Raw genomic sequence first — 84,050 nt, forward strand, 5'->3', positions numbered from 1 at the left:
ATATGTAGTTAAAACTACCATTTTTACTCAGAACGGGTGAAATGGTTCATATTAACTGGAGGTTTTCCATCTATTCTGCTTTTGCTCGGAAAATCCCATTATTTAACTGGAGAAAATCCATCTATTCATCTGGCACGTAGGGGAATTACGAAATTTTCATCACAAAATCACAATTCTGATCCAGCCATCCATACTTCTACTTCTACTTCTACTTCTACTTCTACTTCTACTTCATCCCCCGGCTCAATTCGCAACCAACATGTCACACATCAGCAAGGCCACTAAAGGGGGAATCTTCACTTCCCCCTTGCCCTTAAACAAACACTTCACCCTTCCATGCTGGATCCTCCCCACGCAAGAAAGGTGACGCATCGCTACCCTGCTCTTTACCACTCGCTGCCACACCCATCAAACCAGCCATCGTTTGCTGGAAGTCAACGACACTCACAAACTTATCCACAACTACCCCTTGTGGAATACTTGCAGGCCAACGCATCAGCATAGGTACACGATAAGCGGTCTCATACAGATTGTTTTTATGGACAAGTCAGTGCTCACTTAAATACGCACCATGGTCCGATGTAAAGACCGCAATCGTATTCTCCGTCAGTCCGCGTTCATCCAACGTCTGCAGCGGCTTCCCCCCGGGACATCTATCGGGCTCTTCCAATGCCCCCGATTGTATGTATCCGCTTACATAAACCCGCTTGTGTCCAACTGAAAACGTGAAAAGGAAGCAGCTTGGATCTGAGATCGAAGCTGCTTCCTCTGTATGCATCCGTTATACCTATTCCAAGTTGTGATACACTTGCTGAACATCCTCTAAATCTTCCAGCGCATCAATCATTTTATCAAACTGAACTTGTGCGTCATCGGATAACGTGACGTTGTTTTGAGCAATCATCGTCAATTCCGCAACTGCGAAATCCGTAATCCCAGCCTTTTTGAGCGCCTCTTGAACAGCGTGGAACTCCTCGGGCTCCGCATACACCATGACCATGTCTTCTTCTTCAAGAAGATCACGAACATTTACGTCTGCTTCCATCAGAATCTCCATAATCTCGTCAATACTTTTATCTTCAATACCGATCGCCGCTGTCGCATCGAACATGTAAGCAACGGAACCCGTTACCCCCATGTTACCGCCATTTTTACTAAATGCGGCACGAACGCTTGACGCGGTACGGTTTACATTATTCGTTAGCGTGTCCACAATAACCATGGAACCATTCGGTCCAAAGCCTTCATAACGAAGCTCTTCATAAATTTCATCAGAGCTGCCTTTGGCTTTGTTAATCGCGCGATCGATGATCGCTTTCGGTACATTATACGTTTTGGCGCGTTCAAGAACGACTTTCAACGCACGGTTTGATTCCGGGTCAGGCTCACCTTTGCGTGCTGCTACATAAATTTCAAGACCGAACTTCGCATACACGCGACTCGTACTTGCATCATTCGAAGCTTTCTTCTCTTTTATGTTATTCCATTTACGTCCCACTATGGATCCCACTTTCTATTATGATTTCATTCCCTATCATAACCTATTTTCATACGAAATTAAAATATTTCCATAGGTCCTGATGATTTCGTCATAATAGATAATACCAAATTTCGAACGGTATAGGGAAGATTTCAAATGATTTTATTTGAAGCGACCCATCGGTTTTCCTTTTTTACCGCAGATGAATTGTTATCGGGCTATCTTGATTCCAAAGATAAATCTCCTGCTTCTCTGGTGTCACACATGTTACTAATACCCCTTCATCTCCACGGGTAACAACTAGATCGAAACATGAATCGAACGCTCGAATTGAACGAAGCGCCATAGTGTCCCAGTGTTCAGGCATTCGAGGCGAACAGGAAAAGGTACGAAGACCCGTGGGCACGATGCCGAATAAGCCTTCGACAAGGACTCTTGCGTAAAGCGCGCTTTCCGCAGAGAGGTGTCGCCCATTACCTTCGGGGAATGCCTCAACCGCATAGGGAACATGTTCGCCAAGCAATCTGTTCCGCGAATATTCGAGCAGATGTGTGATCCCCAGCTCCGTTTCGCCCGCATTGAGAATACCCCGAAGTGCGTACAAAGTGGAGCGATCCCAGTAGGTGGTTTCCCCCGCCTGTGTGACAACTCCGCCGTTCACCCACAATCGCGAAGAAAGTAAGGCTGCAATCGTCTGTTCCTTGCGATCTAAGATATTCATTGTCAGCGGTACACAAATCCACGAACGCAGAATGTCGTTCCCTTCATAATAGCGATAGGTCTCATATCCTTCAATGGTTGCACCAAAATGGGACTCAATCGCTTGTCGCAGTTCAGCCGCCTCCTCCTCTAAGCGTGGAGCTTGCTCCGCTTTCCCAACTGCTCGCGCAAGGTGAGCGGACGAAAGAAGAGCACCGTACGCAAGCGAGGAAGTGAACAGATTGGCGTCGCCGCTAGGAAAGCGATTCTCCAGTTCATCCGAATCTGATGCGACAACGCCAGCTTGAGTTCGTTTCCGCCGGCAAAAGGCCAGACACCATTCGATAGCTGGCCACAGCTCCTCGGCTATTCTTCGACTGCCGCTCGCCAGCGCAAACCGCGCCGCACCATAGGCGTACATCGCCGCATCCCCTCGATCTCCCGCCCCCTCCCAAATATCTACGCCTTCGGCGATGATAGAGGATGGTATGGGATGAAAGTCAGGTCCCATGAACGGCATATAAAGTCGATAGGCATTCAAGGATGCCTCTATGGCATCTTGTTCGCCTAAAAAAGGAAAAAACGGACCCGCATATTCCGCTTGATCGTTCGTCCAGACTGCCGCGTAGTAGGATCCGCCACCGGGACAGTGCATGAAACCGTTCTTGGTGCGAAAAATACTTTCCGTCGCACGGATTTTGGCCAAATCAAACATCCGGTTCAAAAGGGGCTCTGGCGTTTCAAGCTGCAATGACGATCCGATCTCCTTCAAGAATTGCCGCCGCTTCCTTTCCTCGTATAACACATCGAGACTTTCATGGGATCCATGCAAAGTCGAAGCACAGATCCAACTCTTGAATTCCAGCTTCTCACCTGCTTTCAGCTCCACGACTGCTGGCGCATCATGACCCGCTTCCACCATATAGACCCCTTTGGTACCTCTGCGATAGTATACAATTGCAATCGGTCCAATCTCGAGCTGCACATTGTCCTCCGTCATATTCTGAACTTCTACGCGTTCTAGTGCATATGGTTTATCTCTCGCTGGAAAGACAGTTCTACGGACCAGAACCCCTTGATCGGAAACAGAGGCTAATTGCAGTATCCCGTCGAACGTGATTCTAAACAACTTTTCTTGAACTAATTGCCCCCCAACACGCATGCAAGGCACAAGCTCCTGTCCAAATGCCTCCATTAAACTAGCATGCGTATCATTCGGAATCGTGCGCAAGCCAGGCCATACGACTTTGCGCTTTAAAATAACGCCCCCTTCCGAATCTACACCATACATCACGATGAGGGAAACCTCTTTCCCACTCATTTCGACATGATCCTGGTGGGCAAGATGTCCGAGATGAATGTCCCAGACGATTCCTGCTCCTTCACCTAAATGCCAGCGCATATTTGCCTCTGAGGAGGACTCATTTGAATCCGTTGTTTCCATCGTTTCTCGCCCCTTTCTGGTTTATTTATCCTTACTTCACGCGGATAACTTCTATGACAACTTGACTGTCAAGAGGTGATAATCATTGGTGGTAAAAATTCAAAAAGGAGCTGTCCCAAAAGACAACCCTGAGGAAAGGGAACGAGGATACGCTATTTACGGATAACTGAACGAAATAGGTATCGAAGGGGAACGACAGTGCCCTATTTAGCTCAATAATGCCAAAAATCGCGAAAATAAGGCAAATAGCGTATCTACGTTCCGCTTGGATCCAATTGAAACCGATATCGCCGAAATAGCGCATCTACGTTCCTTTCGATACAATGTAATGCCCATGTGTTCAGTTAGTTATCCAAATCCACAGTGAATCGTGTGTTCGACGCATACTGAGGTTGGGCGTAGGATTGAGGCTGGATTGGTAGGATTATCGCTGGTTTGAGGCATATGAAATCATGGTGACTGCCACTTCGTGTTTAGATGTATAAACTACAGCTAATTTGCTCGAATCTGACGAATTTTGAGGATTAGATGGAGAAAATCCAGTTAGATGCGGGAAACAGGATTAATACTCATCCGTCATTAGCGAAAATAGAGGCTATTTCAAAAAGTCAAAATTGACTCTTGAGATAGCCTCTTTTACATTACTTCGATGGATCCGGGTACACATCAACCGAAATGCTTTTCCCGTTGGCTGTAATCATTGTTGCTGTGAAAGAAGCCACCTCGACAGGTGTTCCATCAATCGCTGATGTTGCTGGTTTGTAGATATACTTCGCATCTCCGCGATATAATCTGATCTTACTATTGATCGTGGAGAATACCCAGTCGGTAGGATCGACTTTACCGCCTGCGGTTGCACCAATATCCGCGTCTGTGGATGGATAGGTATAGCCAGTGGTTTCATCTCCTGCTAACGGATAAGGCTGGTTAGACAATCCATTCACATTGTTAACACCTGTAATATTGGATTCAACTGCGAGATATCCTGAATCTGGTACAATGTTATCATTCGTCCATTTGACATTGCTAATAAAGATTTGAATACCGAAAATGGGTGCTACACGGATCACAGAGCTGTTTCTAAAACCATTGTTACCATATTGATCCATTAGCGTAATATTGCTAAACGTTTGTTTCAGCAACAATTTCTTAGCCACCGTATCGATGGTATTACCTGTAAAAATGTTAACGCCTGCTTTCAGCTGCGACAATCCCATAATTCTTGCTTTCCCATTATAAGTTGCTGTTAGTGAGCTAACGACTAAAGGGTCATCTTTAATGGCGATGTTATCAAGGAAAGCTACTTTATTGCCTGTGTAGTTAGATGGCTTGAATAGCACGGAAATGCTAGTTGTTCCAGCATCCTTACCACGAATCCCATATCCGTCAGGAGCGTTTGCAACAGCACCATCAGCTCTTGGCTTATTCACAATGGAAGAAGCTCTCGTGTTGGAAGTCGTGATCGATTTCAACTGTTGAATCGTGTTGTTCGGGAGCTGAACAATATTGCCGTTAGCATCCTTGGCCGTGAGTACAACTTTGCCCGAGAACATATTCTCTAAAGATACACTTTCTGTTGAATACACGTTATTAATGACATTCGTAACAGAGCCTTGCAACGTATCCTTAACCTTATCGACAGCATAAATGCCATTAGCAAATGGAGTCAGTGTATACACCAAGTTATTGGCTTCTCGACCTTTCAGGAGCTGCGTCGTACCAATGGCTGTTGACATTAAGGATGCTGATCCTGCGGCAACCGCAGCTTCATCTCCTTTAAACAACTGAGCTGTAACCTGGTACGTACCTTCATTGTTATCGCCAACCTTGGCAATAAAGAAGAAATCGCGATCCCGATAATAACCGAAATCGGTTGACACTTTACCTGAGTCATAACCTTCTACCGTGCCATCTACACCTCTTACGATAAACGATGTTTTAGTTGTGTCCAAGAAGGCAGTTGTACTTCCTCTGAGTACATAAACTGCATCTGTAACCGTACCAGACGTTTTGGCAAAAGATAATTTCATCGAATAGCCTCGGTAATCGCGATCAAAATCCTCATTATACTGATCTTTGAACTTCAAACGGAATGCATTCTCCGTTCTTCCATTCACCATTTCGAGCGAAGGAAGCATCTTAGGTTTCGGTACAACGGAAAAGTACACGGTTTTCGGAAAACGCTTGGCAACAATATTCGTGCTATTCACAGCCGTTTTCTCACTTGTGAGGAGCGCAGCTTTAATCGTTAACGGACCTTTATTTACGTCTGATAACGTTTTTAAATCGGAGAGGCGAATTGTACCTCTATTTGCACCACTCTTCTCGATTCCTCCAATTAGTCTGCCAAGTGAATCCTTGGCGCCAACTGATATACTGCCGTTTGATAATCCAAATACACTTATCTTATCGGCATTTTCTACAATTTCATCTGTCGTAAGGATCGTTCCGCCTTGGTCTTTGACAACGATTGGCAAGTAGAAATCCTCGTCTCCCACGGCTACCGTATTCGGGAAGTTACCGATGCTAATCTCATAAGGCGCTTTGGAAGCAGCCACTTTCATCACCTTGGAAACGGATTGGCCTGATCCAAGTCCCGTCAGCGTAAGTGTGACGTCCTGGATGCTGAAATTAGTAAAGCTAGAAGCAGCTTTGACCTTCAACTCGGGAATGCCATCTCCGGTTTCGTCAGCAATAAAGTCAAATCCTCTTGCAGGACTTGTTGCAGACATATCGATTACACCTGTTGCAGTGGAGCTTGTTAACGTACTGTTTGTTAAAATATCCAAATCCGTAACGGGATAACCATATTGGTCATAAGCCTTGTAAGGAACCGAAACCAGATCACCAGCCTCGAATTTCGTCTTCCCACTCACATAAACAACATCGCTCAGTTCAACTTTACTTACCGACTGCAATTCACCAACCGTAAATGTCTTATTCGCTGTCACCGAGTAATCCGGAGCCATGATGGTGACGATCACTTGCGAGTCTTGACGCAGCTTGTTGCTGTAGACGGCATGGGTAACATCGAGCATGACTGACTGTGAATCACCCGCAGGTATCGCATCTCCATCTAGGCTTGTATTGATGGTAAATACGGCTGCACTCAGATCGGATACTTCCTTGTACTGATTCACAGCTTTAAAAGTCAGTTTGACTTTGCCTTGAGCAATTTTATCCGACGGTGTCGTGAAATCAATTTGCGTGATTTTCTCGTTGCCAACAGACACTTCTGCTGTGCCTTTATCCACCGTTAAACCGCCATCTTTGACAGCCTCAGCTTTTACCGTATAAAGGCCTTCTGTCATTTTCGTGTCCAACGTGATCGTCACTTCGTTCTTATTGGCATTCCACTTCTGAGCACCTGTAACGACTGATCCTGTAATGGAGCCACGAAGAATGGAAACCGTCAACTTACTCGTGTCAGCGAGTGAGCCATTCAATTTGACCACGAGAGTTTTAGCGCCCGTAGCTTTAAAGTCAGCCACAGAAACTTTGGACATGGCGGGACCCCCGGCTTGAATCAGCTGATAAGCAGCGTATGCGGCATTGACAAGAAGCTCGCGATTCACTGTTTTGGTGAAATCAGCCATGTCCGCCAAGAGCCCCACTTTGATTGCAGAAGCCACATTCCCTTTCGCCCAATCGGACACGATGCCCTTCACTTTGGCCGTATCGGTTTCATCTGCCTCCAGCTTGAAAACACGTGCAAGCACAGAAGCTGCTTGTTCGATCGTGACTAAGCCGGCTGGATCAAAATGATCTTTCTCCACACCTTGCATATAGCCCGCTTTGGTTGCTGCACCGATATAACCTGCCGCCCAGCTTGCTTCTGCTAGGTCTGTATATATGGCGCTGGAGGGAACATCTTCCTTTAGACCATTCAACAAAACGGAGATTTTGGCAAGCTGAGCCCGCGTCACCTCTTTATCGAGTTCAGCTGACCCTGCTTCGTCGGAACCATCGAAAATACCTTTGTCTTTGAGAGCTTTAAACTTGGATGCCGTGTCCATCGTTGTTGCCGCTGGTGTCGTTGCCGCTGGTGTCGTTGCCGCTGGTGTCGTTGCCGTTGTAGTCGAAGTAGTTGGTGTAGTGGCATCTGCGTAAGCAAAATCGACGGAAGCAAACAGTGAGAACATCATGACGGATACCATGACAGCGGATAACTTCTTCTTCATAACGTTTGTTTTCTTTTTTCCTCCATCATTCCTTAGTCGAATTCGAAAATCATTGCATACTGCTTCCAATCAACCCGCTTTTTCAAATGCAAGCGCTTACCAAATTGGCGGTCCCTCCTTCCATTTCTAAGACAAATTATAGTTTATGGAAGAAATCGTAACATACTAGTTATTTAAGCCGATATTGAACTAACTTATGGTACAGGAACCATATCGCATATTAACTCTAAGTTTTCCTCCTCCGGAACTCTGTTGGCGAAACACCATGAAATTGGGTGAATTGTTTGGTAAAATGATGGACCGATGAATACCCGAAGTCCTCCGCAATGGCCGTTATGGAACGGTTGCTTTCCCACAAGGCTGCTTCCACTTGCCTCATAATGGCTTTGGTCCAGTATGCTTTGGGCGAGATGCCGGTCGCTTGCTTGAATAGCTCATGAAATTGCGTTTTGCGAAGCCCGCATTGGCTCATCCATTCGTCGTAACCTCGACTTGCGTTCGCTTCCTTATCCATTCGCTCGATGATCGGAATGATTCGGTAATCGATGAAGTGTGGCGTTGAGGCGATTTGTACAAGCGCTAGAAAGAATGCTTTAAGAAGATTGCTTACGATTAATTCAGAGTAGTGGTCACTTTTCATGGACTGGGTCACGGCATGTATGAATAATTGACCAAGCGACGCGTCATGCTGGATGGGCGTAACGACAGGTAGCATGGCCAACTCTGAACACGGAACAATGTGCGTTAGCAAGTCACGATCAAAATCAGACTCTTTCCAAACAAGATGTTGACTACTTCTCAATTGATAATTCCAGAGATCACAATACAAGTTGTAGGTGGCTAACGGATGATCAGGATTGGCGTAAAAGGAGTGACCCACTTCAGGTGGGAAATAGATCAGATCACCTTTCTTTACCGGATATGTTTTCCCCATGGTGGACACTGTCCCTTTGCCCCCGGCAACGAAATGAAAAGCATAGCAGTATCCGATCCTGCCCATCTCAGCTTGGTTTCGTTCGACTGGAAATTGATAATAATGGCCCACTCTTACATAGGGATTCACAGAAGATAAGGTAGTCATCGTAACCCTCGCATTCGTTTAGTAAATTGACGATAGGAATGATCGGAAGAATTGATCAATTGACGAACAGTGAAGCAAATACAACGAACACATAACATGTTATATTTTCTATATTACAACACTTGTTGGAGGGTGAGTAGGTTGATCAAGCAAAATGTAAGCGGAAGTTTAACTAACGAGCAATCGCAGTTTTATGAAGAACAAGGCTATCTCATCATCCCCCAGTTATTGTCGGAGGAAGATTTAGCCTCTGCGCGTGAAGCGATGACTCAGAAGGTATCGATGATTGCGGACGAACTGTTCGCGGATGGACTTATTACCGATAAGCTTGAAGATCGGCCCTTTCCAAATCGCTTAGCTGAGCTATTTCAGGATCTATCCGCTGAAAACTTCTTGAAATACGGCAGAAGCTGGCGCGACCGCATCCCTGGATACTTCACCTTGATAAGCAATCCGAAAATTTTGGACGCGGTAGAATCGTTAATTGGCGGAGAGCTATTCGCTAATCCGGTATACAACGTGCGGCCGAAGGTCCCGAAAGTAGCCGCTGGCGCAGTTCCTTGGCATCAAGATAAATCGTATTGGCCGGATGCGAATGCAAATCCCGTTATTACCGTCTGGATCCCACTTGTCGATGCGAATGAAGTCAATGGTTGCCTCCATATCAAGCCCCAAACACATCGCAAACGTGTGCTCAAGTGGCATCGTGAAACGCACACTGGAACAGGGTATACGGCACTCAAAGATAGTCAGCTTGGCAAAACGGAAACCGTCGCCCTGCCTGTATCCGCAGGAAGCGCAATTCTGTTCAATGATCGTTGCCTCCATATGTCCACTCCTAACATGTCCGATACGGTTCGCTGGAGTGTTGATCTGCGCTATCAGCCTACAGATCAGGATCCAATGGTTCAACATGGCATCGGCTTCCTAGCCAGAAGCTACAAATATCCATCACGCGTGGCTACGCTGGAGGATTGGTTGGACGGAAGGCCAGAGCACGAAGAATAAGTGCAGGATACGGACGGGACAATAATGGTGGCGTTAAAAGGTGGACATTTTTGACAGACGTTGTTGGTGGGCGTTGCTGGTGGGGGTTGGTTTGGAGGGTTTGGAGGGTTTGGAGAGGCTCAACTTGTTTACATGGAAAATATGCAGCTAATTACGCGAAATTCGCTCGAAAATTCGATTTACATGGAATTCATGTAGCTAATCCCGCCTCTTTTCTTCAGATCAGCAAAATTGATTAAATTTAACTGTAGGTTTTCCATCTATTCTGCGTTTGCTCGGAAAATCGAGAGATTTAGCTGTAGAGAATCCATTTATTTCCACGTGAGAACATAAAATCGCCCTAATCATATGCTCCAGCGCCAGATCCACGCGGTTCCCGTGCTAGCGCAATAAAAAGTCCTTCGGATTCATCTCCGAAGGACTTCCATCATTCACAACGGTTTACACGCCGCCCTTGCGTATCCAAACTGTCATCTCGCCTACCCCTCGATTGCCCCAGAGATAATACGGCACCGCCTTCAGGTTCACTCGCTCCGAAACCTCCTGCAGGGTAAATGGACGATACGGTGTATCCTCCGACCAAGAAGAGGACTCATTGGCATGACCTTCCGCCTCAATTACAACGGCTCCGCCTAACAAACCTGCATCGTAATTCACTTGCAGCTTCTGCATGACATCAATCGATACGGTGGCTAGCGGTGTACCATTGTCCACTTCTTCCAAACAATAAACGAGAGGTCCGCGTTCAATCGCAACTTTACCAGCATTAGCTCGAATCGCGGGGTGAGCGATAGTCAACTGTGCCTCGACTGCAAGCTCCCACTCCACGATATCCCCTTGCTCCCATTGTCGCTCAACCGATGCATAGCCATTCACCGTCTCATAAGCGGTTCGTACACCGTTGATTTTCATAATTGCTCCGCCCTGACTCCAGGACGGGATGCGCAGCGCAAGTGTAAACGGATCTTGCGGAACCAGCGTTAGCTCTATTCTCACATAACCTTCCCATGGAAGCTTTGACTGCTGGGTATATGCAACTTCGCCAACAGCAAGCTCAAAGCGAGCCTCACTGCCAATAAACAGATGTGTGTAGATGGTATTTTGTACCGGCGAAGATGTGTAGATATAACTGTTCAATGAACTAAGCAGGCGTGCCACATTCGGAGGACAGCATGAGCAGCCAAACCACTTCTGCCGTTCTGCTTTAACATGATGGCGAGATGGATTTAACTCCGATGCTTTGGGCCAAACCTCCAGCGGATTCACATAGAAATAATGCTTGCCATCCTGAGACATGCTGCCAATAACGTTGTTGTACAGCGCGCGCTCCAGGACGTCCGCATATTCACTCTTCGCTTCTAGCTGCAGCATACGCTGAGCAAAGAAAATAAGGCCAATTGAGGCACACGTTTCAGCGTAAACCGTATCGTTGGGCATATCATAATCGAAAGTGAATGCTTCACCGTGATGTGTTGAGCCGATCCCCCCTGTGATGTACATCTGCTTCTTGGTTGTATTATCCCATAAGCGGCGACAGGCCGTGAGCAAAGACTCATCTCCGGTCAATCTGGCAAGATCGGCCATGGCTGTATACATATAAACCGCACGCACCGAATGACCGATGGCCACTTCCTGCTCGCGAACCGGCTTATCTGCTTGATTGTACGCCATTTGCGCGACTGTCGGAATCGATTGCTTCTTTTGCGTCCAATAGCTGTAGCCATCTCTTGCTTTACATTCTTCAACTAGAAAGTTCGGTTCAGCACCGCGCTCATCAATGAAAAATTGCGCCAGCTTCACATAGCGTTCTTCCCCCGTTGCCTGAGCAAGCTTAACGAGTGCAAGCTCGATTTCTTGATGGCCGTCATAGCCTCTGATCTGACCAGGTCCACGACCGAAAATTGTGTCAATGTAATCAGCGAATTTGCACATGACATCTAACAGTTTTCTTTTTCCCGTCGCATTGTAATAAGCAACAGCCGCCTCCATCATGTGTCCCGCACAATATAATTCATGCGCTTCATACAAATTTGTCCATGCCTGCCCTGGCTCTTTGATCGTAAAATACGTATTTAAGTAACCGTTCTCATGCTGAGCTTTGGCAATCAAATCAATAACCTCATCTGCCGTTTGTTCCAATTTAGGATCTGGCGTGTTCGCCAGCGAATAGCCAACTGCTTCGAGCCACTTGGCAAGGTCGCTATCTTGAAAAAGAAACCCGCCAAACTCTCCTTCTTCAAGCCCTGCTGCAATACGGAAATTGCGAATGGCATAACTAGGCTCTGCATCCGCAATCGCATCATTCAAAGCATCCCATTGATACGGAATCACTGTGCCCCGTACAAGCTCCATAAACGGATTCCAGAATTCATCTTGTATGCGTATCTTCGTGATTGCAGCTTGTTTACTTGTGGAATTCATCATATGTAGAATCTCCTCTTGTCATTCAATTTTATATAACATTTGATTATCCACTATTTACAGTTTATCCTTATGAATAAAGAGAAACTATGAATAATTCCAACTTATTTTATATAAAATTTAACACTTCACAATGGAGGCGAGTCGATGAGCGAACTTAGCCATATCTGGATGGAACTACCACCGCTGCCCTATTACCTCATAATTGGCTTGTCCACCTACCGTCCAGGCGAAATGCATCCAAGTCGACGTCATCTGGGCATTTTTGATCTTCTCTGGGTGACCAAAGGGACCTTATATATCGGTGAAGATGACAAGGAATGGGAGGTTGCGGAGGGACAAGCCCTTTTACTCCTGCCAGATCGCTACCATTATCCCGTTAAAGGCTGTGACGCCGAGACTGTTTTCTATTGGATTCATTTCGACTTTCAAGGAGCCTGGCAGCAGACATCGGATCAGGATGTAGGGACTGTTTACCCTCAACAAGTTAGGAAGTCTTGGGAAAATCCGTACCGGATCCGCATCCCGCAATATAGTGCTCCACCCGAGTTCGCGCTTGCCGAACGACATCTCCGCAAACTATTGACTGACTCGGCTCATCATCGTTCAGAGACATATTGGAGTGAGCAGCAGCTTTTCATGGAACTGCTACGTCTCCTTGATGCTGGACATTCCCGCAACGATGCGTCACCTGCCCTGATACTCGCCGACAAAGTCGAAGCGTATTTGCGCCAGCATTATCAATCCGATGTGACGAATAGCTCACTAGCCGCTGAATTTCATTTTCACCCGAACTATATCGTCAGATGTATGAAAGAAATCTATCATTGCACGCCAATGGCCTATCTGCACGACTATCGAATGGAGCAGGCGAAGCTGCTGCTGATCAAAACCGAGTGGTCCATCGCGCGAATCGCTGAACATATTGGCTTTCTTAATGCGCCATACTTCTCGAATTGCTTCAAAGCCGCTATTGGCATGTCACCACTTCGGTTCCGCAAACAATATTCGGCATGAAAAAAGGCTGACCGCTAGTAGAAACTTCTACTATACAGATCAGCCATTTTGTTAGCCTATTTTAGGACCGCAGCCATAGGCCTCTTAAAGCGCCTTCGTAGCTACCAAAAGATTAAATAGAACTTGTGCAGCTTCGGCACGCGTTGAGATGCCTTTCGGATCGAATTGGTTCTCCCCGCGTCCTTGAATCAATTGCAGCGTTGCTGCCGATCTCACAAATTCTGCTGCCCATGAAGAGACTTGGTCTTCATCTGCGAAAGTTTGAGTAGCTGGTCTGGTGACTTTCCCATTCTTGAACTCGTAAGCTCGAAGAAGCAAAGTAACCATTTCCTCACGGCTAATCTGTGCGTTCGCATCAAATAGCGTTGCACTTCTGCCTTGTACAATACCAGCCTTCACTGCGATGGAAACGCTATTTGCGAACCAGTCGCTTGCTTTCACATCGGCAAATGCCATTTCGCCTTTTTCCGTAAGCTTCAAAGCTCTCACTAGAAGCGTTGTGAACTCGGCACGAGTAACACTGCGTTCAGGTTCAAAGGTTGTCGCACTCGTACCCTCAACGATCTGCTTCGCAGCAAGCTCCTTGATCACATTGGAAGCCCAATGGCTGGAAGGCACATCGGAGTATGTTTTGGATACTTCAAGCACAGCATATTTACTGAAGTGATTAATCTCAGCTTTGATGACATCTTTATCTAATTTGCCACCCACATACGTCAGTGTTCCATCATTGGCAATATAATAGATGCCTGCCAAAGTCGGATTCACACTTGCTGGAACCTTCAACTCAATCATAATTGGCTGATTGAACGTGGAAAGCTCAACTTTGTTCCCATCTGCAGTTTGAATGAACAAATGGAACTCGTACACATCGCCAACTAGTTTATTGTCCGTATTCGTACTATTGCTATTGATGAGATTCTTCGCTTCTCCTTGAGCCACGATGCCAAACTTCAGCGTTATTGAACTCCCCTTTATTTGCTCCGTTGTAAGCTTGTCCGTTAATTGGTTAAGTACTTTGGACGGGAACGAAAGGGTTAATGCGTCTGACTTGATCGCCAAATTGTTTTGAGAGATTAAATCCGTAATATTCCCAGGAAGTTTGATCTCTGAAGTGTCAGTTGGAATCGCAACAGTGGTTATGCCGTTCTGACTGTTTGTTAGTTGATCTGGTTTGATAATGATGACATGATCCTTTGTTGGCGGAGCGACAGGAACATAAGATGACTCTGCTGATACAGTAACAGAAGCTGTCGCAGTGAAACTGCCATCCACGGTCGTTACCGTAATCTCCGCTGTACCTGGTGAGATTGCCGTAATCGTCCCCTCGGCATCTACTCTGGCAATATTGGCATTACTTGAACGCCAAATCACGTCTTGATTAAAAGCAGTTGCAGGACGTACAGCAGCTATTAATCTAGTTGTGTTACCTACTGTCAAGCTAACGATCGAATTGTTGAGCGTTATGCCAGTTACAGCAATCTGCGGCGTCGCACTTACCTCGTTCGAAGCTTCGCTGACTTTGGCTGGATAATTCGCTTTAACAATCAAATAATACGTCTTGCCGTTATCCAAGCCTGTTACGTTGTAGCTGTACACATTTCCATTCACAGTAGACACAGCATTTCCATAGGCAGTGTCATCTGATCTCTGATAGACCGAATAGGTAACCGAGCCATCCATTGGTGTCCAACCGATCCAAGCTTGGCCATCTCCAGAAATAACGTATTCTACCGTAGGTGGAGTAAGTATTTGGCCTGAAATGTCGATTAGTGTGCTAGCTGCTGCACCTGAACCATCATAAGCGTTCGCTACTACTTTCACTTGTCCGTTTCTAACTGCGGTTAATAATCCGGTTGTGCTGATCCTTGCCTTATCTGTCGCACTTCCGTCTGCGTTATAAACAGACCAAGTGACGAAATTCGAGCTCGCATCCACAGGCAACACTTGTGCAGACATTTGCAACGTGCCGTTATCTGATGTAATTGCACTTACTCCACTTGCAGCTGAAATCTGCACAGATGTGGTCGGAATCCAGTAAGGTATGACTGTGCTGCCGACTTTGAAATTTGTAAATTCTGCTGGTTTAGCAGCAATACTCGTGTTTAGCTTTCTAACAAATACCCCTACCTTAGGCGTTGTCAAAGTGATTGTAAAGGTGTCTGTCACCTGTGTCCAAGTAACACCATCAGAGCTGTAATACCCTTTGTACGTCGTTCCTGTTTTATCAATTTTCAAATAAATATCCCCAGGAGCCACAGGATCTGAATAATTTTTATCCGTTTGTGTGCCGGTTTTCACTTGTGAAAAGCGGATTTGTTTAGCAGCAGGACTTCCATTCGCTTGACGTCCTAATGAGATTAAATTCCCGTCATCTTGATAAACAATTAAGCCTGCCCATTCAAAGCTTTTATCCGCATCAAATTTTAATTTGGTGGAAATCGAGAAGTCAGCTGTGCCTGGGGCTCTCAGAAGTATGTTACTAGGCTTAGTGCCTCCCCAGCTTCCTTCAATCGTCGTTAATCGTATGAAATTCGGATTCGCAGGATTGATAGCCCAGTTATCTCGACTTTCGGTGTCTCGAATTCCTGGAACCCCCCACGTCCAACCATTACCTAGAACCAAAGATTGTCCGCTTATAGTAATCGTTTGTGTACCCGTTATACCGGAGCCATCCTTGGCAGTTGCAATGACATTAACGGTTCCGTCACTTAGTCCTTTTAAAACACCGGAAGCGTCGATGGACGCTGTGCCCGTACCATTAACAACGGACCAAGTAAATGTTTTATCATTTGCATTTAAGGGGAGTACATTGGCAAGCATTTGAAGTGTAGCGCCCTTGTAGGTTACTGCTGTTACACTGTTTTGGCCAGTCACTGTAATACTATTCACTTTTAAAATCTGTCCGCTAATCGTGATCATCTGACTTGCCGTTACACCTGAGCCATCATTCGCAGTGGCAATCACTTTCACAGACCCATCCTTCATCGCTGTCAATAAACCATCACTGCTAATCGTGGCCATATTCGTTGCTATTCCATTCGCACTGACAACAGACCAGGTAACCGTTGTATTATCAGCATGCATAGGTGTAACCACTGCAGACATTTGCAGCGTGCCATCCTTGGTTGCAATCGAACTTGAGTTGCCTGCAGATGAGATGACAATACCTGTCACAGCTACATTCGGAGCCGCTGTTACAGTAACATTTGCTACCGCTGGTGTTGCACTGCCACTGATCGTTCCATTCACACTAAAGCTTCCTATGGACGCATACTTGGAAGGGTCGATACTTTCCCACGCTACAGGTACCTGCTTCGTGGTTGCATCGGTAAACACTTGCGTAACCACATTCGGTAAATTAGGAGATTTCCCTGCAATTGTCGCAGCATTTACTCCGAGCACACTTGCAACCGTTCGATAAACGTAATCGCCAAGCGTCGCTCGCATCAATCCTGGATTGACTGCGCTTCCCATCGCATTAACGATGTGCGAAATCTCGCCTCTTTTATTTAACGAAACCGTCGTTGCATGACGAATTTTAATCCCTGGTTTATCTGGAACTTCAATACCGCTTTCCATCGAAACGATACCGCCTGTGAAATTGGAGTAAATCCCTAAGCCATAAGCTTCATGAAAATTTACCGAATCGGCTACTTTATAAGAAGCGAAACCATTCACCGTGCCGTTGTTGCTCATCCATCTTTCTTGATTCGGAACATCATAGGGAATTTCGGTTTGATAAAAGTAAGTCCTGCCCCTTTCTCCATTCCATACCGTCTGGTATTCATGAAAATGTTCCACAAAAAGTCCATACATGGTTACATCATTTCCATTGACGATCATTCCGTTAATGGTCGTATTGGAATCCCATCCAGCACCCGTACCATGGTCGGCACGCCATACCCAGAAATGGTCACCGATAACATTATTACTGTTGATTTCGATACTGACGTCAGCTTTGGCAAGCGCATCGCCACCAACTCTGAAATAAAGATCATGCAAAGATGTCGGATTAGCCGAATGATCATTGGAACTGCCTTTAGAACCTACCTGCATAAGGACAGGTGAGTTCACGCTTCCTGCTTCAAAGAGAAGACCGGCAATTTTCACACCGTCTACATCCGCTACGGAAAGGGCCATAATGCCATTGTCTGAATGCAAGGTTGCTAGTCCAAGACCGAGCACAACAGTATTAGGTTTCGTTACTTTAACCGTATCCGTGAAATGATAAACCCCCGGCGTAAACAACAAGTGTTTGCCTTGATCAAGCGCAGCATTAATAGTAGCTATTGATGTTGACGGATCAGCAATCAAGAAATCTTCAATCGCGATGGACGTTCCCGCCGTCGTCCCTGTTGACCAACTCGTTCCACTTTTATTAGCGACCACATCCGGCACAAACACTTTATACTTGTTAGTCACCGAATCGAAGGTCAGAAATGGCTTTTCACGAATAACCGGAACTTTGTCTACGACTGTGAAAGCTTTCGTAGGCCAATCTTCGGTTGGTGCATTCTCGGAGCCAACAATGGTTGTATTCCATAAGGATCCGTTCCAAGTACCCCATTTACTGTTTCTAGTGAACCATTGCTGCTGGGATCCCGAATTCACAGTTCCATCAACTAACGAGTCTGCCAAATATCCGCCGCTTGCCCAACCTCCTTGGTCATGCAGTGACAAATTACCTTTCACGTGCAAGCGTCGAATAGGTGCTGCTTGTGATACTGCGAACTTCATATCTCCGTTAGATGGGGCTACAGCCAAATTCTCGACAGAGCGCCAAAAGTTTTGAGTAGCATTATGATTCGTCATCCAGTTGGCATCCACCGTTACGCCGCCATTGATGGTGACATCGTCGGGAACTTGCCCTAAACCAGATACTTGCGTGTAGAAGCCCACTTTAATACTAGCCTTATAGGCGCCTGGTTTGAAAAGCATGGCATACCTTTGCGTACCGAATTGATTGGTTTCTTGCTGTGTAAATAGTTCGGCACTTTTGGATTCAACGGCGGTAGCCGTTTGTGTCGGATCCGCGAGCGGATCAAATACATACACATTGGGTCCGAAATCAGGCTCAGTTAGACCTGATGTTTCCACAGATAGAGCGGATTCTACGCCAGCGCTTACCGATGAAATCTTGTAGTAATATCTCGTATTTGCTGCCAAACTCTCATCCGTATAGCTGGTTAATGCAATGGCCGTGGCATTGATTTTGGTAAATGTACCATTGCTGATCGGCGAACGATAAACGTTATAGCTGTTAGCTCCTTGTATGGCTGTCCAAGTTAAGCTAACGGAATGTGTGGTTGTCGAAACCACAGGTTGATTAGGTCCAGCCGCAAGGGTTACGCCAGAACCAAAAGTAAATAAACTAAATAAAATCGTAATTGCTAACATGGCAGATATACTTCTTTTTAACATGTCCCCACCTCCATATCATCTAAGTTGTCGCCTGTCTCTGACAGCATAATATAAAGCGCTTTCATAAAATGAACTAGCCACCTTTCTTTTAACCTTGTCTAACGGCTGCTTGTCCGTTGTGTGATACTCCTCTCATATTAACTATGAAAAGAAAGCAGGATAAGAAAACAATTTGACCATTATGACTAATTTTTTAACCTTTACCTCAATATTCAGTTTATTAACATATGTATAATTAGAAAAGAGCCCCACGGTGTATCGCAAGGCTCTTCACAACTACTTATTTCGAACAAGCTCCCACTGCTTCTCATGGATTGCTTGCTTCGTCGCATCCGAGAATTCAAACCGTCCATGCTCATGTACAATTTCGATCTCGTACATTTTTTGCTCCATAGGATGAAAGAATGTACTTTGAATGCGTTCCGTTGCATCTCCTGAAACATACATCTTACACACTAGTTGCTCCCAATTCAGATGTTGGGTCGTCAACGCCGCAGACTTCAAGTGAAGGATTGCCGTCCCTTCTCTCACCAGCATCACAATCGGAATGTCCACCGCTTCGATATAGTACCAAGCTGCTCCCGTATACACTTGTCCTGTTTGGTAATCCATCCACTCACCCACAGGAAGGTAAACATTTCGGCCAGTGCCTTCTTCCATGAGCGGTGCAACTAGGATGACAGTTCCTAGCATATATTCATCCTCGATGTACCACGACGTGGCATCCTGCGGAAACTCGAAGAACAACGCTCGAACGAGCGGATGCCCCTGTTCGGAGCTAAGTTTAGCCTGCGTGTACATATACGGCAGCAGCTTATACAGTATTCGATAGACTTTGGGATAAATCTTGAAAGGATTCAAACGTTCGTTTCCTAACAGTCGTCGACTCGTACGTATAGAATGAGGTCACCAAGAACAGCGTAACCACAACAATCATAATGGAGTAAATCATAAATAGATTCGTCTGAATGGATCTAGGTTTCAGCTTGATTCCCATCTGGCATCGCTCCTCAGGCTCATTGTCGCAAGATGTCCTAATCGTAGCTGATTGTATCGGGATAGACAACGATTATTGTAAAAGGCATGGCGGCTCGTACACGATGCAAAGAAAAAAGAGCTAAGCGTAAATGCGCTTAACTCTTTCTACTCATTTGAGCTGACTTGACTTAACCCCTGTAAAAATTCGCCCGAGGGCCCTTCACATCTAGCTTTATTCGAAACAAAGCACCTGCAAGAGGCTGATTCACGCTCTCCTCTTCGCTGACTCCTACTCTAGCCGTCGTGATATACAATTCATCCATGTGCTCCCCGCCAAATGCACAAGAGCTTGTTCTCTCCACAGGAATAGCAATCGATCCTATTTTCTCACCCGTCGCGGGGTCATACCGCCCTACCTGCCAGCCTCCCCACTGCGCAATCCATAACATGCCATCGTTATCCACAGCCATCCCATCTGGAAAACCTTCATCCTCTGCAATGATAACAACCGTGCGCGGATTGGAGATGCTCCCAGACTCACCATCATAGTCATAGGCTACGACTTTCTTCGTCGGAGAATCGATGTAATACATGATGGTGTTATCCGGGCTCCAACCTAATCCATTGGATACCGTAATGCAGCCATCCTCGAGGGTACGAACGGTTCCGTCGATATCCAGACAATATAGTGAACCTGCTGCGACCGACTCACTTAGTGCCATCGTGCCTGCCCAGAACCTGCCAGCTCGATCACATTTCCCATCATTAAACCGGTTATTTGGTAAATGACTCTCAGGATCCACAATAGGTGATAATGTCTCGGTTTCCAAATCCAACAGATGAAAGCCTCGCTCCAAAGCTAGAACCATGCCACCTTGCTGTCTGGGCACGGCGGCTCCGACCTTTTGATCCAATGCAATTGTCCGGTTGCTTCCGTCTGCGGGTTTATACAGATGTACGGCTTGTCCATTAATATCCACCCAGATTAATTGCCCTGTCGTGTGGTCCCAGACGGGACCTTCGCCAAGATTAGCTTTTACATCCCCAATGCGTTCAATTCCAGTATACTCCTGTGCCATTACCATGCCTCCTTAGATAGTCGTTCGTAATCATACTCATGCAATTTTGACGCTGAAACGGTTCAAAAGTTGTGCACCGATACTCTAACTTCAGTCTACCAGTTCCCTACTAGCGTGGTCATGAATATGATTGAAGTACCACATGTCTTGAGGAAGGGGAGTCTTTATGATTATCCGTAAAGCTGTGCGCGTTACAAAGCCTAGAATCTCATTGACCAAACCACGCCTAATTGCAACTATTCCCGTCAGCAGTCCGGCTGTACAATTCGCTATCAATCCCTTAACGAGTCGGCTATATGTTATTCAAGGTGACAACCACCTTGGTGTTCTGGATACCAAAACGAACAAAATCATAACCACCATTCAAATTGGTAAAATGCCTTCCTACATGGCTGTCAATACGCGTACGAATCGTATTTATGTATCCAACTTTTACGATGGCACCGTTTCCGTTATCAACGGCCTTACGAACCGTGTTATTTCTACCATCAAGGTTGGTGAACGCAGCGATCATATCGCGGTCAACACTCATACGAATCTTGTATACGTTTCAACGATCTCCTTACGTTCGCGGAACGCCAATCTCGTCGTACTGAACGGAGCAACCAATAAAATACACAGCAAAATTCCATTCAAAGGACGCCCTTCGCAAATACTAGTCAATGCTTTGACGAATCGTATTTACGTAACGAATACAACTACGGATACATTAGCCGTAGTCCGAGGAGATACCAATAAAATCATAGCCACACGGAAAGTCGGAAGAAATCCTGTCATCACACCTGTTCTTGATAGGAAAACAAATCAACTATATGTTGCTAATAATCTAAGTAGGTACAGTTCGGTAGTGAATTTGCGTACCCTCCATGTCCGAAAGGTTCATCTTGGAAGACGGCAAAGAGAAATTGCGATAAATCCTCTTACGTGTCGGATTTATATTTCAAGTGCCCAAATTTCTGTGAAGGGACGGCTTTTTGTTCTGAATAGCAGAACGAACAAAGTTATTGGTTCGTTAACCGTACCTGCTTTTTCCGATGTGTTGATTAATCCGCGAACAAACCACTTATTCGTTTCAGAATCAACAGAAACGGGTGCAGTTCCACTAATCGTCTATCATGGCAGCAGCCTAAAGCCTCTCGCAAAGCTCAAAGTTAGCGCCGGGTCCGGCTCTTTGCTGCTTAATCCGTGCACGAATCGCATTTATGTTGGCGGAGAAAAGACAATAACTGTCATTCAGGACTAACGAAAACAACACCTCGTCAGGAAATATCCTGAGCGAGGTGTTGTTCGATTTTGTACAAAGCAGCATCCAATTGCGCAGCCAGACCTGTTCCCATTTGTAACAAAACCCGGTAGCCACTTCGCTGGAGCTCTTCTCCAGTTTTTTTGTGCGACTCCATGTAAGAAACTAAGCTCTAACTCTCTCCAACTGCATTGGTTTAAATGAGCACATAGATCTCGTTCCCCTCAACCTCTACCTCATAACCTCGCAATTGCACGCCGCCTTCGACCAAATGCTTGCCATCCGTCAAACCAAACTCCCATCCATGCCATGGGCAACGCAAGATTTCCTTATCCCGTCCATATTCATATTCATAAACTAAGGAGGGCAGTCGCGTCCCGCACACGACACCTTCACAGACAGGAGCAGCCGCATGAGGACACATATTACGCCATGCATAGTAACTCCCATTTACAAGGAAGACACCAATTTCAATGCCTTTTACTTCGACAACTTTCCGTCCTTTTTCTGCAAGTTCTTGGACGCTGGCGGCTGCATATCTGGATTTCAATTTGCTCATTGTGAGGAATCCCCCTCACGAACAGAAGAAGTTGCAGCGATCGGCGCTGGGAAGGTCTCATGTCCATATAACTCCAAAGCATTATCAACCAGAATACGCTGTCTTAAGTCTTTGCGAATGGGTTGCAGCGCCATCTTGGGATTATCGAAATCCCAGTGTGGATAATCGGATGAGAACATAACCATATTATCCGCGCCTAGCATATCTAATATTTGATTAATATGCTCTGGCTTGCTTGGCTCTTCAATCGGTTGAGTCGTCAGACGAATATGATCTTTCATGTAATCGGATGGTAATATTTTGAGCCAAGGCACTAAATCTCGAAGTCCTTTGAAATTCTTATCCATTCGCCACATCAGATGTGGAAGCCAAGCTATGCCACCTTCAATCGCAACAAATTTCAGCTTAGGAAACTTTTCGAATACCCCTTCACACACTAAGCTATTGACATGAGACATGTAATTGATTGGTAAAATATTGTGCCATTCCAAATACGAAGTGGGATAGCCCGATGGCGTCGGAGCTCCTGCAATCCCTCTTCCCTCTGTACCTGGATGAACGGCAACAGGCAGTCCATTACGCTCAGCCGCTTCATAGATAGGGTGAAAAAAGCGCTGACCGAACAGCATACGAGAGCCGCTGCACATAATAACCTGAATCATGTCCGGGTGCTTGGCCATACGATCAATTTCCTTCGCAGCCGCAATCGGATCAGCATGATTGATCAAGATGGATCCTTTATACACAGGACTTGCCTTCAACCATGTTTCGACCAGCCAATCATTGTAAGCACTTGCGACAACATTGCCATAGTCTGGATTCGGATTCAAGGAAATCCCCAATATCCCAGAACCGGTCAGTATCCCATAATCAATGCCATATTTATGAAAATGATGCTTCAACATATGCTGCGGATTACTGCCAGGGATTCCTCCACCATCAGGCACAGCGTCTTTGCGCATCACTCCTACTGGAGAATGCCAGCCACCGCCATAGCCTGGTCCGGCAGACAGCCAATGATCGTGCCAGACCTTAGGCAAAAAGGGCAGCAGATCTCTCGAATGAGCTATCGCATTATGGACATCTGTGTCAATAATATTCGGTTTATTCATCTTCAACATCTCCTCAGGTGTGAGCTTGTAATCGCTTATATATACAACTATAAGCATCAAACCTGCTGACGTACATGAAGATATGTTGCGGAAAACTGGATTTTTGTTATGTCATGTAATCACTTTTTTCATGATCAAATTTGGAGGGATATTCCAGGCAAAAGTCAGTGTATCAAATTAACTGAAGCGTTACATAGAGTTTAAGTCCGAAATGGACTGGTCATACTTAAAAGTATCTACAATCATGAGGAGTGGGACGTATTTTCATTAATATCCTAATAGGCTTTGTTATTCCCTGGTTATTCGGGGTAGCCTGGTTTAAAAAAGCTCCAACCATCGCCATACTCATATTTCCCGTTTCTGCCATCATCTCATCGCTTATCAATGCGATTGGCTATCACGTGCAATTTTGGGATTTCACTCCAAAAATTGAGGATGATGAAACGATTTCTGCGCTTCCTTTTGACATTGGACTCTATCCCTTGGCATCCTGTATTGGCATCTACTGGATTGATTTTAAGAAAAAACATCCTCTAGTTGTCCTCATTTTAATTTCGATTACACTGACATGTCTCGAATATATCACATATCTCACTGGCAAGGTGGAATATGGCCATGGGTGGACAATTGGCTGGACTTTCGTTTCTTATTTCATCGCTGTTACCGCTGTATTTGGATTCTATTCGTTAGCGAAAAAGCACGGTATAAACTTTACCAGTACAAAGTAATGCTTCTTAATAAAATGAAAGATCCGCCCCAGCGTTCGTCGTTACAGCGTGGTGAGGTGGGGGTTTCTGACACTTTCGCTGCTGTAAGCGTGTTTTTCATCGTTACAGCGTCGTGAGGTGGGGGTTTCTGGCACTTTCGCTGCTGTAAGCGTGTTTTTCATCGTTACAGCGTCGTGAGGTGGGGGTTTCTGGCACTTTCGATGCTGTAAGCGTGTTTTTCGTCGTTACAGCGTGGTGAGGTGGGGGTTTCTGGCACTTTCCGCTGCTGTAAGCGTGTTTTTCATCGTTACAGCGTGGTGAGGTGGGGGTTTCTGGCACTTTCCGCTGCTGTAAGCGTGTTTTTCATCGTTACAGTGTGGTCAGGTAGGTTGCCTGGTCCCTTTTCATGCCTTTAGTGATGTTTTTCATCACTATTGCATGCTAGGGCACGGGACTTCGGCCCTTTTCGCAAAAAATGAGCTAAGCGCAACATGCCGCTTAGCTCATTTTTCATTAAAATATCCGCTGCTTCCAACCGACCAGCTTAGCAAGCGCTTCAACGTAATAGTAATCGCCATAGATGAGCGAAACATTCACATTCGAATCAGCAGGTTTATTCCCTGTTCCCTCGAGTAGAATAGCTTGGTGTTCGGGCTTATCCCACGTACCGTAATTCACTGTAAGTGACAGCAGCATTTCTTCTGCTGCACGGAGATACATCGCACCTTCGTTTGGCGGCAGGAAAGTCGCTAACTCAATCAACCCGGAAGCTGCACAGGAAGCGGCAGATGTATCTCTTGGCTCGTTATCCAGCGACGCATCCGCACGGAAATCCCAGTGTGCCACGTGATCTTCGGGTAGGCACGCCAAGAAGTAGTTCGCCACGCGCTGAGCTGCTTTTAAGTACTTGGTGTCTCCTGTGAAGCGATACACATTGGCCAATCCGTGCAAGGCCCACGCTGCGCCTCGGCTCCAAGCCGAATGCGGGCCGGCGCCTTGACCACCAAGCGATTCAATCAGCTCGCCTGTCTTCGGATCAAAGCTCAAGATATGGTTCACGGAGCCATCTTCCCGGATGAACTTCTGAACAACCGTATCGGCTTGTGCTCTTCCGATATGTTCAAAGCGCGGGTCTCCTGTCGTCTCGGCTGCCCAGAATAAAATGGACAGATTCATCGTAGAATCGATGATCGACCAACCTAACTTGTCTTGGTTCCACGCGCGAAGGAAGTTACCTGCGATGTTGAATCGGCCTGCCAGGAAATTGGCTGCTTGTAGGCCACGACGCAAACCATCTTTATCACCTGTCAGCTTATGTTTAATGACCGCTGTAGGCAAATATTGAAAACCGACGTCATGATGAAAATTATGATCTTGAATACTTTTTTGCTCAAACTTACCATCCCAATCCCAGGCTGCTTCCTTGTAGTGCTCTTGTCCAGTCATTTCATGCATAATCCAAAGAATGCCCGGCCAGAAACCTGACGTCCACCAATCGATCCGCATATCATCATAAACGCCGTCTTCTTTGGCAACATGCGGAGATTTCTCCCCAATTTGCTCGATCATCCGATCAACCTTCACTTGAAGCTCTTTCCATACTTCCGGCAAAATATCTTCTAGTTTCTGTGCGTTATGCCATTTTGCTGCATTCATAAGTTCACTCATTGTATACGCCTCCTCAAAATGGTTACTTCACAACTTCTATGACTGCTGTTACCGTAGACATACCTTCACATGCAGCACTAACAACGGATGTGTATTTCCGCTGAACATCTCTAGTCCCAATGGAAGCCAGTGATGATGCTGGGCCACCTGCACTTACGAAATCCGTAACCGTCATGCCAGCCGGCAAGCCACCTGTCGGATCTACATATATTCCTGCACGACCACTAGCTAGCTGAACCTGTCTCGATCCACGAATCGTGCCGAGATTATCGAGTAGCTTCCCATCCCCAGCAATCCCAAAACGGACAAACCTAGCTGCATCGGGACAAAAGATTCCATTTGCATCATACGCACCGACTTCTACGTAAACGCGTCCATCGTCTAAAGTTTCCGTCTTTACTTGAATCTCTGACGGCTCACCCCACGCATCCGATTGATACGTGAATTGCAGCTCGTCGCTTACAATCTCGCCGTTGCAGATTGCTTCCGCACGCACATGATACTCACCCGCGGTCAACACCACTTCCCACCGAAGACCCGCGCATGGAAAATCTTGCGAATCGCGCTGCTTCACACCCAAACTCTCTCCATTCAGAAAAAGCTCAACTTGTTCGGCGTTCGAGTACACTTTGATCAGCTTTCGTTCACCCTCCGCGCCCCAGCGAATTGGCATCGTATGACCATAAATACGAACCATCGGCTTGTCTGACCAGTAGGATTGGAACACATAGAAGGCTTCTTTCGGCGTGAGATCACGTTCGACGATACCCTTCATATTCAAATACGGAATCGGTGAATCCGGCCGCACCGGTGTCGCAAAATCCTTGAAAGACCACTGCGCCGCACCCGTCAGCCAATCCATCTTCTCCTGCGATTTCAAGTACCAATCGATCATTTCGCAGAAATACGTTTCCGACCAATCGCCATCTCGTGATACGCGAGGCTCGCCCCCCGTTAATAAGTAATCCCCATCACGCTCATCCGTGACGCCGTCTGTTTTTTCCATAAAAGCAAAGCCCGTGAACGGTTTCTCCACATGCCGAGTTGGCAAATTGTCCGCTCCCCACTCCATATGGAAGAACGAATCCACATTCTCAAAAGCCGTCTGACAACTTGATTCATAGTCGGTATACACGCCACGATACCAGCCTGCCCAAATGGAAGGCGAATACACATCGATAATGTCCTTGCAAAATTCACATCGACGGATCGCAGTTAATCGGCTTGGATCCAACTCATGCGACAGATCGTGCAACTTTTTCATGAACGTACGAATTTCTTGCTGATCAAAATGATCGAAATCGCACTCCCAATCGTTCTCATTACCTAATCCCCATAAAATGACGGAAGGGTGGTTGTAATGCTGTTCAATCATCGCCGTTAGCATATCGATACATTGTTGACGATACTCCGGACCACCTAATCCACCGCGGCACCAAGGAATCTCCTCCCAGACGAGAATGCCTAGCTCATCACATAGGTCCAGCACGATGCGAGACTGCTGATAATGTCCTAGGCGGATGAAATTCGCGCCCATGCCTTTAATAAGCTGCATTTCTTCACGCAGCATTTCCTCTGTCATCGCAGCCCCTACTGCTGCATGATCCTCATGCCGATGCGTACCGCGCAGCAAGAGACGCTCGCCGTTCAGCTTAAACGGACCTTGCTTCACAAATTCAAACGTTCGAAAGCCGAACCGTTCTTGACTTATCGTTTCGCCATCCGAACAGACGAGGGCAACGGAGCAGTCGAATAAATAAGGATCTGTGACGGACCATAGATGTGGGTTCTGCACCTCAAAGGCCGCAATCTCCTTCTCATCCTGCCATGCCGGCAAAGAAATCTCCGTTTGGCCGACAATGGTTCCATCTTGTTGCTTCAGCACAATCGTGAGCTTGATGTTCTCCGCGAGTTGGTCAGGATTGTACAACTTAGCTCGTACTTTTACTTTCCCGCTTCGAGCGGATTGTGCAGACAAATCTTCCAGAACAGTCTCCACATGCACCTGAGCCAAAGAAATCTGCGGCACATAGACAAGATTCACATAGCGATATACACCGCCATACAGATTGAAATCACTCGCATCAGACGGAATCGTCTCCAATTCTCGGCTGTTATCACAAGCAATCGCGATCGGCACATGCCCCGCATATCGCTCAATCTCCTTCGAACGCGTCATCGCTTCCGAAATATCCACTGTGAATTCGTCGTATCCGCCCAGGTGGGAATCCACCTTTTCGGTATAGACATACACATCCGTGCGTTGCCCTGCCCCTTCAAAATGCAGCAGCGTTCTCCCCTTCGGATAAGGGTTATGTACCTCCAATTTGTTGCGATACCAGCCTTGTCCTTGATAATATTTATGATCGGGATCCATCACATCATATCCGTTATACGTATGTGGAAGCGTAACCGATTCCCATGGCACATTATAATGATTTTGCAGCTTGTCTGAACGCCATACTTCCCAAACTCCGCCTAAGGATCCGCGATAGTGCTCCCATTGCTCATTTAAACGCTGTTTCAACATCTTACATGTCTCCTCCTAGTTGCGCATTCACTTAACTCCATCGTATCAAAAAAAAGAACATAAAAGTTTATGCCTCTTATGATAAAATGTTGTTAGAATACGATGAGGTGATCTCTTATGAAGCTGATGAATTACATGAACTTAAACGTGCATCCGGTGCAATTATCGTTTTTCAAAGATCGAACACACGCCTTCGAAGAAGTATTTCATGCTCATCAGGGTATGGAGCTGCTTGTCGTGCATGAAGGCACCGGTATCGTCGTAATAGAACAACAAATTGTCGAGTTGAAACCGGGCTCTATTTTTTGCTTTAGACCCTTTCAATTACATCGCATTCGGATTCACAATCTGCCGCAAGACAACTACATCCGCTCGCTTTTCGTCCTTGAGCCCGCTATCCTAGAGGCAACGCTCTCTGCTTTTCCAACGCTGCGCGATTTCCTCATGAAGCTATGGAAGGATCCGCTTATGCCGCAGGCATTCCGGAGTGAAAGTCTTCCGGAGCTTGAAGTCTTATTGCGCAGCTATATGCCTCGACTGGATGCGGCCAAGGAACGAGGACCTGAGCGACTGCTGGAAGAGCAGACACTCTTCCTCACGGCTTTCTTGCACCAGCTCCGTTCGGATTCTGAGAAACGATCAGATACTGTGCCTCATCTTTCGGGTAGAAGCTCATCAACAGCCGAGCGAATGCTCGCTTGGATTGAAGCGCATTACATGGAGCCCTTCAAGCTAGATGAGCTCGCCGCGTCTGTTCACCTGACGCCCAATCACGTTTCTGCGACCTTTCATCAATCCATTGGCAGCACCATTACCGAATATTTGACCGCACGTCGGATCAGACAAGCCTGTTGGCTTCTGCGAACAACAGATATGTCCGTGCAAGATATTGGCGAGGCTGTTGGATTGGGGAACTTTTCCTACTTTTGCCAACTGTTTAAGAAGCATGTGGGGTTCACGCCTTATAAATTCAAAGGAATGAGTGCCTACACGATTTTCATAGAGTGACCTAGCGACGTATTTATTCAAATGTAGTGACAAAATGCTGCTTTTCTTCTATAGTAGATATGACTTATAGACGCGCGTGAAGCACACCGCTCCCTCCCTGCTCGGGGAAGGCGCGGTGTTTTTTGTCTTATCTGAGGGGGAATGTTCTTGGAAATATACGAATCATGGTTGGAAAAACAGAGGAAAAATCTTACTGGCGAAGCTCTCCGTCGATTAAACGAAGGTCATGCACACAATGAACACTACAGATCTGAAACTTTCATTAAAGCAGCGGGAAATTCTTCGATTCGCTATACAAATACACAGACCTTTCATGCCTCTAGAAGTATGTCAGCTGCTTGACATCAAAGATCAGCATGCAAGGAAATTACTTCACGAGTTAGTCCAATCCAAGCTGCTGCTTCCTGCATCAGGCTCTAGTCGCATTCGCACCTACCGTTTAGACAATATGGCCGTGCAGCGGCATCATATAACGTTATAGTATAACGCTAATCGGCTCCAACTGGCTCCCCAGCTACAAATAACGTTACGCGATAACGCTAATAACTCACGGAATTTAACACTTTAACGTTATGTCATCACTTTATTCCAAGCAAGAACAGTAAAAAGCCCAAGATAAGATGATGCCATCACCTTAACTTAATCCACAGGGCCGCCATTCGCGCGCATAAAAAAAGCCTTGCGAGATTCGCAAGGCGGTTTAGGTTAATCGGGCTCCACACGATCGGGGAGTTGGGATACATAACTATCGGATAATTGCAAAAGCTTTAGCGCATGATTAAATTCATCTTCGGTTGCTGATTGATGGTCGTTGGCATTGCCGGCAAGCGTATAATAATTGCCATCCTCGAAACCTTTGCCTGACATGAAAAGTTCTTCCTTATTTACAAATGAGCCTGTTGGCAAGTAATAACGTTGTGGCAATAAGTTATAGGCCGTTTGGTTAAGTAAATCTTGACCAAAGTGTATATAGTTTGTCAATGGCACGCCTAGAAGGTTGGCTACCGTAGGTAGAATGTCAATTTGACCACCCAGCTGACTTTGCACTTTCGGTGTGGTCACGCCTTCCGATGCAATAATAAGTGGAATATTGATGAGTTCTTTTTCGCTGTAGTCATGACCTAATATTTCCGTCATCAAATGTTTATCATCCGCTTTTAGAGAAAATAAGGGAAGACCGCGGTGATCACCGTAGATCACAACAACACTGTTCTCCCAAATCCCCCGTTTCTTCAAATCCTCGATAAACAATCCAAGTGCATAGTCTGCATAATTTTCTGCGCGAATGTAGTCACCAACGAAGGTGCCTTCGTAACGCTCAGGCAAGGTCATTTTATATTTTTCTTCTGGTATGGTAAAAGGGTTATGAGAGCTCATTGAGATTATATGCGCGTAAAAAGGTGTGCCTTGATTTTGATACGATGCTAATTCTTCCGCTGTTTTCCGGTACAACACTTCATCGGACGAGCCATAGAAGAAGGCATCTTCATCTTTGAAGAACTGCTTGTCATAATAGCGATCATAGCCGATGGCTTGATATAAATCATCCCGATTCCAGAAGCCAACTTCATTCGTATGGAAATTCATTGTCGTGTAGCCTTGTTTCTGGAGAAGCTTTGGAAGGCTGGGTAAATCTTTCTTCCCGTAGACTTGTGTAGCCGCGCCATCCGGTGGTACATAATACGACGTGTTCACGATAAACTCGGCATCCGACGTATTCCCTTGACCAATTTGCTGATAAAATTTCGGGAAATAGTAGCTGGATCCAGCCAACCGATTCAGGTTGGGGGTAATTTCAGTCCCATCAATGTTCAAGCCGATGAGGAAATTCTGGAAGGACTCCATTTGAATGATGATCAAATTCTTACCACTCGCTGCGCCATGTAACGTTGGTTCCACGACTGCAACCTTATTCTTCAAATCGTCGATCGCAGACTGTGTAATTTGATCTGGGCTAATGATCTCTTCTTTCTTCTGTGAAAGCAAGTTATACATTTCATAGTTTAATATGCCCATTTTGGATGCCTTCACATTCTCATTAAAAGAACTGCGGTTAGGAATCACACTAAGTGCACAAAGTAATAAGGAGAAGCAAGCGACACTAGCTACGATTTTCATGCTGAGAGGCTTCCATTCTCTCGTTTTCGGCTTGAAAAATGCAAAGAAAGCAACAATCACGATATCCAAGAAGAACAGCAAATACTGGGGCTCAATCACAGAGAATATACTCTTTTTGACCGCACCGACTTGCTTGGCTTGGGTTAAAACGTGATACGTAGCGATAACTCCGAAATGCTTATAATAAATAACAAGCGCAAAAAACAAAATGGTTATTATGAGGTCAATTGCGAGATACCAAGCGAGTTTATGCTTTTTGACAACATATTCAACCACACAATACGTAATTAAGATCGCCGGTATTTCTGTCAAAAGAATCCTTGCCGATGGTCCTGTTTCAAATAAAATCATCCAAGCTACATAAATTTTAATCACAATAAATAATGGAAATAAAAATAATCTATGCCTGAGCCGCTCCAACATACAGATAGCTCCTTTCATTTACATATCATAAAATGGACTGGAAGGAATGCCGAATCACATCTCCCCTGCTAATAATGCCTACCAACACGCCTCTTCTCAGAACGGGTAGCTTTTTTATTCGTTTTTTCCCCAAAATCGCTGCGATTTGCTCAATATCTTCTTCTGCATCTACAGCAATCACCTTCTTCTGTGCTATTTTCATCACATTCAAAGGAAGCAAGTTGCGCACGCGATCTTGAAATTCATCATTATCGCCTTTGATCACAGCCGTGTAGAGATACGAACCAAATATATAATCATCATGCTTGCCGATATATCGCATAATATCCCCATCACTAATGTAGGCCACAACTTCATTCCGATCATTGACAACAGGAAGTCCGCTAATTCGGTGCATGAGGAACTTCTCAATAACCGCCCGAACTGTATCCCCTTCTTTTACTTTATACACCTGACTTACCATGATTTCCTTAGCTTTCAAATTGTGTCCTCTCCCGTCTATAGTTGCCTTCTATTCTAACAAGAAGTATGATGACACTATATACTTGCATTATACAACTATGTCGGATGAAGTCAATCCTTAAGAGGCAGTCGATCACCCCTACTTTGGAAGATATTCAAATAATGCGGTGTATGTTACGATACAACCATAAAAGATTGCAAACACCTAACAAAGAGGTCTACTATAATGACAAAAAACCCCATTGAAACCATTGAAGTTGAATTAGGCATATTCATTCGCCGTTTTATCGCTGCAACTACAAATAAAAAAGTCGGCAATTTGGATCGTGCTGCATATCTATTGCTCCATCAGATTTCGACACATGGATCTGCCGGCGTGAAAGCCTTGGCAGAGGAGTTCCAACTCGACATGTCGACAATCAGCAGACAAACAGCTGCTCTGGAGCAAAAAGGCTACCTCTATCGCATCCCGGATCCGCAAGATGGCCGCGCCTACTCCATGCAACTCACGGATAGCGGCATAGCAGAATTGGCATTGAACAAGCAAGCTCGCTTAGAGTATTTAACGAAACATCTCCATGATTGGACTGAAGAAGATCAACAAAGGTTCGGTGAGCTGCTGAATAAGTTCAATGATACGTTTTAATCTGAGGGATACTCCTCTTACGAGAAACAAATCGCTTGGTTTCCATCTTAACTTATAATTACAAAAAAAACTTCCAGTTAGATAACTGGAAGTTTTTACTTTTTTATTATCTCGTTACCAAAACATCATCGAAGTATGCCTTCGTATTCGCATACGTGCGTGCCCCGATCTTCCCGCTCGTAAAAGTTGTATCCACAGCACTAAATTGGAGTGCACCATCTTTGTACACCGAAATCGTGCTGCCATTTAAAACGATTTTGTACGTGTAGAACGTGTCGGCAGCAATGCTCGCACTCGAGTAACCAAGTACGGTTTTGACACCAGCGACCGATTTGATCAGTTCCATTTTCCTACTGCTGGCATGATCATTATTTTTCAAGTAGAGCATGTAGTAATTGTTGGCATCGGTATAACGAGCCAAAAGCCCCGCGTCCTTATTGCCGTTCGTGTTGTTGGTTACACTGACTTTCGCTTCCAATGTATAGTCGGTCCAAGAAGACTCACCCGCAATGGAGAAGCTGTTTGAACTTCCAGCTTGCCCGCTGTACTGCGAGGATTGTACCGACCAGGTTCCGCTCGTAGGTGTCCAACCTGTTGCAAGACCATTATTGAAATCGCTAAGTAGCAACTGTTGCGTTACACTTGGACCCGACTGTACGGCGCTGCTTATCGCGTTCGAGGTCGTATCTGTCGTGTGGAAATAATAGGAATGATTACCTACAGGCAATTTGGTTGTGTATTTATAAGCCTTGCCATCGCTGTAGGTGACATCCGCCGGATCAACAGCTTCCATTTGGTGAACAATGCCATCTAGGATAAGTTCCATGGAGAATGGTTTCTCATTTTGCGCATCAGTGTAAGTTGTATTGAATGTAAAGTCTGTTGCTGCATCACCAGTAGCATGATCTACGCTAATTGCACTCAGTGTCGGCGCCGTTCCACTCGCCACGTTCGTAGCTTTGATCTCATCCATAAACATCTCACCATAGCCAACACTCGTTTGGTTCAACCAGATGGATAATGTCGCTTTCTTTTTGTTCACGGCAGGCGTTAACGCATCTAGATTATAGGCTAAATCCGTCCATGTGGTCGGAACTGCAATATAGCCGCCAGTCAAGTTATACGTGCGTGTGCCATCATTTAACTCAATTTTCATTTTCAGATTGGCATAGCTCGGGTTCTTAACCTTGAAGTTCAAATAACGATAACCAGACAAATCAACAAAGTCGTGCCAAGGTTGGAATTTGGCATACGAATTGACGGCTGTCGGTGTTTGCGAGAATTTACCGACCGTTAATCCATCCAACGTTGTCTTCACAAAGGCTGCTGTGCCGCCATTTTGCGTATACCAGTTTACCCACTCGCCATTACCACCCACTGAACCCCAGATGCCGCCACCACCAAAATCATCATAGATCAGTGGTGTAGAAGGATCTGGCAAAGGTGCTGCCACAGTGTAATGCGTCGAGCTATAGCTTTGTCTGCCTGTTGCATCTGTCCCGCGAATGTCCACTCGTTTATTTGCATAAGCGACAGAGGCACTTTCATCAACCGTAGCTGCATACACGCCGCCTGAAACGGTCATCGGCAGGAATGTACCTGAAGTACCTGTTGACGAATATTCGAGATTACTTAATCCAGTTGTGGAACCGCTAAATACGGTTACGTTACCACGCACATAATCACCGATAGTAGGTGATGTAATAGGAAGTGTCGTCGGTGTCACACCACCAGTTGAGCTTGCTGATGAATTAGCGCTTAATCCCATTATCGTGTACAAGAGGCCAGCTTGAATGCTGATGCTGAACTCGTTATAACGCCATTGGTTCGTATCATCTTGATAAAGGGAACGATCTTCATACCATGGGCTGACGCTTGTTTTATCCTTCGTATCCTTCATATTGGGTCCACTGACCATCGCGCCTGGGAACACCACGCCAGCACCTTGTTTGGAATTGGAGCCTTCATCGAATCGCGTATGCGGGTAGGTGACATAATCCGAACCGATCCCGGATACCCAGCTCATATTCCAAGGATTTTCCCCGAAAATCCAGTACATCCCCTTCTCAACCGCGCGCAGCGCAGCAGGATCCTGGAATAACTCGTAGTAACGCATCATATCGCCAAGATAAGAAGCATGCGGCTCATTCACGCCGAAATTCTTGAATTGGTTCAGTACGCTGTACGGCGTGTCGTCTGTTGCGGACAAGAAATAGTCAACCTGTTGTTTCAATAGCTGTTGAATATGCGTTTTCGTTGCTGTATCAGCGACTGGATAGAACTCCGCCAAAGACATCGGCCTCAACCCAATAATTCGTTGAAGCCAAATCGGCAAAGACGAGTGTGTTGATATTTGCAGTTGCAGCGTCTTTGTAAGCAGTGTTGTTCGTCAACAGATACAGCTGTACATCCGCTAGAAGCTTGGAATTCGGGATGCCGCCACGCGTTGAATAGGAACCAACTGGCCCGTTCGGATTCGCAACGACATAATTATAAAATGTAACTGCAGCCGCTTCACAATTGTTTGCGAAGGTTGTGAGCGCCGTGACCTTCGCAGGAGCGATGTCACCTTTGGCGATTGCTGTACGGATAGCCCTTGCTGTAGCCGCAAGCGTTCCTGCTGCTTTGGCGGAACCTCCAACACCTAAGCCGGAGAGCTTACGATCGTCCGCTGTGCCGTTAATGTTATCCGTCGTTTTACTCGGATGAACGAAACTTGCGTTGTTCTTAAGATCATACATTTCTCCTCCCAGTTGATTCGCAAATTTGACCAAATACTCACTGCCAAATACTGCTTCATCAACAAGATCAGGAATACCATTACTATCATTATCGAACTTGGAGCTGGCTGCGTCGGCATGCCTAATATAGGCTAAAGCAATTTCGCTGCCTACCCATTGGTTGCCGCCATATTTGCCGTAATCGCCTGCATCATACCAGCTGCCCGTCAAATCATAGTGCGTCAATCCGTCAGCCGATTGCGCATCGTCCAAATGACCAGCTGCATGGTAAATATTAGCCGATGGTGCGACTGAGCTATAACCAGCAGGATAGGCATCGGAAGTTGCCACACTCGCGCGCAAGATGCGATAAAATGCAGTCATCTCATCCTTGTAATTCGTCCAAATGTTCGGTTGAATAGCGAATGGGAAAGATGAGATGCTATTGCTGACCACTGTATAATTCGTTCCACTCGCTGTGATGGATGAGAAGTCGATTGAATATACGTGTTTATTCCAAAAGAATCCATCGTACGTCATATTTCCAGTGGCAACAACGGTTGCACCATTCTTCACGACATAAGACGTATCCGTTAGAGCAAGCTGAGCTGTCACTTTGGCATTTTTAAATGCACCCGCGTTATACCCCGCTTGGCTGACCGTGACGTCGATAACTTGAGCTGTATTCGTGACGACAGGTTGATTCTGGACTGCCGTTGATACTTGATTCGACGTCAAATCCGTCGTTCGGAAATAATAAGTATGCGAGCCTACAGGCAGCTTCGTGATGTAGTAATAATTTTTGCCATTGGAGTAGGTGGTATCTCCATTGTCCTCTTCCCTCATATCGTAAAGGCTATCGTCCACGACAAGCTGCATAGCGAAGGGCTTCTCATTGTCTACATCCGTATATGTCGCTTTGAACGTAAAGGATGTGTTCTGATTATAACCACTTGCCGAGTTAGCCGTCATGCTGCCTGTTAGTGTTGGTGCCGTGCCACTGTTGTCCGTAGATGCGAAAATATCATCAATCAGTGTCTCACCATACGTTCCTCCAGATTGACGGAGCCAAATTTCAAACCTAGCTGTTTTTTTGTTCAGCGCTGGTGTCAAAGCGTTCAAATCAAATTGACTCGTCGTCCACGTTGTCGGAATGGCAACCCATCCATTGGTCAAATTATAATTGGTTGTTCCATCTCCAACTACAACTCGGATGAGTGAATTCGCATACCCCGGATTTTTCATGGTAACGTTCAAATAGCGATAGCCCGTCAAATCGACCGTCTCGTTCATCGGCTGGAATTTCGCCCAGGACGAGCTCGACGTTGGCGTTTGGGTGAATAATCCGACTTGACGCGAGTCGACAGTTGTCTTAGAATATGTGCCCGTTCCACCTGCTTGGTTGAACCAGTTCATCCAATTCTGTTTGTAGAGACCACCGCCATTAAAATCATCATAGAGCAGCGGATTGTTCGGTCCTGGCAGCGGTGTTACAGCTGCTGAGGTTGTACTTGGTGAAATCAACAGGGTGTTTAACGCGAGGATCAAACCTAAACAAATGCACCAAAATCTCCTTGACCTTCCTTTCATACGAGTGGTGCTGGACATTAACCATTCCTCCTGTGCTTATATATTTTGGAAATCGCTTACATTTCAATTATACGAAATCTAGACTGATCGAACGATGATGTAATCTCCACATCTTGTGATCAATTCTGGGCGTTGGGCAGATTCGGCTACTGCTACTGCTACTTCCACTACTACCGCTCACTCTGCTCCTGCTGCGGTTCCTGCCCCCTCCCCTTATGCATGCTGCGACACAGATTAACTGGAAATTGTACAGCTAATATTGAGCAATTTCCTCGAAAATTCGATTTAGATGTAAAATATGTAGCTAATTATCGCCCATAAGCCCATATCGACGAAGAGGAGGTTTTTTAACTGTAGAATTTCCATCTAATCTGCAAATGAGCAGAAAAACCCCAGAATTAACTGTAGGAAATCCATCTATTCGTGCCTAGCAATGATGACATACGGCTAATTTCACGCTCCATCAGACAGGAAAAAAAGGAACCTCGCAAACGCGAGGCCCCTCCTTCAGTTCCACCATTATCTACATCTTTTTCCGGAGCACTAACCGAATCGTTCGTTTCTCTCCAGTCAGATTAAAGCGCAGAAACACTAATTCATCTTTAATCACTTTCAATTCCACATCGCTTGAGCAACTTTCAATTTCATAGTCACTTAGCTCTTCGTCCCAATACGTTAGACCGAACGGGATCGGCTTCCAGTTCCCAATCTCGTAAACGAGCTCGATGCGTTCGCTCGTCTTCTCGTACGTCGTTATAAATAACGGTGGAATCTTCTCCTCAAATTCGTCTTGCATATCCCACTGACCGACATAATTGCGGACAAGCCGCGGTTTGCATTCCCCTTTGACGAATACCATCTGACACTGATTGTCATAGAAGAAGAACGTATCCGGCCAAGGCCCTGCAGCAACACCACCAAGCGTCATCGTGTAGTCATTCACTTCGGGACGAATGGGTTTATCTTTTGTCAACATATAAGACGGGGCAGTGATTTGATTACGCTCATGATACGTCGCCAACGCCTTCGGCAAAGTGGTAAGTGTTACACCACACTGCGCAACATAGGCAAAGAATCGGTCCAACATCCCTTCGCAAGCCTCAACATGTGAAGCTGGAAACACTTGAAAGCGATCACTGAACTCCATTTCATGTGCCTCTTGCTGTTGCAGAAAGAACACCTGCTCATTGTGATCCGTATTGGCCAAATATTCATCAAACAGCATTTGCCAATACGTGATTTCTTCCCCGGTACATAGACCTGCACGCAACACATCATTAGGGTCCGTCGAGTAAATAACAGGACTTCCTGTATGGTAGGACAAATGCAGATCCCGGGCTGTCCATTCACATGCCACGACTTTGCCTTTGCCTGCATGTGGAATCTTATAGCGATGGCTATCCACATACCAGGATCCCCAAGGGATCCCTTTATGTGTTATACCATCCCACCACACTTGCTCCCAGCAATAGCCCCACATGCCCTGAAAGTCCAGCTCCTCGAGCACTTCAATCACTTCATTGTAAATCTTTCCTCTGCCTGCAATCTTCGTTGTTGCCCAAGGAAAGGCTTCCTTCACAAGATTCCAATCGGCTTCCAGACGCGCTTTCAATGCATCCTTCGACATCCCCATATCTTCCATAAAGAAAGGGCATTGCAGAATGATATCGTCGCCATAAGCCTCATGCCACTGCCGAATTTGCTCACCCAGTACGGGTATTGAGCCTCGGTTGACGATCCATGTCACGGGTATCCCATGTGCATGGGCTAATCTTGCTGTTCGCTCCACACCTTCGACTGCGGTTCCATGTCCCCAAGGCGTATCGTAGTGGGAAGCATAGCTGACGAAGGTGTATATGAGGTTCTGGGGTTTCAACGTTAATCACCTCTAGCTCTTCCTATTTTTTGTTCTCTTTCCACCATGCATCGATTTGCTTCTGAAGCTCTCCACTCACTTTTTCAAGTCCTGCTGCTTTCAGCTTCGTGTTACGCTCATCTATCAATTTCGAAGGATTCGGAACTGCCCCTGTAGCAATAACTTTGTACTCATTAACAATCGTCGTTAATTGCGCAATCTCGTTTTTCACATTTGTGTCATCAAATACAAACCCAATCAATGGGAAGCGCTTCGCATCATTGTTGAATTTTTTCCAGCTATCGTACAGATCATCTGGTTGACCTGGTTTCATGTAGTTCAAGAATTGGTTACCCAGTACCCAGAATACTTGGCTGTCATAGCCAGAATCTTTGATTGGCTCAATGCGGTTTGGACCCACTTTTTTATAGTGTTTGCCTTCAATACCATTAACAAGAAGGTTGATTACGTAAGGATCCGTATGAAGGTAGTTAAGAACCATCATCGCTCTCTCTGGGTTTTTTGATGTTCTGGAAATCGACAACATGGAACCTGTTGCCAAATCCGTCGTTACGATTGGCTCCTCAATAACGCGGGAAACCCAGTCATACGCGCCGTTGTCGGCAATCTTTAACTCGATATCTGAACCAGGTTTCCATACCGTGGATTGCACCCAAATCTTACCTTGCTTACGGATCTCCCCAATATTTGTCGTTACCGTAGCTGCATCCGCATTGGTGTACCCTTTTTCATAATATTTTCGGTACGTTTCTGCATCGGCTTTATTCAAATCAACAATATCTTGATCCAGCACAGTTTTGACTTTCATATCCGTTGACTTGTAATCCAAGAAGAACGTCGGCATTTTGGCAGGAGTTGGTCCGATCGGTCGATAATTCGATTTGGATTCATACATCATGAAGCTCGAACCATTAGCAGTCCCGCCAGCGACATAGTTATTGATAATGTCCGGATTATCTTTTTTAATTTTTTCGAAATACGGCTCCAAGTCTTCTACCTTATTGATCTTATCGATCGGAATTTGATACTTATCAATGATATCCTTACGGAATGTCCAGGCTTTCCCCTGTGTAATTTCTTTATCCGTTGGAATCGCATACAACTTACCTTTATAGCGTGGTGCTTCTAAATATAGCGGGTGAAGCATTTTTTTGGTTTCTGGTGCAAATTTATCGAGCAGCGTATCGAGATCCAAGAAGGCACCCTTCGTCACATTCGCTGAGAAATCCAGCCATGAAGCTGTGAATACGAGATCCATTTTCTCACCCGTATTCATCATCAACTCTGTTTTCTTCTTATAGTCTGCTGAAGCAATTGGCTGCAGGGAAACTGTCGTATTAATTTTTTCTTTCAAATATTTATTCAGTTCTTCCTGTACGAGCGCATCGTCCTTCATCGGTTTGGCTTGATAAAGGAGAGAAACATCATAAGGCTCCAATGTTGCTTTCGGACTAACTGGAGCTGCTGCACTAGCAGCAGTCGCTGCTGGGCTTGCAGATGTACTTACTTTGTTATCACTGGAACACGCTGGCAGTACTGCGGTTAATCCTAGCGCTAGCGCCATCGGAGCTAGCATAACTGATTTTCTACGTTTCATTGTGGACCCTCCTGTAATGAATATTATAAGAAACGGCTGATGAAAGCGAGTAGCAATCCGCAGCCGGTGTTACTGTGATCAACCTTTGACTGCACCGACGGTTAAGCCTTTGACGAAATATTTTTGAAAGAATGGGTAGACAATCAATATGGGTCCCATAGCAATAAAAGCTAAGGCCATTTGCAGTGACTCATTGGGCAAATTCTTAAGCAACTCTGGATTCTGAGCGGCTATCGTCAGATTCTCGCGGATATACTGAACATCCTTCAGCACACGCAACATGAGGAACTGTATGGGATACATATGCTCCTTATTGATGAAGAGCAAGGCATTGAACCAATCGTTCCAATAATTAATCGTTGAGAATAAGGCCATCGTCGCGAGCACTGGCAACGATAAGGGAAGTACAATGCGTAAGAAGATACGCAGCTCACCTGCTCCATCAATTCGGGCAGATTCGATCAATGCGGGATGGATCGTTGACTGGAAAAATGTGCGCATAATAATCACATTGAACGGAACGATTAAGAGCGGTAGAATCAAGGCCATATAAGAGTCTTTCAGATGAAGCGTCTGGGTGTAAATCATATAACGACTCACTATTCCACCATTAAATAACATCGTGAAGAAGAGAAAGAAAGTAAACACGTTACGATATGGATAATCCTTGCGAGATAAGGGATACGCGTATAAAGCCATCAGTAAGACACTTAATAGGGTGCCTACGACGGTAATCCCAATAGAAACTTTGTAAGCATTTGCCATCGTCGTAAAATCTTTGAATACAGTCTGATAAGCAATCAACGACCATTTCGAAGGGAAAAAGCTGTATCCTTCATTGATCAAAGAATCACTATGTGTGACGGATACAATGATGACGAGAATGACAGGTAGTAGGCAGGCAAGCGATAATAAGATGAAAATGACATTAAGTATCGTCTCAGCCAGTGGGGAAATTCGATTTTCCCTGCGATACGATTTGGAGACCATCAGGTTCACTTCCTATCCAATCAATTAGAATAAAGCTTGATCCGAATTTATTCGACGGACTGCTCCATTCGTCAGAAATACCATAATGAAGCCTAGAACCGACTGTACCATAGCTGCTGCGGAGGACATGCCGATATCATTCAGTTGCGTCAAAACACGGTACACATACGTATCTACGGTATCGGTAGCTGGATATAAGACACCAGAATCTAACGGTACTTGGTAAAATAGTCCAAAGTCTGAATTGAACACATGTCCCATATTCAGAATTGTAATGATAATGATAATAGGCATAATCGAAGGTAGTGTGATATGCATCATCTGCTTCCACTTCGAGGCTCCGTCAATGACTGCTGCCTCATAATACTCAGTATCAATGCCGGCGATCGCTGCGATGTAGATGACGGCACCGATACCTACGCCTTTCCAAGCGCTGACCACTGTGAGTATAAAGGGCCAATATTCCTTCTCCATATACCAGGACACCGGTGCTTTGCCAAACCATTCTAAAACCGTGGAATTAATGAAGCCATGTGTTGGGTGCAGGAACGCATAAACAAGATAACTAATGACGATCATGGATAAAAAATGGGGCATAATCAGAAAACTTTGATAGCTCTTGACCGCTATTCGGCTCCGGAGCTCATTGAGTGCCAAGGCAATAGCCACGGATAAGATCAAATTCACAATCATAAACGTCATGCTGTAGCCTACCGTATTCCTCACAATTCTCCACAAAGATCCATTATTGAATAAAAATGTGAAATTATCGAAGCCAATCCAAGGACTCCCCCAAATACCATCGACATAGTTGATTTTCTTGAAGGCAATGAATAGCCCGAACATCGGTAAATAATTATTTAGCAATAGCACGAGGGCTGCAGGTACTAGCATCAATGTCAGCGTTCTGAATTGCCAGAAGTTACGCCAAAACTTAACTCCCTTTGCGCGGTATCGTGTCTGCCCTGCCTCTCGTGCAGGTGCGGCTGTCTCTCTCACTGCGTCCACTCCTTTCTCTGTTAAATTAAGTATAGAATACGGGATCCCTTATTTCGATGATGTATCCGCATAAGAACGTGATGAATACTCAGCAAGTACATGTATGGAATAATCACCACTGTCACTTGTAAAATACGGCTGCGCCGCGACTCCTGGTACGCTGTCCAAAACTGAGAATAGGCGGCATGCACCCCCGGTCGACGAGATACTTCTCTTGCGCACAATATTTGTGCGCTAGCATGAGACGGTCGACCGGGATGTTTCCCTTGCGCACAATATTTGTGCACTAGCGTGCGACGGCCGACCGGACGCTTCCCTTGCGCACAATATTTGTGCGCTAGCGTGCGACGGCCGGCCGGTCGCGTCTCTTGCGCACAATATTTGTGCGCTAGCACGCGACGGTCGACGGAGATACTTCCCTTGCGCACAGTATTTGTGCGCTAGCACGCGACAGTCGACGAGATACTTCTCTTGCGCACAATATTTGTGCGCTAGCATGCGAGGGTCGACGGGATATTTCCCTTGCGCACAATATTTGTGCGCTAGCGTGCGATGGTCGACCGGATGCTTCCCTTGCGCACAATATTTGTGCGCTAGCGTGCGACGGCCGACCGGACGCTTCCCTTGCGCACAATATTTGTGCGCTAGCGTGCGACGGCCGACCAGGACACTTCCCTTGCGCACAATATTTGTGCGCTAGCGTGCGAGGGCCGACGGGATATTTCTCTTGCGCAGAAGGGAATTCTGTTTTATGCATTTTACTTTTAAAAAAACAAAAAATCCGGCCACAGGCCGGATCATTTCCTCACGTTATTCACTTGGATGAATCGGAATCACAATCGTAGCGATGAGCCCGCCGCCGTCCCGCAGACGGTAGCTTAACCCATAGCTATCGCCATAATGCAGCTGTATGCGTTGGTGAACATTGCGAATGCCATAGCCTTTGTCGTCTATGTCCCCGCTGACAATCATGCGAAGCTTATCGAGATTCACCGGAATAAATCCATTGTCCTCAACAAGGATATGAATCTCATCTTCGAGTCGCTTCAATCGAACCCACAGATGGCCTTCCCCATCCATGCTCTGAATACCATGAAAAATCGCGTTCTCCACCAACGGTTGGATGGTGACTTTGGGCATTTTGTACACGTCGAGGTCTTCATCAACGTCCCAGAACACTTCGAAGTTACCTGGATAACGCTTCATTTGAAGCCGAATATAAGCACGTACATGCTCCAACTCTTCGCTGATCGGAATCATGCTCTTGCCTTTGCTTAACCCGATGCGCAGCAGCTTCGATAAATCCTTCACCATGCCGCCTACATCGTGATTGCCGCTTTCTAGCGCGTACCAATAGATAGAATCCAACGTGTTGTACAGGAGATGCGGTGTAATTTGGGAATGGAGTGTGTTCAACTCCTGTTCCTTCTGTTTGATTTTCATCCCATAATTCTCTTCAATGGATTCATTCAGCCTGCCCGTCATACGTATAAACGCCGTGTACAATACGCCGAACTCATCCGATCGTGAACGTGATGACGGATCTCCAAAGTCAAAAGGTCTACCCAGCTCATACACACGCGTGAAGGTAACTAATCGAGCCAACGGTTTAATAATATTTCGCAGCAAATACAAGACAAACAGTAACACGAGAACTAAATAGATGGCCAACATCACCATGATTAACTGTTGAAAGCTCGTCTGTTTTCCCATAATGGAATCCAACGGAATTTTATAGATTAAACGCGTATTGAACTTAAACTCATAGGATACAGCGTAGAGATATTTGGACTCCGAATAATAATAGCCATTCGATTTATTGCGAAGGTCATCTGGCAATTCCGACAGCTCCATGTCTGCCGAACCCGACTTCAACAACAGTTCATCCCGGTCATCGAATAAGAAGACCCCTGCATGATCGGGCAGTTGGACCGACACGAGATTTTTGGTTAATAAAACCTCCACTTTGGAAACGGCGAGAAAGCCAATCAATTCATCATATTTTTCCGGATTCAAAATACTACGTGTAAACGTTACCGTTGGCTGTCCTGAACTCGACTTGGCTAGTCGAAGACTTCCAGCCCCCTTCTCTTCTTGTGTCTGTAACGCCCACTCCGGGTAAGTACTGCTGCTATCCAAATAAATAAGCCCCTGCTTTTTATAAAGTGCATTGACTGGAAAAGGTTGATTTCCTCTATTCCCCATATAGATCGCATATTCGGTGCCATCCGATGACCAGCGATCCAGAATCGTATCGGCTTCGCTTAAGGCATTGATACTCTCAATATGCGTCCAAAACGCGAATTGTTTGGGATTGCTGAAAAAATGATTATCCAGAAAAGTAACCGTTTTATCTCGGACCGAAGACAAGGAATTCTCCACCGTTGCGTGATTCTGCTTCACGAGCTGAAGCATCGTTTTCCCAACCTCATCCTTAATCGTAGCGGAGGTTCGTGAGAAGGAGATCCAGCCGACGATTAGAAACGGCCCAATGATGAACAAACAGAATGCCACAATGACTTTATATTGAAGCTTCAGTTTAATTCCCCCTGATCTCTTTACGATAATCGGCCGGAGAGGTTCCGATGAACCGTTTGAACATTCGGCTAAAATGCTCCGGCGACTGATATCCCACTTGATACGAAATTTCATACCGCTTCAAATCCGTTACGGCAAGCAAACGCTTCGCTTCCTCGATCCGTACCTCGGAGACGAAGTCCCAAACGTTTTGATTGGTTTCCCTTTTAAACAAATAACTTACATAGGCCGCACTGAAATGAACCTCACCTGCAATATCCTGAATCTTCAGCTCATGGTTGCCATAATGATTGTAGATGTACGCCGTTATGCGGGATACAACCGTCTGATCCCTCTCACTAATACAGGCACGTATCACATCAGAGAGCCCTTGAACATACTCCTCAAGACAAGCTACTTTTCGACTGATTTCCATCCCTCTAAAATAAACATCCGGATCATACTGGCGGAAGGAACTGCTTGATTCTTGTCCATTATCAAAGAGCAACCCATACAACCGGTACACCAATAATCCGAAGCAACTATGAAACAAACCTTCTGAATGCAACAAGTTAGCCAGTATTTTCACAGCAGATTGCAGCTCCTGAGCCAGCTTAGCCTCGTCCACCGTCTTCATGTGGAGCACGATCTCTTCAACCTTGGCTGCCCATTCCATCATTCGCATATTGCCTAAAGCCGACATATCTTCATAATAAAGTACATTATTATCGGGGTGCAGCTTGCGCCATTCAATGGCCGCATTCGCCTCTTCCATCAGCTTTGGCAGCATCGACAAATCCGGGTTAAGTGTACTCATTCCGACGGTGACGTCCACATTCAAATATTGCTTCAGATTAATAATGATCGTTTGACCGATCAGATTCAGTTGCGAATTCATCGGCAGCCGCGTGTCCACGTTATCGGAAGCTTCCAATTGGATCACACAAACAAGCTGATTGCCGAATCCGTAAAAGGCGACACCACACCAATCCGATAGACTTTCTTCCAATATATTCACCGATGCATATTTCAAAAGCTTTCGGTCCATCAATGTAATGTCTTGATTACTAAACCCGCCCTTGCTCAGGTTCAAATGAACGGCGGCGATCCCATACCAATAGCCTTGCTCCTTGAGTGAACTGCCGATTTCACGAAGCAGATCTTCATAATCTTTCTCCTGCAAATCGGTTTCCGTTACCAATTCGATGAGCGCTTCGTGCCTCTTTTTGAGCAAATGGCCGTCTTGACTACGATCCGCTTCTGGTCGCTGCAGCGTCAGTCTGCCCATTTCCTTCTTCTCTTGGAGCGCCTTGCCGACCACTCGCATCAGTTCATCCAGCTCTACAGGCTTGATTAAATAATCCTTAGCACCTAATCGGAGTGCTCTCTTGGCAAAATCAAACTTCTCATGGGCTGAAATGACGATAACCGGAAGATGCGGTTGCTCGAGAAGAATCGCTTCCATCAGTTCGATGCCATTCATCATCCCCATCTGTATGTCCGTCAATACGAGATCATAGGTGTCCATGCGTAAGCAATCCAACGCCTCGAACCCGTTCAGCGCTGTTTCCACATGCTCAATTCCTAGCTCTGATCTCATCAAATAACTTTTAATCCCCGCACTAACTGTCGGTTCATCATCCACGACCAGAATTTTATACATCGCCGGTTCCCCCCTGTAAGACAACCTAGTGCCAACTATGCGCTATGATACCATGTTAGCCTTCGGCTACTGCACTGTCTATGATAATTTCAGGGAAGAACGTGATCAATTCTATGACGATTATGTAAGAAAAAAAAAGCGAGGCCTGGAATCGCTCCATACCTCGCTTCACACTTCAATTAATTAATCGTCCACTGCTGATTATTGCCGCCGTTCCACGTATATTGGATGTTCTGTCCGCCATCTGCAGTTGAGCTGCCACTGATATCCATAAATTTACGGCTATTGCGATTCTCGATGGCATAATAGCCAGTTCCTAGATCAACCAGCAGCCATTCTTGATTCTTTCCGCCATTGCTAGCATACTGAATGTTCGTTGCACCATCCGCCGTGGATTGTCCGTTGATATCCATATATTTGCCGCTTTGTTTGTTGATAATACTGTAGTAACCATTCGCTTTCTTCACGAATTGCCATCTCTGGAACAGCGCTGTCGTATCCGTAAACTGCTGAATCGGCGCTGCACTGAGCGTTTTATCCGACCCGCTAACAGCTAGTGACTTATTGCTATTTCGATTGAGTATCTTATAATTCGTAGTTGAATTAATGCTGTAATTCGATCCCGAAATCGTCCCCGTCGCCGTATCTATCGTTAATTTGTCATAATACGTAAGGCTCATAGACGTATTCGACGGGAACGATATCGGCAGGAATACGTACCTCGAGTCATTCACAATGCCTCCCCATGCACCTGCCCATCGATCCCCAATATAAAGATAGGATGTTGTGGAAGTACCTTGAACAGGAACAATATAAGCTGGCTGAGAATCAAAGGAAGTACCGTCTCCGACGTTGCTAAGCGCACTCCATGTCCCTGAGATGCTAGTAGCTGTCCCATATTTCATCTGATTCGGCGCCCAGCCGGTTGCTCCCGAGGTCACGAGGAAGTAGACGCCATTCCTTTTGAACATAGCAGCTGCTTCACGTTGAGAACCTACCCAAACCTTCTGAACCAAGGAGGCAATGGATCGGTAATCGGAAGAAAGCTTATAAATATGCGTATCTAAATTTTCTCTGGCAGATGAAATGAAGTAGGCGGATCCATCGTCATCCACGAACAAGGTATCATCACGAGACATGTACTGACCCTGTGGTTGGAAGCTGCCCTGCCAGGTGTAGTTGCCATCAACGGTTGAAGAGTAAGCAACTGCTGCTCTTGCTTCGCTGTAATCAACCCCATTTTCTTTGTGCATCCACATAACGAATTGACCTGTAGAGGCATTGTAAATGACTTTAGGCCGCTCAATATTCGCAGTCGCAAGTTCTGGATCAGACGAATGTTTGAGTACATTGTTGCGGAATTCCCATGTTTTGAGATCCGTAGAGCGGTAACAAGCGACTAAGTTATCTCCGCTTCTATTTTCGCCAAACCAGTAGTAATAAGTTCCTACTTTAATGATACCTCCGCCATGCGCTTGCAAAAGATTTCCTGCACTATCCTTTATTTGAACGCCATTACTTGGAATGGTAACGCTTGCAGCTTCTGCCTTTTGTGTGGTCAAAAACAATGACAGGAATAGCGTAACTATCAATCCTACAATGAACAACTTACCTACCAATTTTTCATTTGAATGAACGTACACGGCTCTCATCCTTTCGTTCTAAACTGAGACAAGCGGTACTTCAATCCTACTGAGACATCCCTCTGTCAGCTTTATGTTCACCCCCATTCCATATCCAACTGAGGCTAATGTTAGAAGATTCATGGGCTGATTCATAGTGAATTATCACAAGTTCTATGAACAATTCAAACAATGGGATTCCCCACTTTCGCCACATTCCTGAACTTTTTGCATGTCCACCCCGTGAAATTGTCTTGAACCCAAAAAAAGAGCCTCGCTGGTTAGCGGGCTCTTCGAATATGTTAATGTGCGCTCTCGACTTCATCCACGTGTTTCAAATGCTGACGATTCAACCAAAGATAGATAACCGCGACAACAACACATGCACCGCCGACAATAAACGGCATATGCGGGTTGAACCATTCAGCCAGTTTACCTGCTAGGAATGGGGCGATGGCGCCTCCGATGAAACGCAAGAAGCTATAGGCTGCAGAAGCCGTTGGTCGTTCGACGGGCGCTGCATTCATGACTGCGGTCGTGATTAAGGTATTATTGTTTCCTAAGAAAGCACCCGCGACGATAACTGCGATGATAATGACGGTTTTGTCCGTTGTCCAATTGGCCATCACGAATAAGGTAACAGCGAACAATAGTAATTGAACACACATGGAAGGCACAGTTCCAAAACGTTTCTGCAGTTTCGGCGCCGTAAAGACAGAGGTAAAGGCAAGCATAAGTCCCCAGCCTAAGAAGACGTAACCGAGTTGATGCTCATCCAATCCTAACTTGCCCAAGACTAGTGCGGCATATACAAGCAAGGTGAAGAACCCGAAGTTATAAAGAAAAGCTGCGATTCCGAATGTACGAAGTGCTTTGAATTTCAAGGCGCGGAATGGATCGGCCAATGAAGCTTTTTGGGGACGAATTTGGGTTTGCGGTTTAGGCATAATAAATAGAATCATGAAGAAAGCAATGACCATGAGACCAGCTACGCCGAAGAATGGACCTCTCCAAGAGATAGCTCCCAGCTCTCCCCCCAACAGAGGGCCTACGGAAATCCCTAGACCAACAGCTACTTCGAACAAAATAATGGAACGTGCAACGCCTGTTTTGGACAAAGATACAATCGCGGACAACGCGGTTGCGACGAATAGCGCGTTACCGAGCCCCCATCCTCCACGTAACCAAACAAGACTCCAAATACTATTTGACATACCACCCAATGCCGAGAAGAGAGCAATGATGATGATGCCAGCGAGCAGCGTTTTTTTGATGCCCAGTCGGGACGAGACGACGCCTGTGATCAGCATGGCTACAGCCATGACGGCGTTATAACTCGTGAATAATAAGGTAACATCACTATGGGAAGCATGGAGCTTCTTAGCGATAGCGGGCAATATCGGGTCGACAAGACCGAGACCCATGAAAGCGATAATACTGGCGAAAACGACCGCCCATACCGCTTTCGGTTGACTAAACATACTGACTTTTTGCGTATTCTGTTGCGGATGTGAGGCCGTATTGGCCTTACTCGTAGCTGTAGGTTGCATATTACGAAAGACTCCTTTTATGTTGACATTTTAGTGATACCATCGTTGATTCGTTTCTGAATGTGCTCCATTTCCTTACGAAATTCAGTCATTTTGTTGAGCTTCTGATCCACCATATCTAGCTGTTGGTCAACCATGATCTTCATTTCTTTCAGCTGCTGCAGCTTTTGCTCAGCTTCCCCCGTTTTTAAATACACTTCTTTTTGCTCGTCCATTTTCTCGCGAATCGCTACGAAATCCTGAATCTCCATAAGTGAAAATCCGAGGACATCTCTGGCATTTACGATTTGACTCAATCTTTCGATATGCTTACGTGTGTATAAGCGCATGCCGCCTTCACTTCGTTCTGGTGGAAATAATACTCCAATTTCCTCATAGTATCGAATCGTTCGCTTCGTCAATCCGCTCTCTTTGGCTACATCATCAATTTTGAATTTATCCATGTATACACTCCCATCCACATCGATTTCTATCGCGATGTGATTATCATAATCCTAATAAACGTTAACGTCAACGTTAACTTTTGAAGAAGAAATGTGCATCGCCCAATTACCAGGTTTAGTATGTACAACTTATCGCTTTCTATGTCGATTAGGCTTCAAGCTGCTGGAAATAAGTGATGACGAATTGACGGAACCGCCGCGGGTATTCCCCTTCTAATTGCCTGCGGACAGAACAAAAATAAGCATGTTTCATCAATGATCTCATTGATCGAACATGCTTTTTCCTTACGTATGTTCATGATTGATACACTTCATTCACTGCCATCGTGGCTACTGTACGATTTCCTGCCCTATATCCCAATCTTCCTGCCTCGATTTGTACGTCAGCCAACGCCTCTTCCGTTATCCTTTTGATGTCAACAAGTGAAACCATCTCATCATTGACCATATCGGGGAGAATGTTAGTTAAGAAATAGTCTACACAGAATAAATCAATGTTTTTAATTTTAATTAACGCATTTCGATACATCGTAACGAATTCTTTCTCTGTATTTCCCTTTTGTATCTCAGCAAAAGCCTCGTACACTTGATCCATTTTATCCGCAACTTCCAAAATGAGTCCTTCGATTGAACCATCTTTACCTTCTTGCAGTTGTTTATGGAATGTCTCTTTAAACTCAGCGGGAATATGTTCCTCAATGAAGTTATAGACCATTCCTTCTTCTACTTGTTGGATCAATAATCGGAGTTCAAGTGACGCATGTTTGACAGGCGTTTTGATATCTCCAATGAAGATTTCACCATAATCATGACTGCTGGTGATTTCATAAAGCTTTTTCCAGTTAATTATTGCACCATTTTTCTCTTCGATATCCGCTAGTGTTTTGGCATACTGAATAACTTTCCATGAATGAGCCGCCACACTATGTTCTTCAAACTTGAACTTCCCTGGACATCGAATGATTCTCTCTAGCTCATTTAAAGACCTAAAATAAGTATGAATGCCCATAGTTGTAATCTCCCTGTTTGTATATTCGGGTCCCTCTTTATACTATACAAGCTACCTGTTAAATGGGGATTAAAACTACGTCATACTATTGTTAACAATAAAAGCTGCCACCCGGTTAAGAACACCGAACGACAGCTGTTAATTACTTTCGATTCCTATTTCCCCGCAAGCTTCATGCATGAACCATTAACTTCTTAATTTCTTCTTGATTCTCGAGGCAATGATTTCAATCAGGATCGCAAAAGCGAGAATAAAATACGTAATGGCCCCAATTTCTCGTACATCATAATAAAAGGAACTCGCCATGAACATATCATAACCAATACCACCCGCACCTGCTGCTGCACCCATCGCTACTGCAACTGCAAAATTGATCTCAAATCTCATGAAGGTCCATGATATTAAATAGTTGACTGAGGAAGGAATCACGGCTTGAAAAACAATTTGCCACCAATTAGCGCCACTTGCTTTCAAGGCTTCAATCGTCCCCTTATCCAGTTCCTCGAATGATTCCGAATAGGCTTTGACCAAGTAGCTGATAGAATGAAACGTCATGCCAATCACGGCCGCCACACTTCCAAGACCTGCTGCAATGGCAAAAATCAACACCCATAATACCGTTGGAACTGCTCGAATGAAAGCCACAACACCTTTAATGACGAGCGACACCTTCGGATTGCTTAGATTTGAGGCAGCCAACAAGCCTAGAAATAGCGCGATAACGGCACCAAACAGAGTTGTTAGAAATGCTAGTCCTAGTGTAATCGTGATTTGCTGAAGTGCCTCAATAAACGTAAAGTGATGAAGACTTGGTTGAAAAAACATCGTCTTAATCGTCAGCGCTGTTTGAGAAATGGCTTGCAACATTTGAATATCCTTGTAATCAAATGTAATAAATCCATAGATCGTCAATCCGACCAATCCCAATAACGTTAATCGAATCACCCAGGCTTGCTTATTAAACGGTATAGTCCCCCTGCGTTTCCGAAGAACTTTAAACCGTTCCATATCCGTGTCAGAGACGGCTCTAATGGCTTCCTGAAGTCCCATTTACAAAATCACCTTCCTGACGTAATTAGAAACCGATTCTATAAGGAATATCGTAATTACGATGAAAATGACAACCAAAGATGCTGAGCTATAATTTAAGCTTTTGTAGTAGAGATTAAACAGAAAGCCAATGCCCGTTCCTGTCAAAATGCCAATCAAAGTAGCGTGTCGGATGTTCGTTTCTACCATAAACAAGATCCAACTAAGCAATTGAGGCATACTAGAAGGGATAACCGATTGAAAAATAATTGAAAAATAGCTTGCTCCCGTAGCCCTTAAAGCTTCCACAGAACTGTTGCTTACTTCATCAATGGACTCCATAAAGGCACGGGTCAAGAATCCGAACGAACCGAAGAACAGAGCGAAGTACCCCGTTAGCACATTTTGCCCAAAAGAAATCAGTAGAATCATCGACCATGCGGCAACATCAATGTTACGAAATAAGGTAGCTATGGATCGACTTATCCAGCTGAAAATTCCGCCGACACCCGTTGTATGGGAACCAGCTATGGCGAATAACAACGCGAAGATTGCGGCAACGGTAGTTGCAGCTACGGAAACGAGCAACGTTTCAACCAGGCTTGTTGCAATATCGGGAAGCTTTTTTAATGCTTTCTCATTGGGATAAAAATTATTAAAAGCCCATTCCGCTGCCTTCGGTATCGAGGTAAAGCCTTTAATGACATTGTACTCCGTAATGATGATGGCAATCACCGTAATGACCAGCATAATGGCACAGAAGAGCATCGTATTCATCCGTTTGCGGAGAAAGAAATTATCCTGCATAACTGCTCTCCATCTTATCGGCATGTTCCTCAAGCTCTGCACCGTAGATCATAGATAACTGCTGGTGCTTAATGCTTGAAGGAGGACCGTCGTAGACGATCTCCCCCTTGTTCACACCAATAATCCGGTCTGAATACTTAAGCGCTACTTCCACTTGATGAAGGTTAACAATAATGGTAATTCCCATCGTAGATGAAATGTTGCGCAAATGATCCATGATAACTCTGGAGGCATTCGGGTCAAGGGATGCTATCGGTTCATCACAGAGCATTAATTTGGGCTCCTGAACGAGCGCACGCGCGATACCAACACGTTGTCTTTGCCCGCCGCTTAGCTGGTCACATCGCTTATAAGCCTGATCTTCAATGCCAAGAATTTTTAAAACAGCGTACGCATGGTGCTTTTCTTCCTTCGTATACAGCCCGAGAACTCCCTCCAACGTTGACTTATACCCAAGTCTTCCATGAAGAACATTCTCAATCACAGTTAATCTGTTTACTAGATTGTAATGTTGAAATACCATGCCCATCCGTGTACGCAGCCGTTTTAATTCCCTTTTGTTAAAATCCATGATATTGTCCCCGTCAAAAATGATCTCACCGTTGTTGGCGTCAATCATACGGTTCATACAGCGAAGCAGTGTCGACTTCCCTGCACCGGAGGGTCCGATAATCGAAACGAACTCTCCCTCTCTAACTGTAAAATTAACATTTGATAACGCGCACGTACCTATCCCATATTGTTTGGACACCTGCTTGAATTCCAATAACGTTGTCATGGGCGCTCCCTCAATAAGTTATATAAGCCGGCGAAATCATCTTTCTCACTTAGATAGTTCTCTGACTGGATTGAACCACGCATCTTCAACAGGTAGAAATTTTTCTTTGCCCGTCTTTTGCTTGAATAGGCCAGAATCCATTGAATCTTTCGGCAGGAACACCATTGGATTCTTGGTTACAGCTTCTGACGTAAATACATCTCGAAGTTTCTTCTGATCTTCAACACTAATTGTCCCCGTATTGATAGCAAATGGTGAGTTAAGCACCGGTGTCGAAGAAATAATCGTAAACTCTTTGCCAATTAGCGTGTTAAAAGGTTCCGCTGCTCCCTGTTTCACTTTGTACACGGCACCAGCTTTATTCGCTGTTCCCGATTCAAGATCAACATAATTAGCCACACAAGTATCGCAGAAGGCTGCTACATCTGCTTTGCCTGTAAGTAGATTCACAGCAGACCCTTGATGCGAGCCTCCGTACATCACTTCAGTGAAAAACTTATCCTTACCGCCTTGAAGTAAATCATCTGGTGTTAGACTCTTGAATTTGTCTTGTTTGCTGAAATAACTGATAATTCCAGCTGATGGCACTTTAAAACCAGATGTTGAGGAATTGGAAACGAATGAGAACTTCTTGCCAGCTATCGGATCGATACCAAAGCCATTGCTATTTTTATAGGGAGCTTCCTCACCTTTACGTACATTTATCCAACTGAAATAGACCGCATCATCCAATGTCCCTGACTCTCCACTGGGAACAACAAGTGGTTGAACTTTTTTGTTTTTAGCATTGGCTTCCACATAGCCTTGTGGGCCCATATAAGCAACATCCGCACTTCCGTTAGCAATCGCCTCGATCGCAATGATGTAGTCCGTAGTTGTTTTATGCTCAACTTTCTTTCCTGTCGCTGTTTCAATCACTTTCCCTAATTCATCCCGTGCATTTTTCAAATCTGCACCAGACTCATTCGGATACCACACCATCGTGATGGTGTCTTTCGTCTTTACAACCGCAGAAGCTTTTTCTGTTTCTCCCGATTTGGAACCACAACCAGCTACAACCGCAACCAGAGATATTGAAATAATGAGCGACATCATCTTTTTCACTTAAAAGCTCCTCCTGATCATCCCAATCGTATTTTAAGTACAAGCCCAGTATAGTACTCATTTATTTTCAGAATGTTCCGCTAATTTTAAGATGTTGTAAGTTATTTCATTTTCTCTGCTACTGTACATGTACCGTTCCTTATTTGATACTCCCGATCACACAAATTCTCCATAAATTCAAGGTCATGAAAGATACCCAGCATGGTTGTGCCTTGCTTCATCAACTGTTCGATTAGAAGCTTGACCTTCCGTTTCGAGCTGTTATCAAGACTAGCCGTTGGTTCATCGAGAAGCAACAATCGCGGGCGCTTGACCATCGCTCTAGCAATATTTAACCGCAGCTTTTCCCCACCAGAGAAGGTTGCCGGGTAGCTGTCCCATAAACTGTAGTCCAACTCAAAGTGCTCCAGGATCTTTATTGTCTCCACCTCGGCGTAGTCCCTTGGATGCCCCATTTCCACTATGGCATTCTGTACAAGCTCCCTTGCCGTTGTTCGAGGCATCACATTCAGGAACTGGGATACATAGCCGATTTCATGCTTCCGAAGCTCAATGATGCTCCGCTCACTCGCTGCAGCCAAATCGATGGTGCCATACCTCTCCGAGTTATACCAAAGGTGTCCAGCATTAGGCAAATACGTTCGATAAATACATTTAAGGACTGTGGATTTACCACTCCCGCTTTTGCCGGTAATACCGATGAACTCGCCTTCCTTCAGAAACAAATTAACATCTTCCACCGCTGGAATATGCTTATTGAGGTTGTGCAATGTAAACGATTTGGTCAAATGTTCAATTGACAGCAGGTTTTCCATACCCTTTTCACCTCCTGTTAATCCCTATAATTCGTTTTTTGAATTAATTTACCGTCAACGAAAACGGTCGTTACAACGGGGAAGTCGTCCATATCTAAAAGCTCTATGAAAAGCAGATCGGCTTTCTTGCCTTCCTGAAGGGAGCCGTAATCTGCATCAATGTTCACGGCTTGAGCAGGGTGCAGAGTGACCAATTTGAACTTCTCCACCAGGTCTTGCCGCTGAGGGCCTGCCAGTTGGAATACTGCATGTAGCATGGATGCCGGATAGTAGTCACTGCACAAAATGTCAATGCAGCCATCTTGTATCGCTTCAGTTGCAGACAAATTGCCACTGTGTGAGCCTCCTAGAATGACGTTAGGAGCACCTGCAACCGTATGAAGTCCTTTTTCCTTGGCTCTGCGAGCGATATCCAGCGTGATCGGAAACTCACTAATGGTTGTTCCAAAGCTTTGTACAATATCCAGCTTCTCCAGTGAATCGTCGTCATGCGAAGCAATCGCAATGTTCCTTGCTTGTGCCATTTCAGCGATCTCGCGAATGGCGTCTTCTGTCATCTTTTCCTTTGTCTGATGACTTGCGAGTAAAACCGCGATATTCTCATCACTCACATGATCGTAACCGCGCACATTTTTGATATACACTTCAAGATCTCTGTACTGTCCTTGACCTGGCGTGTGATCCATGAAAGAAACGAGATGTACTTTCTCCTCTTGGATGTAATTTTTTAAATTATCGATTTGATCCACATTATCAATTTCAAATCTGGCATGGAAACGATGACGAATGAGATGCTTGCTATTGTGCGTCTCATCAATCAAGTCAATCAGTTTGCGCACATTTTCCGGTTCTCGAATCGGACGATACTTATAATCCGCAGACTTGAAGATTGACAAGGAGTGATACATCGTTGTAATCCCATGTGAGATGAGTTCCTTTTCTGTTTCGCGTATGCTTAACTTGAAGTTAAACAGGGAAGTCGGCCTTGGCGCCGTCATGTGCTCAATATAATCCGAGTGAATGTCGATCATGCCTGGTGCCACATAGACCCCATATGCATCAATCACTTCCACGCCAACTTCCACATGGATCTCGCCTTTAAGAGCTATACGTGCAATACGATCCTCCACCACTAGTAGATCAAAACCTTCTAACATTGCATGTTCCGTAATCAAGATGCCGTTCGTTATCAGATACATTTCAAATCCTCCTTATACAATTCGATTCTCTATAGTAGTGAGTGCACTAATTGCTGCGTATAGGCATGTTGCGGATCCTCAAGGATCTGATCCGTCAATCCCTGTTCAACGACTCGCCCATCCAACATAACCATGGTTCGGTCCGCCAACATTCGGATGACACCAAGATCATGAGATACAAGCAGCATACTAATTTGCAATTCGCGTTGTAGGTGTTTGATAAGGTCCAATACATTCGCTTGCACAGATAAATCAAGTCCAGTCGTTACTTCGTCCAAAAGCAGAATCGGTGGATTATTGGAAAGTGCTTTGGCAATTTGAACACGCTGCTGCATGCCACCCGAGAAGTTCTTCGGTGCTTCCATCTTTCTGTACACAGGAATATGAACCTTCTCCAAGAGTTCACTTCCCCGTGCTTCCATTGCTGATACCTGTCGATGTCCGGCAGCGATCATTTTCTCCGCAATATTACCGATCGAGGAGAATTCCATCCGTAAGCCTAGTACCGGATTTTGATACACCTTACCCATAAGATGATTACGGATATACTTTTTTTGCTGAGATGACTCTTGAAATAGGTTTCTCTCGCCTTGTTGATACGGTTGCAGATAAGCCTCACCGCCGCTGACTTCTTGGTCAAAATAAAGACATCGCATGAGTGTCGACTTCCCACTTCCACTCTCACCAACGATACCCAGCACCTCACCGGGATATAGATCGAACGAAATGTCCTGACAAGCGTAGACGGTTCCGCATGACCTGCAGTAGTTATTTTCCAACTTTCTTTGCTCCTGATTGTTGCACTGTTCACAGCCAGTACCGAATCGTTTATCCAAATGGCTCACACGCATAATAGGGGGTGCGATTGGGCTCATCTAAGCGCCTCCTCTTCCTCTTTAGAAAATCTTTTGGTTCAACTTATCCAAGCAATAGCTCGAATCATTGCATTGATAGAACGTAATATCTTCTTCTTCGTTATATAACTCATCCATGAAAACTTCCGTTGCTCCACATAGCTTGCAAGACACATCGGTGAACGATTCTGGCTCGAACGGAACATCGTCGAAAGCCAATGAAACGACTTGTGTGTAAGGCGGAACGGCATAAATTTTCTTTTCACGACCGGCTCCCAATAAAATCAACGCTTCCGAGTAATTCAACTTATGATTATCGAACTTGGGTATCGGGCTTGGCGCCATCACATAGCGATCATGCACCATGACAGGATGATCAGCCCCCGTAGACACACTGCGGTATTTCATAATTTGTTCAAATAACATCAACCATGCGCCACTGTAGTCTTTCTCCCCATGCAACCGCTTTGTTTCACGTTCACTGGATTCGTACATGCGCAATGGTTCAGGCATAGGAACTTGTAGAACCAAAATTTGCTCCGAAGTAAGCGGAATTTCCGGAATCCGGTGGCGGGATTGAATAAGAGTGGCTTCCGAAGTAGCTTCAACCGCAGTAACCCCTGTCGTCTTATGAATAAGTTTCTTAATACTTACCGCATTAACCGATTCATCGGTGCCTTGGTCAATGACTTTAAGCACATCGCTTTTCCCGATCAATGACAAAGTTAGTTGTAAGCCCCCTGTTCCCCATCCGCGCCCGATCGGCAGCTCTCGTGATGCAAAGGGAACCTGGTAACCTGGAATTGCAATTGCCTTCAGTGTGGCACGCCGGATTTCTCTCTTCGATCCTTCGTCCAAAAATGCAAAGTTGTATTGAATTCGCATGTGCTTTACACCTCCTGGTTTGGATCAGCTGAGCGTTTTCTCGTCTTGCGAACATCATTGAGCTTAGCTTGAAATGTTACATAATGTGGCATCTTTAAGTGAGAAATAAAACCAGTTGATTCTACGGAATCAATATGAAAGAGGACAAATTCCTCATTTTGCGTCGGAATCAGCTTGTCGCCCTTTTCAAGACTTTTATCTAAAATGCTCATAGCAATAGCTTTCGTTTCATTCTGTCCATAACAGAGACCGTAACCGAACTCTAGTTGAAGTTCCTTCCTGCCATTCTCTTTCTCCACGGTAACTGGAACCAGCATCTCCACTTCTGTCACCTTAATGTCGCCGATATAATAGGATTCTTCCTCTTCGTGAGAAGAGTCCAGCGGGGTATCTATATACACCGGAATATCGCCAACACGCAATTCACCAACGGTTGGATGAACCATTCCGTAGCCGCGGATAACCGCATATGCTAAGGAAGTGACGGCACCAGTCTGACCTCTCGTCAATATCTGAAGTTTCTCACTTCGTGAAGCCGGGAACGTCAGGCTCGTGCGGGTTACATCGTCTGGTTCCGTATTATCGATTGGACAATCAGTAATGAGACCTTCTTTTCTCAAATAATCCAATACTTTGGGAAGTCGTCCGTCCAGATCTTCCATCTCATTCCTATCTATAAGCTGATAGGATTCCAGCCATTCAGCTACTTGATCTTCCGTTTCATCCATTAAATCAAAGTCTAGGAGACGATGTGAATAATCAGCCGATGCGCCTAAAATTTGCCCGCCAGGGATATCTTTAAACGAAGCTGAAATTCTTCGATCAACGCGCATTTCCTCCGGTGCCACCGTTCTGGAGTAATGCTTTCTTGGGAGCGTAGAACGATAGGCCCTTAGCAGAAAGACAGCTTCTTCCGGATTACCTTCCGCCTGTTTGATGGCAAGCGCCGCAAGCTGCTCACTATACATGCTGCTCTCCGACATCACTTGATCAATAAGCCCTCTCATTCCTGCTTCGATGGCATCGACATTCAGTACTTTCCCTAGCCGTAAACGTTCGAACTGCATGCGTTTCAGAGATTCTTCTATTGCACGTGTACCGCCTTTAACCGCTACATAACCCATAATTAGAACTCCTCCTTCACAATCTGAGTGGTTCTAGGTAAAGCCCAAATGTGGTGGGAGTCATCCACAAAAATCAAATCTATTCCTAACGGATACTCGCTGTTTCGCTGTGTCCGGATATCCAACCAGTCTTCGTTCATGGCGATCTCTTTTTTCGTTTCAGCCTGAATGCCAGGCCCGGTCATCCGCACCTTGATTCCTTGAGCCAATAAGCTAGTTGTTTCAATGATGATGGTCGCGGAGCGGTGGGGATCCTGCAGATCACCGATTTTGGCTGCCTCAAGGGCTTGCAGCAAACGCCCAGGAGCTGCATCAAGCAGGATAAAGATGAAGTCCGCCTTCTCCAACTCAGCTTCCTTGGCATAGGTTAGTTGACTCAGTAAATGAGCCATCTTGCTTTCACGTTCAGATACTACATTGAACGTGACCTCCGTATCGAGCAGCATATGCGCTAGAATCGAAGTTGCCGCTAAGCACTCTAGCGTCTGATTAAGCTTCCCCGCTTCTTCAGAGAGATCAGCAATCGTTCCTGGCCTCGACATGACATCAATGACTTGACGATATGCTGTCTGGATGTCGTGAACTTTATCTAGCATGTTTGATTCTCTCCTTTCAATCTTCATCCATCGTTTCAAAGTCCACTTTGGTTTGCAGTAACTTTCTTTGCTGCGCTTCGCATGATGACGCAATAAGCAGACTTTCCCTTTGCAATTCAACTGACCAAGACGCCGTTTCTTCCAAATTAGCTGCATACGCCGCGTCGATAACAGCCAATTCGTAGGCTTTATCTGGTTCGTCTCCTTTGATGATGCCCATTCCTAAGGCTCCTTCGATCCGAACCTTGCACTCCGTTACAAGCACCTCTCCTAGGTAAAACAAGCTCTTCTGTGCAGTTTCTCTTACCTGAACCATAACAAGACCATGATTAGGCTCCTCAATAACAGCGACATGATATTTGCTTTTAATGTCATTCGCCATAGCCGATATAAGTTGGGCTGAACCATGGATCAAAATTTCTGTCCGTTGCTTTCGATTCATTTGAAAGCCCCTTCCTGTTAACTTGTGTATTTCTCAAAACCTACTCTATCTTGTTGCCAGGTTAGCGGCAGTTAAGTTTGTGTAAAGATCAGGGCTAGATCACATAGGTAAAAACATCTCCACGATACATCGTTTTGCTGTATTCCAAAGTTTGACCCGTTTTTTCATCGATACATTCGGATTCCAGGACCAACAATGGAATGAGTGAGGAACAAGATAGAAGCTCACGCTCATATTTCGATGGATGCGCCAATCGCAAGGTAGTCTCCGACGATTTTAAGTGGTGATAACCTTTGCTTTGATAGTAGTAGAACATGGAGGTAATCTCTTTACCTTCTTGTTCTATCTCCGGAAATGAAGTTTCTGCAACGAATGAGATATGAAGTGCAATGGGTCTGCCGTCAATGATTCGCAAACGGCCGATTCTAAATACACGTTCATTTTCACTAACGCCCAGTGACTCATAAATTTTATTGTTGAATTCGATCGACTCGCAGAATATATTTGTTGACTTATATTCATAGCCAAGTTCGGTCATTTTCTGACTAAAGCTCTTATTCGTTTTTAGAACCAAAGGGATACGCAGGTTTCTGTCTTGCACAAAACTGCCTTTCCCTTGCTTGGAGTAGATATAACCAAGCTCTTGCAACCGTTCGTAGGCTTTCCGAGCGGTAATTCGGGGCACTTTGTAAGCATCAGCAAGCTCGTTCTCAGAAGGCAATTTATCATGAGGCTCATATCTGCCAGATTGGATCGATACGATAAGATGATCCATAATATCCATCTCTTCAGACAAGGCAATTCCCTCCATTCATCATCCATATTTTCTAATAAAAGCGGATAGATCGTTCAGTTCATTGAACCTTTCCTCTAATATTTCACGAGGCCAGTCCCACCAAGCAATTTTCAACAGCTGATCGACAACCTCTTGTGGAAATCTACGTTTCAACGGTTTAGCTGGCACTCCTACAACAACGTTATAGGGCTCGATATCTTTTGTAACAATAGCTCCCGATCCGACAACAGCGCCTGTACCGATATCGACACCCTTCATCACGATCGCCCCATGGCCGATCCAAACATCGTGACCGATGGTAACTCGGCTGCCTCTACGCCAGTCAAATATTTCCTGATCATCCCCATCAGCGAATCCATAGGCAGCTCGCCGATATGTCATATGATGCTGCGTAACGCGATCCATGGGGTGATCAACGGGATTAATACAGACATGGGAAGCAATCGAAGTGAATTTGCCCACTTCCGCATAATTAATTGTCACGTCATCCATGGTGTAGGTGTAATCACCTAGTTGTGATTCAAGGATTTTATTGTTAGGTCCGACAGATGCCCAAGCCCCAATGTCACTATGTATAAGGTGACTACTAGAGGAGATGGCTGGCTCTGAGGATAACGGAAGGCTGGGTTGTGTTTGATGGATGTGTTTCACAAATAATCAGTTCCTTTCCACGACACTTGTCTTCTCTACGAATGCCAGTTTGCGTTCCCAGAGCTCTTTTACAACGGCTATGCCTGGACTTTTACTACCGAGAAGAACTTCTTTTTCCCCATAAAAGCCATGAAAATCGGATCCGCCGGTTTGAATAAGTCCGTAGTGGACCGCGTGCTCAATAGCCAATTGTTCATGTGCTTGATTATGAAGAGGATGCCATACCTCGATGCCTTGTAACCCTGCCTCCACCAGTTCTGGAAGAGCTTCGAAACTCCCATACTGGCCAGGATGCGCAAGCACAGGAACGCCACCCGCTTGTAAAATCATACGAATCGCATCACACGCATCGACATACTCCGTTGGGATATAGGCAATACCCGGTTGTTCGCCGTTCTGGCCGCGGGAAAACAGCTTTTTATATAAATCACCATAGATCGTAGTTGTGTACCCTTGATCGATCAAAGCATGCATAATATGCTGCTTATAAATCCCCGTTCCACCTTCCGCATATTTCATCACCTCATCCAGGGTAATCGTGTACCCAGCCTGAATCAGCCGATCGATTGCTTCGAGGCAGCCAAGGTGACGTCTCTTGAGTAACGGACTGCAAAACATTTCTAACTGTGTGTTCCCAGGCTCTATATAATAACCAAGAATATGAACTCTGCGCTTTCGATCAAAATCATAGCCCGAAATTTCAATCGCTGGGATGATCTCTATCCCCCGTTCAAGTCCTCTATTTATCATTTGAGGTAATTCACTCGTCGTATCATGATTCGTTATTGCCAAATGAGTAACATCCTCTTGGATCGCCAAGTCTAAGATCTCATCAAATGTATATGAACCGTCTGATAGTTTGGTGTGACAATGGAATTCAACTTTCATAGCAACCAACAACCTCCTGAGCGAAAATAAGGGATGAGTTGAGCTTGAATCAGCCTCAATCTGCTTTCCCTTTGTTACTTGTACACAGTGTAACTTGATGCCAAGTTACAAGGGTCAATTCCATGTAATGCTCATGTTAATAAATTGTAAAGAAGATGGGGGACATGAACAAAAAGACGCTCACTTTGTAAGTGAACGTCTTTTTGTTAAGATAATTCAGTTCTTTAGCCTTTTCTTGATAGAAGCACACGATCCACTGCCTCAACTATTCTTTCATTGCTAAAAGGCTTCACCAGAAAGTCTTTGGCTCCAGCTCGTATGGCATCCATCACCATTTGCTGCTGCCCCATGGCCGAACACATGATGACATTTGCCCGCGGATCGAACTTCATAATTTCTTTCAAAGCTGAAATCCCATCCATCTCGGGCATCGTAATATCCATCGTCACTAATTCCGGTTTATATCGCTTATATAATTGTATCGCTTCTTGCCCATTGCTGCCTTCCGCCACAATCTCGTGACCGAGGGTGACTAAGTAATCTTTTAACAGTGCTCTCATAAAAGCGGCATCATCGACAATCATGATTCTTCTCATGGGACTGACTCCCCCTCCAACGTTGTATTCCAAATATCCCTACTTATTCATCCATTGTAGCAATGGCTTCTCTCAAAATTCTCACATACTTCCAAATCCTGTAGATCGGTTAATCTTGGTTGCCCATGAGAAAAAGACGACAGCCAAATTTACCATTCTCATAACCAGAAACCAGGCCATACTCCGTCGCCGCTTGAAGGTAAGGTGCATACCACATATCCGTAGCACCCACAACCAAATGTATATTATTCATAGTCCGCATTGACCTTGGTATAAGACCTACTACGTTCCCATATTTATCTAAATTGGGTCACTTGACATGCCATTCACGATCTGTGCGGATATCAGAATTCTGTCTCTGCCGTTGATATTCGCTTGTGGTGTGTTAACAATACCCTCGCCCCATGTATTAAAATCTCGTTGATTTCTGGTCGCCGGCTGTCATGAAAATGAATAGTCCTATATACCTACCAAGTATATAGAGCCCCTCTCTCAAATTTCTCACATACGCAAAAAGACGGAAAGCGATTGAACGCATTCCGTCTTGTTTATGCTTTTTAATTTAAATATGCAGCTACGCTGGCACTCATTTCCTCAGGAGGCTCTACGCCGAGTTCTCTCAAGTACAACGCTTTAAAGTTGGTATAGTGCTTAGCTATTCGTTCCTTTTTCCCACTTTTTGCATAGACAACCATCAGCATTTGATGCATCTCTTCATTCAGTGGATACAACGTCAAATACGTGTCTAACTTTAACTCCGCCTTGCTCCAGGCTTCTTCACGCATGTCGCGTTGAGCCATTAGACAGACAAGTGATGTATATTGCTTCCTATAATTCTCCTCCAATTGGGTTTTCCACAGATAATCCTTGCGATCTAACAACGAGCCTCGATATAGGGATAATACCCTTTCTGCTCGCGTCATGTCTTGAATCCCTTCTAAGGAAGTTATCTCACTTAACTGGAACTCCAATAGATCATACATACTCCCTAACGTAACTAACATATAGCCATCATTCGTTTTAAGAATATCCATACCGATTTCCTGTTCTTTCAACAGCTTTTTCAAGCGATAAATTGTATTATGTAAATTATGCGAAGCGCGGTCTTCCAGCATATCCGTCCATAACATATCGGCCAAATACCATTTATTAATGTCCTGTCCTGGGTTACAAAGGAAATAGGCGAACAGCTCCTCCGTCTTTTTCGTTGGCCAACGGACAAGTGCACCTTCTGGATTGCGTACCTCCAAACCTCCGAAACAACGGATCACGGACTGACGCGTTTTGATTACAGTGGGCTCAGTCACTTGTTCTAGCTTCAAGAGACGACTCGTTATGCGTTCAATGGCAGCAGGTGTGACTGGCTTAAGAATATAGTCAAAAGCGTAGACCTTGAAGGCATCTAACGCATACTCCTTGTAGGCTGTCGTAAAGATAATTTTGGTCTGCTCCATGATGTCATTTATTCGCTGAGCAAGTTCAAGCCCATTCATTTTCGGCATCTCTACATCCAGAAAAGCCAGGTCAGGCTTCAGTTCCGGCATGGAAATTAACGCTTCCTGCGGATTATTAAAAGCCCCAATGATGCTATAATGCGGGTTCCTTCCGATCAGAACCTTCATTAATTCGAGAATCGGTTTTTCATCTTCAACAATAACCACCCTAATCAAGTTCATCCCACCTTTCTACGAAGACATCCTTATCATTTCTGGTTAAAGGCAGATACATGGTAACCTTCGTACCACGTCCCATTTCTGAGCTGATCGACAGTGAAGCTCCTGGGATCGTATCTACCCTTTTACGAATATTCGCAATCGCAATGCCTCCACTTCCACGTTCTCCGCTCGCCATCTTATAGAGCAAATCATCTGGGATCCCGATCCCATTATCCTGCACCGTTACATGTAAATAGCCGTCTCCTTCTTGGATCGTTAATGTGACGGTTCCGTACTCATCCTTTTCGAACAAGCCGTGTCGAATCGCATTCTCCACAAAAGGTTGGATACAAAGTGAGGGAATAGAGAAATGTTTCAGACTATCATCCACATAACAAATAAATTCAAATCGATCTCCATAGCGCGCCTTCTCAATCTCCACGTAGGCATCAATCAAATCTAGCTCCCGATGTAGATTGACGAATAAGTCATTTCGGTCCATATCCAGAATATAACGCAGGAATTGGCTGAGCTTCGACAACAAGTAAGCAGCTTTCTCGCCATCCGTATAGCAAAATGAAATAACACTGCTAAGCGCATTATAAAGAAAATGAGGCTTAATCTGTGCTTGATGGAAGGCAAGCTCATTACGAATCGCTTCTTGGATCGAGGTTTTCATCGCAATCAAGGTTTGTATTCTCGCGAGCAGTGTCTCGGCTTCGAACGGTTTCGTGACGTAGTCATTCGCTCCCACACTGAATCCAAGTGCGATATCTTGTGAAGTGTCCTTGGCAGTCGCGAATAGAATAGGCAAATCGAGAATGGAATGCTGGGTGCGCAACTCTCGGCAGAGCTCAATCCCAGAAACGCCAGGCATCATCACATCTAGGATTATCAGATCAATTTGCGGGTGTTCACTCATTTTACTCATCGCTTCTTTGGCCGAAAAGGCTGTAAGCACATTATAGCTATGTCTTTTGAGAATATTGAGCAGTGTGTACATATTGGAAGCCTCATCATCCACGACGAGAATCGTATGAGCGTGCTCCTCTAGACTATCCAAAGATTCATGGTCATTTCCATATCTTTGCTGATAGCTATCAACCGTCGATCGTTTTTGGCTCACATGCACGTAATTCACGGCCATCGGTAGTTTAAAAGCCATTCGCGTACCCTGTCCAACTTCTGTCCAGTCAATCCGAATGTCCCCACCCATTCGCTCTACGAGTTTGCGACTAATATACAAACCAACCCCCATGCCTGTGTAGCCGTCCTCTGGTAAAAGATGCTCCTGTTGTTCGAAATACTCGAATACTTTGGCGTATTTATCAGGTGAAATACCTGTCCCTGTATCCTCAACGACAATGTGAATATCCTCTTCCACTATCCTTGCACTTACACGGATCATACCTTGTTCGGTATGCTTCATGGCATTGTGCACTAAATTGTACATGATTTGCCGTAACCGATTCTCGTCCGCTTGGACCCACATTTCCGAAGGCACTTGGTTATCCAAGCGTACCGCTTTGCCTGCAAGCTCGAACTGCAAGACATCAAATACGATTTGGGTCACAGCCCGCACATCTACAACTGTCATAAGCAACCGCAGCTCACCATGCTTCAACCGCGTCACATCAATAAGATCCTGCATGAGCATCGATAATTTAACGGATGTATCCTTGATTAACCATAGATTTTGCTTCTGCCTAGCTGACAAATTGTGCTCATCATCATCCAGTAAAGATGAGGTAATATTCATGATTCCGTGCAGCGGCGTCTTAATTTCATGGGAGGTGTGCATTAGAAACTCATCCTTCAATTGATTGGAGACTGTAAGTCGATGCGTCAAAAGCTCTGTATTCTCGTATGCATCGGTTAACCTTACCGCTAACAGCAGGTTCATTAACGTAATGAAACCAATAACCCCAACTTTATGCCATAAATCCGAGGATATCGCACTTTCCGAATATAAAACACCATCTATTAACGAGACCATTAAAGAGACGATAGCTACGATAAACAAGCCAAGTTCTTTCCGTTCATAGGTACCTCTTTTACTATTGAAGAACAGATAAATCATCCTACCGAGAAGCAATAAAGGGACGAAACCAATGTATAGAAAGAATAAACTTCTCATTTCATTATAGAAAGCGTAAGGTAAGATAATGATAATGACTACGATCAGAACGATTGGAGCAATTAACAGCCTGATCTTGTTGCGTGAAATCAACTTCTGGTGGATGGAGCAAAAAAACAATAAACAGAGAATCGAACTAACAAACTCAAAAATATCAAGCATTTTATACGTTATGTCAAAAGGAATCTGAGGTATCAATCGTTGAAACAGCTTCTCACCGTACAAAAACTGAACGCCTGCCGTGGAGAAGAGATATAACCCGCTCAGTAAATACGTTTTCTCTCGACTACGTAGGAAATAGAGACTGAGATGATAAGCTCCGAACATGACAAGCACCAAAATAAGGGATAAATCACCACCGATTAGTAAGCTATTCAGTTTAGAAATGTCTGCATGCAAGCCAAACTGAATGGCATTTACAATCCCCCCAGACATATATTCGTAATTCGCCACTTGCAATAAAATTTCAAATTCCTGCGAATTCACATGAAAAAATGTGCTGTAGGGTGTATTTCCCGGCATGTTCGTTTCTTTATTCGTAGCTGGTAGTCCGCTTCCCCCCTCCAATTTGCCATCGACATAAAGCTGATGGGACATCCGGATGCTGCGCAGCTTCATGCCATATATGTCGTCAGTAGTACTCACCCGAACTAAGAGACGGTATGTTCCGTATCCTTTGTTGCTTATACCGCCTCCTATCGTCTTTCCTTTCCATATACCTGGCACGTCTATATAAGAAACATCTCTGCGCGTCCCTGATTGAAAATCACTAGGCGTTAACAACTGCCCTTCATAAAATTCCCACTCCCCATTTAAGGAAACAACGCCGAGCTTGTGTAAATCCTCCTTAGATAAATCCAAAACACCTTGTTTGGCAGTCTGCTTGTTTTGACTAGGGATCATCTGCGAATAAATGCCTATAAATAATAAAATAGAAAATGAGAACACCAAACTGATTCCTATGATTTGACGAAAACTCCTCACTATGGGTCCCCTTTCTATGATCGTGTCCGTTACAAGTGATTCTATCATTTCATACTCACAAAAATCTCACAAGCCCCTTCTATTACTAGGAGTGAAAAAGAAATAAACTGCCCTATGGCAGTTTATCTTGCAGGTATCATCTATTCGACTAGGCCTGGTGTATGTGGAACACGTGCTTTGGCGAGTCACTAGTGCTTGGTAATATAGAATAACTGGAAAATCTCCAGCTACATAAAATCCATTTAATTCAAATTCCGAGTCCTTTTCGGCAAATTTAGATGTAGTTTTACCAGTTATTCGTGAGCTCTTTACTGGAATCGCTCGTCGCTTACACCCGCTTCAATCCGAGAATCTCGAGCAACATACCCGACAATTGGCTAGGTGGATATGGTTTGACGAAATACATGTTTGCCCCGATTTCCTTCCCCTTCTCAATTTCTTCCAATGCAGAGGAAATGAAGATAGGCAAGTCATGCAAGGTCGGATCTTCCTTGATGAGATTGATAATCTCCCATCCGTCGATACTATTATTTAACATGATGTCAACGATAACCGCATCCGGCCTCTTGACTGGCATATCTTTAAGCGCTTGTTCGCCCGTCGTGTAATTGATGACACGGAAACCTTTCTCAGTGAGTTCCTCGGTGAGCAGTTCCGTCAGGCTGAGGTCATCCTCGATGAGCACGACGGTTTTGCCTGTGAATTCATTTGCTGCCGCTGATAGTCGATCGGCCTCGATAATGAGCTCAGGCCTGGAGATCAAGGGTAGGCTAACGCGGAACGTACTCCCTTCGCCTAGCTTAGAGATAACGGTAATTTCGCCTCCATGTGCTTCGACAATGCCTTTCACAATCGCAAGGCCTAACCCCGTTCCACCAATGGCTCTTCGATCCGAATTATCAATGCGATAAAACTTCGTAAACAGCTTCGGAATGGCTTCTTCAGGAATACCCAGTCCATCATCGGTAATATCAACAACGGCATGCGTACCGTTATGGTAAAGCTTCGCTGTAATCCGCCCACCTTCAGGTGAATACTTGACTGCATTACTGACGAGGTTCATGAAAAGCTGCGTCAGATTATCCTGATCTCCAGAAATAACATATGGCATACTTGGCATGTGAATGTTGAAGTCATGCTTCGTGGAGCTGCCTTGCTGCAAAGTGAAAACACCATTTAACACATCATAGAGATCAACAGGATTTTTCTGATGTGTCGACTTGCCCGATTCCATTCGTTGGACATCCAAGAAATCATTAATTAATGCGGTCAGTCGAACGGTTTCCTGATGGATCGTTTTCAAATATTTCTGTTGCTTTTCTGGACTCATCTCTTTGGTCAGCAATCGTTCAGCAAAGCCCAATACACTGGAAAGCGGCGTACGCAGCTCATGGCTCACGGTGCTTACGAATTCGGACTTCAATTGGTCCACTTCGGCTTGTTTCGTCATATCGCGATGGACAAAAACCGTTCCGATTCTACCCGATTCTCTATACAACGGCTCCGCATAGGCTTGAATGACCCTCCGCGTCGGAGAGGTAATCTCATACATGTAGGACCTTTCCTCTATCGCTTCTTCGCTAATCTGTGCGATCATAAACGACTTTAAATCCGTATTATCTGCAATTGAATGCGATGCGGAAGCAATAAACTGAGCTAACTGGATATCTGACATGGACTGCCCCTCAGGAATTCCAAATAATTCATTCATCGTTGAGTTAGCTTTTACGATGATACCCTCGACATTGACGAACTGCACGCCTTCTTGAAAGGTATCCATAATGTCTCGAGTTAAGGCTCTTTCATTCATCAACTGCTCTTCGTTTTCTTCCATTTTGCGTAACATATCCTGAAGCTCTTCCTGCTGCATTTGAAGCTCTTCTTGCTGGGCTATCAACTCTTCATTCTGCGATAGCAGCTCTTCTTCCTTCACTTGGATCTTCTGCAGCATGGTATGAAAAGAATGATTGAGCAGGCCAATCTCATCGTTCCGTTTATCCATCGCCAGCTCAACAGACTGACCTAATGTCACTTTCTCAGCATTATCTGCTAACTTGCGCAGCGGTCTGCCAATGTTTTTAGCCGTATGCGAGGTCATAAAAGTAATGAACACCAGAATACCAAACACATAAGCAAAGAATACATAATTAAGATTGGCTAAGGTTTTAAACAAGTTCTGGGCTTCCATTTCGGATTGATCGGAGGTTTGCGTAGAGATGTCATTGATTTTGCCTAACAAATCATAGATACTTGTCCCTACACTGCCGCTCGATGTCGCTGAGCCAGTCTTCACTAACGCCATGGGATCGACGTCGTGCGCAAGCTTCACATATTTGGGAAATACATTTTCGAAATAGTTCTTCTCAAATGACTTTAACGTTGTAAGCAGCTCTTTCTCCTGATCGGTTAAAGGAAGCTGCACAAATGTCTCTATTGCCTGCTCAAGCTCTGGCTTTTCCTTCATCACAGCCTCATATTCAAACTCCTGGCGGAATGCGTAGAAAGCTCTTGCATGTAAAAAGATTTGATTGTAGTGGAGATAAATGGAGGCCGTAGCCTTTTCTTTCGCTTTTAGCAGCGTGATGCGTTCTTGGTAAGACTGTTGCACTTGTTTACCAGTAAATGAAACACCAATGGCCCCCACCATGACAAGCAATGCGAAAAACAATATCATTCGAACAAATCGACGGGAAAGGCTCGACTTCACAAGGTTAGGCATGGCAGATCTCCTTTACACGATCAATTCACCAAAATTCGACAAATTCCTACCTGACCAATTCGGTGACTGCCAAGAAATTCCTCTATTTATAGTTCTACCTTATCCTGGAGGCGCGGCTGCAATAGGTCGCTATGAACGAAGAAGCTGAATGATTCTTCGCTAGGCTATCTGACATGGGAAGTCGGCTTTGAGGAAGGGATTTTGAACGTCGTTGCCAAAAGCTCGGAGGGCATGGGATAACCGGACCAACTGGTCTTACGCGTAGACTCTTGAATTGAGCGCTGATGGACAGGATATGGCTCATGTCGAGATCGAGGTCATAGACAGCCATGATAAAGCCAACCTCTTTGCACACAAGTAAAACCCGATACCATCCGGATTTTGCGGATGGTATCGGGTTTTTGCAGGTTGGGTTGGGTTGGTGATTTTGTAGCCAACTTAAGCTCTACTCAACTTAACTGGAAAACATACAGCTATTTTCGAGAAATTCCCTCAATAATTCAATTTAAATGGAAAACATGTATTTAAATCTGGCCCATTTGTTCAGATCAGGCAAAATGGTTAAATTTAACTGTAGGTTTTCCATCTATTCTAATTTTCGAAGAGAAATCCCCAAATTTACCTGTAGAAACTCCATCTATTTGCCGGGAGCACAGAAGATTTACAAAACATCCCTCTGACCAACTTCACAACGTACGCTTCCTACTCCCCCCAGGCCCCCACCAATTCCATTTGCCCAGAATGACCATTAATGCGGGAACAAGCACCAACCTAATCACCGTCGCATCAATAAAAATGGCAGCTGCAATACCCAACCCTAGTTGTTTCACGCCGACAACATCTCCGAATGCAAAAGGCAACGTGACGGCAATCATGATCGCTGCCGCAGAGTTGATAATCTTACTTATGGACCCTAAGCCGACTAGCACAGAACGATGATTATCTTGCGTCCGCTGGTACTCCTCATAAATGCGCGATACTAAGAATACGCCGTAATCCATCGAGATTCCAAACGCCAGTCCAAAGATAAACACAGGAATCATAATGGCGATCTTACTCGGTTCTAAGCCGAAATGCCCCTCTTCAAACAGCCAAGTTAGAATTCCGAAAGACGCACCTAAGCTCAGGAGGTTCATGAGAATTGTTTTTAAGGGGATGAGAATGGAACGGAAAGCGATGAATAAGACCACATAGTTAGAAATGAGTATGAACAAGAGTACATAGATTAAATTGTCAAAAATATCATCGAAAATCTCCTGTTGATACTTCGCCTCACCACCTAGAAGGAATGGGAGCGCTCCTGCTTTCCCCTCTACTTCCCAGCGTCTCACCCAATCCATCACTTGCTGTGAGGAGGGTTCACCGTGTAATCGAACCTGAACGAGCATCTCATTCTTATGGACAAAAGCTTGAAAGATGCGCTCATTGCCCGCTTTTGCGTTTGGATGTTGAGATAACAAATAGAGTTGATCATAGGGCATTCGCAATGTCGAATAAATCGAATCTACCTTTTCAACGAGCGGATCCCTCTCTAATGTTTGTACAAGTAAAGAGGCGTTCTTCCAATCACTTTGGGTCAACTGAGTTGATTTTCCTCTGGCGACTAGATAGATATCTGAACTTGTTTTCGTGCCAAAATGTGTTTGGTACGCTTCGAATGCTGCGCGGGATTCATAGCCCTTCGGCAAAGAGGTCGCATCTGGTATGGCTAATTTCATTGTCGTTAGCGGCAGGAAACAACAGATAAGAATACACGCTGCAAGCAAGCTCATTTGGACAGGTCTACTCATCACAAATCGCGCCATCGCAAACCACACATTGTTCGTACCTTTTGTCGTATAGAGCGGTCTGCGTTCAGCTCGAATGGCTGGCCACCACAGGGTTAGAAGCGCCGGCACTAACGTTAGCGTCAGCATAACGGAAACGGTTAACACAGTCATTGCACCTAAGGCAATGGTCGAAAATATAGGAAGCGGAATGAACAATATTCCCATGAGGCCTAAAAAAACACTAAGTGCCGAGAATAAGACGGCTCTTCCAGCTGTTCTCATCGTAGTTTGGATGGCTTGTCCAACAGGAAGCACATGAATTTCCTCACGAAAACGACTAACCATCATCAAGGCAAAATCGATACTCAGGGCCAGACCTACCATCGGAATAACATTCAGTACAAAGTTAGATAAATCAATTTGTGTGCCTATGCCATACATAATGCCCATCGTGCTCGTAACCCCGAAAACGCCAACGATGATAGGAATCAGCGAGGAAGTCATGCCGCCAAATGCCAGCCATAGAATCAAAAAGGCTGCCGGAATGCCTAAGCTTTCCGCTTTTCGCAAATCATGCTGACTCGCTCGGTTGACATCTTCTTGCACAACCGACTTTCCTGTCAATGACACGTTCATCTCTCGATGCTTGGGTAATCGTGTCTGAATTTCTTGCAATACTTGCTCCATGTCATGTGGACTTTGCTCGAATCCAAGCAGCGCATAGGCATAATTCCCTTGGATCATTCCTTCCCGTTCGAGCGGAGATACAATCTCTCTTAACCCTTGCATGCCGTGTAAAGTTATCATATCTTGCTGCAAGTAGCGTTCGAATTGCTGGGGCTCCATCTTGCTATTTTTCTCAAATACGAGAATGACGGGATTCGCTGGAATGTGAAAATTAGAGGCGAGTGTTTGCTCGACCTTGACAAAAGAGCCATCTGAAATCAACCCATGATCCTTCAAAACAGCAGGCAGCTTAGGAGCATACCATCCAAAATACAGGAAGAATACGACCCAAAATAGAACGATGGTTTTGGGAAATCGGAGGGATATCAGAGCAAGTTTATGCAAGATCATAACCCTCCTCTTAATACTCAGTTTCTTTCAGCCTAGTCGCTTGCACGAATCGATCTGCCAATCCAGGTGTGAACTTAGCTGCAGCAAGCATCACGTGAGGCAAATACGGAACAGCTAATATTCCCTGCAACCGATGTCCCCACTTCAAGGGCCCTTTGAATTCTCGATGTATAGCCCGGGTATAGTCATGCTCCCATTCAACTAAGCTGATCTGGCCCTTCAGATAGCGTGATGCAAATGGTGCGCATAAAATCGCTGAGCGGAGTGCCATCGACATCCCGTCACCGCATAACGGCGGCAGCATCATAGCGGCGTCACCTAATCGTGGAAACATATCCCACGCAAGGGGCTTACGTGTTAACTTTACAGGCGCAACAGCCGCTTGTGTGCCAGGAACAGATTGTGCAGAAGATAAACGTTCCGATAGCTTACTATGCTTAGCGCTTGCCGCCTCGATCAACCCTAGAATGGATTTGTTTGCCTGCTGAAAAGCCTCTCGTTCCAACAGGGCGGCCACATTCACCTGTCCACCTTCAATCGGGGATAGACCTAGGTAACCGCCTTCGAAGAAATAGAGTTCGACAACCCCATCCATGTCCACCCCTGTATAGTGGGATTTCACACCGAGATGCGCCCCATTAACAGACTTGGCATCGCGCGGAGATTGACTTCGGAGTCCAGGAATAGCCGTTGCACCACAGGCAGCGATAACAGCTCGCACGTAATATTCCTGAACCCCACCGTGCTTTTTCGTAGTTATTATGTATCCTTGCTCACCGGGTTTCACAGAAATCACCGTTGTTTCCGTCTGCACTTGCACGCCAGCGCGCAAAGCCGCCTGATGAAGCGTAGCGTCAAGCTGATAACGGCTTACTCCCCAAGCTGTTCCAGGAAGATCGATCTCCAGTGGATTTCCCCGACTGAGAATCAAGCTTGTCCGTTGAATGATACTTGGCTTTAAGGCGGACACGGCTTCACGCAATCCAAGCTTTTTAAGCATCGTGAGGGATTCAGGGGATAGAAATTCCCCGCACACCTTATGCCTCGGGAATGCTTTACGATCGAACAGCACCGTATCCCAGCCATGATCAGCTAAGGACTTGGCCATCACACTGCCTGCGATTCCTGCACCAATAACGGCTGCATCATAGATGTGAGTCATCGCGCCCGCTCCCTTTTCACAATGACGACAGCATACCTAAATAGCGGTCTCCATGACACGATCATGTCTGAGAGATCCAATGATTTGCGCAGTATGGTCCAATCCTTTGCACGAAAGCCTTTGGCTACTGATAAGGGGCCATCATTTAGAATATAACGGTTCTTGGAAATCATGCGAGCCGTCACCCACACAGCAGCCCAGGCAATCCAATGCCGATGGATATCATTAATGACAACGCCTAATCGAGATGCCTTCAGCATACAGCCCACAACTTGAGGAAGTTCCGTATTTGTAAAATGATGCACAAATTGCGTACCGGTCGTGATATCGACCCCATTTTCCGGAAGCTGAAATAAACTGCTCCGCATCACGCTTACACGTGGCTCAGTACGAAAGAACTCGCGCGCCTCCGCACACGCTTCCTCTGTAATATCGACTAGCGTAATACGCAGTTCTACACCATGCTCATCCGCCCAGCGTAAGAGATGGCGATTCACATCGCCAGAACCAGATCCAACATCCAGAATCGATAATGTCTTGGGTTTGCCTGCTTGCAGCCATAAGCGTTTAAAGCCAAATAAGGTAGGCCCTGCAGCTCCAAAAATACGATTAAGCAGACGCAAATGCTGCAAGGCTTGCCGAAGCTCGGGACCCCCCGACGAGAAGTCATCCATTAGTTCATGTTGCACTGCTCGTTGTTTGAGCCCCTTAAACATAAGATTCATCTAACTTCGTTTCCTGTATGGCAGTGACACCTCGATAGGTGAATTGAATCATTTCACACGTAAGTCCTGGTCCGAATGCGAGAGATAACCCACTTGTCGGACCTGCTCCGCGGTTCACCAGTTCCTGCCTCATTTCATCGAATACGAAAAGAATCGTTGCCGAAGACATATTGCCATAATTGCGCAACACAGTGCGGCTCGGTCGCGTTTCTTCCGAGGTTAATTCGTACACTTCTTCCAACGCATCAATAATCCCTTTTCCCCCTGGATGAATCGCCCAAAGTTCCGGTTTAGGTCCGCCATCAAGCAGATGCGCTACTTGCTCAGGAATCCAGGTTCCAATTAGCTTAGGAATATTCGGAGACAGATACAGATCAAAACCGTGATTCCCTACTTCCCATTTCATTTCGTCTGCGCAATCTTGCAAGAGAATCGAATGATCATTTCCTAATTGAAATATGGGATGATGCTGTTCACTTGCGATACCGACCACACAGGACGAAGCCCCATCTCCGAAAAAGGAAGCGCCAAATAAAGCCTCTCTATCACTTGAAGGCTGAATGTGGAGGGTACACAATTCCACGCAGACGACTAGTATTTTAGCGGACGGGTTGCTGGAAGCGATTTGACTGGACAAACACACAGCCTTCAATCCAGCAGCGCAGCCTAGGAAATTGAAAGGGATCCGATTGACATTGGCAGCTAGTCCCAACCGCTGCGTCAAAGCGGCATCTAGTCCTGGCAGGAACTGTCCTGTACAGCTTACGGTGATTAGATGCGTGATGTCAGACACGTCAACTTTGGCATCACTCAGGGCTTTCTCAGCTGCCTGTAAAGCTAAGGGAACTGACTCCCGTTTATAAGTAGCCATCCGATCGGAAGTCGATGGTGCTTCTTGATTTGATTGTGAAAAGTACCGGCAATGTTCCGCTGTTTCTAACAGATTCGGTTCGCAGGTATATCTCGTTTCTACGCCGCATTGCTTGAAAATTTTCTTCGCCCAACGCGCAGAGTTAGGAGTATCTCGTAACGCATCCGTCAATCGCTCAGAAGTATCTGCTTGCTCAAGACGGAATTCAGGCACAGCGGTGCCTATTCCCAGAATTGCAATATCGTGATTTTCTTTCATGGTCTATGCTCATCCCCTTGGCTCATTCAATTCTTGGTTGGACATGCAGGTCACTTTACCTATATGTATGCAAGAAATGTGGCTTATATGAGAGAAATTTCCATAAGGAGGATAGCTTGTCTAGGGGCGCTATGCAAAAAAAGACTACCTCGCAATCGATTCCTCGAACGCTTGCAAGATAACCCTTTTACATGCAAATCTATGCCGCAGACCGTGCGTGTCATTCATGCTGCCAGACGTTTCATGTCGTGCTCGCGGAAGCCCCAATGCCCAAGCCTTGAAAAAAGGCGCGATTGCTGAGGATTCTGCTGTCTTCAGGAATAAAGGTGGCAGCAATCTCGTTGTGGTGATTAGCTCGTTCATTTTGTTCCAACTTATTATAGCAGACGCTAAGCTGGATATGCGGCAGCCAGGTCCAGCAGGCATGCTGCATCAAGGCTTGCGGATGCTGCGGTTTCTCCAGCGAAGCGGCCATTTGGTACCAATACGCAGCGCTGGCATAATCGCTTTCTTCCATATGATAATAACCCAGCCTGCAGCAGTTCTCCGCTCTTGGCAACTGGTAAGCGAACGATAACAACGCCTTCGCCTTCGCTTCCATCAGATTGCCCAGCTTGTGCAAGCAGTCAGCAGCGCGACCGCAGGCATTGATAATGTCTTCGATCCAGCTGTCCTTCTGTTCCAGGAACTGCTCGTACTTACGTAAGGAGCGCGCCCATTGCTGATGGTCGAATAGTTCATTTGCATAATAATACAAATCGCGGGAAGAGAACTTCTTCCCTTCTTTTTCCTTTTTTTCATAGAGATGCAGATTGCGGGAAGTTTGGGTATGCTTGCGATCGTGCGTTACGCATACATCGGCGTATTCGATCGCTCCAAACACTTCAAGATACTCGTGTACGACACCGATCCAGCGAAACCCTCTTTCTCGCTTAACCAGCCTGTTTCTGCGCAAACTGACCGTGACATGGCCAAATTCGTCGAAGGCGAGGTTGTATACCATCGAAACAGCATCTGTATGCCATGGCAAGGATTGCTTCAGGACGAGGAATCTGTCAGCGTCCCCTGGCAATAAGATATCATCAGCGTCAAGCCATAAAATATAGTCCTTCTTAGCCTTCTGAAAGGCAAAATTCCGTGCTGCGGAAAAATCATCAATCCAATCAAAATCGTAAATCCGATCCGTAAATTGACGAGCGATCTCTTTGGTTCGATCCGTGGAACCCGTATCGATAATAATGATCTCGTCAACGCATCCCTGTACACTGGACAAACAGCGTTCTAACGTTTCTTCCTCATTTTTGACAATCATGCACAAGCTGACCGAAACAGCCCACTTCCAACTGTGCAACGCCAATGTGATATCCAATCCCCATTTTTCAAACGATTTTCGGCTATTTGTGCTAATTTGTTCATCATACAATGAAGGATCGTCAGCATATTTTCCATATTTCCGCTCGTAGCGCACAAAGCAGTCCTCGGCAACATAAAGCTCGTAACCTTCTTGCAAAGCACGGTAGCATAAATCGTCATCCTCGCAACTTTCTTCTTCGAATCTTTCATCAAACCCGCCCAACTGGTCAAAGGCGCTTTTACGGAGCATCACAAGATGGCTTAGCACGCGAGTTACACGTTTGCTCCGGCTTTCGCGCATAATGCCAATGCTCTCGGAGTAGGACTGCATCACTCGCGGGTTTTCGCTGATAATTGGCGTGTTTTGCACGCCGCTAATACCGCTGCTGACAGGGCCAACCACAGCCGCAAGCTTGTGCCGCTCCATGCAGTCGCTCAACCGTCCGAGCCATCCATCCGTAACGTACATATACTCGCGCATGCATACAAGATGAGGTGATGAAGCAGCAGCAACGCCTATATTGTAAGCTGCCGCAACGCTGGTTCCAGGCTTACAGAACACGACAGTTACGTTTCTATTCTGCTCTAGCCATTGAGACATTCGCAGAGAGTCTTCCTCCAACACAACGATTAAATGGTAAGGGTGCTCTGTAGTAGAGAGACGAAGGTTGAGGATGCATTCTTGCATAGCTTCAAAATGCTGAGCCAGCAGGACGATGTCCGTTATCATACCAAATCACGCTCCGAGTTGTTATTCGACATAGTCTTGTTCCTACATGAAAAAAAGCAGCTGCAGTCGCAGCAATTGCAGACCGCAGCTTCTTTCTTGATTAATTCTCCCTGGACGCTTTTGAATTCAATCCATTTATTCCTTGCGGATAAAGCTGCAGATTCTTCTCTTGATTTCCTAATTGACCGAATATGTTGGAGCCCCATGTATAATACACGCCGTTGGTCCCGAGTGCTCCGCTTGCATAGAAGCCTGAGGAGATTTGACTGGCGGCAATGCCGGGAACTTGCACAGGACTGTTTTGATGGCTAGGCGTACCGTTGCCAAGCTGCCCATAGCTGTTCGAACCCCATGCCCACACCGTACCGTCTTCCTTCAGCGCCATGCTGTACCATTCTCCCGCAGAAATCGAGGCCACTTGAACGAGGCCAGCAACCTGAACGGGAGCAGCATGTCCTTTATTCGTCTTATCGCCAAGCTCGCCATATTCGTTATGCCCCCAAGCCCACACCGTACCATCGTTCAACAAAGCGAGCGAATGATCATACCCAGCACTGACCGCTTTTACTCCGTGAATACCGCCAATCTGGAAGGGGCGGTTGCGGGAGCTTGTCGTGCCGTCGCCCAATTGTCCTTGGGCGTTAGCGCCCCAGGCCCACACCGTGCCGTCTTTTGTTAACGCCAGATTATGCCATCCCGCAGCTGATACGGACGTCACATCGTTCAGACCTTGAACCTGCATGGGAACGGTTTGCTGAGTAGTCGTACCATCCCCTAGCTCGCCAAATACATTGGACCCCCAAGCCCATACTGTGCCGTCCTTTTTCAACGCCAAGGTGTACGATTCTCCCACAGAAATTGCTGTTATATCGCTAAGTGTAGAAACTTGTTCCGCCGTCTGACGAGATACGGTTGTACCGTCGCCCAACTGCCCGAAACGGTTGTCGCCCCATGTCCAAACCGTACCATCATTTTTCAAGACCACATTATGAGTTCCTATAAAAGCATCGGCGACATGTTCCATACCTGCAACCAGCTTCGGTGTCTGATACGAATTTCCACTTTGAGGCTGGACTGAACCCCAGACCCAAAGCGCTCCACGATCGTCAATAGCCATGCTCTGCCCGAAGCCCATGCGAATACGGGGCTCTACCGTTCCATATACCGAATAGGTTACTGCCGTTACACTTGGAATAATTGGCGGCAATGTGCCATACACCGCCGACTGAACATCATTCAAATACACGTCTCTCGAATCAATCAAGAGACTCGAAGGTGCTTCGGATGCCAATTGTTCAGTAACATCCGTTGCCTGAATCGCATTCCCATAAGTATTGGCCGAGGTCATGAGTAAATAACTAGCTATAGTGGTGCGGATCCATATCTTGGTTCGCTTTTTGTGCATTGCATCTTCCCCCATCTGTCCTGAGCTTCTTGCCGTTCAGAACCTTGTACTAGTTTCCAGCGATTTTTTCAATTACGATAGAGATCCCTACTGCGGGCGATTGCGCAAATATTATTGGAGTATTTGAATCATTCACTATGTTTATAGTGCTACCCGCGCTCAATTGCAAAATGACTTTATTCGAAATTTGACTATTATTGGATAGAATGGGGATGCGCGTGCCAGCATCTATTACGCCATTTATGCGAAGCGCTATCTGAGCTCCGATTCCAGAAGTTGTCGATACTTGATAGCTGATCTCATAAATTCCGGATTGAGTTATTTCAATTTGTCCCATGAAAGACGCAAAATAACTATCATCGATGCCAGAGGTTACATAACCACGTTGGTTCAACGGTAGATTTGAGTTAGCTGGATACGGCCCACCAGATGGCAACACACTATACAAATAGCCAAAAGTGGACAAGCCGCCTGCGCCAGCGGCGCCGGTCGCTCCTTGTGCGCCTGTAGCTCCTGTAGCTCCTGTGGCGCCGGTTGCTCCTGTCACTCCTGCTCCTGTTGCTCCTGTTGCTCCTGTTGCTCCAAATGCTCCTGTTGCTCCTGTTATTCCTGCTGGTCCTACTGGCCCCATCGCTCCAATTAATCCTTGGAAACCTTGGAGACCTTGGAGACCTTGGAGACCTGTTGCTCCTGTTGCTCCTGTTGCTCCTGTTGCTCCTGTTGCTCCTGTTGCTCCTGTTGCTCCTGTTGCTCCTGTTGCTCCTGCAAGTCCTGCTGGTCCTACTGGCCCAATCGCTCCAATTAAACCTTGGAAACCTTGGAGACCTTGGGGACCTGTTGCCCCTGTTGCTCCTGTTACTCCTGCTAGTCCTGCTGGTCCTACTGGCCCCATCGCTCCAATTAAACCTTGGAAACCTTGGAGACCTTGGAGACCTGTTGCCCCTGTTGCTCCTGCTGGTCCTACTGGCCCCATCGCTCCAATTAATCCTTGGAGGCCTTGGGCACCTGTTATGCCTTGGATGCCTTGGGCTCCAATCGCTCCTGTTACGCCTTGGGCTCCAGTTGCTCCTGTTATTCCTTGAGCCCCTGTTGCTCCTGTTACGCCTTGGGCTCCAGTTGCTCCTGTTACGCCTTGGGCTCCGGCTGCTCCTGTTACGCCTTGGGCTCCGGTTGCTCCTGTTACGCCTTGGGCTCCGGTTGCTCCTGTTACGCCTTGGGCTCCTGTCACTCCAGTTGCTCCTGTTACGCCTTGGATGCCTTGGGCCCCTGTTGCTCCAGTCGCTCCTGTTACGCCTTGGGCTCCCGTTGCTCCTGTTACACCTTGGATGCCTTGGGCACCTGTTGCTCCTGTTACGCCTTGGATGCCTTGTGCTCCTGTTGCTCCCGTATCACCGGTCGCCCCACGCCATCCTGTTGATCCCGTCTCACCGTGTTCGCCTTTTTCGCCTTTTTCGCCTTTTACACCTGCAGGTCCAGCAGGGCCTACAGCTCCAGCAGGGCCTACAGGTCCAGCTGGACCAATTTCACCCCGTACAGCAGCCGTTGCTTTAGGCTCATTAACCCCTAAAGAGACCTCAATCAAATAAGCTTTATCCTCTTTATTCACGATTGATACAAGCAGTCCTACCTTCAAATCATCAAAACTCAGCTGTTGCGAAGAATTTTTATCATAATATTGCGTTTCCGAAGTAAGACTCAGTTTTTTTGTTTCTGAAGCCAACGTTACAGAGACCGAATCGCTCGAAACGGCCGATATAATGCCGTTAGTTACACTATTGGACACGCCTGCTAAGGAAGTTTCCTTTCCATTCGTTAAGTAAGGCAACGCATTGCTTAGCATTGCCGCCATCTCAGCACGCGTTACGAGTTTCAACGGTCTAAACTGATTGTCAGCAAAGCCTTCAACAATATTTAGGCTAACACCAGCATTGATGTAACCCTTGTAAGATGGCGTAAAATCTTGCTCATCGCTAAACAAGGTTGTGCTTTCAGTCAATCGCCCTGCATCTGACTCGCGATTAATTGCCCTAATGATCAGCTTGATCGTCCATTCACGGCTTGATGTCTGCTGACCCCATTCTGCTGTGTTCGTTTCTTCTCGTGCCACGAGAAGACCTTTTTTCAACGCTACCGAAATGTAAGGCTTAGCGAAGTCGTCAACCGTAAGTACAGGATTGACTGCGCCCTCTTTCTTGACTTCCTCCTCTAATCCCATTAGACGGATCGCCATTAGAACGGCTTCCTGGTGCGTAACATTACTTTGCGGATTAAACATCCCTGCATTATCCCCTGCGATAATGTCAAGCAGCGCAAGTTTGGTCATATACTTTTGAGCCCATGGCGCCGTATCTGCATCCTTAAAAGTTGGCGCAGCCGCTGATACAATTTGAGTTGCAGGTGCCAACGATACCAATAGAGCCATCGCCAACGAAGTTTTTTTAATTTTGTGTTTCATCTGTTACCTCCTGATTTTTATTCATAATTTTCATTTTTTCTGCCATACACTTGAATCTCCTATTTCCTTTTTTTTATAGGTCTAAAAACATATAGACTTATAGACATATAGACTTATATAGGCTTCCTGCCCCCTCTCGATGTTCCTACAAATTTCGACTACAATAGCCAAAATCACCCATATAGCATACTACTATGTACTCCTCACAAATTTCTCACAAAAAATCCCTATGGAGATAGGCGACCACGTTTAGAGGTAGATTTTATCGCTAAAGTTTGAATGTTGCTAAAAGGCCAAAGCTTATTATAACGATTGCGCATAA

61 protein-coding genes and 1 pseudogene are annotated in these 84,050 nt (G+C 45.5%); 7 read left to right on the forward strand and 55 right to left on the reverse strand.

Translation table 11 applies throughout. From position 1 onward, the window contains the following. Nucleotides 1-313: 313 nt before the first annotated feature. The 6 genes from GC096_RS06105 to GC096_RS06130 form a co-directional block, all read right to left on the reverse strand. Nucleotides 314-529, reverse strand: a complete 216-nt coding sequence (locus GC096_RS06105; protein WP_281366742.1) for a sulfatase/phosphatase domain-containing protein — start codon at nucleotides 527-529, stop codon at nucleotides 314-316. 18 nt (nucleotides 530-547) lie between these two features. Further along, entirely contained in the window at nucleotides 548-778 is a 231-nt protein-coding gene (locus GC096_RS06110; RefSeq protein WP_171629371.1) for a hypothetical protein, read from the reverse strand. Nucleotides 779-787: 9 nt separating this feature from the next. Further along, the gene (locus tag GC096_RS06115) at nucleotides 788-1,498 is read right to left on the reverse strand and encodes a YebC/PmpR family DNA-binding transcriptional regulator (protein ID WP_171629372.1); all 711 of its coding nucleotides are present in this window, start codon (nucleotides 1,496-1,498) and stop codon (nucleotides 788-790) included. Nucleotides 1,499-1,673: 175 nt separating this feature from the next. Beyond that, nucleotides 1,674-3,623: a glucosidase family protein gene (locus GC096_RS06120; RefSeq protein WP_171629373.1), complete on the reverse strand. Its 1,950-nt coding sequence runs from the start codon at nucleotides 3,621-3,623 to the stop codon at nucleotides 1,674-1,676. Nucleotides 3,624-4,264: 641 nt separating this feature from the next. Continuing rightward, on the reverse strand, nucleotides 4,265-7,804 hold the full coding sequence (locus GC096_RS06125; RefSeq protein WP_171629374.1) for an S-layer homology domain-containing protein: 3,540 nt from the start codon (nucleotides 7,802-7,804) through the stop codon (nucleotides 4,265-4,267). Between the two features lie 226 nt (nucleotides 7,805-8,030). After that, entirely contained in the window at nucleotides 8,031-8,885 is an 855-nt protein-coding gene (locus tag GC096_RS06130; protein WP_171629375.1) for an AraC family transcriptional regulator, read from the reverse strand. Nucleotides 8,886-9,026: 141 nt separating this feature from the next. On the opposite strand from GC096_RS06130, the gene GC096_RS06135 reads away from it, so the two are divergent. Then, entirely contained in the window at nucleotides 9,027-9,893 is an 867-nt protein-coding gene (locus GC096_RS06135) for a phytanoyl-CoA dioxygenase family protein (RefSeq protein ID WP_171629376.1), read from the forward strand. Nucleotides 9,894-10,334: 441 nt separating this feature from the next. Here GC096_RS06135 and GC096_RS06140 read toward each other — a convergent pair whose 3' ends face one another. Next, on the reverse strand, nucleotides 10,335-12,317 hold the full coding sequence (locus GC096_RS06140; RefSeq protein WP_171629377.1) for a glycoside hydrolase family 127 protein: 1,983 nt from the start codon (nucleotides 12,315-12,317) through the stop codon (nucleotides 10,335-10,337). A 144-nt stretch (nucleotides 12,318-12,461) separates the two neighbouring features. Between GC096_RS06140 and GC096_RS06145 the strand changes: the two genes are divergently transcribed. After that, entirely contained in the window at nucleotides 12,462-13,331 is an 870-nt protein-coding gene (locus GC096_RS06145) for an AraC family transcriptional regulator (RefSeq protein WP_171629378.1), read from the forward strand. Between the two features lie 84 nt (nucleotides 13,332-13,415). On the opposite strand, the gene GC096_RS06150 is transcribed toward GC096_RS06145, so the two are convergent. The 4 genes from GC096_RS06150 to GC096_RS06165 form a co-directional block, all read right to left on the reverse strand. Then, nucleotides 13,416-18,755: a pectate lyase-like domain-containing protein gene (locus GC096_RS06150; RefSeq protein ID WP_171629379.1), complete on the reverse strand. Its 5,340-nt coding sequence runs from the start codon at nucleotides 18,753-18,755 to the stop codon at nucleotides 13,416-13,418. Nucleotides 18,756-19,031: 276 nt separating this feature from the next. After that, nucleotides 19,032-19,616: a glycoside hydrolase family 31 family protein gene (locus GC096_RS06155; protein WP_246302605.1), complete on the reverse strand. Its 585-nt coding sequence runs from the start codon at nucleotides 19,614-19,616 to the stop codon at nucleotides 19,032-19,034. Continuing rightward, entirely contained in the window at nucleotides 19,570-19,752 is a 183-nt protein-coding gene (locus tag GC096_RS06160; protein WP_171629380.1) for a hypothetical protein, read from the reverse strand. Before GC096_RS06160 ends, GC096_RS06155 begins: the two co-directional genes overlap by 47 nt. Before the next feature lie 169 nt (nucleotides 19,753-19,921). Continuing rightward, nucleotides 19,922-20,812 (reverse strand): SMP-30/gluconolactonase/LRE family protein, encoded by an 891-nt coding sequence (locus GC096_RS06165; RefSeq protein ID WP_171629381.1) that lies wholly within the window; start codon nucleotides 20,810-20,812, stop codon nucleotides 19,922-19,924. A 166-nt stretch (nucleotides 20,813-20,978) separates the two neighbouring features. Here GC096_RS06165 and GC096_RS06170 point away from each other — a divergent pair, with 166 nt between their 5' ends. Continuing rightward, nucleotides 20,979-22,055, forward strand: coding sequence for a YncE family protein (locus GC096_RS06170; RefSeq protein WP_171629382.1), 1,077 nt, complete (start codon nucleotides 20,979-20,981; stop codon nucleotides 22,053-22,055). Between the two features lie 196 nt (nucleotides 22,056-22,251). On the opposite strand, the gene GC096_RS06175 is transcribed toward GC096_RS06170, so the two are convergent. Then, a complete protein-coding gene (locus GC096_RS06175; protein WP_171629383.1) occupies nucleotides 22,252-22,614 on the reverse strand; it encodes a Rieske (2Fe-2S) protein in 363 nt (120 codons plus the stop codon). Then, complete coding sequence (locus GC096_RS06180; protein ID WP_246302606.1) at nucleotides 22,611-23,726, reverse strand: amidohydrolase family protein; 1,116 nt, start codon at nucleotides 23,724-23,726, stop codon at nucleotides 22,611-22,613. Before GC096_RS06180 ends, GC096_RS06175 begins: the two co-directional genes overlap by 4 nt. Nucleotides 23,727-23,977: 251 nt before the next feature. Here GC096_RS06180 and GC096_RS06185 point away from each other — a divergent pair, with 251 nt between their 5' ends. Next, complete coding sequence (locus GC096_RS06185; protein ID WP_171629384.1) at nucleotides 23,978-24,454, forward strand: CBO0543 family protein; 477 nt, start codon at nucleotides 23,978-23,980, stop codon at nucleotides 24,452-24,454. Between the two features lie 492 nt (nucleotides 24,455-24,946). On the opposite strand, the gene GC096_RS06190 is transcribed toward GC096_RS06185, so the two are convergent. Together GC096_RS06190 and GC096_RS06195 are read right to left on the reverse strand one after the other, a co-directional pair. Then, nucleotides 24,947-26,089, reverse strand: a complete 1,143-nt coding sequence (locus tag GC096_RS06190) for a glycoside hydrolase family 88 protein (protein ID WP_171629428.1) — start codon at nucleotides 26,087-26,089, stop codon at nucleotides 24,947-24,949. Between the two features lie 34 nt (nucleotides 26,090-26,123). Next, the gene (locus tag GC096_RS06195; RefSeq protein WP_171629385.1) at nucleotides 26,124-28,631 is read right to left on the reverse strand and encodes a glycoside hydrolase family 2 TIM barrel-domain containing protein; all 2,508 of its coding nucleotides are present in this window, start codon (nucleotides 28,629-28,631) and stop codon (nucleotides 26,124-26,126) included. Nucleotides 28,632-28,748: 117 nt separating this feature from the next. Between GC096_RS06195 and GC096_RS06200 the strand changes: the two genes are divergently transcribed. Together GC096_RS06200 and GC096_RS06205 are read left to right on the forward strand one after the other, a co-directional pair. Further along, nucleotides 28,749-29,639: an AraC family transcriptional regulator gene (locus GC096_RS06200; protein WP_171629386.1), complete on the forward strand. Its 891-nt coding sequence runs from the start codon at nucleotides 28,749-28,751 to the stop codon at nucleotides 29,637-29,639. 235 nt (nucleotides 29,640-29,874) lie between these two features. Continuing rightward, nucleotides 29,875-30,120: a hypothetical protein gene (locus tag GC096_RS06205; RefSeq protein ID WP_171629387.1), complete on the forward strand. Its 246-nt coding sequence runs from the start codon at nucleotides 29,875-29,877 to the stop codon at nucleotides 30,118-30,120. 224 nt (nucleotides 30,121-30,344) lie between these two features. Here GC096_RS06205 and GC096_RS06210 read toward each other — a convergent pair whose 3' ends face one another. After that, nucleotides 30,345-32,180 (reverse strand): LTA synthase family protein, encoded by a 1,836-nt coding sequence (locus GC096_RS06210; protein ID WP_246302607.1) that lies wholly within the window; start codon nucleotides 32,178-32,180, stop codon nucleotides 30,345-30,347. 25 nt (nucleotides 32,181-32,205) lie between these two features. After that, nucleotides 32,206-32,661 (reverse strand): CBS domain-containing protein, encoded by a 456-nt coding sequence (locus GC096_RS06215; protein WP_171629389.1) that lies wholly within the window; start codon nucleotides 32,659-32,661, stop codon nucleotides 32,206-32,208. Between the two features lie 207 nt (nucleotides 32,662-32,868). Here GC096_RS06215 and GC096_RS06220 point away from each other — a divergent pair, with 207 nt between their 5' ends. Beyond that, the gene (locus tag GC096_RS06220; protein ID WP_171629390.1) at nucleotides 32,869-33,288 is read left to right on the forward strand and encodes a MarR family winged helix-turn-helix transcriptional regulator; all 420 of its coding nucleotides are present in this window, start codon (nucleotides 32,869-32,871) and stop codon (nucleotides 33,286-33,288) included. Between the two features lie 106 nt (nucleotides 33,289-33,394). Here GC096_RS06220 and GC096_RS39040 read toward each other — a convergent pair whose 3' ends face one another. From GC096_RS39040 to GC096_RS39050, 38 genes and pseudogenes are all read right to left on the reverse strand, one after another. Beyond that, nucleotides 33,395-35,584: a glycoside hydrolase family 9 protein gene (locus tag GC096_RS39040; RefSeq protein WP_171629391.1), complete on the reverse strand. Its 2,190-nt coding sequence runs from the start codon at nucleotides 35,582-35,584 to the stop codon at nucleotides 33,395-33,397. Next, nucleotides 35,553-37,616 (reverse strand): glycoside hydrolase family 9 protein, encoded by a 2,064-nt coding sequence (locus GC096_RS39045; protein ID WP_171629392.1) that lies wholly within the window; start codon nucleotides 37,614-37,616, stop codon nucleotides 35,553-35,555. Before GC096_RS39045 ends, GC096_RS39040 begins: the two co-directional genes overlap by 32 nt. A gap of 505 nt (nucleotides 37,617-38,121) precedes the next feature. Next, complete coding sequence (locus GC096_RS06235; protein ID WP_171629393.1) at nucleotides 38,122-39,474, reverse strand: hypothetical protein; 1,353 nt, start codon at nucleotides 39,472-39,474, stop codon at nucleotides 38,122-38,124. Nucleotides 39,475-39,496: 22 nt separating this feature from the next. Then, complete coding sequence (locus tag GC096_RS06240; protein WP_171629394.1) at nucleotides 39,497-41,071, reverse strand: ABC transporter substrate-binding protein; 1,575 nt, start codon at nucleotides 41,069-41,071, stop codon at nucleotides 39,497-39,499. A gap of 78 nt (nucleotides 41,072-41,149) precedes the next feature. Next, nucleotides 41,150-42,061, reverse strand: coding sequence for a carbohydrate ABC transporter permease (locus GC096_RS06245; RefSeq protein WP_171629395.1), 912 nt, complete (start codon nucleotides 42,059-42,061; stop codon nucleotides 41,150-41,152). A 24-nt stretch (nucleotides 42,062-42,085) separates the two neighbouring features. Next, a complete protein-coding gene (locus tag GC096_RS06250; protein WP_312886202.1) occupies nucleotides 42,086-43,060 on the reverse strand; it encodes an ABC transporter permease in 975 nt (324 codons plus the stop codon). 810 nt (nucleotides 43,061-43,870) lie between these two features. Continuing rightward, nucleotides 43,871-45,712, reverse strand: coding sequence for a sensor histidine kinase (locus GC096_RS06255; RefSeq protein WP_171629396.1), 1,842 nt, complete (start codon nucleotides 45,710-45,712; stop codon nucleotides 43,871-43,873). Beyond that, nucleotides 45,600-47,240: a response regulator transcription factor gene (locus GC096_RS06260; RefSeq protein WP_171629397.1), complete on the reverse strand. Its 1,641-nt coding sequence runs from the start codon at nucleotides 47,238-47,240 to the stop codon at nucleotides 45,600-45,602. Before GC096_RS06260 ends, GC096_RS06255 begins: the two co-directional genes overlap by 113 nt. A 179-nt stretch (nucleotides 47,241-47,419) precedes the next feature. After that, nucleotides 47,420-48,883 (reverse strand): RICIN domain-containing protein, encoded by a 1,464-nt coding sequence (locus GC096_RS06265; protein WP_312886203.1) that lies wholly within the window; start codon nucleotides 48,881-48,883, stop codon nucleotides 47,420-47,422. 281 nt (nucleotides 48,884-49,164) lie between these two features. Then, nucleotides 49,165-50,412 carry an MFS transporter gene (locus GC096_RS06270; RefSeq protein ID WP_171629399.1) on the reverse strand — a complete coding sequence of 416 codons (1,248 nt, stop codon included), beginning with the start codon at nucleotides 50,410-50,412 and terminating at the stop codon, nucleotides 49,165-49,167. A 17-nt stretch (nucleotides 50,413-50,429) separates the two neighbouring features. Beyond that, a complete protein-coding gene (locus GC096_RS06275; protein ID WP_171629400.1) occupies nucleotides 50,430-50,855 on the reverse strand; it encodes a MerR family transcriptional regulator in 426 nt (141 codons plus the stop codon). Nucleotides 50,856-51,240: 385 nt separating this feature from the next. Continuing rightward, a pseudogene (locus tag GC096_RS06280) lies at nucleotides 51,241-51,864 on the reverse strand (YfbR-like 5'-deoxynucleotidase); the annotation flags it as partial. 186 nt (nucleotides 51,865-52,050) lie between these two features. Then, a complete protein-coding gene (locus GC096_RS06285) occupies nucleotides 52,051-52,914 on the reverse strand; it encodes a PhnE/PtxC family ABC transporter permease (RefSeq protein ID WP_376769475.1) in 864 nt (287 codons plus the stop codon). After that, the gene (locus tag GC096_RS06290) at nucleotides 52,915-53,700 is read right to left on the reverse strand and encodes a PhnE/PtxC family ABC transporter permease (protein ID WP_171629402.1); all 786 of its coding nucleotides are present in this window, start codon (nucleotides 53,698-53,700) and stop codon (nucleotides 52,915-52,917) included. After that, complete coding sequence (gene phnC / locus GC096_RS06295) at nucleotides 53,690-54,478, reverse strand: phosphonate ABC transporter ATP-binding protein (protein ID WP_171629403.1); 789 nt, start codon at nucleotides 54,476-54,478, stop codon at nucleotides 53,690-53,692. The genes GC096_RS06290 and phnC overlap by 11 nt, the downstream gene beginning before the upstream one ends. Nucleotides 54,479-54,523: 45 nt before the next feature. Then, complete coding sequence (locus GC096_RS06300) at nucleotides 54,524-55,582, reverse strand: PhnD/SsuA/transferrin family substrate-binding protein (protein ID WP_171629404.1); 1,059 nt, start codon at nucleotides 55,580-55,582, stop codon at nucleotides 54,524-54,526. Between the two features lie 101 nt (nucleotides 55,583-55,683). Further along, nucleotides 55,684-56,397 (reverse strand): phosphonate C-P lyase system protein PhnL, encoded by a 714-nt coding sequence (locus tag GC096_RS06305; RefSeq protein WP_171629405.1) that lies wholly within the window; start codon nucleotides 56,395-56,397, stop codon nucleotides 55,684-55,686. 17 nt (nucleotides 56,398-56,414) lie between these two features. Beyond that, the gene (gene phnM / locus GC096_RS06310; RefSeq protein ID WP_171629406.1) at nucleotides 56,415-57,596 is read right to left on the reverse strand and encodes a phosphonate metabolism protein PhnM; all 1,182 of its coding nucleotides are present in this window, start codon (nucleotides 57,594-57,596) and stop codon (nucleotides 56,415-56,417) included. Nucleotides 57,597-57,625: 29 nt separating this feature from the next. After that, entirely contained in the window at nucleotides 57,626-58,471 is an 846-nt protein-coding gene (locus GC096_RS06315; protein WP_171629407.1) for an ATP-binding cassette domain-containing protein, read from the reverse strand. Nucleotides 58,472-58,492: 21 nt separating this feature from the next. Continuing rightward, on the reverse strand, nucleotides 58,493-59,335 hold the full coding sequence (locus GC096_RS06320; RefSeq protein WP_171629408.1) for an alpha-D-ribose 1-methylphosphonate 5-phosphate C-P-lyase PhnJ: 843 nt from the start codon (nucleotides 59,333-59,335) through the stop codon (nucleotides 58,493-58,495). Between the two features lie 5 nt (nucleotides 59,336-59,340). After that, on the reverse strand, nucleotides 59,341-60,459 hold the full coding sequence (locus GC096_RS06325; protein ID WP_171629409.1) for a carbon-phosphorus lyase complex subunit PhnI: 1,119 nt from the start codon (nucleotides 60,457-60,459) through the stop codon (nucleotides 59,341-59,343). Nucleotides 60,460-60,461: 2 nt separating this feature from the next. Beyond that, nucleotides 60,462-61,055, reverse strand: coding sequence for a phosphonate C-P lyase system protein PhnH (gene phnH / locus GC096_RS06330; protein ID WP_171629410.1), 594 nt, complete (start codon nucleotides 61,053-61,055; stop codon nucleotides 60,462-60,464). 16 nt (nucleotides 61,056-61,071) lie between these two features. After that, nucleotides 61,072-61,497: a phosphonate C-P lyase system protein PhnG gene (phnG, locus tag GC096_RS06335; protein WP_171629411.1), complete on the reverse strand. Its 426-nt coding sequence runs from the start codon at nucleotides 61,495-61,497 to the stop codon at nucleotides 61,072-61,074. 94 nt (nucleotides 61,498-61,591) lie between these two features. Then, the gene (locus tag GC096_RS06340) at nucleotides 61,592-62,293 is read right to left on the reverse strand and encodes a GntR family transcriptional regulator (RefSeq protein WP_171629412.1); all 702 of its coding nucleotides are present in this window, start codon (nucleotides 62,291-62,293) and stop codon (nucleotides 61,592-61,594) included. An 18-nt stretch (nucleotides 62,294-62,311) separates the two neighbouring features. Next, nucleotides 62,312-62,944, reverse strand: a complete 633-nt coding sequence (locus tag GC096_RS06345; RefSeq protein WP_171629413.1) for a DapH/DapD/GlmU-related protein — start codon at nucleotides 62,942-62,944, stop codon at nucleotides 62,312-62,314. Nucleotides 62,945-62,950: 6 nt separating this feature from the next. Further along, a complete protein-coding gene (locus tag GC096_RS06350) occupies nucleotides 62,951-63,832 on the reverse strand; it encodes a PHP domain-containing protein (RefSeq protein WP_171629414.1) in 882 nt (293 codons plus the stop codon). A gap of 224 nt (nucleotides 63,833-64,056) precedes the next feature. Then, complete coding sequence (locus GC096_RS06355; protein ID WP_171629415.1) at nucleotides 64,057-64,428, reverse strand: response regulator; 372 nt, start codon at nucleotides 64,426-64,428, stop codon at nucleotides 64,057-64,059. A 109-nt stretch (nucleotides 64,429-64,537) separates the two neighbouring features. Beyond that, entirely contained in the window at nucleotides 64,538-64,681 is a 144-nt protein-coding gene (locus tag GC096_RS06360) for an S-layer homology domain-containing protein (RefSeq protein WP_171629416.1), read from the reverse strand. Between the two features lie 304 nt (nucleotides 64,682-64,985). Continuing rightward, on the reverse strand, nucleotides 64,986-66,104 hold the full coding sequence (locus GC096_RS06365; protein WP_376769476.1) for a response regulator: 1,119 nt from the start codon (nucleotides 66,102-66,104) through the stop codon (nucleotides 64,986-64,988). After that, on the reverse strand, nucleotides 66,091-69,204 hold the full coding sequence (locus GC096_RS06370) for a hybrid sensor histidine kinase/response regulator (protein WP_312886204.1): 3,114 nt from the start codon (nucleotides 69,202-69,204) through the stop codon (nucleotides 66,091-66,093). The genes GC096_RS06365 and GC096_RS06370 overlap by 14 nt, the downstream gene beginning before the upstream one ends. A 328-nt stretch (nucleotides 69,205-69,532) precedes the next feature. Further along, nucleotides 69,533-71,923: an ATP-binding protein gene (locus GC096_RS06375; RefSeq protein WP_171629419.1), complete on the reverse strand. Its 2,391-nt coding sequence runs from the start codon at nucleotides 71,921-71,923 to the stop codon at nucleotides 69,533-69,535. Between the two features lie 686 nt (nucleotides 71,924-72,609). Continuing rightward, the gene (locus GC096_RS06380) at nucleotides 72,610-74,769 is read right to left on the reverse strand and encodes an MMPL family transporter (protein ID WP_171629420.1); all 2,160 of its coding nucleotides are present in this window, start codon (nucleotides 74,767-74,769) and stop codon (nucleotides 72,610-72,612) included. A 10-nt stretch (nucleotides 74,770-74,779) separates the two neighbouring features. Beyond that, entirely contained in the window at nucleotides 74,780-75,931 is a 1,152-nt protein-coding gene (locus GC096_RS06385) for an NAD(P)/FAD-dependent oxidoreductase (protein WP_171629421.1), read from the reverse strand. After that, on the reverse strand, nucleotides 75,928-76,647 hold the full coding sequence (locus GC096_RS06390) for a methyltransferase domain-containing protein (RefSeq protein WP_171629431.1): 720 nt from the start codon (nucleotides 76,645-76,647) through the stop codon (nucleotides 75,928-75,930). The genes GC096_RS06385 and GC096_RS06390 overlap by 4 nt, the downstream gene beginning before the upstream one ends. After that, entirely contained in the window at nucleotides 76,640-77,785 is a 1,146-nt protein-coding gene (locus tag GC096_RS06395) for a type III polyketide synthase (RefSeq protein ID WP_171629422.1), read from the reverse strand. Before GC096_RS06395 ends, GC096_RS06390 begins: the two co-directional genes overlap by 8 nt. A gap of 241 nt (nucleotides 77,786-78,026) precedes the next feature. Further along, nucleotides 78,027-79,868: a glycosyltransferase gene (locus GC096_RS06400; RefSeq protein ID WP_171629423.1), complete on the reverse strand. Its 1,842-nt coding sequence runs from the start codon at nucleotides 79,866-79,868 to the stop codon at nucleotides 78,027-78,029. A gap of 100 nt (nucleotides 79,869-79,968) precedes the next feature. Continuing rightward, entirely contained in the window at nucleotides 79,969-81,273 is a 1,305-nt protein-coding gene (locus tag GC096_RS06405; protein ID WP_171629424.1) for an RCC1-like domain-containing protein, read from the reverse strand. Between the two features lie 49 nt (nucleotides 81,274-81,322). Beyond that, nucleotides 81,323-83,728 (reverse strand): S-layer homology domain-containing protein, encoded by a 2,406-nt coding sequence (locus GC096_RS39050; RefSeq protein WP_171629425.1) that lies wholly within the window; start codon nucleotides 83,726-83,728, stop codon nucleotides 81,323-81,325. Nucleotides 83,729-84,050 lie beyond the last annotated feature (322 nt).

Source organism: Paenibacillus plantarum (assembly GCF_013141695.1).
Taxonomy (GTDB): Bacteria; Bacillota; Bacilli; order Paenibacillales; family NBRC-103111; genus Paenibacillus_E; species Paenibacillus_E plantarum.

Coding starts and splice junctions, on each gene's coding strand:
- GC096_RS06110 (WP_171629371.1), bottom strand. CDS start 778: ATGCATACAGAGGAAGCAGCTTCGATCTCAGATCCAAGCTGCTTCCTT.
- GC096_RS06120 (WP_171629373.1), bottom strand. CDS start 3,623: ATGGAAACAACGGATTCAAATGAGTCCTCCTCAGAGGCAAATATGCGC.
- GC096_RS06125 (WP_171629374.1), bottom strand. CDS start 7,804: ATGAAGAAGAAGTTATCCGCTGTCATGGTATCCGTCATGATGTTCTCA.
- GC096_RS06130 (WP_171629375.1), bottom strand. CDS start 8,885: ATGACTACCTTATCTTCTGTGAATCCCTATGTAAGAGTGGGCCATTAT.
- GC096_RS06140 (WP_171629377.1), bottom strand. CDS start 12,317: ATGATGAATTCCACAAGTAAACAAGCTGCAATCACGAAGATACGCATA.
- GC096_RS06145 (WP_171629378.1), top strand. CDS start 12,462: ATGAGCGAACTTAGCCATATCTGGATGGAACTACCACCGCTGCCCTAT.
- GC096_RS06150 (WP_171629379.1), bottom strand. CDS start 18,755: ATGTTAAAAAGAAGTATATCTGCCATGTTAGCAATTACGATTTTATTT.
- GC096_RS06160 (WP_171629380.1), bottom strand. CDS start 19,752: ATGGGAATCAAGCTGAAACCTAGATCCATTCAGACGAATCTATTTATG.
- GC096_RS06165 (WP_171629381.1), bottom strand. CDS start 20,812: ATGGCACAGGAGTATACTGGAATTGAACGCATTGGGGATGTAAAAGCT.
- GC096_RS06170 (WP_171629382.1), top strand. CDS start 20,979: ATGATTATCCGTAAAGCTGTGCGCGTTACAAAGCCTAGAATCTCATTG.
- GC096_RS06175 (WP_171629383.1), bottom strand. CDS start 22,614: ATGAGCAAATTGAAATCCAGATATGCAGCCGCCAGCGTCCAAGAACTT.
- GC096_RS06180 (WP_246302606.1), bottom strand. CDS start 23,726: ATGAATAAACCGAATATTATTGACACAGATGTCCATAATGCGATAGCT.
- GC096_RS06190 (WP_171629428.1), bottom strand. CDS start 26,089: ATGAATGCAGCAAAATGGCATAACGCACAGAAACTAGAAGATATTTTG.
- GC096_RS06195 (WP_171629385.1), bottom strand. CDS start 28,631: ATGTTGAAACAGCGTTTAAATGAGCAATGGGAGCACTATCGCGGATCC.
- GC096_RS06200 (WP_171629386.1), top strand. CDS start 28,749: ATGAAGCTGATGAATTACATGAACTTAAACGTGCATCCGGTGCAATTA.
- GC096_RS06205 (WP_171629387.1), top strand. CDS start 29,875: ATGAACACTACAGATCTGAAACTTTCATTAAAGCAGCGGGAAATTCTT.
- GC096_RS06210 (WP_246302607.1), bottom strand. CDS start 32,180: ATGTTGGAGCGGCTCAGGCATAGATTATTTTTATTTCCATTATTTATT.
- GC096_RS06220 (WP_171629390.1), top strand. CDS start 32,869: ATGACAAAAAACCCCATTGAAACCATTGAAGTTGAATTAGGCATATTC.
- GC096_RS39040 (WP_171629391.1), bottom strand. CDS start 35,584: ATGTCTTTGGCGGAGTTCTATCCAGTCGCTGATACAGCAACGAAAACG.
- GC096_RS39045 (WP_171629392.1), bottom strand. CDS start 37,616: ATGTCCAGCACCACTCGTATGAAAGGAAGGTCAAGGAGATTTTGGTGC.
- GC096_RS06240 (WP_171629394.1), bottom strand. CDS start 41,071: ATGAAACGTAGAAAATCAGTTATGCTAGCTCCGATGGCGCTAGCGCTA.
- GC096_RS06245 (WP_171629395.1), bottom strand. CDS start 42,061: ATGGTCTCCAAATCGTATCGCAGGGAAAATCGAATTTCCCCACTGGCT.
- GC096_RS06255 (WP_171629396.1), bottom strand. CDS start 45,712: ATGAAATTTCGTATCAAGTGGGATATCAGTCGCCGGAGCATTTTAGCC.
- GC096_RS06260 (WP_171629397.1), bottom strand. CDS start 47,240: ATGTATAAAATTCTGGTCGTGGATGATGAACCGACAGTTAGTGCGGGG.
- GC096_RS06270 (WP_171629399.1), bottom strand. CDS start 50,412: ATGCAACCTACAGCTACGAGTAAGGCCAATACGGCCTCACATCCGCAA.
- GC096_RS06275 (WP_171629400.1), bottom strand. CDS start 50,855: ATGGATAAATTCAAAATTGATGATGTAGCCAAAGAGAGCGGATTGACG.
- GC096_RS06285 (WP_376769475.1), bottom strand. CDS start 52,914: ATGGGACTTCAGGAAGCCATTAGAGCCGTCTCTGACACGGATATGGAA.
- GC096_RS06290 (WP_171629402.1), bottom strand. CDS start 53,700: ATGCAGGATAATTTCTTTCTCCGCAAACGGATGAATACGATGCTCTTC.
- phnC (WP_171629403.1), bottom strand. CDS start 54,478: ATGACAACGTTATTGGAATTCAAGCAGGTGTCCAAACAATATGGGATA.
- GC096_RS06305 (WP_171629405.1), bottom strand. CDS start 56,397: ATGGAAAACCTGCTGTCAATTGAACATTTGACCAAATCGTTTACATTG.
- phnM (WP_171629406.1), bottom strand. CDS start 57,596: ATGTATCTGATAACGAACGGCATCTTGATTACGGAACATGCAATGTTA.
- GC096_RS06315 (WP_171629407.1), bottom strand. CDS start 58,471: ATGAGCCCAATCGCACCCCCTATTATGCGTGTGAGCCATTTGGATAAA.
- GC096_RS06320 (WP_171629408.1), bottom strand. CDS start 59,335: ATGCGAATTCAATACAACTTTGCATTTTTGGACGAAGGATCGAAGAGA.
- GC096_RS06325 (WP_171629409.1), bottom strand. CDS start 60,459: ATGGGTTATGTAGCGGTTAAAGGCGGTACACGTGCAATAGAAGAATCT.
- phnH (WP_171629410.1), bottom strand. CDS start 61,055: ATGCTAGATAAAGTTCACGACATCCAGACAGCATATCGTCAAGTCATT.
- phnG (WP_171629411.1), bottom strand. CDS start 61,497: ATGAATCGAAAGCAACGGACAGAAATTTTGATCCATGGTTCAGCCCAA.
- GC096_RS06350 (WP_171629414.1), bottom strand. CDS start 63,832: ATGAAAGTTGAATTCCATTGTCACACCAAACTATCAGACGGTTCATAT.
- GC096_RS06355 (WP_171629415.1), bottom strand. CDS start 64,428: ATGAGAAGAATCATGATTGTCGATGATGCCGCTTTTATGAGAGCACTG.
- GC096_RS06360 (WP_171629416.1), bottom strand. CDS start 64,681: ATGAATAATATACATTTGGTTGTGGGTGCTACGGATATGTGGTATGCA.
- GC096_RS06365 (WP_376769476.1), bottom strand. CDS start 66,104: ATGAACTTGATTAGGGTGGTTATTGTTGAAGATGAAAAACCGATTCTC.
- GC096_RS06375 (WP_171629419.1), bottom strand. CDS start 71,923: ATGCCTAACCTTGTGAAGTCGAGCCTTTCCCGTCGATTTGTTCGAATG.
- GC096_RS06380 (WP_171629420.1), bottom strand. CDS start 74,769: ATGATCTTGCATAAACTTGCTCTGATATCCCTCCGATTTCCCAAAACC.
- GC096_RS06385 (WP_171629421.1), bottom strand. CDS start 75,931: ATGACTCACATCTATGATGCAGCCGTTATTGGTGCAGGAATCGCAGGC.
- GC096_RS06390 (WP_171629431.1), bottom strand. CDS start 76,647: ATGTTTAAGGGGCTCAAACAACGAGCAGTGCAACATGAACTAATGGAT.
- GC096_RS06395 (WP_171629422.1), bottom strand. CDS start 77,785: ATGAAAGAAAATCACGATATTGCAATTCTGGGAATAGGCACCGCTGTG.
- GC096_RS06400 (WP_171629423.1), bottom strand. CDS start 79,868: ATGATAACGGACATCGTCCTGCTGGCTCAGCATTTTGAAGCTATGCAA.
- GC096_RS06405 (WP_171629424.1), bottom strand. CDS start 81,273: ATGCACAAAAAGCGAACCAAGATATGGATCCGCACCACTATAGCTAGT.
- GC096_RS39050 (WP_171629425.1), bottom strand. CDS start 83,728: ATGAAACACAAAATTAAAAAAACTTCGTTGGCGATGGCTCTATTGGTA.